A 112,131-nucleotide genomic window follows, 5' to 3' on the forward strand; every position below is an offset into this window, starting at 1 on the left:
GGCCCGAACTCCGGCAGGCAGGAGCAACCGTGCAGCCTGGCGAGTCCGCTGGTCGGTGCCGTCGGGGCTGGCGGCCCGGACGCCGGGGGCGCTGACCAGCCGAATCGGCGGCAGAGGGCGTGACCCACACTGCTGCACTGATGAGCAAGTTAACGTTCACATACGAGCATGTCAATGGATGTGGCGACCGGGGTCCACCCTGCTCTCGACCGCCTACTAGGGGAGCGAAAGACCCATCCACCAGGGAAAACGAATGACGATGGCGCTGCGTCCTAGAGCTGATCGGGAAGAACGACAGCTTTCGCGAGTGGTGGGGGTGTCGCATCGGCGGCGGGCCGGACGTGCGACATCGTGCCGATCGGAGTGTCCCGTGTGGGTGGGAAGCCGGGCCGAGGTGCCCCCGGCGGGCGGTTTGCCGTCGTCGGGCAGCTCCAGAGTGCACTGACGGCTAGGTTGCTCCGATTTCATCCTGTGCCGATGCGGTCCTGCTCGTTAGACCTACTGCACTTTTCGACCAAGCCAACCGACAAGCACGCCGACAGAAGGGGCCCGCACCGTGGCGATCAGCCGACGAGCACTCGTCAAGGCCGTGGCCGCGTCCGGTGCGCTCACCGCGGCATCGGTGGCTGGGCTGCCCGGTGTTGCGTGGGCGGCGAACACCGCGTACGCGATGGCCTACTTCACCGAGACGCCGAGCTTCCAGGGCGCGGACTACGGTCCCGTCCTGGCAGTGATCCAGGACGAGCCACGGTGGGTGGCCCGCTGCCCGGCGCAGTTCTTCGGTCACGTCGGAGGAGCCGACGATCGGGAGCCGGGCGGGGCGGTGCTGCCACGGGCGACGAGAGTCGTGCCGACCTCGTATCGTTCCTGGCTGAGCGACCGGCCATCGACCATGGTCAGCGCGAGTCGGGCGGCGGTGGCACCGATCTCGGCGAACGGCTGCCGCACGGTGGTCAGCGGCGGAGCCAGCCACGCCGCCGATTCGACGTCGTCGAAGCCGACAACGCTGAGATCGTCAGGGATCCGCAGCCCCGCCTCCCGCGCCGCCACGTAGACGCCCATCGCCTGCAGGTCGTTGCCGCAGACGACGGCAGTCGGCGGATCCGGGCGGGCGAGCAGCTCGGCGCCGAGGTCGCGGCCGTCCTCGACGGTGAATATCCCGTGCCGTTCGAGGGTTGCGTCGAACGGGACACCGGCGTAGTCCAACGCGGCCCGGAAGCCGTCCAGACGAGCCCGTGCGTGCAGGTCCCTGACCGGCCCGGTGAGCACTCCGATCCGCCGATGACCGAGGTCGAGAAGGTGCTGGGTGGCGGCGACGGCACCGCTCCAGTTGTTCGACCCGACGGCGGGGGTGGGAAACAGGCTCCCGATCGGGTCGACCGCGACGAGTGGTGTCCCGGCCGCCGCGAACTGCTCGCCGTCCTCGGCGGTGAACAGGGAGAACATCGTGATGACGGCGGCTGGCCGCCGCAGCAGCAGCGGCGCCGCCCAGGGTTGCCCCGCTCTCAGGTGCTCACCCACATCGGTGAAGCCGACCGTGTAGCCGCTGGCAGAGGTGACCCCCTGGACACCGAGCAGGATCTCCATGGCGATCGATGACAGCATCTGGTGGAAGACCACCTCGATGCAGAGGGCCGTGCCGGTGGTCTCCCGCCGTCGGTAGCCGTGGTCGCGGAGCAGTGCCTCCACCCGCTGCCGGGTCTGTTCGCCCACGCCGCGACGGCCGTTGAGGACCTTGGAGACCGTGGGTGGGGAGACGCCGGCGAGTTCGGCGATCGCGGCGATGGGCAGGTCACCGCGCCGGAGTCTGCGGAGTGGCTGCTCGGGGCCTTTCTCAATCACGAAGGAAGTCTATGGGTCGAGGTGCGGGGGTTGACCAGTGCCGCTCAGGCCGCCGGACCGCCGCCTTATCGTCTGTCGACGACTGCGGCAGGCGCGAAACCGTTATCGATAACATTCGAAAGTCCCGATGGTGGATCGCGTCGTCCTCGAATCGGTTCGTAGCAGGTGAAAGAGGGTGGGACACCGTGCGGGCGGCGGTTTCGGGGGTTTCGACCGACCGTCAACGGCTGGGAACTTTCGCGAAATCTGATCGTCACATCTTGACGGCTGAGACAGCCATCCACGAGAGTCCATGTCAGGGAATGTGACGCGCGGTCGGGAGCCCGGGCGTCGGTGGACCCTTAGGTGAGGATGCCTGGGCAGCATCCTGTGAACGCTAACAGAACGGCGGTTCCACCTGGCGCGAACCGGCGTTCGTCGGCATCCGGGCTGATGGCTGCCGGTATCGATGGCAGCCGGCGTCCGCATCTCCTCCAGCGAGACCAGGGTCGCGATGGTGGCGGCCGGCCGCACCCTGCCCCGCTGCCGCTCCGCCGCTCAGACGTACTGCATTTTCGCAAATGGACGACCAAAACGATGGCAGAAGGGTTCCGTATCGTGGCGATCAGTCGACGAGCACTCATCAAGGCCGTGGCCGCGTCCGGTGCGCTCACCGCGGCATCGGTGGCTGGGCTGCCCGGTGTTGCGTGGGCGGCGAACACCGCGTACGCGATGGCCTACTTCACCGAGACGCCGAGCTTCCAGGGCGCGGACTACGGTCTGCACCTGGCGGTGAGCCGGGACGGTCTGAACTGGACACCGTTGAACCAGAACAATCCGGTGGTGACCCCCACCCAGGGGCAACTGGGCCTGCGTGACCCGTTCGTGTTGCGGAAGCAGGACGGCACCTTCGTGGTGTTGGCCACCGACCTCAAGGGCACCAACTTCGGCCTGAACAGCCAGTACCTGCACGTGTGGGACTCGACCAACCTGACGAACCTCACCGGCTACCGCCGGATCAGGATGCACACCCTGCCCAACTCGCACACCTGGGCACCGACGGCGTTCTGGGACGCCGCCCGGGGGCAGTACGCCATCGTCTACTCCTGCAACAGCGGCGGCGACGTGCTGATGGTCAACTACACCAGCGACTTCGTCAACATCGGCCCCCAGCAGGTGTTCTTCAGCCCCGGGTTCGGGGTGCTCGACGGCGACGTCGTCGTCGACGGCGGCACCACCTACCTGTACTACAAGAACCTCTCCACCGGTCTGCTGCACGGCGCGCGCTCCTCGACCGGGGCGCCGAACAGCTTCACCACCTACACCAGCGGGCTGCGGATGGGCAACGCGATCGAGGCACCGCTGCTGGTGAAGAACAACGACGGCAGTGGCTGGCGGCTCTGGGGTGACTCGTTCAGCCCGGTCAACGCCGACTACTACATCTGGTCCACCTCCAACATCGCCGGCAACTCGTGGACGGCGCTGAACCAGCGGGACTACACCCCGCCGCTGAACGCCAAGCACGGCTCGGTCGTCGGGATCAGCGACGCCGAGTACAACGCGATGGTGTCCCGGTGGGGCACCCCGAACTGGGTGCGGCTCAAGTCGTCGAACCTGCCGGACTACTTCGTGCGCCACAGCAACGGCGTCGGCCGGATCGACCCGTTCCCGTTCGACCCGTACCAGGACCAGCTGTGGCGGATGGTGGCAGGTCTGTCCGACTCCGCGGGGGTCTCGTTCGAGTCGGTGAACCGACCGGGGAACTTCCTGCGGCACAGCAACTACGCCATCCGACTCGACCCGAACGACGGGTCGGCGACGTTCCGGGCGGACGCCACCTTCCACCGTACCGCCGGCCTGGCCGACGCGGCGTGGACGTCGCTCCGGTCCGCCAACTTCCCCGACCGGTATCTGCGGCACGCCGGAAACGTCCTGCGGATCGACCCGCTCAGCGCCGGTTCGAGCGTGACCGACCGGCAGGACGCCACCTTCCGCATCACGTCCTGAGCGAGGAGAGCACCGTGACGAGAAACCTGCTGCGACGTGGCACCGCGCTACTCGCCGGCCTGCTCTGCCTGGTGGTGCTGACGCCGGCGGTCAGCCGCGCGGACAACCCCGTCGTGCAGACCATCTACACCGCCGACCCGGCCGCGCTCGTGCACAACGGCCGGGTCTACCTCTACACCGGCCACGACGAGGACGGCTCGACGTACTTCACGATGAAGGACTGGCGCGTCTACTCGTCGGCCGACATGGTCAACTGGACCGACCACGGCTCCCCGATGAGCCTGGCCACCTTCAGCTGGGCCAGCGCCGACGCGTGGGCCGGCCAGACCGTCTACCGCAACGGCCGCTTCTACTGGTACGTCCCGGTCAAGAACCGGGCGACCGGACGGATGGCGATCGGCGTCGCGGTCGCCGACAGCCCCACCGGCCCGTTCCGCGACGCCATCGGCCGGCCACTGGTGGAGAACGGCGAGATCGACCCGCACGCCTTCGTCGACGACACCGGACAGGCGTACCTGTACTGGGGCAACCCCAACCTGTGGTACGTGCGGCTCAACACCGACATGACCTCGTTCTCCGGCGGCCCGACCCAGATCCCGCTGACCACCGCCGGCTTCGGCACCCGCAGCGGAAACACCAGCCGCCCCACGCTGTACGAGGAGGCGCCCTGGGTCTACAAGCGCAACGGCGTCTACTACAACGTGTTCGCGGCCGAGTGCTGCTCGGAGTTCATCGCCTACTCCACCGCTCCCGGCCCGACCGGGCCGTGGACCTACCGGGGGACGATCATGCCCCGGCAGGGGACCAGCTTCACCAACCACCCCGCCGTCATCGACTTCAACGGCGGCTCGTACTTCTTCTACCACAACGGCGCGCTGCCGGGCGGCGGCGGCTTCACCCGCTCGGTGGCGGTGGAGAAGTTCAGCTACCGGGCCGACGGCACCATCCCGACCATCAACATGACCACCTCCGGCGCCCCGCAGGTCGGCACCCTCAACCCGTACCTACGCCAGGAGGCCGAGACGATCGCCTGGTCGGTCGGGGTGGAGACCGAGCCGTCAAGCGAGGGCGGGATGAACGTCGGCTGGCTCAACAACGGCGACTACATCAAGGTCAAGGGGGTCGCCTTCGGCACTGGTGCCACCTCGTTCACCGCCCGGGTCGCGTCGGCGACCACCGGTGGCCGCATCGAGGTACGGCTGGGCAGCGCCACCGGTACCACCGTGGGCACCTGCACCGTCCCGGTGACCGGCGGCTGGCAGACCTGGACCACGGTCACCTGCCCGGTCAGCGGCGCCATCGGGACCCAGGACGTGTACCTCAGGTTCGCCGGCGGCAGCGGCAACCTGTTCAACGTCAACTGGTGGCAGTTCCGCTGACGCCCCGCTCCGCCCCGGCCGTCCGTCCCACCGTGGCCGGGGTGGGACCACCTCCACCCCCACGTACGAGGAGACACCTGATGACAGGACGCAGATCGAGACTCGGGTCGGTAGCCGCGGCGATGCTGCTGGCCCTGGGCCTGGGCACCGCGATGGTCAGCGGCGGCCTGGGCGCCTCCGCCCGCGCCGCGGACGTCGGGACGACGGCCGCGACGGCCGGCTGCGGCAAGGCCCCGACCCTGGCCAGCGGCACCCACACCATCACCAGCAACGGCAAGAACCGCAGCTTCATCCTGCGGGTGCCCGACGGCTACGACGCCAACCGGCAGTACCGGCTGGTGCTCGGCTTCCACTGGGTCGGCGGCACCGCCACCGACGTCGCCACCGGCCAGACCGTGCAGCGCGACGTGTGGTCCTACTACGGCCTGCAACGGCTGGCGAACAACAGCACCATCTTCGTCGCGCCGCAGGGCCTGAACAACGGCTGGGGTAACGCCGGCGGGGAGGACATCACCTTCGTCGACAACATCCTCAGCCGGGTCGAGGCCGGCCTGTGTGTGGACACCACCCAGCGGTTCGCCCTCGGCTTCAGCTACGGCGGCGCGATGAGCTACGCCGTCGCCTGCGCCCGGCCCACCGTCTTCCGGGCCGTGGCGGTCTACTCCGGCGGGCAGCTCAGCGGGTGCAGCGGCGGCACCCAGCCGATCGCCTACTTCGGCGCGCACGGCATCCGCGACGGCGTCCTGAACATCGCCGGCGGACGCACGCTGCGCGACCGGTTCGTCCGCAACAACGGCTGCACCGCGCAGAACCCGCCCGAGCCGAGCCAAGGCAGCCTGACCCACCGCAGCACCACCTACTCGGGCTGCCGGGCCGGATACCCGGTGGTGTGGGCGGCCTTCGACGAGGGGCACATCGCCGCCCCGCAGGACGGCGCACCCGGTGACAGCGGCACCCGCACCTGGCTGCCGGCCGAGACCTGGCGGTTCTTCACCCAGTTCACGTCCACCACGCCCGCACCCACCACCCCCGGCCCGACGACCCCCGCACCGACCACGCCCGGCCCGACCACGCCCGCGCCGACCACCCCGCCGCCGGCCGGCGGGGGCTGCGCGGTCACCACGACGGTCAACGCGTGGAGCACCGGCCTGACCGAGGACCTCACCGTCACCAACACCGGCAGCACCCCGGTCAACGGCTGGTCGCTGGTCTTCACCCTGCCCGGCGGGCAGAGCATCACCTCCGGATGGAACGCCACCTACACGCCCGCCTCCGGCCAGGTCACCGCCCGCAACGTCAGCTACAACCCGACCATCGCCCCCGGCGCCTCGGTCAGCATCGGCTTCCAGGCCAACCACACCGGCAACGCCGCCGCACCGACGGCGTTCACCCTCAACGGCGTCACCTGCACCAGGTAGCCGACCGGTCGCGGGCGGGTTGTCCCGGCCCGCCCGCGACCTCACCGGTGTCCGGGACGCAGCCGTCTGAGCAGGGACCCCGCACAGGACCGATAGAGGAGTCATGACATGGCAAGACGTTCGTCCATCGTCGGCGCGCTGGCCACCGCGGCGGTACTCGTCGCCGCGCTGGCCGGCGCCGCACTGACCGGTGGCCCCGGTGCCGCGTCCGCCGCCGGGGTCAGCCCACTGGCCGCGACAGCGGGCTGCGGCAAGGCCCCCACCCTGGGTAACGGCACCTACACCATCTCCAGCGGCGGCAAGAACCGCAGCTTCATCCTGAAGCTCCCCGACGGGTACGACCGCAACCGCCAGTACCGGCTGGTGTTCGGATTCCACTGGTGGGGTGGAACCGCCGTCGACGTCGCGACCGGTCAGACGGTGCAGCGCGACGTCTGGGCGTACTACGGCCTGCTGCGGTTGTCGAACAACAGCACGATCTTCGTGGCACCGCAGGGCATCGGCAACGGCTGGGCCAACACCGGCGGTGAGGACGTCACCTTCGTCGACGACATGCTCCGCCGGATCGAGAGCGACCTGTGCATCGACACGACACAACGCTTCTCCGTCGGCTTCAGCTACGGCGGCGGCATGAGCTACGCCCTGGCCTGTGCCCGGCCGAACGTCTTCCGCGCCGTCGCGGTCCAGTCGTCCCCCGGCACGCTCAGCGGATGCAGCGGCGGCACCCAGCCGATCGCCTACCTCGGCGTACACGGTATCGGTGACAACATCGCCAGCGGACGGGCGCTGCGGGACCGCTTCGTCCGCAACAACGGATGCACGGCGGCGAGCCCGCCGGAGCCGAGGGCCGGGAGCCTGACCCACACGGTCTACAGCTACTCCGGCTGCCGATCCGGCTACCCGGTGGTGTGGGCGGCGTTCGACGGTGGGCACATCGCCGCGCCGCAGGACGGTGCCGGCGGTGACAGCGGCAGCCGGACCTGGGTCCCGGGCGAGGTGTGGCGGTTCTTCACCCAGTTCGCCGGCACCACCCCGACCACGCCCCCCACCACTCCGCCGACGACGCCACCCACGACGCCGCCGACGAGCCCCGGGCCGGGCGGGTGCACGGCCAGCTACCAGACCGTCGGCCAGTGGCAGGGTGGCTTCCAGGGTGAGGTCACGGTGACCGCCGGCGCCCGCGCTATCACCGGCTGGCGGGTCAGCTGGACGCTCGCCAACGGGCAGAGCATCACCCAACTCTGGGGCGGGCGCAACACCCCCGCCGGCAGCACCCAGAACGTCACCAACGAGGCATGGAACGGCAACCTCGCCGCCAGCGCATCCACCACGTTCGGCTTCACCGCCGGCGGCTCAGCGACGACACCCATCCTCACCTGCACCACGACCTGACAGACCGCAGGCGCAGCCCGACCTCGCCCCGGTCACCCCGGCGAGGTCGGATGTCGTCCCACCCGTCCCGGTCAACGAAGGAGGTAGCAATGAAGATCAGGAGTCTCGTCCTCGCCGCCGTGCTGGCGGGCACGGGTGGGCTGGTGGCGACCGCCGCCCAGGCCGCCGCGGGCTGTCGGGTCGACTACACGGTCACCAGTTCCTGGCCGGGTGGCTTCGGCGCGGCGGTCACCGTCACCAACCTCGGTGATCCGATCGACGGGTGGCGGTTGTCCTGGTCGTACGCCGCCGGGCAGACGGTCACCCAACTGTGGAACGGCACAGTCAGCCAGTCCGGAGCCCAGGTCACCGTCACCAACGTGAGCTACAACGCGACTATCCCCACCGGCGGGAACGCGGCGTTCGGCTTCAACGGCTCGACGCCCGGCAGCAATCCCGTGCCCACGGCGTTCACCCTGAACGGCACCGTGTGCACCGGTGGGGTGGCCACGCCCACCCCACCGGAGACACCGGCCACGCCCACCCCGACCCCCACCACCCCGTCCCCGACCGCCCCACCGGACGGGTCGGTCGCACGGGAGAAGATCAACCTCAACCGGAGTTGGAGGTTCATCCGTGCGGACGTGTCCGGAGCCCAGAACCCTGACTTCAACGACAGCACCTGGGTGCCGGTGGCGTTGCCGCACGACTTCGACGCCCCCTACGACGTGGGCGGCACGACCAACGGACAGTCCTTCCACGTCGGTGTCGGCTGGTACCGCAGGCACCTGACCGTGCCCACGTCGTGGAGCGGCCGGCGGGTCGAGATCGAATTCGAGGGTTCGTTCTCGGTCACCGACGTGTGGGTCAACGGAACCAGGGCCGGCACCCACCGTGGTGGCTTCACCGGGTTCACCTTCGACCTCACCAACGCGCTGCGCACCGGCGACAACGTGCTGGCCGTACGGGTGGACAACGGTTGGCGGGCGGACCTGGCCCCGCGCACCGGTGACCACCAGTTCAGCGGCGGCATCTACCGGGACGTCTTCCTGAACGTCACGAACAACGTCCACGTCGCCTGGTACGGCACCTTCGTTACCACGCCCGCGCTGACCAACCCGACCTGGGACACGAGCAACGCCGCCTACTACCGCAACATCGACCCGTCGCAGTATCCGAGCGAGACGGACCTGCGCGCGAACCTCGCCGCCCGTCGGTCGAACGTCAGGGTGCAGACTGAGGTACGCAACGACAACGCCTCGCCCATCGACGTCTACGCCCGCCAGGAGGTACGCCGGCAGGGGTCGAACACCGTGCTGGCGACCTTCAGCTCGCCGGTGCGGACCCTCGGCGGGGCGGCCTCGACGACCCTCGACGCGCTCAGCGGCAGCCTGTCGAACACTGCGGGCATGATCCAGGCTCTCGATCTGTGGGCACCGAACAATCCGGCGCTCTACACCGTGACCACCTCGCTCGTCACCGACACCACGGCGGACGGGGTGATCGGCAGCGGCACGATCACCGACACCTACCGCACCACGTTCGGTTTCCGCAGCGCCCAGTGGAAGGTCGACGGCTTCTACCTCAACGGTACGAAGACGCTGCTGTTCGGGGCGAACGACCACCAGGACCACGGTGGATGGAGCAACGCCGTCACCGACTCGGGATTCGACCGCGACGTGCGCTACCTCCGCGAGGCCGGCATGAACTTCGTCCGGGGCTCGCACTACCCGCACGACCCGTCCTTCGCCGACGCCACCGACCGACTCGGTCTCATGCTCTGGTCCGAGAGCACCTTCTGGGCCACCGCGACCGCTGGCCGGGAACCCACCCCCACCGGCCGGTACAGCGACTACCTGGCGGACGGCTACCCGCAGAAGACGACCGACCAGGCCACCTTCGAACAGAGCGCCCTGGACGGCCTACGCGACATGATCAGGGTCAACCGCAACCACCCCTCGATCATCAACTGGTCCATGGGCAACGAGGTGTTCTTCACCGCCTCGGGCACCCTGAGCAAGGCCAAGGCCCTGGTAAGCCGGATGCGGGACTACTCCCACCAACTCGACCCGACCCGCAAGGCCGGGATGGGCGGCGTCCAACGCAGCGCGCTCGACCAACTCTCCGTCTGCGACATCGCCGGCTACAACGGGGACGGTGGAAAGATCACCAACACCTGGATGCCGAACGTCGTCTCCGAGTACGGGTCCTACACCTCCGACCGGCCCGGCACCTACGACCCGACGTACGGCGACGTCAAGGACCCGACCGACGGCACCCGGTTCAAGCTCACCACCGGCAGCGCGGGACTGGCCATCTGGGCGGGCTTCGACCACGGCACGATCATGGACGCCAGCTTCGCCCGGATGGGCATGATCGACTTCTACCGGCTACCGAAGAACCAGTGGTACTGGTACCGAGCCAACAAGGCACGCTGGTCGAGCAGCGCCAACCTCGCCGACCCCACACCGGCCGCCCGCGAACAATCCACGAGCGGGACCGCGACCCGGATGACCCTGGAGCCCGGACGGTACGCCCCGACCACGATCACCAACGACGGCACCACGGACACCCAACTCGTGGTGACGATGCGTAACGCCGCAGGCGCATGGGTCAACAACACGCGCGCCGTCACGTTGACCGTCACCAGCGGTCCCGGCATCCTGCCCGGCGGCAAGTCGTACACCTTCACCCCGGGCACCCAGACCTTCGACGGCAAGGCGGCCATCGAGTTCCGCTCCTACTACGCCGGCACGACGACCATCACTGCCCGATCCGCCGGACTGCCCGACGCCACCATCACCATCACCACCACCGACACGGTCGGCGCCGGTGGCGAAACCGAACCCGCCAACTTCGACAACGCGGCGCTCTGGCGCTGAGCCGGCGGCTGCCCCCGCCGTCGGCCGGGCCGAGCGGCATGCCCAAGAGCGCCCGCGGTGACGGCCGGGGTTCTGTGAGCGACCGACCGACCTGTCGGCGGGTCCGGGCAGCGCACCCATTCCCACTCATGATCGATCCACCTGGTAGGAGGATTTCCATGCAGCGCACCCGCTACCGGCTCGGCCTGGCGGTCGCGACAGCCGTCGTGGTCACCGGGGCCGGCGGGCTCGTGTCCGCCTCGGCCTCGGCTGCCGCTGGTTGTCAGGTCACCTACACGGTGACCAGCCAGTGGTCCGGAGGATTCGGTGCCGATGTGACGGTCAAGAACCTCGGTGATCCGGTCGACGGCTGGCAGTTGGCCTGGTCCTTCGCCGCCGGGCAGACCGTAGCGCAGCTCTGGAACGGCACGGTCAGCCAATCCGGCATCCAGGTGACGGTTGCCGACGTCGGGTGGAACGCCAGCATTCCGACCAGCGGAAACGTCAGCTTCGGTTTCAATGGCACCTGGACGACGTCCAACCCGGTTCCCACGAGTTTCGCCCTGAACGGCACTATCTGCACCGGCACTGTCACGCCGACCACGGGTGGTCCCGTCCCCACCACCACCGCGCCCCCGCCGACGACGTCGCCGCCGACGACGCCACCGTCTCCCACGACTGGCCCGTGGCCGCCGTCGTCGACGTTCACCAATCCGGTGCTGTGGCAGGACTTCGCGGACATCGACATCATCCGGGTGGGCGACGCCTACTACTACTCGGCATCCACCATGCACTACTCGCCGGGTGCGCCGATCCTGCGCTCGTACGACCTGGTGAACTGGGAGTTCGTCGGTCACTCCGTGCCGAACCTGGACTTCGAGTCGAGCAACTACAACCTGACCGGTGGTCGGGCGTACGTGAAGGGGATCTGGGCGTCGGCGTTCAACTACCGGCCCAGTAACAAGACGTTCTACTGGATCGGGTGCACCGAGTTCAACCGTACCTACGTCTACACCGCCACCAATGTCGAGGGCCCATGGCAGAAGCGGTCCCGGATCAACAACTGCTACTACGACGCCGGTCTGCTGATCGACGACAACGACACCATGTACGTGGCATACGGGAGCACCAACATCAGCGTCGCCCAGTTGTCGGCCGACGGCCTGTCCCAGGTCCGCGCCCAGCAGGTGTGGACCTCGCCGTCGAACATCGGCTACATCGAGGGTGCCCGGTTCTACAAGCGCAACGGGTATTACTACATCTGGCTCACGAAACCCGCCAACGGTCAGTACGTGCTGCGTTCACGCAGTCCGTTCGGCCCGTACGAAACGAAGGAGGTGCTGCTGAACCTGCCCGGTCCGATCCAGGGCGAGCCGGGTTCGGTGCCGCACCAGGGCGGGATGGTGCAGACCCAGAACGGTGACTGGTACTACATGGCGTTCATCGACGCCTACCCCGGCGGGCGGATTCCGACCCTTGCCCCGATCACCTGGAACGCGGACTGGCCGGTGCTGCAGACCGTCAACGGGCGGTGGGGTGCGAACTACCCGTACCCGAACGTGCCGCGCCCGCCCCGGCCGGTGAAGCCGATGATCGGCGCGGACACGTTCGCCGGCACCACCCTGGGACCACAGTGGGAGTGGAACCACAACCCCGACAACACCCGCTGGTCGGTCAACAACGGACTGCGGTTGCAGACCGCCACCGTGACCAACGACCTCTACCAGGCACGCAACACGCTGACCCACCGGATCCAGGGACCATCCTCGACCGCGACGATTGAACTGGACCACTCCGCCATGGTCAATGGCGACCGCGCCGGCCTGGCCCTGCTACGGGACTCATCGGCCTGGATCGGGCTGCGCAGGGACAACGGCACCACCAGGGTGGTGATGACCGACGGATTGACGATGAACAGCAGTTGGCAGACCACCGGCACCGGCACCGAACGGGCCAGCGCGCCGATCAGCGGCACACGGATCTGGCTACGCGTCAACGCCGACGTCAGACCCGGCGCCGGACGACAGGCCCGGTTCTCCTACAGCACCGACGGCAACACGTTCACCAGCCTCGGTCCGGCGTTCACCCTCAACCACGCCTGGCAATTCTTCATGGCGTACCGGTTCGCCATGTTCAACTACGCCACCCAGTCGCTGGGTGGCGCGGTCACCATACGGAAGTTCGACCTGACCACACCTTGACCCGGGCGGACCTCCGGCGACGGGAACGGCGGGCCGGCGCAGGCCACCACCCTGCACCGGCCCACCGCATCACGGCGACGAATCAGCGTTGGCCCGCAGGTCACGTGCCCGGGTATCTGACGGTCCTTGATCACGGATAGGGACCAGACGATCTCCGAGTCAAGGGCAGATGGCCGGGCAGCTTTCCACGCTCGGTGCCCAGCTGCCCGGCCCCGGCCGCATGGTCGGCCACTGGTTACGGCAGTGCCTCAGCCTGAGGCGGTGTCGACTCACCGGCCGTGTCGACGGCGTATTCCTCCGCCCACTTGGCGCCCTCGGGCGTGGACGCCACAGCCATATCACTGATGTACCACTGACAGGAGCGATCAATGGCATTCATCAATCAAGTAAGGCGACAACGCAACTGGCCTACGACGATGTGGGTGCTGTTGGCGGCGGTGCTCGCCTCAATGGGTGCAGTAGTGGTCCCGAGCGCGCACCCGGCAGTGGCGTCCACGAGTCAGTTCAGGGGCCTGAACTGGGCTGACAGCCGGGACAATTTCGTCAACGGAGTGGTGTACGTTTCCGGTCTCGGCTCAGCTGACACCTACACCTCGGCATCGACGGTGGCGGACCGGGTCATCGGCCAGATGTACGCCATCACTGGCGCCAATACGGTGCGGATGCCGATCAATGAGCCGACAGTGGCCAGCTACTGGGGAACATACACCGGTGCGATCGACAATGCGCTCAGCAAGGGCAAAGTGATTCTGCCGTACTGGGCGCACAGCGGCGGCCGCCCTTCGAACATGACCGCGTTCCACCAGATGTGGGACACCGTGGTGGCGAGGTACGGCAGCAACACGAACGCTTACTTCGAGGTCATCAACGAGCCGTGGGGCTACAGCGCGACCGACCTGAACAACATGTACTACACCTGGTTGAACCGGTACTTCAACATACCGCGCGGCCGCATTATCCTGGACGGCACCGGATTCGCCACCAACGTTGTCGTAGTCGGCAACGACGCTCGCCTGAACGGCACACTGCTCGGGGTGCACGACTACACGATGAACGTGACTCCTCCCTTCGAAGACGAGACGTCGTGGGCGAACCACATCGCCGGCTACGTCGGGCAGCACGCCAGCCGGACGGTCGCGACCGAGTGGGGCGGGCCGATGCGACGCGGCGTCAAGGACGGCATCGAGTACGACCCGATCGACTACAGCGTCCCGAGCGGGTCCTTCTTCGCCGACTACCTGCGTGGCGTGAGCAGCTACCTACGCAGCGCAGAAATGGGCAGTGTGTTCTGGCCAGGCCTGCGTGACAATGACTGGTACAGCATGACCAGCAAGAGCGGCAGCGGTTCGAACATCAACTTGTCGCTGGTCAACCCGTCCGGCCTGACCCGACTCCGATATGCGTGGGGAGTCGGTGACGGGGGCGGCACGTACGTTCGCGTCCGCAACGCGAGCACGAGCCTGTACATCGATGGCATGGGCAACACCAACAACGGCGCCAACGCGACCGGGTGGGGCGACAGCAGCAGCACGAACCAGCAGTGGGTAATCGAGAACAGCGGTACCTATGTGCGCATCAGGAATCGGACAACCAGTCTCTACCTGGACGGCATGGGACGCACCGCCAACGGTGCCGCGGTCGGCCAGTACGCCAGCAGCACCAGCGCCAACCAGCAGTGGACCGTGCTCACTGCCGCCAACAACGTCCGGATCAAAAACCGGGCCACCGGCATGTACATCGACGGCGTGGGCAACAGCACCAACGGTGCCGTCCTCGCTCAGTACGGCGACACCGGCAGCCTTAACCAACAATGGAAGATTACCGCTGTCGGATGAACGCCGACGCTGTCTACCAACGACTGTTAGGACATCGTGGGTGCGAGATCGCAGCCACCGGCGGCGCAGCGGGGACTGCGTAGATCCACGCAGTCCCTTGGAGGGAGCCGATGTCCCTGGCCTGGAGGTTCTCGTCCTACGTGGAACCGGAGCGCTGCTGCTTGCATGCGACGGGACCTCGACCCTGCCGGGGACATACCCGGCCTGGTCCGCCAGATCAGCGCTGGACGTGGCTGCCTGAACCAGCGACATGCCGCATGGGTGTCGAGTCCCTCGCTCGTACGGGCGGAATCGGGTGTCAGGTCGGTACACCGCTGGCGCGGGCGATGAGTGTGTCGAAGGCACGGTCGGGAAGGAGGCTCCTCGCGGCGATGAGGGGGCGAGCACCGAAGCCGACGGCGTAGCGGGTGCGGGGCCGCTTGGCGGTAACGGCCCTGCCGATCGCGTCGGCGATGACCTGAGGAGGTGAGTTGCGTCGGGCGTTAGCTTCCGAGCTGAGGCTGCTGGCCACCGCCGTGGCCTGCGCGGTGTATGCGCCGCTGCCGGAGGTCTTCTTGAGATGGTCGGCGGCGATTGCGCCCCACTCGGTCTGGATACCGCCGGGCTCGATGACCACGACGTCGATCCCGAACTGTTTGACCTCAAGCCGGAGACAGTCGGAGAGGGCCTCGAGGGCGAACTTAGTTCCGTGGTACCAGCCGCCGAGCGGGGTGTGGATCTTTCCCCCCATCGAGGTGATGTTGACGATGGTGCCACTGCGTCGCGCCCTCATGGAGGGCAGGGCGAGTTGCGTCAGACGCATGGCACCGAAGACATTGACCTCGAACTGACGGCGGGCCTCGTCGAGCGACACGTCCTCGATCGCGCCGTACGAGCCGTACCCTGCGTTGTTGACCAGAACGTCAAGCTGCCCCGTCTCTTCGATGATCCTCGCAATCCCGCTGGTCATGGACGCGTCATCGGTCACGTCCATCGTCAGCGGACGTACTCCGCGGACAGCTAGCGGTCGCAGGCGATCGGCGCGACGGGCGGCACCATACACGGTGTAGCCGAGTTCCTGCAGTAGCAGTGTGGTGGCCTCGCCGATGCCGGACGATGCTCCGGTGACGAGCGCGGTCTTGTTGGTCATCCCAGCCCTCCATCCGATAAAGTGAACCTCGGTTCACGGCTATCATGAACCATGGTTCAGCTTAACGCAAGCGCACGCTCGCCCCGTCCCCGCTCGGAGACCGACCGTGACCAACACCAGACCCCCACGCGCCGACGCCATCCGTAACCGCACGAAGATCCTCGACGCCGCCCGCAACCAGATCACCCTGCACGGGCCGAACGTCGGCATGACCGAGATCGCCGCCGCAGCCGGCGTGGCCGTCGGGACCCTCTACCGACACTTCCCAAACAAGGCGGACCTAGTCGCGGCAGTCATCGCCGAGTACACCGCCCACGTCGCCGACGACGCCGAAGCCGCCCACCGACGGGCCGCCGCCGGCTCACCCGCCCTATGCGAAATCACCACATTCCTCGGCAACGTAGTCGAGGCATCCGCAACCAACCACGGCGTCAAGGCCGCCGCCCACGCCCTCGGGGCATACCCCACCGACACCACCGCCGAACAGCGCGCCAGCACCGCCCTGGCCAAGCTCATCGAACACGGAAAGGCCGAAGGTCAGATTCATCCCGACATCACCGTCGACGACATCTACCTCCTGGTCGCCACCGCCCCCACCGACCAGCCGCCAGCCGTCCGCACCCGCTGGCTCGCCCTCGTCCTCACCGGCCTCACCACGCAACCCCGCGCCGCCGTCGCCTGAGGGGCAGGCCGTCACCACGGTGAAAGCGTTTTTCCACACATGGGCACTGGCGGTCGCGTACTGCCGCATGAACCGCACCATGCGGCAATCGGCCCGCTGTTCGGGCATCGCGCCCTGCCACCCATGGGGTAACCGACACCATAGGCCCCTGCTCACCCCGAGGCGCATCGCCGACTCGCCCGCCCCGCCGAGCCGTAGCCGCCTACCGAGGGGCCCGTCGCCGGGCGGTCTGGCGGCGGCCGGAGTCAGGTGACGGCGATGACGAGGGCGGTGTTGTGTCCGCCGAAGCCCAAGGAGTTGGAGACCGCGGCAGTGCCCTGGTTCTTCCGGGGCAAGTCAACGACGACGTCCAGGTCGACGGCGGGCTCCACCGCCTGCACGTTGGCGGTGGGTGGTATGAGGCCGTGCCGCAGGGCGAGAACGGTGTACACGGCCTCGATGGCACCAGCGGCACCGAGGGGATGGCCGGTCACCCCCTTGGTCGAGGTGATGACCGTGTCCCCACCGAATACCCGCCGCACGGCGGCTGCCTCGGTCACGTCGTTAAGCGGAGTGGACGTGCCGTGCGCGTTCACGTGGCCGATGTCGTCGCTACCCAGTCCGGCCTCGGCCTGGGCGGTGCGCACGGCACGCTCGACGCCGGCACCGTCGGGCGCAGGGGTGGTCGCTTGGTAGGCGTCGGTGGACGCACCGTAGCCGAGCAGGTGGGTTCGTGGCCGGACACCCCGGCCGCGGGCGTGTTGTTCGGTCTCGAGCACCACGACGCCCGCGCCTTCCGCCATCACGAAGCCGTCGCGCTCGACGTCGAACGGGCGGGAGGCACCGGCCGGGTCGTGCCTGCGGGTGGACATTGCCTTCATCCGGGCGAACGCGGCGGCGAAGTACGGGGTGACGGCGGCATCGGTGCCGCCGGAGCACCGACCGCGCGGAAACCACCGCGCCGCGACCCCTCAACGGGGCGTCACGCTGCCGACGATAGGCGGCCCGAAACCAATGCCCGCGACACCATGTGGGCCGCAAAAAGCGGCAGCTACTTGCAGCCAAAAAGCTGGCACCGCACCTGGAGGAAACGCTCGGATATGCGCGACCCGGACGTGCGGCACCGTGCCGCGACCGACGAGGCACGATCAACGGGTAGGGCGGTGCCGCCGGTCCACGCGGGGTCAGAGCCGGTGAGCAGCGAGGATTCTCGCGAGAAGGACGTCGTGTTCCTGGAAGACCGGGGTCGCTGCGCCAGCGCACGTGGGGGACTGCTCACCTTCGCGCGGCCTGGGCCGGGGTGCAGCCGGCGGGTGATGCCGAGCTTCGGAGGCGACGTCGTCATCCATCGCGACGATCTCGGCACCGTAGGTCGACGCGACGACTGCGGCGATCTGCTTTCCCGCGGGGTCGATGTCACCGGCGTACCGCAGACGCACGCCGTGCGCGACAGCGAGTTGAAAAAACACATGATCGATCGCGCGCAACTGGCCGCTGGTACAAGCGATCGGTTGCCGCACCCCGGCAATGAAAGCGACCTCCATGACCGACGGGTTCTCCACGACCGTCAGGGTTTGCGGCGCGAGAATGGGCGGATGATGTACAAGGTCGAGCAGGGTGAGCGCCACGGGCGCTGGTGAATCACGCAGCCGTCGGTCGATCGGCCCGTCGCCGACAGCCTCGACGTTGAAGAGCAGGACGGTCGCGTACAACCGGTCCGCAATGACACCGACGGTGGCCAGCAGCGCGCGTACCAGATCCGGCCGACTCGGCTCGCTTTGGCCGGTGCGTTCGGCGACGGCGGCCACGAGGCGGATCCCGTTGAGGGTGGTCAGGTCGAAATAGTGCGGGTCGCCGGTGATGTCGTGGGCGAGCTTCGCCAAAGGCACCGGTGGCCGGGCCGGAAGGCGTCGCAGCGCTGCGGCGAGCGCCGCGATGCTGTGCCGGACCTCGGTATCGTCCTCGCCGACGCCGCTCACCCGCATCCGGGCGACGAGCTGCGGTACGTCGGGAAGCTCCTCGGTCGCGTACTGCCACAGCCGCGCACGACGGTCCGCCGCGGCCAACGCAGCGGCACTACGGTCGATGACCGGTTCCCCCACCGCCTTCTCGACCAGTGCGACGAGCGCTTCTCGATCGATGCCGAGCACGGCGAGGAGCTCTCGCAGCGGGACCGTGGCGGTATCGCCGGACACGGTGACGGCGGATGTGCCGCGGCGCCGACGAACGGAGGTGTCGAGCCAGGTCCGCAGTTGCGCGATGCCGGCCGTGCTCAGCGTCGGGACCCGAACCGTGTTGATCGCCTCGGGACGGGCACCGGCGCACAGACGTCCATGGACGGCGCGCCACAGAGGACGCAGGTCGACGTCCTCCGCCAGGTAGGTGAGGTCAGCCGGCATCGTTCAGTGCCCCACCGGCGTCGTGCTCGCGGTAGGAACGGCGAGGGGGAGGGGCGTCGGTTCCCCGCTACCCTTCCACAACCACGGGACGGTCACACGGTGCCGGCCGTCGGTGATGACTTCGTGAACAACGACGCTCTGAGCTTCGCGTTTGATCAGCGGGGCGATGGTGGGCGTGGTCGCAAGGACGTCGAAATCCCAGGTTCGCAGCAGGGTGAGGATCTGGCGCAGGTTACGGTCGTCGAAGGCGGCGTCGATCTCGTCGATGGACAGCAGGCGAGGCCCCTGGTAGGTGTCGCCGGAATACATCGACCAGGCCGCGGCCAACAGCGGGAGCATCGTCGCGAGACGGGATTCACCGGTGGACAGGCTCTTGAGCGGGTTGGATCGGGTGTTGACCGGCTTGAACTGGTCGGCACCGAAGCTGCTGTGCGTGACGCTGATCTCCCAATGGTGCCAGGAGCGGTAGTCGAAGGTGTGGGCGACACGTTCGGCCCAGGTTTCCTCGCCGGCATCCTCCATCCGTTCCCGCAGGATCTCATACATCTGATCGAAGACCTCGTCGGAGGGCGGCGCTGTGAGCAGGGCGACCATCTGCTGGGAGTTGCCGTCGTCGCGAACCTTCCAGTCGACCTGCACGCCGACGCGGGCCACACCGGTCCGAACGTTCTCAAGGGTGGCCCGAATCTGCCGAACCAGTTCCCTCGCCGCCTCACGGCGGGTCTGGATGTCACGCCGCAGCTGGGTGAACATCGACGTCTTGAGCGTCGCTTTGACGTCCTGACGCAGATCTCGTTCGAGGCCTTCGGCCGTAGCGCGGAGCGTCTCAGCGGCTTGCCGCAGATCCTCGCCGACCGCGGCGTTAGGTGCAGCGAGCGTGACACGCCGCCACTCCGTGCCCTCAAGGGTGGTGCTGTCGAGCTGCTGGTCGAACTCTGCGAGGGCCTGGTTGACGGACCGCATCGTGCTCTCAAGCTGCTTCTGCACCCGTTCCCGAGCGATCCTCAGGGTGTCCATCCGGGCGCTGGTGGTGGGTTTGCCGGCAAGCAGCTGACGCGACCAGGTGAGCGCGGCGGTCAGGTTGGCCGGCCGGTTGTCGCCATCACGCGGCAGCGTCTGCGGCACTTCGGCGAAGCCATGGGTGATCAGCAGACACATTCGATCGAAGCAGTCGGTGCGGTGCTGATCCGCCTCTCGACGACGCGGCGCAATCTTCTCAAGCGTCGTGGCGGCGGCAACCGCAGCATTGTCATGCGTACGGAACTCGGCCTCGCGTCGCTCGACCTCGGCCAGCTTGTCGGTCAGTTCGTCAGCGAGCTGGTCTTTCGTCTGCCGTAGCTCGGCATATTCCGCCCCGTACAGCGTCCGAGTCTGCTCCACCCGGGCGTCCAGCTCTTCGGCGGCGAGCCGGATCTGGCCTGCGGCGGCAACCGCCTTCTGGAACCGGATGGCGACCCGGTCCGCGGCCCGCTGCTCGCGCTGGGCTGTCGCCAGCAAGTCGAGGGCCCGCTGCCCGGCGCTCTGCCAGTCCCCGATCTGCTGCAGCAGGGCAGCGATCAGACCCCGGTGCCGCCGCAACACTTCTCGGTCGGTTGGCAGGACAGCGCCGTCGGGCAGCGTCGCAGCAGTATGCAGTGCGCGCAGCGCCACGCGGACGCGGTCACTGGAACGCTGGTGCCGGCGGCGATGCTCATCGACAGAGGCGCGGGCGGCGACCTCGTCCCGTTCGGCGACGTCCTCATCACGGATGGTGCGACGCAGATGCTCCACGTCGGGGAATCGCTGTTCCTCAGCGATGCACAATTGCTGAGCCGTCCGGGCCTCATCGCGTCGCTCAGTGGCCTCCGCCAACTCTCCCCGCGCGGTGGCCAGGGCAGCGCTGGCATCGGACTCATCCCGCCTCGATCGTTCTAGTGCGCCAGACGCCTCTTCACGTCGTCGGAGGGCAGTCTCCACCGCCCTGTCCACGCCATTGCGGACAGCATCGAACTCGGCGAGCAGCCCGGTGAGCTGCGCTGCGGCGGTGGCCAGTGCCTGCGTGGTTTGCTGCTGAGCTTTCGCGACGCCGAGCTGCAGTTGGCTGACCTGCGCGCGCGCCATGGCAACCGCGTCGGCGGAAGGGAAGTCATCCCGCTCCCGCAGAGACGCGCGGACAGCGGCATCAAGGTGTGCAACGTGTTGCTTCTCAGCCTCAAGGTCGTGACGCGCGGTGCCCAGCCGCTGTTCGAGGTCGGCGACGAGCGCGAGCCGCGCCCGTTCGCGGGCGACCCGGCCGATGAATGTGGCCCGGTAGTTCGGCGGAGCCGACGCGATCACATTGCCGGTGCGCAGGTGCCCGATGCTGAGGTCGCTGCCGGCCAGGTCGACCGCAACGGCCCGCAGCAGCCATTCCACGTGCCGCGGGTCGGCACCCGAGCCGTCCTCCGCAACGAGAATGTCGGCCAGACTCTGCCCGCCCACGGGACCGTCACCGGCGAGCACCAGGTCACCGTCACCGACCAGGCGGTCCGCAGTGATCAGCGCGTCCAGCAGCCCCGCGGTCAGCAACGCACCTTCGACACGGTCGGCCTGTTCTGCACTGATGTGCTCGGCGAAAGCAACGGCGGCCCACAACGGCACGCCACGACCCGGATCGCGGGGCGCCCGCCACGGCGGCGCCTGCGGCACCGGCAGCTGCCGTCGGGCCTTTTCGAGCTCGTCCTCGATCCCGGTGACCCGTTGCCTCGCAACCTCGACGGCACGCTCTGCCTCGGCGATCGCGCCTTGCAGACCGTTGACGGCCGCCGAATGGGCCCGTTCCAGATCGAGGAACGGCTGCCGCAGATCGATGGCATCCGGATCGTCGGGCAGGCTCACCGTACGGCCGTTGAGGTGGACGAGCCCGGTGCGCCACCCGGCCACCTGGCGGCTCCACTCGGATGCCGCCTTGGTGGCGTCCACCCGGCCGGCCGCCAGAGCGTGCTCAGCGGCGGCGGTGACGGCGTGGGCAGCGTCCACGGCCGCGTCATGATCGGCTCGGGCCTGGCGTGCCTGTTCGTCTACGGCCGCACGGTCGAGGTCAGCCTGCGCCTGCGCGTTCTCCAGGGCACGTTGAGCCTGATCGGCGACGTGTTCGGCCCCATCCCGAGCCTGCGCGGCCCGGTGTGCCGCACCCTCGGCAGCGTGCACGAGGCGGGTACCGTGCACGACGTCCTGATCCCTGGCCGCCAGGGCGATCCGTTCCCGCGTTGCGGTACCCGCCTCATGCAGCCAGGCAACCAACCGGTCGGGGGCGATGCGGTCCTCGGCGTCAATCGTCAGGTCCGCCGCAACGGACGGAAGCTGGACCCGGCCACCCTCCCACCGGTCCAATGCGTCGAGTAGGTCCTGCTCGGCGGCACGACGTTCGGCACGGGCATCGCCAACGCGGTCGGCGGCACGGTCCTGGGCCTCCTCGGCGGCCCGGAGATGCCCGGCCTCGGTCCGTTGTTCGACCTGCGCTATGTCATGTTCGTGCAGCATCGCGTCGATGCCGTCAAGAGCCGTCTCGCGCGCCTCGATCCAGCCGCGCGGAGTTTCAGCGATCTGTGCGAGGTCAATCGTGGGTGGGTCCCGATCGAGGCTGGTGGCTGCCGTCACCTGTTCGGTGACCTCGGCGAGACGATCGACGAATGCATGCGCCCCGACATCGCCGGCTGTCGCGCGTAGACGCGAGCCGATCCCAGTCAGATGGCGCTGACTGTTGCGGAACTGATCGGCGCACTCCGCTGCCTGCTGGGTGGCCTGTTGTGACTCTTCCTGCAAGTCCAGACCGGCCGCTTCCAGCTCGAACTGCTGCTTGCGTAGATCGGTGAGGCGTTCTTCGAGATGCGGAAGCTCGGCGCCGGCATGCTCACGCAGCGCCCCCTCGGCAGCCTGGAGCCGGCCGCGAACACCGGCGATCTCGCGGCGCAGTTCCTCGCGCCGGGCCTGCACGCGCGCCACCTGTGCCTGCGCGTCCGCCAACTGCTGCTCGGCGGCGCGCGCCTCGCGGGCGTGATCGTCGAAGACCGTCTGGGCATTCGCCAAGCGGGCGGCTTCCTCGGCGATAATCGCGTCAATGTAGCGCTGGTACTGCTGCTCCGATTGTTCCAGCTGCCGAATCTCGGCACGGGCCTGCTTCAGCTGTGCCTCAAGGTCAGCGATGCGTTCCATCGTGTCGGCGATGAACTGCAACGCGCGAGGATCCAGCGCCGGAAGCGCCTCGGTCAGCACCGCGCGCATCTGATTCGGGGAGATCGCCTCTGCGGTGCGGACGCTGCGCAGGCTGCGTAACACTCCGACGAGCGCGTCGAACTGCACCGAGTCCAACGGCGCGAACAACGTCGTACGGATCGCGTCGCGGTACTGGTTCTCCTCGGCAAGGTTCACATAGTCCCGGACCTTCAAGATAAGACGGTCATGGGAGGTGAACAATCGGCCGTCCGCGGCGCCAACCTGCTCGGCGAGCCCTTCGACCGGTACCGGGTCCCGCTGTCGAGCGAGGAAGAGGTCGGTTCCGACGCGACCCGGCATGATGAAGAACGCCTTCTGCAAGCCGCTGCTCTGCGAGCGCAGCCACAACCCGGTCGTCAGGTAGCGAACCTCGCCGGTGCCAGTATCGCGGTAGCCGTACTCCAGCCACCACGCTCCGGTACGGTCCTCCTTGGCGTTGCGGTCGGTATGCCGGTCTATCAGCGTGCCGACGGCCTCACCAGACACCGACAGCGCCTTCTGCGACACCTCGCCGTCGAGCAGGACGGTGACCAGCATCGAGGCGGTCAAGGACTTACCAGATCCGTTCGGCCCGGCCAGCGCCAGCCAGCCATCGGCGAACATCAGCGTCTCATCGGTCCACGCCCACGAGTTCACCGCACCGGCCCGGGTCGGCTGCCACCTGTCGGCAGCGACCGGTCCGTCGTTCCAATCCGCCACCGGGCCGGCATCGTCGCTTCTCCCGATCGGCTGTCGACCCGGGTGCGCGATGAGGCTCACGCCGGCTCCTCCCTCGGGTCCGAATCGGCTTCCGTGCGGTGGCGGCCCGGACGAGCAGGCTGGCCATGTCGTGCCCGCACGCGCCACAGGTGCACGCCCGGTGTGACCTGCCACCGGTCCTCATCGCCCGTGACCCGCAGCAGGCCGGCGGTGACCAGTTCCCCAGCAGCGGCCCGGGCCAGAACGGGCAGTCGTTCGGCATAGCCGGCCGCCCACCGCGGCATGTCTCGACGGATCTCCTCGAACATCGTCGTAATCTCCCCGGCGGTTACCTCGGACGCGCCGTGATGCGGCAGGTGCGACAGCAGGGCCAGCGCACCCTGGCGCTCTGTCTTGCGGCCCTGCGGGAAGTCGAAGTCAGAGGCGGTTCCCGTCGGGTCGGTGATCTCCCACCAGTCACGGCGAACGCTGGCGACCAGCCCCAGCGCGGCGGCGATGTTCAACGCGCGTTCCCGGCCGGTCGAGGTGGCGAGGTATCCGACCGGATTCGGGTCGTTGTCCGGATCAGCGACAGGGTCGTCCGCCACCCGCCGCAGCGCGGTCAGCCGGCGCCCCTCCACGCTGGCCTGCCGTTGCGCGACGGCGTCGGGCTCGGCATCCGGAAGTGAGATCGCTGTCAGCGTGGCGACGTGCTGATCGGGGGCCCGGGCGCTCAACGACAACAGCGTCGGTGACAGCGAGGCGAACTTGTTAGCGAGGCTGTCGCGGTCAGCGGTGATGAACACCTCAGCGTTCTCGTCTGTCACTGCCCGGTCCAAGTCCGCGTCGACGCCGATCTCCCCGTCGACCTGCAGCAGCTTTATCGCATCCACAATGTTCGCCCGTGCGGCCTGTGCTTCACGCTTGCTGACCCCGTCCGTCGCCACGATCCGGAAAGCCGGTAGCCGACCCGTGGCCGCCTCGGCAGCGCACACCTGAGCCACCGACTGCAACAGCTCGCGCAGGCTGATCCGCGGACGCCGCCACAGCTGTTCACAGACCAGCGCGGCCAGCACCAGCACCTCAGCGGGAGCCAACTCGCCTCGTCCACTTCGCCGCTGCAGCCGCGGCCCGCGATCCCCGGGAACATCGTCACGGCGCTTATGCAGCCGCACCATCCCACCAACGTCGTGAATGTGCAGGGTCCACCCCAATTCCGTCCGGAAGAAATCGGTGAGCTCCCGCCGGCCGCGCAACACCACACGGTAGCGAACCGGGTCATCGGCCGAAGAGATCCGGCAGGCGAGAATCAGGTGACGTGCCGCATCCGCGAGATCCGGGTCGAGAAGCCGCTGAGTCATGCGGCACCCTCCCTCGTCACAACCTGCAGACCCAGGGCGACTTCAGTCGGTGTCACGGTGATCAGAAGTTCCGGCGCCACCAGAGTCCCTTCGGCAAACCGGACCGGCAGGTGCGTCTCGGGACGGCCCAACCTGACCCGGACCACCACGCTGGCACCCTCGGCATGAGCCTTGCCGTATCCGGTAGCGGCATCAATCGTGTTGCGCGCTACTTCGATCGCACCGAGCAGGATCATCAACGCCGGTGTCTCCAGACCGGTGAAATGGCTCAGCGGCACTTCGCCGTCGGTGACCAGCAACGCGCTGAATCGTCGCCGGTTCGCCGCAGTGGCTCCGGCCTTCTCCAAAGCGGCAGCACGGGCAGCACCGGCATCCGGGACCTTGCGGGGACGGCCGCTGGCGCGACCGACGCGTTCGTGCTCGCGCAGGATCACATCCACCTGGTGCCGGCTGGTCCCACCGGCTGCCGGGGTGGCGTGGGCAACGTCCTCCTCGGTCGTCCCGACGACCGCATGCACGGCAGGCCACTGGCCGAACGCAGCGGCATACACGCGGCGCGCGGCCTCGTCGTCCGGCTGGGCGTACAAGCTGTAGGCGAGTTCCCGGAAGTCGGCGGCCAGATCCGAGCCACGCCGCAGCGCTGTGTAGCGTCGATCGATGGCCACCAGGAGGGTGTGCACGGCACCAGCCGCCGAGGAGATCAACCGCTGCACCGAACCCGAAGGGGCGAACCAGGCGGCAAGGTCAGACAGCCGACGCACCCGCTCGTCGATCCAGTCCTGCTGATCACGGGTGTCGAGCAGGCCCGCGTGCATGGCGGCGGTCTCGACCAGCGGCCGGTGCCCGACCGACTCCAAGTCGGTCAGGGCCGCCTCGACCCGGCGCAGCGCTCGCCCATACTCACGCGGGAACTGTCGCAGGGCCTCGATCACACGATCACGGTTCTCCCCGAACAGCAGATCGTCGGTGACATCAGACTGCACCATCTGCGCCAGCGCAGCGTAGAAGTCGGCGGTGACACGCTGCATCTCGTCCAGCCTCGTCCGGACGTCATCCAGATCGGTCGGCAGCAACCCAGCATCGGAAGTGAGATGCTCGATCAGATCACGGACCGTGCGTTCGACGCTGTCGAGAAGACGGCTCGGCAGTTGTAGCGCCCGCCGCGAGTCGACGACAGCCGTGCGCACCGCAGCCACCACGGCCCGGCCGATCCTGGTCAGCGCCCACGCCTCCTGCCGGCGGACCACCGCATCCAAACCCGCGTTGAGCGCCGCATAGTCCCGGAATGGCTCGACGAGATGCGCGCTCGTCAGGTAGTCGAGCACCGTGCGCAGCTCGAATTCGGTCATCTGGTCACGAAAACCGACGTCGCGCATCTGCGCGGCGATGTCGGCCGGCGTCGACATCGGGGCGCGGGTCGCCAACTCCTCCAGAGCTGCCAACACTGCCGTGTTGCGCTCGCGCGCCAGGTCCTCGGGTTGGCCGAAACACCGCCACACGACCGGATCGATGTCCTGCCACCACAGCCGTGGCGGGTTCGGCACGCAGTTCCTCCCACAAGACCATTACCTACCTACCGCGCCCTCGGCGCGGCACTCACCAACACTCCTCGCTACTCTCCGAGACGCACCAGTGACCGACGCCGCAAGATTACGGTCTTCAGGGGACGAAGCGCAGCCCCTGCGCCCAGGAATCGACAGCCGTCGGCCAGGACAAGCTTGCCGTCAGGACGTGCGAACAGACGTTGCCGCGCCGCGTCGTCCGCCGTTGGCTGCTGGGGTGCATACGCCGCACCGGTCAGCTTCAACCCGGCACCACGGCCTCTGCTCGTGCCGCCGCGCGACGTGGTGACCGGTCGGGTCTGCGCGCTCGCCGACCCGGCGGGAGCCGTCTTCACCGTCATTCGACCGGCCCACACCGGTAGCTGACTGCCAGGCGTTCTCCCGCAGGTCGTCGTCACCCTGGCATCCCGAGACCGACACCGAGGCACGGCGGGACCCGGCCTGCCACGCGTTCAGGCATCCCCTCGGAGGATGTGCCGCGATCGCGGGAGCGGGGGTCTGGTCAACGACGGGCCACCCGCCGCAGCGCACCCACCAGCACGACGAGGACGGTCAGGGTTGAGCCGGCAACGAGGATGAGGTTCCCCCGGTTTGCCGGAGGCTCCTCGGGACCTGAACCGGCGCCTGCCTCACCTGCCACCAACCCGTGAAACCATTACACCGCAACAAGCGCCACAGAACCTAACAAAGCACTACCAGGCCTGGTCATACTGCTCCCAAAACCGAGCCCGAAGCTGGTGTCGCACGGCTTCACTCAGATCGACTTCCCCGAGGTGATCAGACAGGTCGGTCAGTAGGGCTTTGTCGATGTCGCGGGGGATCGATGGTTTCCCGGCGGTGAGTTCCGCCAGGGCCTCCGGCGTGGCCGAACTGCGGAAAGTCGTCAGGACGTTGGTGACGATCGAGCCGATCTGTTCGGCAAGGTCAGGAGGGTCCTCGTGATTCGTCGTGCCCGTCCTGATGTCCAGGGCCCCACTGGCGGCGGGCGCGGACGACAGGCGGGCTGCTGGTGAGCCTTCCTGCGCGGTGGAGCCCGTCAACGGGGCTTTGGCACGCGGGTGCCCGCCCAGCGACACCGCCATCGGTGACGGCACCGCCGAGGGTGTCTCCATCTTCGTCACGGCAGTGTCGATGGCGTCCGGAAATATGATCTTGAGCCCGTCGGCCGCCCGGATCAGATGCCGACTGATGCCGTGAGGCCGGTCCTGCCCGTTGGGGACGGCGAGCAGAATGACCTGCACCCCGTGCACCTGAGCCTCCTCCACGGCCTCGGTCAGATCATCGTCCCCCGAGACGAGGACGAAGACGTCCGCAACCGCGTTGCGCGCGTGCATCACCAGGTCGAGCCCAATACGCAGGTCGACACCCTTCTGCTGGCCATCCACGCCGAACCGGCCGAGCCGCAGCTTGACGTTGGGCAGTTCACCGATGAACTGCTGCGAGCCGTCGGGCACGCCGTCTCTCGCGGAGTCGTACCAGTGCACGCGCAACATCGGCAGCTCCGACAGCGCCTCGGACTGCTGGACCAGCGCGTCGATCAGTGACTCGTAGTCGACCTGAATCCCGTTCCGCAGCGACGTCCCCGTCACCCGGACCGCCGCGGCGCTGAGCAGGTAACCGACGTCCACGTAGAGGGAGCATTTAGGCCTCACGATCCACAGGATGCCACCCCCGTGCCGCAACTATCGAGGCCGCATCCCGGCGGCGCAGCTGCGGCCGCCCGCAGGCAACGGCATCCGCGATCTTGACATCGCGTCGTCCTGGGGGTCGGGGTGTAGCACCACGCCTTGATCAAGGACAGAACCAAGCCGACGATGAGGGATCGTTCCAGGAACGACGCCGCGCAGCAGGCCACCGATGCTGGCGCAGGTGACCGATCCGGCCGCGACAACGGCGAGCATGGCGGTGGAGCATGGTGAAGCCGTGCGATCACGACCAGCATGGTGGGGGAGTGGCACCGCCAGAGACAGGATCCGTTGATCTTGATACGTGCTGGTCGGGTGGTGCTGGACGCTGCCCGCTCCGGTCTACTCGGGTGCTGTGAGGACGCCGGTGGTGAGCAGCAGGGCTTCGAGTTGGTGCCTAATGAGGGCGGGTGCTTCGGGGTCGCGCAGCATGGGTCGGGCCCCTGGGTGTCACCCGGTGCGACACCCAGGGGTTCCCGGGCCCCGTCGGCCCGTCATCGGCGTACCGGGACCGTCCTCGCCGGTCCGGTGCGCTGCCGGTGTGCGCGGATCAGGTCGGCGTACCGCAGCCCGCTCGCCTTGACCGTGCGCCGCTGGGTGGGGTAGTCGACGTGCACCAGACCGAACCGCTTGTCGTAGCCGTACGCCCACTCGAAGTTGTCGAGCAGCGACCAGACGAAGTATCCGGCGAGGGGAACGCCCCGGTCGACGGCGGCCGCGCAGGCGGCCAGGTGCCGCTCCAGATGGTCGGTGCGCTCCCGGTCCTGCACGGTGCCGTCGGCGGTGACGTGGTCCGGCCAGGCCGACCCGCTCTCGGTGACGACGATCCGGGCCGGCGCGTACTCCTCGTGCACCGCGACCAGCAGCCGTTCCAGCCCGGCCGGATGGTTCTCCCAGCCCATCGCGGTCTGCACCGCCCCCGGCACCGGCACCTGCCGGGCGTACGGCGGGGGGCCGTCCGGGTCGTCGACGACGACCTGCCGGAAGTAGTAGTTGATCCCGAGGAAGTCGGTCGGCGTGGCGATCACGGCGAGGTCGTCGCCGCGTACCGGCGGTTCCACCTGGTAGGTGGCGAGCATGTCGGCGGGGTAGCCGCGGCCGTGCAGCGGGTCCAGCCACCAGCGGTTGACGTGGCCGTCCATCCGGTGGGCGGCGGCGACGTCCGCCGGACGGTCGGTGGCGGGCTCGCAGGGGCTGAGGTTGAGCACCACCCCGACGGAGGCCTGGCGGGCGGCGTTGGCGCGGACCGCCAGGGTGGCCAGGCCGTGGCCGAGCAGCGTGTGGTGGGAGGTACGCACCGCGCGCGCGAGATCCCGCTCGCCCGGTGCCATCCGGCCCTCCAGGTGCCCGATCCAGGACACACAGAGCGGCTCGTTGACGGTGGTCCAGTCGGCGACCCGATCGCCGAGGCGGGCCGCGACGACCGCGGCGTAGTCGGCGAACGCCTCGGCAGTGGCGCGTTGCGGCCAGCCGCCCCGGTCCTGGAGGGCCTGCGGCAGGTCCCAGTGGTAGAGCGTGACGAACGGCCGGATCCCGGCCGCGAGCAACGCGTCGACCAGCCGGTCGTAGAAGTCCAGCCCTCTCGGGTTGACCGGGCCGACGCCGGCGGGAAGCACCCGGGGCCAGGCCACCGAGAACCGGTACGCGTCGACGCCGAGGCCGCGTGCCAGGGATATGTCCTGCGGCCACCGGTGGTAGTGGTCGCAGGCGACGGTGCCGCTGTCGCCGTTGTCGACGGCCCCGGGCACCTGGCAGAAGGTGTCCCAGATCGACGGTGCCCTGCCGTCGGCGGCGACGGCACCCTCGATCTGGTAGGCGGCGGTCGCGACGCCCCAGATGAAGTCGGCTGGCAGCGTGGACAGGTCGGGCACGTCGGGGTTCTCCTCGCGGGACACGGTGGCGGACTCACTTGACCGCGCCGGCGGTGAGGCCGGCGACGAAGTAACGCTGCAACGCCAGGAAGCCGGCGACGACGGGCATGCTGACCACCAGCGAGGCGGCCATCACCTGGTTCCAGTAGACGTTGAACTGGGTGGAGTAGCCCTGGAGGCCCACGGCCAGGGTGCGACTGCCCTCGTTGGTCATCACCGAGGCGAACAGCACCTCACCCCAGGCGGTCATGAACGCGTACACGGTCACGGCGACCACTCCGGGCACTGCCGCCGGCAGCACCACCTGGAACAGCGTGCGGAGCGGGCCGGCACCGTCGACCTGGGCGGCCTCGTCGAGTCCGCGCGGGATGGAGTCGAAGTAGCCGACCAGCATCCAGATCGAGAACGGCAGCGAGAAGGTGAGGTAGGTGACGATCAGGCCGGTCCGGCTGGCGTACAACTGGATGCCGGTGGCGTTGCCCAGGTTGACGTAGATCAGGAACAGCGGCAGCAGGAACAGGATGCCGGGGAACATCTGGGTGGACAAGACGGTCACCGAGAACAGGCCCCGGCCGCGGAAACGGTAGCGGCTGACCGCGAACGCCGCGAAGATCGCCACGGCCACCGACAGGACCGCCGCCACCGAGGAGACGACCAGGCTGTTGACCAGGTAACGGCCCAGCGGCACGGTCGACCACATGTCCACGAACGCGTCGACGGTGGGACGGCGGGGCCACCAGGTGAACGCGTTCTGCACGTCCTGCAGCGGTTTGACCGACGAACTGACCATCACGTAGAGCGGGACGAGGACGAACAGCGTGAGCAGGGTCAACACGCTGCGGCGGGCCCAACGCTCGGCGGTGGTCTCACGCATCGTTCCTCCGGCGGTTGGTGAGCAGCAGGTACCCGGCGGTGACCAGGAGCAGGAACAGCAGCAGCGCCACCGACATCGCCGAGCCGGAGCCGAAGTCCCAGGTCTTGAAGGAGCTGCGGTAGATGTGGATGGAGACCAGGTCGGCCTGCTCCGGCGCGGAGCCGCCGAACAGCACGTACGGGGTGTTGAAGTCGTTGAAGGTCCACAGGAACAGCACCAGCAGCAGCACCAGGTTGACCGGACGCAGCATGGGCAGGGTCACCGAGCGAAACCGCCGCCAGAAGCCCGCGCCGTCCATCGCGGCGGCCTCGTACAGGTCGGCCGGGATGTTCTGGAGGCCGGCCATGACGCACAGGAAGGCGAACGGCCAGGACCGCCAGACCGACACGATCAGCAACGCGACGAAGCTGTTGTCGCCGATCAGCCAGAACGGCCGATCGCCGAGCAGCTGCAACTGGTCGACCAACACGTGGTTGACCAGGCCGTTGTCGCGCTGGAACAGGAAACTCCAGGTGATCACGGCGGTGTAGACCGGCAGGGCGTACGGGGTGAGAAAGAGCGCACGCAGCAGGCCCCGGCCGCGGAACGGGCGTTGCAGCAGCACGGCCGCGGTGGTGCCGAGCACCCAGGACAGGCCGACCGAGCAGACCGTGTAGAGCACTGTCACCTGGAACGAGTGCAGCAGTTCGGCTCCGGCGGCGGAGTCGAGATCGAGCACCATCCGGTAGTTCTCGGTGCCGACGAACGGGGCGGTGGACCAGTCGCGGATGTGGAACTGGGTCAGCTCCAGCAGGCTCATCCAGGCGCCGACGAGCATCGGCACGACGTGGATCGCCAGTTCCAGCACGACGGCCGGGGCGAGCAGCAGGTACGGCAGGAGTGAGCGGCGGGGTCGGCGGGGGCGGTTCTGCGGTGCCCCGCCCCGGGGCGGCCCGTCGCGCCCGGTGGCGTCGTGGACGGTGGTGATGGCCATCGTGGTCCTCTCGCGGGGTGGCCGTGGCAGGGTCGGCGTCCCTGCCACGGCCACCGGTCCGGCGGGTCAGCGCATCTGCTGCTGGGCCTTGCTCAGCTTCTGCCGGACGCTGTCCTCGGTGACCGGCTTGCCGCTGGCGGCGTCGGCGAAGAGTTCCTTGATGGCGGTGCCGACGAGGGTCTCGAAGGTGCTCTCGTCGGGAACCTGCGGCAGCGGAGCCGCGGTGGTGGCGAGGGTCGCCTGGAGCACCTTCTGCTCGGGGGCGGTGAACGCCGGATCGCTGGCGGCGGTCGTGACCGGCGGCAGCGATCCGTACGTCTTGTTGAGCGTCACCTGCTCGGCGTCGCTGGTCATGAACTTCACGAACTCCAGGGCGGCGTCGGGGTTCCTGGTGTGCTTGAACACCGCGATGTTGATCCCGGCGACCATGCTGTTGACCTTCCTGCCGCCGGCCGGCGGGGCGGCCAGGAACGGCACGGGGGCCACGCCGTACGCGTCGGCGGCCATGTTCTGGGACTTGAGGTTCGCCCCGGCGGCCTGCCAGAGCAGCATCGCCGCCTTGCCGTTGGCGAAGTCGGACACCGACTGGTTCTGCGCGTACTCGGCGTTGCTCGGGTTGATGATCTTGTCGGTGGCCATCAGGTCGACGTACCGCTTGACCGCGGCGACGTTCTGCGGGGTGTCGAAGGTCGGCTTGCCGGCGGAGTCGAACCACTCGCCGCCGTACTGCTGGCTGAAGGTGAAGGCGTGGTGCGCGTTCTCCGAGGCGTTGGCACCCTCGACGGCGAGGCCCCACCGGCCGTCGCCGGTCAGCTTGCGGCCGAGCTCGGCCACCTGTTCCCAGGTGGTCGGCGGGGTGGTGATGCCGGCGTCGGCGAACGCCTTCTTGTTGTAGTAGAGGGCGTAGGCGAGGCTGTAGAGGGGCACCGCGGCGGGCGGTTTACCCGGGGCCCCGGCGGCGGCGAGCGCGGCCGGGACGAACCGGTCCCTGCCGCCGACCTTGGCCAGGGTGGCGTCGTCGAACTCGACCATGGCCCCGGTCGCCTGCAACGACGCCGACCAGGTGTTGCCGATGTTCACCACGTCCGGGCCCTGTCCGGAGGTGGCGGCGGCGAGCAGCCGGTTGAGCAGGTCCGACCAGGGCACCACCTCCACGTTGACCTTGATACCGGTCTGCTGTTCGAACCGGTCCAGTTCGGGTTGGAGGATCTGCTTGTCGGCTTCCAGGCTCGCCCCCTGGTTGCTGGCCCAGTAGGTGAGGGTCTTGGCGGACCCGCCGGACGGGTCGTCCGAGCCACCACAGGCGGTCAGCGGGGCGGCAGCCAGGACTGCGGCAGTGAGTATCGCGAGGCGTCGTCTCGACACGATCGGACCTTCCGGTTCTGGTGGTGGGGTGTGTCGGTGCGGTGGCGTGCGCGAGGGGCCGGCAGTCGGAGATCCGGGACCGTCGGATCCGGGGGGTGCGCACCGTGTCGCGGGAGTTACATCACGGCTTAATTAATGTCGTCATTAAAGTGGTTGTCCGCAGGACCGTCAACCCCGGGGTCGTACAGTCGCTCCGGACGGCCCGGGGGAAGGTGGCGGGGTGGAGTTGGCGCGAGCGACGAATCGGAGCGTGCGGCTGCGGAACCGCTCCGCGCTGCTGTCCAGGCTCTTCCTCGACGGTCCACTGACCCGGCAGGACCTGATGCGCAGCACCGGCCTCAGCCAGCCCGCGATCAGCAACGTGGTCAGTGACCTCATCGGCGAGGGGCTGGTCGTCGAGGCCGGGGTGGCCGAGTCCGACGGCGGACGTCCCAGCATGATGCTGCGCGTCGCGCCCCGGTTCGCCTTCGTCATCGGGGTGGACGTCGGGGAGACCCTGGTCCGGGTCGAACTGTTCGACCTCGCCATGACCGTGCTGGCCCGCGCCGGCTACCCGCTGGACCCGGCGCGCACCGAACCGGCGACGGTCGCCGGACACGTGCTGGCCGGCATCGACGCGGTCACCACCCAGGCCCGGGTGTCCTGCGCCGACGTGCTCGGCGTCGGGATCGGTGTGTCGGGCGTGGTGGAGCAGGGCACCGAGGCGGTGGTGCACGCCCAGGCCCTCGGCTGGGACCGGGTGCCGCTGGAGCGGTTGATCCGGTCGGGCACCGACCTGCCGCTGCACATCGACAACGGCGCGAACACCCTCGGCCAGGCGGAGATGTGGTTCGGAGCCGGACGCGGTGCCCGCCACGCCGTGTTCGCCCTGGTCGGCTCCGGGGTCGGCGCGGCCCTGATGACCAACGGGGTCGCCTACCGGGGAGCGTCCAGCAGCGCCGGCGAGTGGGGACACACCACGCTGGTATACGGCGGCCGGACCTGCCGCTGCGGGGCCCGGGGCTGCCTGGAGGCGTACGTGGGCGCCGAGGCGATCATCGATCGCTACCAGGAGGCCCACGGCGGCCGGGCGGTGCCCGGCGGGGACGAGGAGTCCCGGATCGCCGCCCTGGTCGAGGCCGCTGCCAGTTCGCCCACCGCCCGTCGGGTGCTGGAGGAGACCGCCGGCTACCTCGGCGCCGGGGTCGCCAATCTGATCAACCTGTTCAATCCCGAGCGGGTGGTGCTGGGCGGCTGGACGGCGATGGCGCTCGGCGGTCTGCTGCCCGCAATCCGCGAGGCGGCCGGACGGCAGGCGCTGCGCCAGCCGTACGAGCAGGCGTCGATCGAACTGTGCCGGCTCGGCGTGGACGCGGTCGCGCTCGGCGCCGCCACCCTGCCGGTGGCCCGGCTGCTCGCCACCGGAGGACTGCGGCCGACAGTCGATAACCACCATAGGTAGCAACCGGGATAAATAACACTGTTATAGATCGATGTCTTGACGCCCGTGCAACATGACCGCAACACTCGGGAAGAGAGCGCTCTCCGGTCGCGGGCCGGTCCCGGCGGCACCACCCCGGCACCCGCGACCGCTCTCCTCAGCCCCGTCGTGCCCGGCGTCCGCACCCCCTACCGACAGGCGAAGTTCATGACATCTCGTGTCACCCCCGCACGCCCGAGAACGGGCCCACGGCGCTGGCGGCGTACCACCGTCGGCGTGGTCGTCGCCCTCGTCGCGGCCCTGACGCCGACCACCCTGGCCGCGCCGGCACACGCCGCGCCGGCACTGCTGTCCCAGGGCCGCCCGGCCACCGCGTCGTCAACCGAGGGCACCGGCTTCCCGGCATCGGCAGCGGTCGACGGCAACACCGGCACCCGCTGGTCGAGTGCCTTCAGCGACCCCCAGTGGCTACAGGTCGACCTCGGGGCCCGGGCCACCCTCAGCCAGGTCACGCTGGTCTGGGAGGCCGCGCACGCGCGGGCGTTCCAGATCCAGACCTCCGACAACGGCACCACCTGGACCACCGTCTGGAGCACCACCACCGGCACCGGCGGCACCCAGACGGTGCCCGTCACCGGCAGCGGCCGGTACGTGCGGATGTACGGCACCACCCGGGCCACCGGCTACGGCTACTCGCTGTGGGAGTTCCAGGTCTACGGCGAGAGCGGTGGAACCGACCCGGTCGAGCCCACCGACCCACGCAACCCGAACTTCGGCCCGAACACCTTCGTCTTCGACCCGTCCACGCCCACGGCCACCATCCAGAGCCGGCTGAACACCCTGTTCACCCAGCAGGAGACCAACCAGTTCGGCCCACAGCGGTACGCCGTGCTGTTCAAGCCCGGCACCTACACCGCCGACGTCAACCTCGGCTTCTTCACCCAGGTCGCCGGGCTGGGCATGAGCCCCGACGACGTGAACCTCAACGGCCACGTCCGGGTCGAGGCCGACTGGTTCGGCGGCAACGCGACGCAGAACTTCTGGCGCGCCGCAGAGAACCTGTCGGTCACCCTGCCCGCCGGAGTGACCGTCGAACGCTGGGCGGTGTCGCAAGCCGCACCGTACCGCCGGATGCACCTGCGTGGCGCGCAGAACCAGATCCAGCTCTGGAACGGCGGCGACGGCTGGTCCAGCGGCGGCCTGCTGGCCGACACCCGCATCGACGGACTCGTCGTCTCCGGCTCCCAGCAGCAGTGGTACTCGCGCAACAGCGAGTTCGGCAACGGCTGGACCGGCTCGGTGTGGAACATGGTCTTCCAGGGCGTGACCGGCGCACCCCCGCCGCACTTCCCGAACCCGTCGCACACCGTCATCGCGCAGACTCCGCAGCTCCGCGAGAAGCCATTCCTCTACATCGACGGCACCGGCGAGTACCGGGTGTTCGTCCCGGCCTTGCGTACCAACTCCACCGGCACGAGCTGGTACGGCAAAACCCCGGCCGGCTCGTCCATCTCGCTGAGCCAGTTCTTCGTCGTCCGGCCGGGCACCAGCGCGGCCACCATCAACGCCGCGCTCGCCCAGGGCCGGCACCTGCTGTTCACCCCCGGCGTGCACCACGTCACCGAACCGATCCAGGTCAACCGCGCCAACACGGTGATCCTCGGGCTCGGCCTGGCCACCATCCAGACCGACAACGGCACCGTCGGCATGCGGGTCGCCGACGTCGACGGGGTCAAGGTCGCCGGCCTCATGTTCGAGGCCGGGCAGACCACCTCGCCCGTGCTCATGGAGGTCGGCCCGCCCGGATCGTCAGCCGACCACTCGGCCAACCCGACCTCGCTGCACGACGTCTTCTTCCGCATCGGCGGGCCGGGCGTCGGCCGGGCCACCAACACCCTGACCATCAACAGCGACGACGTCATCGGCGACCACATGTGGCTGTGGCGTGCCGACCACGGCGACGGCGTCGGCTGGACGGTGAACACCGCCGACACCGGACTGACCGTCAACGGCGACGACGTCACCATGTACGGCCTGTTCGTCGAGCACTACCAGAAATACCAGACCGTCTGGAACGGCAACGGCGGCCGGACGTACTTCTACCAGAACGAAATGCCCTACGACCCACCCAACCAGGCCGCCTGGACGAACGGGGCGACCCGGGGCTACGCCGCGTACAAGGTGGCCGACTCGGTCACCAGCCACCAGGCATGGGGGCTGGGCAGCTACTGCTACTTCAACGTCAACCCCGCGGTGGTCGCCGACCGGGCCATCGAAGCGCCGACGAACCCGAACGTCCGGTTCACCAACATGGTCACCGTCTCGCTCGGCGGGGTCGGCACCATCAACCGGGTCGTCAACAGCGCCGGCGGCACCGCCAACACCACCAACCAGGTCGTCTACCTGACCAACTACCCCTGACCAGAGCTGTACCGCTCAAGGACGGTGGTTGAGGTCGTGTGACGACACGACGTAGAGGGACGTGATGACGAAGGCCTCCGGTTGTGGAGTGGAACCGTCCAGGAATCGCTGCGGCAACCAGGAGGCCTTCGTATCCCACGCTGACGCCGCTTGACCCGCCAACCCGCATACCGACAAGCCCGCCGCACCTTCAACCGGACCTGACCGACCCCATCTCAAACACGCCCACCGCCATCAGACCAACCCTGCGGCGACTACTGTCAGACGCCCCGACGCCCCCCGCTCGCGCTGAGCGTTGAACGATCTCGCTACGTCGCGGCGAGTTGTGTGAACGTGCAGGTGGTCGGCGAGTTTGCGGATGCTCCACCGGCTGGACGGCCGCCCCAACTTCTCGGAGCGGATGACGGCCGTCTCGACGATTGCTGCCTTGTCATCGGGACTGATCCGGCTGGGAGGCAACCCATCGCCCGCCTCGGTCGGATCGGTGAACCGGCTCCCCGACGGTCGACTCTGAGTAGCTGCTGACCTTCTTGATCACTGAGCCGCCGCACGCGCACAAGATCCGCCTGGGTGAAGAAGGGTCGCGAGGTGCGCGGCGAGGCCACCGGCACGGGTGGCTGTCGGGCGTCGGCGGCGTGCGGCAGGGCGGCCATCGCTCGTTTGTGCCGGGTAGCCGAGGGTAGCCAGGGCCTGTCCGGGACGGGAAGGGCGGGAGCATGGTCGAGCTGAAGTTCTTCGACAAAGTGGCGGCACGGGCGGGCGTTACGCCGGACACGGCGCAATCCCTGACCGTGGCCACCCTGCGTACCCTCACTGAGCGGATCAGCGGCGGCGAGGCGGCGGACCTGGCCGACCGTGTGGCGTACGAGCTACGCCAGTTCATGGTCAAGGGCACGGATGAGCCGGAAGCTTTCGGTTACGACGAGTTTCTGCGGCGGGTGTCCGACCGCGCGGGGGTGGAGCGCGGCGTCGCAGAGCGTGGCGTGCGGGCCGTACTGCAGACCTTGCACCGCGTGGTCGGGCACGGCGAGTTCGAGGATGCGATGGCGCAACTGCCGGAGGACCTCCGGGCCCTGGCCCGGCCGGTGCCCCGCGGGCCATGACCGGTACCGGCCCTGGTTGGCGGCCGTTTCGCAAGACGTTCCTCCGGTAAGTGGCTCGTAGCCTCGTCACCTTACGAAATGAGGGACAGCAGTCCTTTTCTTCTCCCTCACGAGAGGGATTCCTGCGGTCGCCGTGGAGGTTCCTGCTTCATCGCCGATTGCCCGCATAGGCTTCCGGTCGGAGTTCACCCAGCGCGTCAGCGCACGCGCCGGCGTGGCGTACTCCTGGCCCAGAAGGGACGTTGCCCACGCCCGCAGGTGCCTGGGAAGGCAGAGTCGAAAAGGATGCCGGTCGCGGACACCTACGAGACTCTCCAACTGGTCGGGAGGGAGAAGCCGTGAACTTCACCGAGTTTCTCGAAGCGGTGAGGAGGCAGGCGGGACTGCCACCGACGGAGGCGGCGAACGTCATCCGAGCCACGCTAACGACGCTGGCGGAACGGATAAGTGGTAGCGAGGCCCGCAATCTGGCCACGCAACTTCCCGAGGAGTATCGAGGGTACCTGCACAAGGAAGTGGATTTCGCCGAAATTCTCGATCGTGTGGAATTCCTGAACGAAGTGCGGACGCGGTCAGGATTGGATGACCAGCGGGCGGCTGAAGGTGCTCGCGCGGTATTGATGACCCTGCGCGAGGCAATGAGCGCCGACGAATTCGAGAACCTGGACTCCGAGCTGTCGGAGGACATTCGGCAGCTGTTTCATCCGGAAGGCCGAGTCTGGGCTTGACACGAGCCAGACCCTGGGCCGAGCGACGGGACAGCCCATGTCGAGCCGGCGGGCGGTCAGGCCAGACAGACCACGCAGCAACTGACTCAGAACCGTGTGGCAGCGGCAAGATCCGGGCGGTTCAGGGCGCGTTGGGTCACCGCAGGGGGCAACAGCAGCAGAGCTGATCGAGGTCCGCCGTGGTGTGTTGCTGCCGCACGTGGGGCAGGGGGCCCGCCCGGGTGCGGGTACGGCTGGAGGAGCTCGCGGCTGGGGTGTTCGCGGGGTTGCCGCGGTCGGGCCCCATCGACTACTCCGGTGCCAGCGTCCGCAGGCCGACAGTGCGGTGGAGAAGATTTCGGCCAACCGAACCGCTCGACATCCTTCGCTGGAGCCGTCCCGCTCGAAAGCATGGGTGCCCCGGCGCCGGGTACCCGCCGGGCATGGGTAGCCACAAGCGCAACAAGCATGACAGCGGCGGCGAGTCGGCGCGGGGCCGCCGGCATCCGGGCAGCGGAGCGCGGGGCCGGCAGGGGGCCACCGTGGAGAATTCGCCGGACCAGCGACACGAGCGCACCGCGACCGGATCGGCCGGGACCGAGCGCGACCATGGCCGGTCGAAGACGTCCCGAGAGGGAAGGGTCAACCGGCAGGGTACGGCCTGACCTGCGGTCACCCCCTCCGTGCACTCGTCGGTCCGCTCCGCGCCTGCGGGGAGTAGATGCCGCATCGCCGACGGGTGCCCGGCTATGCTCCCGGCTCGATCCCCGACCTCCCGATCGGCGCGGTTGAGTCGGCCGCCGTGCTCGCGTGGAGGCTTGTCCCAGGACGGGAAGAGGTAGACCTCGACGAGCCGGTCCCGGACTTCCGCTCACGAAACGGTCCCCAGCGCGCAGTCCCGGTGGCTCATTGCGCACTGCGCGGGCCGGTCGCGAGGCGCGGCCGAGCATGGCGGGCCGTCGATTCGCCGCTCTCGGAGCAGCCCGATCCGGTGACCGCTCGGGGTTTCCCCTGCCCGAACCGGTCAAGCCGGAACGCTGAACGGGTGGGCAGCGATCGGGAGGACCGGTGCGCGCCCGGGCGAGAACGAACCGACCAGCAACCGTATGCGCCGGATCGCGCTCGGGCACGCGCTGCTCTCGTACAGCTTCGGAACCGGCATCCTGGCCGTCACCATGAAGCTGGTCAGCAACCTGGGCCAGTCGTGACCCGCGCCGCATGACATGCGCCCGTCGCCGGAGCGGCTCCGCGATGGCGAGATCGCCGCGCCAGGTGACCACGAGCGGAACAGACGGGAGTGCCGGATGCCGGTCGCCGGTGGCAGGAAAGTCGGTTGATAACCACGAGGATGGTTCTGGTGGTCGTGATGGCCCTGGTTGTCGCAGCGGGCCTGCTGGCCGGCGTGCTGGTCCAGCATCGGGCCGGTGGTCGTAGCTACCGTTGGCTGCTCGCGCCGCTGTACCGCGCATCCCGACGCCCCACCGTCGCCGTGCTGCTCCTCGCGGCGCTGTATGTCGGAATCCACGCGCACCCCGGCGCCGGACCCCCCATCGTCCGGCGCGTCGTCGTGGTGCTGTTGATCGCGAGCGTTGCATGGCTGGTGCTTCGCGCCCTGCACGTCGCCGAGAGGGCCGCGTTCAGCCGACTGCCGGGCGAGACGCCGGCCGACCGCCGGGTCCGGCGCGCCCGCACTCAGATTCGACCGGTACGGCGCCTCACCTCGGTCGTGGTGACGGTCGTGGCGATCGGCCTGATCCTCACCACCTTCCCTCCGCTGCGCACCATCGGACTGTCCGTGCTCACCTCGGCGGGTGTCGTCGGCGCGCTGCTCGGCCTGGCCGCACGCACCGCGCTCGGCAACGCCTTCGCCGGCATCCAGGTCGCCTTCGCCGACGGACTCCACGTCGGAGACGTCATCGTGGTCGACGGGCAGTGGGGGCGCGTCGAGGAGGTGAAGCTGACAAACGTGGTTATCCGGCTCTGGGACGACCGGATGCTCATCCTGCCCACCAGCTGGTTCACCGAGCACCCCTTCCAGAACTGGACCCGGCATGAGACGCGGGTGGTCGGCGAAACCCGGCTCCACGTCGATCACACCGCCGACCTGGACGACCTCCGCGCCGAGACGAGGCGGATCGTGGAATCTTCACCACTGTGGGACCGGCACCAGTGGGTGCTGCAGATGGTGGATGCGACGCCCCAGACCGTCGTCGTCCAGGTCCAGGCATCGGCGGCCGACGGGCCGAGTGCGTGGGACCTCCGCTGCGACGTCCGCGAGGCCCTTGTCCGGTACCTGCGCGACCACCACCCCCAGTGGCTGCCCCGCACCCGCGGCGAGTACCACCCCTGAGTCCGCACACCCGCCGGCCGCCGAGTCCGGGAAACTCGGATGTATCCGCGACCCCGCCGTGCAGGACGTCGTCGCCGTCTTGATCCCGGACACTGCGGGCGGTCCAGCGCAGCAGGACCGGTCCGGCGTCGATGCGGGTGCGGAACAGGGCGTACGGCTTGCGCCGCGGTCCTGTCCCCGCTGGTACTTCGGCTGTCGGTGTAGCTGGTTGACGGTGACGTAGAGGTGCCCGTCCGTGGCGACGGACATGGTGTCCGGCCAGAGCAGACGGGGATCGTGCACGACGGTCTCGTACTCTCCGTCCGGCCGCCGGCGCAGCACGACGTTGTTCTCGTACGAGGGGCGCACTTGCTGTTCGAACTGGTCGTACAGGTATTGCGGTCCCGTGCTGTGGGACTCCGTCCCCACCGCCGAAACGCTCGGCGACGCTACAGCATCTCCAGCGGTTGCGGACCGGCCGGCGGCGGGAACGCCGTGTCGAGTGCCGCCATGTCCTCCTCGCTCAGTTGCAGGTCACACGCTTCCGCGTTCTCCCGGGTGTGTTCGGGGTTGGACGACCGGGGGATGGCCGCGACGCTCTCCTGCCGCAACAGCCAGGCCAGCGCCACCTGAGCGGGCGTCACCCCGTGCCGGGCGGCGGTCTCAGCGACTTGGGGGTGGCCGAGCAGCCGGCCCTGCTCGATCGGCGAGTACGCCATCACCGGGATGCGGTGCGCGAGTTGCCACGGCAGCAGGTCGTGCTCGGGACCGCGGCGGGTGAGGTTGTACAGGATCTGGTTGGCCGCGCAGTCACCGCCGCCCGCCTCGACTAGATCCGTCATGTCGGAAACATCGAAGTTGCTCACGCCCCACTGCCCGATGTCGCCGGCGTCGACGAGTTCGGCGAACGCCTCGATCGTCTCCGCTAGTGGATGTGAGCCGCGCCAGTGCAGCAGGTAGAGGTCGATGTGGTCGACGCCGAGTCGTTGCAGGCTGCGGCGGCAGGCTTGCACCGTCCCCCGTCGGCTGGCGTTGGACGGGAGCACCTTGTCGACCAGAAAGACGTCGGAGCGTCGTCCGGTGATCGCCTCGCCGACGAGTTCCTCGGCGGCACCGTCACCGTACATCTCCGCAGTGTCGATCATCGTCATGCCCAGGTCGATCCCGGTCCGTAGGGCGGCTATCTCGTTCTGCCGCCTCTCGGGGCTCTCGCCCAGGTACCAGGTTCCCTGGCCGAGCACGGGCATCGTCTGGCCGGACGGTAGCTCGATCGCGTCAAGAGCGAGGGTCATTTCGTCACCTTTCCGGAGCAGCCTGGGCACCAGTAGGTTGCCTGCTTTGCCCGCTACGACAGGCAGCACACCTCGTAGCGGACCTTCTCCGCGGGGGTCGTCGCTGTGCAGAGGGCAGGTGGCCGCATTTTCGCCCCAAGTGACGTTCGTCGGTCTGTTTGCCCGTGCCCGCACCGGGAAGGCGAGCGCGTTCGAGCGATGCGTTGCCGACGGGGCGGCGCCGCGAGGGAGGGCCGAGAAATGGCGCGGAGCCAGCAGCCACTGACCGGCAAGCGAATCGCTTGCCTCGCCGCCGACGGGGTGGAAGATGTGGAGTACACCCAGTCCCGGGCCGCCGCGGAGCAGGCGGGGGCCGAGGTTCACCTGATCTCGTTGAAGTCCGGCGAGATCCAGTCGATGAACCAGGACATCAGTCCGGCCAACCGCTATCGGGTGGACCGGACCCTGGACGAGGCCGATCCGGCCGACTACGACGCCCTGTTGCTGCCGGGAGGGACGGTCAACCCCGACCGGCTCCGGATGAACCCACAGGCGATGGACTTCGTCCGGGCGTTCTTCCAGCAACAGAAGCCGGTGGCGGCGATCTGCCACGGCCCCTGGTCGTTGGTCGAGACCGGAATGGTCAACGGCCGGACCGTCACCTCGTTCCCCAGCCTGCGCACCGACATCCGCAACGCCGGCGGAACCTGGGTCGACCAGCAGGTACAGGTGGACAACGGACTGATCACCAGCCGCAACCCCAGCGACCTCCCGGCCTTCTGCGCCAAGATGGTCGAGGAGTTCGCCCAGGGTGAAGACGTCCGCCAGATGACCACAGCCTAGTAGTGCTTTGCTAACTGCTCCTAGCTCAATGAGGTTGGCGCAACCGGGCGGACGGGAGGATCGTTCTGTCTGAACGTGAGGAGGGGTGAGCGGCCGCCGTGGGTCGTCTCGCCGGTCATCGCCCGACGCGGCACAGGACACGGCTCCGGACTCGGCACCCGACGCCGGGTCATCGAGCAGACCATCGCTCTACTGCACTGGTTCCGCCGCCTCCGCATCCGCCGGGATTTCCGCGACGACATCCACGAAGCCTTGCTCATCCTCGGCTGAGGGTCGAGAAAGCCGGGCCGGGGCTGAGCCCTGCGGCGGCGGTCCCGCCGCCAAAGTGCCACCGCTGCGCCTGACAGCGACGGATTGAGGTGGTTTTCGAGGGGTATCCCCGGCTCCTACGGGTCGCGCCGACCGTCGTGAATCGGAATGCCCGGCCGGGTGCGACCGGATACGGAGGCAATCTGTGACTGGACTGGCAGTCCGAGATGCAGCTGAGGCCAGGCAGGACGAGGTACGGCGGCGGGGACGCGGGCTCGGTTGGATGAGTCTGGGGCTGGGCGTGGCACAGCTGGCAGCGCCGGACACTGTGCGCCGGATCAGCGGCGTGGACGACTCTCGGACGTCCCGGACGGTGGTGCAGCTGGTCGGGGCGCGGGAGCTGGTACACGCGACCGGGCTCCTGACGAGCCGACGGAAAGGCATCTGGGCGTGGACCCGGGTCGTGGGCGATGCGATGGACCTGGCCGCGCTCGGAATTGCCATCGCCCACCGCGACGGGCGACGCCGACGACGCCTCGTCGGTGCCACGGGCGTCATCGTCGGCATCACGGTGGTCGACCTGCTGACGGCCGCGCAGGCGACCCGCTCCAAGAAAACCGGCGCAGCGCGGGCGGCACGGGGCTCGCGCCAAGGAGGATCCATGGAGCTGACAGCCACGACGACCATCCGCAAACCCCCACGGGAGGTCTACGCGTTCTGGCGCGACCTCGACAACCTCCCGACGTTCATGGCACACCTGGAGGAGATCCGCGCCACCGGTGACCGTACGAGCCATTGGTCCGCCAGCGCTCCGTTCGGCAAGAACGTCGGGTGGGACGCGGAAATCGTCGACGAGGTGGCCGGCGAGAGGATCGCGTGGCGGTCGACCGGCGAGGCCGACGTGCCGAACTCCGGCACGGTCCGGTTCGTGCCCGCCCCGGACGGCGTCAGCACCGAGGTGCACGTCGTTATGTCGTACGACATTCCTGGTGGTGCGGTCGGCAAGGTGATCGCCAGGTACTTCGGCGAGGAGCCGCACCAGCAGCTCGACGATGACCTGCGCCGACTCAAGCAGGTGCTGGAGACCGGCCAGGTGGTCCGGTCCGAGGGCGCCCCGTGGGGCAAGCGGGCCCGCAAGGAGTTCCCGCAGCGTCCGGCGCAGCCGCCGTCGGATTCCGAGCTGGCGAAGGGGGCGGACGCGTGAGGGCGAACACCTGGGCGGGCCGCAACAAGGTCAAGGTCCGCGACGTACCGGACCCCAGGCTCCTGAACGAGCGCGATGCCGTCGTACGGATCACTTCCACCGCGATCTGTGGCTCGGACCTGCATCTGGTCGATGGGTATGTGCCCACGATGCAGGACGGCGACGTCATGGGTCACGAGTTCATGGGTGAAGTGGTCGAGGTCGGCCGAGGCGTCGACCCGGCTCGGCTGCGCGTCGGGGACCGCGTCGTCGTTCCGTTCCCGATTGCCTGCGGCGCGTGCGGCGCCTGCGCCGCCGAGCTGTACTCCTGCTGCGAGAACTCCAACCCCAATGCCGGGATCGCGGAGAAGATGTTCGGCCACCCGGTCGCCGGGATCTTCGGCTATTCGCATCTGACCGGTGGCTTTGCCGGCGGCCAGGCACAGTACGCGAGGGTGCCGTTCGCCGACGTCGGTCCACTGAAGATCGAGTCCGATCTGGCCGATGAGCAGGTGCTGTTCCTCTCGGACATCCTGCCCACCGGCTACATGGGCGCCGAGATGTGTGACATCCAGCCCACCGACGTGGTGGCGGTGTGGGGCGCCGGCCCGGTCGGCCAGTTCGCCATGGACAGCGCCCGGGTGCTCGGCGCCGCGAAGGTCATCGCCATCGACAAGGAGCCGTACCGGCTGCAGATGGCCGAACGGGCGGGCCACACGCCGGTGAACTTCGAGGACGTGGACGTGCGGTCCCGGCTGCTGGAACTGACCGGTGGGCGGGGACCGGACAAGTGCATCGACGCGGTGGGCATGGAGGCCAGCCACGGCAGCGCGCCCCTCTACGCCTACGACCGGGTCAAGCAGGCAGTCCGCTCGGAGACCGAGCGCCCGCATGCGCTGCGGCAGGCGATCATGTCGTGCCGCAGCGGTGGCATCGTGTCCGTGATCGGCGTGTACGGCGGTCTGCTGGACAAGTTCCCGGCCGGCGCCTGGATGAATCGGGCGCTGACCCTGCGTACCGGTCAATGCCACGTGCAGCGCTACATGAAGCCGCTGCTGCAGCTCATCGAACGTGGCGAGATCGATCCGACCCGGGTCATCACCCACACCCTGCCGCTCGACGAGGCGGAACGCGGCTTCGAGATGTTCAAGAACAAGCAGGACAACTGCGAGAAGGTCGTCCTCAAACCCTGACCATAAACCGCATCCCCGGTGACCGAGTGGCTGGGGCGGGCCTCAGTGCTCCTGCCTCACCGGACCAGCCGGGCCGTCAGCCGCAGTCTGGTTCAGTCACTGACTGTCAAGGCGAGCAATCGCAGGTTCTCCTCTGACGGGCTGCCTGGGTCAGCGGTGTAGAGGAAGAGCGTCTGGTCCTCGTCGCCGGGCAGAGTCAGGGCTTCGTACCGCAGGGTGATCGGCCCGACGGCAGGGTGGATCATGTGCTTGGTGCCGTGGGTGCGCTCGTGGACCTTGTGGCTGTTCCACCACGTACGGAACTCAGGGCTCTTGATCGTGAGTTCACCGACCAGCTCGCTGAGCCGGGCGTCGTCCGGGTTGCGGCCGGCGTAGAGGCGCAGCGTGCCGACGACATCAGCGGCCACCGACGGCCAGTCGAGGAAGGCGACGCGGGCACCGGGATCGAGAAAGGTCCACCGCGCGTAGTTGCGGTCCCGGGCCGGTAGCCGCGTCCAGTCGGTGAGCAGGGCCCGGGCGAGCAGGTTCGCGGCCAGCACGTCGGTGCGCCGGCCCAGGATCACCGCCGGATGCTCGGTCATCGAGGCGATCATCTGCTGCATGGCCGGGCGGACGCGTTGCGGCGGTGTCTGCCTGACGCGTTGCCGGGCCGGTCGCGCGAGGTCGGCCAGGTGCGCGCGGGCGGCCGGCTCCAGTCGGAACACCCGTGCCAGGGCGTGAACGACCGCGTCCGACGGGGTGCTGTGGCGGCCCTGTTCCAGGCGGGTGTAGTAGTCGACGCTCACTCCGGCGAGATGCGCCACCTCTTCCCGACGCAACCCGCGTACCCGCCGCCCGACCGCTGCGCCCGGTGCGACGATCCCGGCCGTCTCGGGGGTCGTGTTGGCCCGGCACGTCCGCAGAAACTCGCTCAGGTCCGTGTGCGCCGCCATGCCAGAAATTATGGCGCGGCCCGTTTTCCGGCGAGAAGACCGTGCGGGGGCATGGTGTTCCCAGGTAGCGCTGGGCCAGCTGGAACCTGTCGGCGCCCGCGATACAGCGGCCAGGATCGACACCGTCGAAATCCGAACGCCACGAGGAGAACCTCATGTCGCACCCCACCACCTGGTTTGTCACCGGCACGTCGCGGGGGCTGGGACTGGAACTGGTCACCCAACTGCTACGTCGCGGCGACACCGTGGCCGCGACCACCCGCACGGCGCGGCGCCTCGACGAGGCACTCGGCGAAGCCGATCGGTCCCGGCTGCTGATCCTCGAACTCGACCTCACCGACGAGGCGGCCGTCGCGGCGGCCGTGGAGAAGTCCACCCAACGGTTCGGTCAGATCGACGTGGTGGTCAACAACGCGGGGTACGGCTTTCTCGGCGCGGTCGAGGAGGTCTCCGACAGCGAGGCCCGGCAGATGTTCGACGTACAGATCTTCGGAGTCTGGAACGTGCTACGGGCGGTGCTGCCGGCCATGCGGGCGCGACGCGGCGGCCGGATCATCAACATCTCGTCGATCCTCGGCTTGACCGCGTTCCCAGGCTGGGGTCTCTACTGCGCCGGAAAGTACGCCCTGGAAGGCCTCACCGAGGCGCTGGCCGCCGAGGTCTCCGGCTTCGGCATCGACGTGAACCTCATCGAGCCCGGTTACACGCGCACCGACTTCCTGCGTACCACCTCTCTCGGCCTGCCGTCGGCCACGATCGCCGGATACCAGTCGATCCGGGAGATGACCGAGGCGCATCTGGCGATGCCCGGCACCCAGCTCGGCGACCCGGTCAAGGCCGCCGCCGCGATCATCGAAGTGGCCGCCGACGGCAAGGCCCCCTTGCACCAGCTACTCGGCTCCGACTCGTACGGGTTGGCGAAGGCCCGCATCGACGCGCTGACCGCCGATGTCGAGAACGGCCGCGAGGTGGCCCTTTCCACCGACATCACGCCGGACGCGTGATCCGGCACCGGGTCGTCGGGAGATTGTCGCCGTTGACCGCCGTCGCGGTAGGCGAAGACGAGCCGGCCGGCGACCGGCCCGGCCGGCGCGGTGGCGTACGTCGGCATGCCCACCACCTGCATGATCCGGTCCAGAGTCCTTTGTTCGTTCCGGAGGCCCTTCCTCCTGCCACGCCACCGTGCCGCGCGCAAGCCACCGACATCAATGGCCGCTGACCTCACGCGCCGGTCTGCGGGATGCCCTGGACGCCCACCAGGACGCTGCCGCAACCGCGGCCGCCGACAGATACGGTGGTGTTCAACACGACGAGCACGGTCGACCAGCATCGCGACCGGCCCCGCCGCTCTCGCCGCCGACGCCCTGAGCGGACCGTCCGGACGGCCGCTAGACTGCCCGTCGCGACAGGATGACCGTCTGTCAGCCGTGGCCGTGCTGTGCCCTGCTCGGCGAAGGGAAGTGGTGGCCCCAGGTGAGCACGCTGCCGGGACTCGCGGCGGACACCGCCTCCACCGCCTTGGCGATAATGGCCCCGGACGGCCGCTTTCTCTGGTGCAACCCAGCCGGTCACCGGTTGGGTGTCGGACTGGCAGAGTTGCCGCTGGAGCAGATCGGGCCCGACGAGCCCGCAGTGGACCACCCGGTGCGAGGTGCCGACGGGGCCACCAGGTGGTTACGGGTGCGATGTCACGGCATGGAACACGAGGGGCAACCGCTGCGCCTGTACGAGCTGCGTGACGTCAGCGCCGAGCGGCAGGAACGCGACCGTGGGCGCAACTACCGGTGGCGGCTGGCCCACCTCGAGCAACTCGCCAAGGTGGGCACCTGGGAGTGGAACGTACTCACCGGTGAGGTCGTCTGGAGCGACGTGCTGCTGCAGATGTTCGGTCTGCCCGCTGATGCGCACCTCGACTACGACTCCTACCGGCAGATGTTGTACCCGGACGACGTCGCGATGATCGAACGGACGTTGGAGAAGGCCCTGCGCGACGGCGGCTCGTTCTCCTACACGCATCGGATGTACCTCGCCGACGGCGCGACACTGCGCGTCTTCGAGTGCTACGGCGAGGTCTTCCCCGACGCCGCTGGGGCGCCGGCGCGCGTCCTGGGCACCGCCCACGACATCACCGCGATGCGGCGAGTGCAGGACGAGCTGACCAAGCTGGCCGAACGCGACCCGCTGACCGATCTGCCGAACCGCCGTGCCCTGCTGGCCCGCCTCGACGACCTGATCGCCGAGCTGCGGGAACGGTCCGCGGCGTTGCTGCTGATCGACATCGACAACTTCAAGGACATCAACGACGTGCACGGGCACGCGGTCGGCGACGACGTGCTGCGCGTCCTGGCCCGGCGGCTGCTGCATGAGCTGCCCGACGGCACGGTGCTGGGCCGCCTGGGCGGCGACGAGTTCGCGGTCGTCCTGCCGGGGGCGTACGCCGAGGACGCCCTCGCCGTCGCCGAGCGGCTCTGCGACGCCAGTGTCCGCACGCCCGTGCCGTTGGCCGGCACCGGGCTGCGGGTGACCCTGAGCATCGGTGCCGCCTCGCTGGAACCGGGCGACACCCGCGACACCGTGCTCGCCCAGGCCGACCTCGCCCTGTACGAGGCGAAGAACGCCGGCCGCAACCGGGCCAGGCTCTACCTGCCGGAGCAGTACCGGCACGCCGTGCAGCGCGTCAACGTGGTGACCCGGGTCCGCAAGGCCCTCGACGAGAACCGGATGCGGTTGGACGCCCAGCCGATCATCGACCTGTCGACCGGGGAAGTGGTCAGCCGCGAGCTGCTCATCCGGCTGCGGGACGGCGGCGAGCCCAGCCTGTCACCGGCGGAGTTCCTGCCGACGGTGGAACGTGACGACCTCATCGGTGAGCTCGACCGGTGGGTGGTGTCCACCGCCACGCAGGCGCTGGCCCATCCCAAGGCCATGACGGCGGGAATGTGCTTCGACATCAACATCTCGGCCCGATCCCTGGAATCGCCGGGCTTCGGTGACTGGGTGGTGCGCACCCTGCGCGCTGCCGGCATCGACGCGAGCCGGCTCGGCCTGGAGATCACCGAGACTGCGGCGATCACCAATGTCGCCGCGGTGCGGCACCTCGCCAGCACCCTGCGCGACGCCGGATGCCGGCTGAGCCTGGACGACTTCGGCGCCGGGTTCGGCTCGTTCGCCTACCTCAAGCACCTGCCCTTCAGCACGGTCAAGATCGCGGGCGACTTCGTCCGCCAGGCGGATCACGGCGGCGCCGATCCCGTGCTCATCGACGCGGTCGTCCGCGCCGCGCACGGCCTGGGCATGCGAACCGTCGCCGAGTCGGTGGAGCGCGCCGAGCTGGTGCCGGCGCTGCGGACGCTGGGCGTGGACGCCGGCCAGGGCTACCACCTGGGCCGACCGACCCCATTGGACGAACTACTCGGTCGAACGTTCAACTCGCGGCAGGGCGGCGGGGCGACCGGGTCAGTCGTGGGGCATCCTGAACCCTGATCAACCGCCCCGGTTTGGAGACTCAGGTGAACGCACCCCGGACAAGGCCGTTCCCCACCGGCGCCGAACTCGTCACGAGCGACCTCGACGCTGCCCGTAGCTTCTATCAGGACCTGTTGGGCTGGACGTACCAGGCCACCGCCGACGGCTACACCGCGTTCGCCGACGGGGTTCCCGCCGCCGAGCTGCGGTTCGGTCCTGCCCCGGCCCGCTGGTGGACTGTCTTCGGCGCCGCTGACGAGGCCACCGTCCGGGCCGCCGCCGGCGCAGCCGGCGCCCGGCTGACCGGCGACGAGGTGCACGACCCGCTGGGCGGGAGCTTCCGGCTACGCACCGCACCGGCCCCGGTGGCCCCGGGCCTCGGTCGGCCCTGCTGGTACGAGTACATGACGACCGACCCGGCCGGAGCGGACCGGTTCCACACCGCCGCCCTGGGCCTGCGGTCCAGCGTGCCACCCGGCGCCCCCGACGACTCGTACGCCCTGCTCGTCAGCGACGTCGCGCCGGTCGCCGGCCGGCTCGCCACGCCTGCGCCGCTGGATACCCTGCTACCCGCCGGCTGGATGGTCTATCTGGCCGTGGCGGACCCGGACGACGTCGCCGAGCGGGCCCAGCGGGGCGGTGGCGGACTGCTGGTGCCGCCGCGCGACGTGGTGACCGGTCGGGTCTGCGCGCTCGCCGACCCGGCGGGAGCCGTCTTCACCGTCATTCGACCGGCCCACGCCGGTAGCTGACTGCCAGGCGTTCTCCCGCAGGTCGGCGTCACCCCGGCGTCCCAAGACCGGCACCGAGACACGACGGGACCCGGCCTGCCACGCGTTCAGGCATCCCCTCGGAGGATGTCCCGCGATCGCGGGAGCGGGGATCTGGTCAACGACGGGCCGCGCGCCGCCGCAGCCCACCCACCAGCACGACGAGGACGGTCGCTGCAGCTCTCCGGACCCGCATTCCATGCGCACCGCCCGACGCGGCCGGCAGGCCGTCGTGGGTCACGAGCTCTCGGGACGCGTCACGCGGATCCTCCATCACGCAGCGAAGCGAGACGCGCCCGCTCGGTGTCCACATCGAACTCGACGTCACGGGCGGCGACCCGTGTCACGAGTTTCTCAAGCGCGTCGAGCAGCCCGCTGCGCAACAGGGCTGCGGGCTGCCCGGCCCGCAACACGTCCTCACTGTTGTACCGGAGTTCACCGCTCACGGTCCGTGTGGCGAGGCGCAGGCGGGGACGTTGCAGTCCCGTGGGCTCGGACACGACGGTGAGGTCGCCGCCCACCGTCACGAATAGGTCGTAGTCGTAACCCCACTCCAGACCGTGAAGCTCCGTCTGGAGGCGTTTGAGCTCGGTGATCACCTCACCGGGAATCCCCGGTCCGCCGAAGACCGTGCGGAATGAGAGTCGCCCCGTGGTCGGGATGCTCACGCGGTCACGCCGTCCGGGGTGCTGATCCGCCAGAATTTATCGGGCGGCCCCTGCGGGATGACCGGCGAGATCCACTCCGTGACCACCTCAAGCACGGCCCGTTCGAGGTCGTCGCGCGTCCAACCGCGCGGACGCCCGGGCACATCGGGCTCCCAGCCCTCCTCGCCCCAATCGACCCCGAAAAGGTGGCGCTCCTCGTCGAACCGCTGATGCAAAGCGAACGCGGCGTCACCGCAGAAACGCACCCACACGTCGAAAGGCCCCTCGCCATCCTGGTCGACGAACACATCGATAAAGATGCCTTCGACGTCGCCTCCGGCTTCCTCCGCCGCCAAGCGGAACCGAGCCAGCCGGCTCGCCACCTCCGCCGTGCGCGTGGCGAGGATCGACCCGAGCTCGTCTGCGTAGTCCCGCGCATCCATCTTCGCAGGCTATCTGCGCTGCCACCCGAGAACGAATCACCGCTGCGCGCCTTCCCCATCCAAGCCGCCGGCACGCTCACGACATGACGAGGACCGCGCAATCGCCGCTCACCGTGGCAGCAGTTGAGTCCTCCCTGAAGCAGTCTCATTCCCTCTGAGTAATGGCTCCGGTCGGTCACGAACGTGCCGTACCCCACCCGTAATGGAGTGCCGCACGTGTCACCTACACCGTGCTGTGGGAAGACCGGGCAGGTACGTCGGAGCGCAGGCTTGCGGCGAAGGCGACTGAACCGAGAGCCGCGGAAGCGGCCGCCGCCAGGCGGCAGCTTCCGAACAGCGGCGCGTCGTCGACGGGGAGTGCCTGCGGATCTCCCGGAAAGATCGACGATGGTGATCTGGTCGATGCGCGGTCGGCGTCCGGGGGTGAGGGCGAGCAGGGGGCCGAGGGTGTCGATGACCCGGTGCGCGGCGGAGTGCGACACCCCGAAGAGCGGTCCGATCTGCCGCATCGTCAGGTTCGTGCGCCAGTACGCGGCCACCAGCAACACCCGGTCGGCGAGGTCGAGCGACCACTGCCGGCCCGGCCGACCGTCAGCGATCGCGTCACCACCACGCTCGGCGACCAACCTGACCAGCCTGCGGAACTGGGCGGGCTGCAGCCCGGTGAACGGGATGATCCACTCCGGGCGGGCCGCCGAGATCACCTGCACCCGAACATGATCCACCATGGACCAAGCATCGAGTTACGAGACGTCCTTCAGGCATGTTGCTTTCGGATGCCCAGCGGTCGTTGTTCGAGGGGATGCTCCTGAGAGGGCGGTCCGCAGTAACTTGATCTGATCTATGCGTTGCGTCCGGTTGGCGGCCTTCCGGCGGGTTCACAATGCATAGCGCCAGGTCGATCTGCGGGATGTGAGTCTTGGTCGTGACTGTCGGGCGGCTGCGGCGTTAGCCGGAACGGTGTGCGCAGTGGTGGCGGGCATGCCGTCAACCACACGGTCTGATCGTGGGGACAGCATGCGTGACGGCGGCGTCGCGGGTGAGGTGGCCGTAGGTATCGATGGTGGTGGCCACGTTGCTGTGGCGCAGCGTCTTGGACACCACGGCGATCGGCACCCCTCGGTTGATCGTGATCGTGGCGGCGATGTGTCGCAGGTCGTGCACCCGAATCGCCGGAAGCCCGGCGTCGGCGGTGAGGCGCCGCAGGTGGTCGAGCACGTACTGCGGCCGTAGGGGTTGCCCGTGGGTCTGGCGAACACGAGGTCGAGATTGTCGTGATGGCGGGTGGGCACCTGTTGCCGGCATTGGCGGCGGCGTTGCCGCTGCAACGCGTCGACGGCGCGGGTGGACAGGGCGATCCAGGCCCGGCTGCCGTGGGTATTAGGCGCATTGAACATGCTGCGGCTGTTGTCGACGCTGACCAACGTTGAGCGCACGAACAGTGCCCGTGCATCGAGGTCCGCGATCTCGCAGGAACGCCTCCTGCTCGCGGGATTGAGGCAGCGGTCCGCGCGACCACACGTCGCTGTCGGCACCTCATGACCTGCGTCGCCTTGTGTCATGCTGCTCAGCATCGGGCGATCCGGCCCGATGCTGAGCAGGTGCCGCCGGTTCGTCCATCCGCTCCAGGTGCGAGGAGGTCGCGGGCGGCTGGCCGCCGCACGGTCATCGCGCGCCGCGTGGTCAGGACTGCAGCGGGCGCACCTCGACAATCATCTCCGTCTCGCAGCAGATGTCCAGCGTCAGCGCGGCGACGGTGACCGCCGAGCGGGCGTGCCGTCCGCGCTCGCCGTACAGGTCGATGAGCAGGTCCGAGCAGCCCTCGGCGACCACCGACGGCTTGTTGAAGCCGGGCTCGCCGTAGACGTATGCGTTGATCTTGACGATCCGGACCACGTCGTCCAGGTCACCGATCTCCTGACGCAGCGAGGAGAGCAGGGCGAGCGCGTTGTAGCGGGTCGCCGCACGGGCCTCGGCGACGCCGATGGTCACGCCGACGGGCCCCTTGAAGGGGTAGCCCCCCTCGTGGAACGGACCGTGGCCGGCGAGGTGGACGAGGTTGCCGGTGCGGACCGCGCGGACCCGGCGAGTGCCCGGCTTCTCCGGCAGCACGGGCAGTTCCAGGCCCAGTTCCGCGATCTTCTTCTCGATCTCCATCGTGCTGCTCCCTCAGTTCCGGTCCCAGAAGACGATCCGTTTGCGGGCCAGCTCGATCAGCTTCGTCATGCCGATGCCCATCAGCCCGAGCAGGATGAGGATCGCGAAGACGGTGGCGATGTCGAGCCGGAAGTTGGCCTGGAGGATCAGCACGCCCAGCCCCATCTGGCCGCTGACGAACTCGCTGACGATCGCGGCGATGACCGCGTAGACCGCGGCGATCTCCAGGCCGGCGAAGATGAACGGCAGGGCGCTGGGCACGATCACCAGACGGATGGTGAGCGCCCGGCCGGCGCGGAGCGAGCGCATGAGTTCGAGCCGCTCGGCCGGCACCGAACGCATTCCCGACACGGTGTTGACGAAGATCGGAAAGAACGTGACGAGGACTGCCAGCGCGACCTTCGACTCGATGCCGAATCCCAGCCAGACCACCATCAGCGGAGCGATCGCGATCTTCGGTACGGCTTCGATCATGACGATGTACGGGCGGATGATCGCCTGCGCGGTGGGGGAGATGGCAACCAGGCCGCCCAGCAGGAGACCGATGACCACGCCGCCGCCGAACCCGAGCAGCACCTCTTGGAGCGTGCGCCAGAAGTGCGGGTAGAAGCTGGCCGGACCGGTTTGCGCGAGTCCTCGCCAGAGCGCCTGCACGACACTGACCGGGGTGGGGACCAGCACCGAGTTGACCTGGGTGACCCGGACCGCGACCTCCCAGCCGACGATGATGAGCAGGAGGGAGGCCGGAAACCAGAGTCGCGCGGTGATGCGGCGCTCGGCCGGCTCCCCGCCGCCGAGGGTTTTCCGGGCCGACAGGACTTTCTCCGACACTGCCATGCGTCACTCCGGTCGGTCGAGGAGCTTACGGATCTGGTTGGTGTACGCGCCGAAGTCCGCCGAGCCGGTGACCTCGAGTTCGCGCGGCCTGGCCAGGGTGACGTCGACGATCTCGCGGATCGTGCCGGGGCGTCCGGTCATCACGATGATCCGGTCGGAGAGGAACACCGCCTCGGCGATGCTGTGCGTGACCAGCAGGATGGTCTTGCCGGTCTGCTGCCGGACCCGCTCCACCTCGAGGTTCATCTGGTCGCGGGTCATCGCGTCCAGCGCTCCGAACGGTTCGTCGAGCAGCAGCAGCCGGGGATCCTGCAACAGCGAGCGGGCCAGTGCGGCACGTTGCTGCATGCCGCCGGAGAGTTCGCCGGGGTACTTCTCGGCGAATCCGTCCAGCCCGACCATCTCGATCAGGGATCGGGCCCGGGGCCGTACGTCCCGGAACCGGCGTCCGGCCACGATCCCGGGCAGGGCGACGTTCTGTTCGACCGTCCGCCACGGCAGCAGGACCGCCTGCTGGAACATCAGGCCGACGTCGGTCCCCGGTCCGGCTCCGGCGGCGTTGACGTCCACCGTGCCCTCGGTCTCGCCGGTCAGGCCGGCGACGATGCGCAGCAGGGTCGACTTGCCGCAGCCGGACGGGCCGAGGATGGAAACGAACTCGCCCTCGGCGACGTCGAACGACACGTCCGCGAGGGCGACGACAGGGGTGCCGGTCCGGGTGCTGTACACCTTGGACAGGCCCCGGGCCGACACCACCGGTGTCCGGGTCACGAGGTCGGCCACGACGTCGCCTTGTCCCGTACCGCCGCCGCGTCGATCGAGCCGATCTTGGCGGCCACGTCGTTGGTGTAGAAGGCCGAGACGTCCTTGACCTTCTCCTGGACACCGAGGAACTGGACGTATGCCTGCCACGATTCCGTGGTGAACTGGCCGTACGGCTTCTCCGCCGAGCCGTCGTCCTCGATCACGTCGATCCGGCGTTTGAGCACCGGCAGTGCGGCCTGCATGGCCTTGGCCCGGTCGCCGGTCGGGGCGAACTGCGGGTACTGCTCCCAGTGGATGCGGATGGCCGCCTCCGGGTTCGCCTTGGCGAACAGCACGGATTTGGTGTACGCGCGGGCGTATCCCGCCGCCGCCTCGGGGTTCTCGGTCAGCCAGGCATTGCGGGCGAGCAGCCCGGCTCCGAAGAGGTTCGCGGTCACGCCGGGCTTGTCGAGGTAGCGGAACTGGTATCCGGCGGCCTCCAGCGCGGCGTATCGCACGTCGTTGATGACCAACGCGTCGATGTCGCCCTTCTTGAGCGACTCGGCCGCCGCCGCCTCGGTGCCGACGGCGACGAAGTCGACCGAGGCCGGGTCGACACCGGCGGCGCGCAGGCCGGCCTTGGCGAAGAGTTCGAAACTGCCGCCCAGGGAGGCCAGGCCGATGGTGGCGTCCTTCAGGTCGGCGAAGGACCGGACCGGGCTGTCCGGCAGGACCGTCGCGTCGAAGAGGAACTTCGGTGCGACCTCGTAGAAGTACCGCAGGTCGAGGTTGCGACCGTCGGCGGCGGCCTGCACCAACACGTCCGGGCTGGGCGCGGAGATGTCGGCCTGACCGGCGGCGAGCAGTTGCAGGCAGGCGCCGGTGCCGCCGGAGACGGGCAGCATCTCGAGGGAGATCTTCTCCTCGGCGAAGTAGCCGAGCTTCTCGCCGATCCAGAACGGCGCGCCGCTGGCGGCGAGCGTCTCGGCGCAGTAGACGTAGCGGACCTTGCTGACTCCGTCCGCGTCGGCGCCGCCGCCCGCGCCGTCGTCGCCACACCCGGTGGCGGAGAGCGACACGGCGAGCACACCGGCGAGGAACAACCGCTTTCTGATCATCCGACTACCTCCACGACCGTTCCGGATGGGCCCCCGACTGTCATGTTCCGTTTAGTGGAACACTGTTTCTATGCTTGATGAAGCTAGGGAGTGGTCGGGATCGCTGTCAAGACATCGCCCGGACGGCGGTGGCAAAGTCGGCCATCTGTACCAGCGCGTCGTCGCCGCTGATCCGACCGGCGAACTTGACCACCAGATCGGTCACCCCGACCTCGGTCTTCAGTCGCCGTACCCAGTCGACGCAGGTGGCGAGGTCACCGACCACGTACCGATCCGCCAGCCGGCTGGCGAAGTCACCGACGCTGGCCTGGGCCACCATGGGATTGCCCCGCAGCAGGTGCAGCTCGTGCGAGACGCGCAGGTACTCCTCGGCGTCCCGCCGGGCCTGCGCGTCCGTCTCGCCCAGCACCACGTGCCGGACCAGGGGTCGCAGGGCGGCCGGTGGCCGGCCCGAAGCGGCCCGGTGCTGGTCCACGGTCGCGAAGCCCTTGACGACCTCGTCCACGGTGAGCGCCGCGTCCGGGAACCAGGCATCTGCGTGTCGGGCCGCCCTGCGCATCGCGGCGACCGACCGACCGCCGACCCAGACCGGGACCGGCCAGGCGGGACGGGGGGAGAGGGTGAAGTCGACCAGGGTCCGGGCGTCGTCCCGGTACGAGATCGACTCCTGCTGCCAGAGCCGGTCCATCAGGGCCAGGTGACGGTCGGTGACGGCACCCCGCCGGCGGACGTCGGCGCCCAGCGCGGCGAACTCCGGCTCGTCCCAGCCGATCCCCGCGCCGAGCACGGCCCGGCCCTCGCTGAGGTTGCTGAGCAGTGCGAATTCCCCGGCCAGCCGCACCGGGTCGACCAGCGGCAGGATCAAGATGTTCGTGCCCAGCCGGACCCGGTCGGTCCGGGCCGCGACCGCTGCCAGCACCAGGTGCGGAGAGGGCCAGTAGGTGGGGTAGCCGTGGTGCTCGCCAAGCCAGACCGAGTCGTACCCCATCGCCTCGGCGGCGACGGCGTGGGCGACGGTACGGCGCACGTCCGGCCCGCCCTCGGGCAGCCGGACCCCGAGTCGGAGCCTAGCCACGGTCGGCCGCCGGGTAGCTGGCCTGGTCGAACACCCTCATGTCATGGCCGGGGAGCACCACGTCGGCGTGTTCGGCCAACCGGTCGAAGGACCGGTAGTAGTCCGCCAGGTTCACGTGGGTCCGGGACGGGACCACCCGGTAGGGCCCGGCACCCCGCCAGTTCTCGAACTGGGCGCAGTGGTCCCCGGCGAGGGCGTACCGGCCGGCGGCGGTGTCCACCACCATGGCGGTCATGCCGGGGGTGTGCCCCGGGATGTGCAGCAACCGTAGACCGGGACGGAGCGTGACGTCGCCCTCGATCAGCCGCGTCCGGTCCATGGTGGCCAGCCAGCGGGGGGTGAAGCCGAGCGCCGGGGCCTCGTAGGCGGCCTGATGCACCGGGTACGGCGCGACGGCGTACGCGACCTCGCTGCGCTGTACCACGAACTCGGCGTTCGGGAACAGGTGGTTGTTGCCGCAGTGGTCGTAGTGCAGGTGGCTGAGCACGACCGTCCGGACCGCGGCCGGGTCCACGCCGGCGGCGGCGAGCGCGGCGGCCGGTTCCTCCTCGGCCGTGCGCTCGAACGGCCGGTGGTGCCGGGTCACCCACTCCGCGTCCGGCGAGCCGGTGTCCAGGACCGTCACGTCGCCCCGCTCGTCCCGGACCACCCAGATGATGTGCGGACTGTCCACCGTGTCCCCGGGGTGCTGCCCCCAGAGCAGGTCGGCGCGTCGGATGCCGGGGGCTCGACCCACTCGTACCGGCACGATCTGCGATCTCATCGTCCTCCCGCCCCGACGGGCCAGCCGTCGATCGGTCCATGTCGGCCCGCTTGGTGGAACACCATTCCGTTGAGCGGCACGGTAACAGTGCGTGAGAGTGAATCCCAGGGTCGGCGGACCGCCATTTCCTCTCCTTGACCAGCGGGTCCGGCACTCGGTACGGTTTGAGGAACGACGTTCCTGCCAACGGAACGACCGAACGACGGGAGTGGGCCGGGTGGGTGGTCAGGAGTCGCGGAGCCGGCGGGCGCTGGACGGTGTCCGGGTGCTCGACGTGTCGACGATCCTGGCGGGTCCGTTGACCTGCCAGATCCTCGGCGACTTCGGCGCCGACGTGATCAAGGTCGAACACCCGCGGCACGGAGACGGCATGCGGGGCCACGGCCTCAGCAAGGACGGCATCGGCCTCTGGTGGAAGATGATCGGCCGGAACAAGCGGACCGTCGGGCTCTACCTGGGCGACCCGGAGGGTCAGGAGATCTTCCGGGAACTGGTCCGCACCGCCGACGTGGTGGTGGAGAACTTCCGCCCCGGCACACTGGAGCGCTGGGGCCTGGGCTGGGCGGACCTGCGGGCGCTCAATCCGGCGCTGGTGCTGCTGCGGGTCACCGGTTTCGGGCAGACCGGCCCGTACGCCGCCCGGCCCGGCTTCGGCACCCTCGCCGAGTCGATGAGCGGCTTCGCCCACCTGACCGGGGCGCCGGACGGACCGCCGATGCTGCCCGCCTTCGGACTGGCCGACTCCATCGCCGGGATCGCCGGCGCGGCGGCGGTGCTGACCGCCCTCTACGCGCGGGCCACCGGCGACGGCACCGGCCAGGAGATCGACCTCGACATCCTGGAACCGATCATGACGGCGGTCGGTCCGAGCGTCATCTACGTCGACCAGCTCGGCGTGGTCCAGCAACGGACCGGCAACCGGTCGCTGAACAACGCCCCGCGCAACACGTACCGAACCTCCGACGGGCACTGGGTGGCCATCTCGACCTCGGCGACCTCCATCGCCGAACGGGTGCTGACCCTGGTCGGGCACGCCGAGGTGATCGGCGAGGAGTGGTTCGCCACCGGCGCTGGCCGGGCGCGGCACGCCGACCTGCTCGACGGGTACGTGGCCGACTGGATCGGCGTGCGGACCCGGGTCGAGGTGATCGACTCGTTCACCGCCGCCGGGGCCGCCGTCGCGCCGGTGTACGCGCCGGACGAACTCCTCGCTGACCCGCAGGTCAGGGCGCTGGACATGATTACCCAGGTGCCCGATCCGGACCTGGGCCACATCCGGATGCAGAACGTGCTGTTCCGGATGAGCGACACCCCCGGAGAGATCCGCTTCACCGGGCGGGGCTTGGGAGCCGACACCGACGAGGTGCTCGGCGACGAACTGGGTATCGGCGCGGAACGACTCGCCGAGCTGCGAGACCGGGGAGTGCTGCGATGACCGTGGAGACCATCCCGAGCGAGCGGAGGGGCGACGTTTTGCTCGCCGCCGTCGAGGCGGGGGTCCGGGTCTTCGACCTGGGCCGGCCGCTGCGCATCGGCATGCCCCAGTCGCCGAACCACCCGCCGTTCTGGCACACCCTGCCCCGCCGCCACGGCGACAGTTACCGGGCCGACGGGATGTCCGCCGCCAACGACCTGATCTCGTTGGGCACCCACGTCGGCACGCACATCGACGCCCTCGCGCACGTCTCCGTCGACGGCCGGCTGCACGGCGGCTCCGACGCGATGCGGGCGCAGACCGGCGGCGGCTTCAGCACCGGGGCGATCGACGAACTGCCCCCACTGGTGGGACGAGGGGTGCTGCTCGACGTGCCGGCCGCGCTCGGGGTGCCCGCCCTCGACCCGGCATACGAGATCACGCCCGCCGACCTGGACGTCACCGTCGCCCGGCAGGGCACCCCGGTCGGACCGGGCGACGTGGTCCTGATCCGCAGCGGCTGGGGGCGCCGCTATGACGACCGCGAGGCCTACCTCGGACACGCGACCGGGGTGCCCGGCGTCGGCGAGGCCGGGGCCCGGTGGATCGCCGCCCGGGACGTCCGGGTGGCCGGTGCGGACACCATCGCCTTCGAACGCCTGGCCGCCGGGTCCGGGCACGCCCTGCTGCCCGCGCACCGGGTGCTGCTCGCCGAGCACGGGATCAACCTCATCGAGGCGATGGCCCTGGAGGAACTGGCCGAGTCCGGGGTGCGGGAGTTCACCCTCGTCCTCGCGCACCTGAACATCGTCGGCGCGACCGGCAGCCCGGTCCGCCCGCTTGCCCTGGTCGTGTCCGGATGACCGGCACGCCGCCGGCGGCCACCCTCGGCGGTCAGCTCGCCGCGTTCGCCGCTGAATACGGGCCGGCAGGCGTTGCCCTGCCCCCGCCGGTGGTGCGCAGCGTCGCCCAACGAGTGCTGGACGTGCTGGGTATCGCGGTCGCCGCCACCACCCTGCCCACCAGCGTGGCCGTGCTCGAGCTGGTCGCCGAGCGGGGCGGCCGGCCGGACGCCCGGGTGGTCGGGCTGCGCCAGCGGGTGCCGGCCAGCGAGGCGGCGTTCGCCCACGGTGTGCTCGCCCACTCGCTCGACTACGACGACACCCACCTGCCGTCGGTGCTGCACCCCAGCGCCAGCGTGGTCCCGGCGGCCCTGGCCGTCGCCGAGCGGACCCGGGCCACCGGCGCGGAGGTGGTCGCCGCGATCGCGGTCGGGTTGGAGATCTGCGTACGGGTGGGGATGGCCGGGTACGACGCCGAGACCGGGGCGAACCGGTACTTCGACCGGGGACAGCACGCCACCTCGATGTGCGGGGCGGTGGGCTCCGCCGCCGCCGCCGCGAAACTGCTCGGTCTCTCCGCCGACGGCGTGCTGCACGCCATGGGCATCGCGGCCAGCATGGCGTCCGGGATCATCGAGAGCAACCGCACCGGCGGCACCGTCAAGCGGATGCACTGCGGCTGGGCCGCGCACGCCGGGGTGTACGCCGCGCAGCTGGCCCAACGGGGGATCACCGGACCGCCGACTCTGTTGGAGGGGCGCTTCGGCTTCTTCCAGGCGTTCCTCGGCGGCGAGTTCGACGCCGGAGCGGTCACCGACGGGCTCGGCCAGCGCTGGGAGGTGCCGGGGATCTTCTTCAAGCCGTACCCGGCGAACCACTTCACGCACGCCGGCATCGACGCGGCGCTGGCGCTGCGCGGCGCCGGCCTGCGCCCGGCCGACGTCGCCAGCGTCGAGTTGGCGGTGCCGACCGCCACCGTCCGTACCATCGGCGAGCCCCTCGACGTCAAGCAGTCCCCGGAAACCGGTTACCAGGCGCAGTTCTCCGGCCCGTACACCGTCGCGGCCGCGCTGCTCGGTGGCGGCGGTCTCGGTCTGGGTCTGGACGACTTCACCGACGACCTGGCCCGCGACCCGGTCCGGCGGCATCTGATGAGCCGGATCACCGTGGTCGCCGACCCGCGCTGCGACGAGATCTTCCCGCACCAGTTCCCGGCCGTGCTGCGCGTGCGCACCACCGACGGCCGGCTCCTCGAGGAGGCGGTGCTCGCCAACCGGGGCGGCTCGCACCGCCCGCTCACCGACGACGAGGTCGCCGGCAAGTTCCGCGACAACGCCGGCCGGGTGTTGCCACCGGAGCGGGTGACCGCGATCGCCCGGGCCGCTCGGGCACTGCCCGACGCGGCCTCGGTGGATGACCTGCTCAGCCCTCTGGTCTTTGAGAACGGTATTCCGCTGTGAGGAACTACGTCGCCCTCGGCGTACAATCTCGTTCGCCGCGTCACGGACCGGAGTGGTCTGACGCCGCAGCGGAAGGACTGTCAGTGAGCGAGACCAGCAAGACGATTCTCACCGTGGGACGGGCGATGGAGGTGCTCACCCTCTTCACCGAACGGAGGGAGTCCACCCTCGGGGTCACCGAGATATCCAAGGCGCTCGGACTGTCGAAGGCCGTCGTGCACCGGATCCTGTCGACCCTGCTGGAAAAGGACTACATCCAGATCGAGCCGCAGACCCGCCGGTACGCGCTCGGCCACGCGGCACTCAAGCTGGGCCTGACCTACTTCGAAGGCATCGACGTGCGTCGCATGGCTCAGCCGATCCTGCACGAGCTGGTCACCGCCACCCAGGAGACCTCCACGCTCTCCATCCGCAGCGGCTGGACCCGGATCTACATCGACCAGGAGACCCCGCCCACCGACATCCGCATGTCGGTGCGGCTCGGTCATCCGTACCCGCTGCACGCCGGTTCGTCGTCGAAGGCGCTGCTGGCCTTCCTCGACCCCGAGGAGCAGGACGCCTACCTGGCGACCGGCCCGTTCGAGCGGCTGACCGACGCCACCATCACCACGCCTGAGCAACTGCGCGCCGACCTGGACCGCATCCGCAAGCGCGGGTACGCCCGGTCGTTGGGGGAGCGCCAGGCCGACGCGGCCTCGGTGGCCGCCCCGGTCTTCGACCACCGGGGCAAGCCGACCGCGGCGATCAGCGTGTGCGGCCCCCTGCGCCGCTTCGAACCGAAGATCGACGAGGCGGCGGACGCGCTGCTGGACGCCGTACGGCGACTCTCGGCCCTGATGGGCCACCGGGAGTCGGCGATCATCGGGCAACGCTCCACGGAGTGATGCCCGCCAGTGGTGGGGCCGCGCCGCCCCACGGGAGGGAACAGCGGTGTCGGTGCCATCCGTGCTCGACCCATCGGGCGACTCGGTGCTCTACGCGGAGCCCGGCGAGGTGGACCGGCTACGTGCCCCGCTGATCGCGGCGCAGGTCCAGCTACTGGCCCGGCACCACCCCCACTACCGTCGACTCTTCGCGCACGCCGGCGTCGACCCGGACCGGGTACGCGGGATCGCGGACCTGCACCGGCTTCCGGTCACCGGCAAGCAGGACTTTCTCGGTGACCCCGAGTCCTTCCGGCTGACCGCCCCGGCCGACCTGCCGGTCGCCGACCGCACCCTCGCGTACGTCATCTACACCACCGGCACCACCAGCGGAGCGCCCGCCCCGCTCTACGTCACCACCAGCGACGACTGGGCCTACCTGCTGCACGCCCGGCGCTGCGCCCGACTGCTCGGTCTCGGCGCCGACGAGGTGATCGCGAACCTCTTCCCGCTCACCCCGTTTCCGATGGGCGCCCGGATCCGCGCCGACCGGACGGCGGCGGCTCTCGGGGCGACCATCTTCCAGGGGCACACCGGTCGCCCCTCGCCGGACTGGCCGGTGCACCGCCGGCTCGACGAGGCGATCGACCTGGTGGTGGCACACGGTGCGACAGTGCTGTGGGGGGTGGCCGGGTTCGTCCGCCGGGTGCTGATCCGGGCCGCCGAACGCGGGCTGCGGCTTCCCGCGGTCCGCTGGTGCTTCGTCACCGGCGAGGCGACGAGCGCCGCCGGCATCGAGGACTTGCGTGCCCGGCTGCGCGCGGTGGGCGCGGAGTCAGCCCGGGTCGCCAACAGATACGGCTCGACCGAGGGCTGGTCGATGATCGAGTGCGGGGAGGGGCCGGGTTGGCACAATCCCACCCCGGACCTGATCCACCTCGAGACCGTCGACGCGGCCAGCGGGGAGCCGGTACCCGACGGGGAACCCGGCCTGCTGCTCATCACCCACCTGCGGGCCCGGGGCACCGCCTTCCTCCGGTACGCCGTCGGCGACATCGTCCGGCTGACCCGCGAGCGGTGTGCCTGCGGGCGGAGCGCCGAGCGGATCGTCTCCCAGCCGGTCCGCACCAGGGACCTGGTCAAGGTCAACGGCACCCTGGTCAACCTGACCGTGCTCGGCGACGCCCTGGTCGACCTGGCCGGCGTCGCCGAGTACCGGGTGGTCCTCGACCACCGGCTCCCCGGTGACGCGCTCTCCGGCGACGGCGTGGTGGTCGAGGTCGCGCCGGTCGCGGGCCGGGACGCCGACGCGCTGGTCCTGGCCGTGCGGTCGCGGATCCGCGACCTGACCCACCTCACTCCCGAGGTGCGGGTGGTCGGTGTGGACGACATCTACGACCCCCTGGCCGATGCCAAACCCCGTCGTCTCGTCGACCGCCGTCACGTCGGCTGACGTCGTCGACACGAAGCTGTTCAGAGAGGTCGTGACCGTGTATACCGGTGCCATCGACGTGGTCGTCAATCCGTACACGCCCGAGATCGTGGCCGGGCGACCGGCGTGGTCGAAGGACTTCCTCGGTCGCAAGATCGGGGTCGGGGACCGGCTGCCCGGGACGACGATCGAGGAGTATCTGGCCAAGATGGACCGGGCCGGGATCGCCCGGTCGTTCCTGATCGCCGCGAAGCTCGGCCCGGCCGGTGATGTCAACAGCTACGCCCTGCAGGTCGAAACGGTCGCGGAACTGGTCGCCGCGCATCCGGACCGATTCAGTGGCCTGGTCGGGTTGGACCCGACCGCCGGCATGGCCGAGTTGCGGCACCTGGAACGGGCGGTCACCGAGTACGGCTTCGTCGGCGCGCACTCGTACCCGCACTGGTTTGGGCTGCCCCCGGACCACCGGCGCTACTACCCGATCTACGCCAAGTGCGCCGAGTTGGGCGTACCGATCCAGCTCCAGGTGGGCCACTGCCTGCGATACGACGACGCCCGGCCGCTGCGCAGCGTCGGCCGGCCGATCACCCTCGACACGGTCGCCTGCGAGTTCCCCGAACTGAAGCTGGTCGGCATCCACACCGGGTGGCCGTGGACCGAGGAGATGATCGCGGTCGCGTACAAGCACCCCAACGTGTACATCGGGGTGGACGCGTACGCCCCGAAGCACTGGCCGGCCGCACTGGTGCACTACATGAACACCTTCGGCCGGGAGAAGGTGCTATTCGGCACCGACTACCCGGTGATCGACCCGGAGCGCGCCATGACGGAGTTCGCCGAGTTGGGCCTGCGGGCGGAGTCGGCCACGGCGGTGCTGCGCGACAACGCCCTGCGCCTCTACGGCCTCACCGGCTGACGGCCCGCCGCCGGGCCCGCGTCACCGGCGTCGACCGACCACGGTGAGGGCGACAAGCGCGACGACGGCGGCGGCGCCACCGACTGAGAACGCGGCCATCGGGCCGACCGTGCCGACCAGCACCGCGCCCACGGCCGGGCCGGTGGACTGGCCGAGCCGCGACGACGCCGACCACGCGCCGATGAGCATGCCCCGGCCGTCGACCGGCTGCCGGGAGACCGCGTGCACGGAGGCGTTGTACGCGCAGCCCACCCCGACGCCGAGGAGGACCACGGCGACCGCCACCACCCACACCGCCGGGGCGGCGGCGGTGAGCAGCAGGGAGGCCGCGCACAACCCGAGCCCGATTCGGGCGACGTGCCGGTCGGCGGTTCGGCCGGCGAGCAGGGCCAGGGCCGCCGAGGCGGCGAGGCTGCCCACGTTGCCGAGTCCGACGAGCAGACCTCGAGCCGCCAGGGGCACCTCGAAGACCCGGTCCAGGGCCAGCGGCAGCATCGCCGCGGTGGCCGCGGTCATCAGGCCGATGACGACGGTGGTCAGGGTCAGCGCGCCGATCACGGTGCGCAGCTCTCCGGTCTGCCGCAGGTCGGCCAGGAGCTTGGCGGAGCGGTGGTCGCCCGTCGCCCGTCGCCCGGGGCCGAGTCCCAGCACCCGGACGGTGCCGGGCACCAGCAGCGCGCCCAGCGCGTAGAGCCAGAACGCGGCCCGCGGGTCGCCCAGGCTTGCCACCGCGCCGCCGGCCATCGGTCCGACCGTGGAGGCGGTGGTCAGCACGAAGGTGTTGACCGCCAGGCCGCGCTGCCGGGCTGCGCCGGTCAGGGTTTCGCCGATCACGGTCGGGGGGATGGTGAGCAGGCCGGCGAAGCCGATTCCCTGGACCGTCCGGAGCGCGACGGCCGTGCCGAACGAGTCGACCAGCGCGCAGGCGGTGCCGGCGACGGAGAACAGCAGCAGGCAGGCGAGCGCCACCCGGCCGCGGCCGAGGCGGTCGGAGAGGCCGCCCAGTGCCACGGTCAGCACGATGCCCGGCACCGCGATCACGCCCTGGAGGAGCCCGACGGCGGTTTCCGAGACCTGGTACGCGGCGGCGAGTTCCGCCATCGCCGGGGCGAGCGTTCCGTAGCCGGTGGCGCCGACCGCGGACAGGGCGGTGACGGTCAGGATCGCGCCGGTACCGAGCGGTGGAGAAGGCGCCACAGGCGGTCCATTCAGCGGAACGATGTTTCGCTGAACGTACCGTAAACCCTGGCGTGGGTCCATAACGGCACGTCAGGCCGTTGACACTCCGGAGAAGCCGGTCCTAGTGTGTAGAAACGCTGTTCCGCCAAGCGGATCGAAGTGCGAATCGTACGGGAGAGGGGTGCCGGGATGAGTCCGAATACGGAAGTTCTCGGCCGGTTCAGAGCCCTGAAGGTTTCTGCTCTGGTCGGGGTGGTGGCCCTCCTGGCCACAGCCTGTGGTTCGTCCAACGGGGACAAGAAGGCGGAGGCGGACTCCTCCCCGGGAGCAGCCGGGGCGAACATCGTGGTCGGGGTCGGGGCGATCAACCCCGACCTTGACGCATTCTCCGCCACGTCCCCGCCGCGTTCCTTCTACGCCTACCCGGTCTGGTCCCTGCTGACCCGGGTCGACACCCTCGGTGAGGGTGCCAAGGTGGTCCCCGGCGTCGCCGAGTCGTGGACCCGCGTCAACGATCTGACCTGGCAGTTCGTCCTCCGCAAGGACCTGAAGTTCGCCAACGGCGAGCCGGTCGACGCCGCGGCCGTCGTCTACTCCACCAAGTTCATGCTCGACCCGAAGAACGAGGCGAGCATCCGCGGCAAGCTCGGCATCATCAAGCAGGTCGAAGCGGTCGACGACAACACCATCCGATTCACCATGAGCGCGCCTGAGGCGATCCTGCCCCGGCTGCTCGGCGCGATGCCGATCGTCCCGCCCAAGGAACACGCGCGGGTGGGCGCGAAGGCGTTCAACGTCAAGCCCATCGGCACCGGCGCGTTCATGGTGGAGAAGTTCGTCCCCGGCAAGGAACTCGTGCTGGTGCCGAACCCCAACTCCGGACAGGGCAAGGCCCTGCCGGCCTCGATCACCTTCAAGGCGATCCCGGAGGACGCGGCCCGGGTGGCCGCCCTGCGCGCCGGTGACGTCGACATCATCACCAAGGTCCCGATCGACGGAATCAAGCCCCTGGAGTCCGGAGCCTTCACGCTCTACGACGCGGTCGAACCCCGCACCTACGTGGTGGACCTGTTCACCGACTCCGGGCCGCTGACCGACGTGCGGGTCCGGCGCGCGATCGCCCAGTCCCTCGACCTGGACGCGTTGGTCCAGGGCGTCATGGGCGGCAAGGGCCAGGTCGGCCAGGGCCAGTTGGCGCCGAGCTTCATGTCCGGCTACTGCAAGGACGTCACCCGGTACCCGTACGACCTGGCCGCGGCCAACAAGCTGATGGCCGAGGCCGGAGTCTCCGGGCTCAAACTGAAGTTCCAGACCTCGCAGGGCTTCATCCTCAACGACACCCTGCTGGCCCAGGCGATCGGCGAGATGGTCAACAAGCTGGACGCGGTCGAGTCGGTGGAGATCGCCCCCATGGAGTTCTCCAACTACCTCGACGTGTACTACAACCGCACCGAACGGGCCGACTTCTTCGCCTGGGGCATGAGCAGTTCACCATTCGTGGATGCCTCCGTGCAGCTCGAGCGCCTGGTCAGCGGCTACCCCCAGCACAACATCGGCTACTCCAACCCGAAGTACGACGAGTGGTTCGGCAAGTTGCGCTCGGCCGAGGAGGGCACCCCGGAGCGGCAGCAGGCGTTCTGCGAGTTGTCGAAGATCTACAAGGAGGATGTCCCGTCGGTGGCGGTGATGACCATGCCGGACGTCTGGGCCAGCTCCGACAAGATCCGGGGATTCAAGGTGGACCAGGCGGGCAACCCGGCCTGGGAGCTGATCACCAAGGTGACGGGCTAAACGGGGTCCGACCGTGGCGAAGCTTCTGCGACAGCGGCTCCTGCAGCTGGTCCTGGTCATCCTCGGACTGTCCAGCCTGGTGTTCTTCCTGGTCCGCATCTCCGGCGACCCGGCTTCGGCCATCGCCGGTGCGGACGCGGACCCGGAGACCCTGGCGGCCATCCGCAGCAACCTCGGGCTGAATGAACCGGTGCTCGTCCAGTACGTGAGGTTCCTCGGCGACCTGCTGGTGCTCGACTTCGGCGACTCGTACCAGTACCGCAGCGACGCGATGGCGTTGGTGCTGGACCGGTTCCCGGCATCGGCGCTGCTGACCATCATCGCGATGCTCATCGCGGTCGGACTCGGCGTACCGGCCGGGGTGCTCGGTGCGGTGCACCGCGACGGGCTCCTCGGCCGGGCCGTCAACGGCCTTGCCATCCTCGGGCAGAGCGTGCCGAACTTCGTGCTCGGCCTCGTGCTCATCATGATCTTCGCGGTCAGCCTGGGCTGGCTGCCGAGCTTCGGCGGGGACGGGGCGATGAGCCTGATCCTGCCGGCCGTCACCCTCGCCGCCTTCATCTGCGCCCGGCAGATGCGGCTGGTGCAGGCGTACACCCTGGAGGAACTCAGCAAGGGGTACGTGCGGACGGCGAACTCGCTCGGCTACAGCACCCGGCGGATCCGTTACCGGCACATCCTGCGCAACGTCACCGTGCCCATGCTCTCGCTCGTCGGGCTGGAACTCGGCCAGTTCATCGCGGGTTCGGTAGTGATCGAGTCAGTGTTCTCCTGGCCCGGCCTGGGCCGGTTGATGGTCGAGTCCGTCACCGCCCGCGACTACCCGGTGCTCCAGGCGGGCGTGTTCGTCATCGGCGTGCTCGTCGTGCTGATCAACTTCATCGTCGACCTGCTCTACCAGGTGGTCGACCCCCGACTCAAGGCGCAGTTGGTGACCCGATGAGCACAGTGCTGACCGTCCCTGGGCCCGGCGGGACCGAACCCGACGCCGAGGTCGTCCCCGCGCCCCGACGCCGACGCCTCCTGCCGAGACACTTCGGTGCCCGGATAGCGCTCGGCTTCCTGATCGTCGGCGTCCTGGCCGCGATCTTCGCCCCGGCCGTCGCGCCGTTCGACCCCAACGAGCAGGTACTGCTCAACCGGCTCGCCGCACCGTCGCTGTTCGGCGGTGAGGGCGCGCACCTGCTCGGCACCGACGAACTCGGCCGGGACCTGCTCAGCCGCGCCATCTACGGCGGCCGGGTCAGCTTCACCGTCGGGTTCGTCGCGGCCACCTTCGCCGGGCTGCTCGGCACCGTCCTCGGCGTCGTCGCCGGCTACTACCGGGGCATCGTGGAGTCGGTGATCATGCGGACGGTCGACATCCTCACCGCATTCCCGTTCCTCATCGTCGCCCTCGCCGTGGTCGCCGTCTTCGGCGCCAAACTGTCGGTGCTGATCATCGTGCTGGTGCTCTGGGAATGGGTGCCGTTCACCCGGCTCGCCCACGCCAAGACGCTGAACGTGGTCTCCACCGACTACTTCCGGGCGGCGGTGGCCATCGGCCGTCGGGGCGTCGGCATCCTCGCCCGGCACGTACTGCCCAACATCGCCGGTCCGCTCATCGTCGTCTGGACGTTCGTGGTGGCCCGGTCCATCGTCATCGAGAGTTCGCTCAGCTTCCTCGGGCTCGGGGTGCCGCCGCCCACCGCCACCTGGGGCGGGATGCTGAGCGCCAGCCGTGGCTACCTCGACACCGCATGGTGGATCCCGCTGGTCCCCGGCGTGGCCATCACTCTGGTCGTGTTGAGCGTCAACGTCGTCGGTGACTGGTTGAGTGAGAGGTGGGATCCGCATGGCCGGCGCTGACGCCGTACCGCTGCTCGAGGTCGAAGGGCTGGACGTCACCTTCGACACCCTCGGCGGGCCGGTGCACGCCGTCCGGGGAGCCGACTGGTCGGTGCGGCAGGGCGAGACCCTGGTGGTGCTCGGCGAGTCCGGCTCCGGCAAGAGCGTCTCGCTGCATGCCGTCGCGGGGCTGCTGCCGGCCAACGGCCACACCGCCGGCCGGGTCCGCTTCCAGGGCCGTGACGTGCTCGGGCTGCGCGGCGCGCAGCTGCGCCGGTTCTGCGCCGAGAACTACGGCATGGTCTTCCAGGACCCGATGAGTTCGCTGGACCCCAGCTTCACCGTCGGCGACCAGATCGCCGAGATCCTACGGGTGCACCGGGGCGCGTCGGCGAAGGACGCGTGGCAGCGGGCCATGGACCTGCTCAGCGTGGTCCGAATCGACGACCCGGCCCGCCGGGCGAAGCAGTACCCGCACGAGCTCTCCGGCGGCATGCGTCAGCGTGTCATGATCGCCATGGCGATCGCCCTGGACCCGCCGCTCTTCCTCGCCGACGAGCCGACCACCGCGCTGGACACCAGCGTCCGGGGCGCGGTGCTGGAGACCATGATCGAGTTGCGGGACCGCCTGTCGATGGGGGTCGTCCTGATCACCCACGACATCGGCGTGGCGGCGGCCGTCGCCGACCGGGTCGCCGTCATGTACGCCGGCCGGGTCGTCGAGTACGGCACCGCGGAGCAGGTGCTGCACCAGCCCGGCCATCCGTACACCGCCGCGCTGCTCGGGTCGCTGCCCCGGTTGCGGCGGCTCCGGTCCACGCTGACCGCCATTCCCGGCGCGCCTCCGAACGCGGTCCGGCTGCCGGCCGGCTGCTCCTTCCACCCCAGGTGCCGGTTCGCCACCGACCGCTGCGCCGAGGAACTGCCGGTCCTGCAACTGAGCGGCGCCGGCCAGGTCGCGGCCTGCCACTGGACCGACCGGCTGAGCGCCGACGGCGACCTCGGCTACTGGCGTGCGGGCGGCGATCCGCTCGTCGACGCCCGGCCCGGCGATGCGGAACAACCGTTCGTGGCGGTCGAGAACCTGGTCAAGGAATATCCACTCGGCTCCGGCCGCAAGGGCCGGGTGTTGCGGGCGGTGGACGACGTCTCCTTCACCATTCCGAAGGGCACCACTCTCGGCCTGGTGGGGGAGTCCGGGTCCGGCAAGTCGACCACCGCCATGATCATGTCCGGGCTGCTCGCCCCCACCTCCGGACGGGTGGTCATCGGCGGCGTCGACATCGCCCGGCTCTCCGGCAAGGCCATGCGTGACGTCCGCCGTGACCTTCAGGTGGTCTTCCAGGACCCGTACTCCTCCATGGACCCCCGGATGACCATCGGGCAGATCGTCGACGAGCCACTGCTGGTGCACAAACGGGGCTCGAAGGCCCAGCGGCGGGGCCGGGTCACCGAACTGCTCGACCTGGTCGGGCTGGACGGCGACTACGCCGGACGTTTCCCGCACCAGCTCTCGGGCGGGCAGGCCCAACGGGTCGCCATCGCACGCGCGCTCGCGCTGGAACCCGCGCTGATGGTGCTGGACGAGCCGGTCGCCGCGCTGGACCTCTCCATTCAGGCGCAGATCCTCAACCTGCTGCGCGATCTGCAGGCCCGGCTCGGCCTGACGTACCTGTTCATCGGGCACGACCTGGCGGCGGTGGCGTACATCTCCGACCGGGTGGCGGTGATGTCCAGCGGGAAGATCGTCGAACTGGACCGGGTCGACGCGATCTACCAGCGGCCGGCGGCGGCGTACACCCGGCAACTCCTCGACGCGGTGCTCGACCCCGAGACAGACCTCGGCCGGTACCGGGATCGCCCGACGACCCGGAAGGAGGCGCCGTGCATCCCCTCGGCCCCGGTGACGCCCTGATCGTCATCGACGTCCAACGCAAGTACGTCACGGGTCCGCTGGCCGTCCCGGACGCCGCCGGGCTGGTGGATCGGATCGCCCGGTTCACCGATGCGGCCCGCGCCCGCGACGTACCGCTGGTGTGGGTGACCCGCGAGCTGCGCCCCGGCGTGTCGATGGGCGCCGCCACCACCGCCGGGTACGGCGCCGCGGTCGCCGAGATGTTCCGGAGCCCGGCCGCCGACCTGCATCCCGGCCTCGGCGCACGCGACGACGAGATCCGGGTGGTCAAGCCCCGCCAGTCGGCGTTCTACGGCACCGACCTCGAGGTGGTGCTGCGCACGCTCGGCGCGGGCCGGGTGGTCCTCGCCGGTGTCACCACCAACATCTGTGTCCAGGCCACCGCCCAGGACGCCCGCGCCCGCGACCTCGACGTGCTGGTGGTCGCCGACCTGACCGCCGCGCTGCCGGTCACCGCAGCCGGTTTCGACCTGCCGGCGGAACAGGTGCAGCGGGCCACACTGGCCACCCTCGCGCACGCCGTCGCCACCGTCCGGCCCGCTGCCGCCGTCCTGTCCGCCTGAACCCGCCCGGGGCGGCACGCCGTGCCGCCCCGGACCGCCGGCGCGACGTCTGGTCGGGCGGGGGTCCCGGATCTCAGTAGCCGCGGTCGCGGTCGAACTCGCCGAGCAGGGGTTCGCCGGCGTGCCAGCGGCGCAGGTTCTCGCAGAACTGCTCGACCACCCGTTCGGCGCGGCGCGGCGATCCGCCGGCGATGTGCGGGGTGACCACCACGTTGGGCAGTCGCCACAGCGGGTCGTCGGGGGCGAGGGGCTCCCTGGTCACCACGTCCAGCCCGGCCCCGCCGAGGCGTCCGCCGGTGAGCGCGGCGCGCAGGGCCGATTCGTCGACCAGTTCGCCCCGGCTGACGTTGACCAGGATCGCGCCGGGTTTCAGCGTGGCGATCCGGCTGGCGTCCAGCAGGTGGCGGGTGGCCGGGGTGAGCGGCACGGTGAGCACCACCACGTCGGCGGTAGGCAGCACCTCGTCCAGTCGGTCCGGGGTGACCAGCAGGTCCACGTCGGGGCCGGGCTCGACGGACTCCGGCTCGACCGCGACGATCCGCGCGAACTCGAAGCCCCGGGCCCGGCGGGCCACCGCCCGGCCGGCCCCGCCGAGGCCGACCACCAGCATGGTCCGGTCGGTGAACTCCCACTGGGTGGCCCGCACCGCGATGCGGTACGCGTCGGTCCAGTCGGGCGCGCGCAGCACCGTCGCCACGCCCCGGGTGAGGGCGAGCAGCAGCGCGAACGCGTGCTCGGCCAGGTGCGCGCCGACGATCCCGCCCTTGGCCGAGACGAGGCGGACGTCCCGGCCGGCGAGGTGGGCGGCGATCCGGTCCACGCCGGCGCCGACCGACTGCACCCAGCGCAGGTTCGGCGCGGCGTCGAGGGCGGCCGGCTGGATGTCACCGAAGAGGACGGCCGCGTCGGGGGCGTGCCGCAGCACGGTGGCGGGGTCCCGGGCGACCACCACCTGCTCGGGTGCGGCGGCGGCGCGGATCGCCTCGACCTGCGCCTCGGTCAGCGGGGCGATCAGCGCGTGCGCGGCGGCCAGGACGGTGCCGCTCGACCCGCTCACGTGTCGCCCGGCCCGGCCCCGGGGCCGCCCGGCCGGGGCGGGACACCGCCGGCGTCCAGGTAGCGGTCGCGGAGCCGGGTGACCTCGTCGTAGCCGATGAGCCGGGTGAACTCGCGCAGCGGTACGCCCCGGGCGGCGACCACGCCGGGCTCCGGGCCGAGCAGGTCGGTGTACGCCGCGGTGAGCGCGCGGGCGGTGGCGAGCAGGCCCTGGAGCCCGTAGATGACCACGGCGATGCCGAGTTCCCGGGCGATGCCGGGGGTGAGTTCGCGTTCCAGCCAACTGCCGGGGGCGACCGCGGCGGCCAGTGGCCGGCCGCAGGCGTCCCGGGTGGCCTGCCACGCCTCGAACGGGAACGTCTCGTCGTGGCGCATCGGGAAGACCACGTCCGCCCCGGCCGCCGCGTACGCCTCGGCGCGCCGCAGCACCTCGTCGACGGTGTCGGCGTTGGTCCGAGCGACCACGGCGGCCCGGTCCCGGGCGTCGACGCACGCGCGGACCTTCGCCGCCGCCTCGGCCCGGGGCACCAGGCTCACTCCGGCCTGTTCGCTCAGCGGCCCCGGCTTGGGGGAGATCTGGTCCTCCAGCATCAGCGCCGCCGCGCCGGCCTGCTCGAAGTCCCGGGCGGCGTGGTACGCGTTGACCGCGTTGCCCCAGCCGGTGTCCAGGTCCGCGATGACCGGCAGGCCGCCGGCCCGGGCGGCGACGCCGACCGCGCGGGTCATGTCGGCGCGGGTGTAGAGGTCGGCGTCGGGCAGGCCGAGCGAGGCGGCCACGGCGAAACCGGAGACGAAGAGGCAGCGGAAACCGGCTGTGGCGGCCAGGGTGGCGCTGAGCCCGTCCCAGACGCCGGCAGCGTAGACGGGCGGTTCGGCGGCGAGGACGTCGGCGAAGCCGACCGGGGCGTGCACCGGCATCGGATCACACCTCCGGCAGGTCGACGACCACGTCGACCAGGACGGGACGACCCTCGCGGACGCCCTTGACCGCCTCGGTGAGGGTGGATGCCAGGGCGTCGCGGTCGGTCACGGTGAACGCCTCGACGCCCTGGGCGCGGGCCATCCCGGCGTGGTCGACGTCCGGTCCGGTCAGGTCCATGCCGTGCCGGGCCCGGTCCAGGTCGCCGCCGCGCGTCTGCACCACCCGACGTTGGTGCAGCCAGTCCGCGCCGTAGCTGCGGTTGTTGACCACCACGGCCAGCAGCGGGAGCCGGTGGTGGGCGGCGGTCCAGAGCGCCTGCGGGGTGTAGAGCAGGTCGCCGTCGGGTTGCAGGTCGACCACCACGGTGTCGTCGTCGCGGTGGTGCAGGGCCGCGCCGATCGAACCGCCGATGCCGAAGCCGAGGCCACCGGCGCCGGAGCCGCCCAGGTGGCAGTTGTAGTCGACCAGGTCCCAGGTGCGCCGGGGCCAGCCCCGGAACATGGTGAAGCCGATCTGCCAGGGGCCGTCGCGTACCGCGTCGTAGGTGGCGGCCGCGAGGACGCCCTCGGTGATCCCGCCGTGCGGCGACTCGGGCGGCGGACCCTGCGCGGCGCGCAGCGCGGCGGTGTGGCCGGTCAGCCACTCGCGTCGGGCGGCGACGGCGTCGGCGCGGCGGGCGACCCGCTCGGCGACCAGGTCGGCGAGGACGGGCAGGGCGACGGCGGTGTCGGCGACCAGGTACTCGTCGGCCCGGATCGGCGGTTCCAGGTCGAGGAAGCCGTTGTGTTTCAGGTCGTTGAGGGTGATCACGGCGAGCTTCGTGCCGGGCCGGGTGAGCATCCGGTAACCGCGCCGGTCGTTGTCCACCTGGGACGTGGCCCAGCGGACGTCCCGGCAGTCCAGCGCCAGGACGAGGTCGGCGTCGGCGAGCCGGCCGGCCCGGTCGGCGGTGCAGTCGGCCCAGTGCCCGGTGGGGAAGTTGTGCCGGCTACCGAGGTCCACCACGGGCACGGCGAGGGTCTCGGCGAGCCGGCGCAGCGCGTCGAAGCCGGCCCGGCTCCGGCCGACGAAGTCGGCGAGGACGACCGGGGAGTCGGCGGCGACGAGCAGGTCGGCGACGGCCTCGAGGCGATCCAGCGGGGCGGTCGGCGGGGCGAGCGGGGCCGGCCCCCAGTCGCCGAGGTCGACCGCGGGCGCGGGCGACTCCTGCATCAGCGCGTCGAGGGCCACGTAGGTGGGGCCGGGCGGTTGGGCCACGGCGAGCTGGTGGGCGCGGAGCATCAGGTCGGGCAGGGCGGCGACGGACGTGGGTTCGGTGTCCCACTTGACCACGTCCCGGACGGCCTGGCCCTGCTGGTTCGCGGTGTGCACCCAGTCGATCCACGGTCGGCGGCGGGCCTGGTCGGACGGGCCGGAGCCGCCGAGCAGGAGCACCGGCGCGTGGTCGGCGTACGCGTTGAAGGTCGCCATCACGGCCTGCTGGAGGCCGACCAGGTTGTGCACGGCGGCGGCCATCACCTCGCCGGAGGCCTTGGCGTAGCCGTGGGCGACGGCCACGGCTACGCCCTCGTGCAGCGCCGAGATCACCTCGGGGCTTCCGCTGGTGGTGAGGGAGTCGTGCAGGCCCCGGAACGAGGCACCGGGGTTGGCTGCCACGTACCGGATGCCGAGGCGCTGGAGCAGCGCCACCATCACGTCGCTTCCGTATGTCAGATCCATGTGTCACGTCCTGTGTCGGTCGGCCTGTCCCGCCCCCGTCGGCTGCGCTACTTTATGAAACACCGTTTCATCAACCGGAACAAGAGGGGTGCGTGTCATGCATCGACCTGGTCAGGCCGTGGATCTGCACAGTCACTGGTGGCCCCGGGAGTTCGCGTCGGCCGTCCGGGCCGGCCGGCGCTGGCACGCCTGGGACGCCGACCTCACCGCCGCCACCCCTCGGATCGTGGCCGGGGACCGGGACGCCCCGGCCCCGGTCGACCTGTACTCGACCGACCTGGCCGCCCGTCGGGAACGCCGGGCCGCCGAGGGCATCGTCCGCGAGGCGGCGATGGTCCCGGTCTTCCTCTGGGGGTACGACCTTCCGGCTGCCGAGGCCGAGGCGTACTGCCGAGACGTCAACGCGGACCTGGCCGACGCACAGGCCGCCTCCGACGGCACCTTCACCGGCCTCGGACTGCTGCCGCTCCAGGACCACGACGCGTCGCTGCGGGTGCTCGACCACGCAGTGAAGGACCTCGGCCTGTATGCGTTCAGCATCGGCACCAACGTCGAGGACGCCAATCTGGACGACCCGAAGGTGGTCGCCATCCTCGACCATGTGCTCGCCGCCGGGGCGGCGATCGTCATCCACGCCAACTGGTACACCCGTGCCGGGCGTGAGCGCACCTGCCGGCACATGTTCGACAACTCGGTGGGTGTGCCTCTCGAGTCCGGGCTGGCGTTGGCGTCACTGATCTACTCGGGCCTGCTGGATCGGCACCCGGGCGCCCGGATCTGCTGCTCGCACGGGGGTGGCTGGCTGCCGTACGGCATCGGCCGGCTCAACCTGCGCTACCTGCAGGGGCGCGACAGTGGCCTGCTGGCCGAGGCTCCGGACCGGTACCTGCGCCGGTTCCACTACGACTGCCTGGTGCACGACGAGCGTGCCCTGCAACTGCTTGTCGAGCGGGTCGGCTCGGACCGGGTGGTGATCGGCACCGACCACCCGTACGGCGGGGACATTCCCGAGGTCGGCGCGGTGCGCTGGGTCGCCGATCAGCCGTTCCTGACCAGCCGGGAGAAGGACATGGTGGTCCGGGAGAACGCGGCTCTCTTCCTCGACGGCGCCCGGCGGGCGGTCGGCGGCGCCGGCTGACGTCCCGTCGCGCCCGACGGCGGATTCGCTGGTCACGGCGTCCGTCCGGCCCTTGACACGGTTCGACGGGCCCCCCTACGTTTCGTGGAACGCCGTTTCGCTGAGTGGAAGGAATGTGATGGCCACGCTTCGAGGGTTCGGCAATCCCCTGTCCCCGTCGGGTCGGGCGGCGCTCGTCGACGACCCCCCGCACCACATCAGCGCCGACGCCATCCAGGTGATCTACCGGGTCGACCCGGACAAGGCCCGCGCCTACCTGCCCGACGGCCTCGACCTGCACCCGGAGGCCCTGGCCTACGCCTACGTCGCCGATATGGTCAAGGTCAGCGACAGCCACCCCGACCAGGCCTGGACCGAACCGCAGTGGTCGCAGTACCAGGAGGGCATCCTCGGCCTCTACTGCACCTACCAGGGCCAGCCCGGCCGGTTCAGCGCCTACATCTACGTCAGCGAGGACTGGTCGGTGGTCTTCGGCCACTTCATGGGCTTCGCCAAGAAGCAGGGCGTCATCCACAAGACCAAGATCCAACCGGCCAACCCGGCGATCGGGCCGATCGGCCCCGGCAGCCGGATGCGGGGGACCGTGGACCGGTTCGGCCGGCGGATCTTCAACGTGGACATCCAGCTCACCGAGAAGATCGACGACGACGCGGTGCCCTCGCACGGGCACCGCGTCTACACCTACCGGCACATCCCCTCGCCCAGCCCGCAGGTGCCCGACCAGCGGCAGCTCTTCGCCCTCGACCTGGACCGGGCCACCACCATCGACGCCTGGAAGGGCACCGGCGGCGTGGAGATCTTCACCGACGTGATCAACGAGGACCTCGACGGCTTCCAGCCACTGGAGATCGTCGAGGCGTACAGCTTCCAGCGCGGCTGGACCACCAAGGCCGGCGCCACCCTGCTGCGAGAGGACCACTGATGACCGACTGGGCCGCGATCCAGGTCGCCAAGGCCGCCGACAACATCGTGAACACCTCCCTGGCCGTGCGGCCCGGGGAACTCGTCGCCGTCGCCGCCGACCACAACTCCGACCACGCGGTCGTCGACGCGCTCCTCGCGGCGGTCGCCGCCGCCGGCGCCGAGGGCACCCTGCTGGTCCAGCCCGCCCGCGCCCGGGCCGGCGAACCGGCGAACCGGATCGTCGCCGCCGCACTGGCCGGCGCGGACGTGATCATCTCGCCGACCTCGACCGCGCTGAGCTTCACCCCCGAACTCAAGCAGGCACTCAACCGGGGCGCCCGGGCGATCGTGATGACCGGGGTGACCCGGGCCGAGCTGACCGGCGGCGCGGGCATCGCCGACTACGAGGAGGTCCACCGGATCACCAAACCGCTGGCCGACGCGATCACCGCCGGCTCCCGGATCCGGGTCACCTCGCAGCAGGGCTCCGACCTCACGGCCAGCCTGGAGGGCGTCACCTGCGGAGTGGGCGCGTCCTTCGCCCGTGAGCCCGGCCAGATCTCCAGCTACCCCAGCGGCGAGGCGTGGAGCGCTCCGGCCACCGGCACCGGGCAGGGGGTCCTGGTCGCCGACGGTTCCGCGCACCAGCTCGGCAAGCTGCGCGAACCGATCCGGGTCCACTTCGACCAGGGGCGCGCGGTCCGGATCGAGGGCGGCGACCAGGCCGGCGAGCTGCGCCGCATGATCGACGGGGTGGAGAACGGCGACAACCTCGGTGAGATCTCCATCGGCACCAACCCGGCGGCCCGCTTCCTCGGCAACATCACCGAGGACAAGAAGCAGGTCGGCACCGTCCACTTCGCCCTCGGCAACAGTGTGGTCGGCGGGACGGTCAAGGCCCCGATCCACGTCGACCTGCTGCTGCTCACCCCCACCGTGGAGGTGGACGGGGAGATCCTGGTCCAGGACGGGAAGATCGTGAAGGTGGCATGACCGCCGCATCCGCCCCGGCCCCCGGAGACGCCGTCTCCGGGGTGCCGGCCATCGACACCCACACCCACTTCTGGCCCCGAGGGCTGCTCACCGCCGGGCGGGAAGGACGGGACTGGTACGGCTGGCGACCGGTCACCGAGGCCGACGGCCGGCGGGCGTTCGCGCTGGGACGTACCGTGCTGGCCTTCGCCCCGCCCGAGGTGGACCTGGCCGACCCGACGGCCCGGCTCGCCGCCCGCGCCGAGCAGCAGGGGATCGGCTTCGAGGCCGTCCAGGTGGCCGGGTTCCTGTTCAACTACCACCTGGACGCGGCCCGCGGCGCGGCCTTCTGCCGGGAACTCAACACCGAGCTGGCCGAACTGGAGGCCGCCGCCCCGGGCACCTACCGGGGGCTGGCGCAACTACCGCTCCAGGACCGCGAAGCCGCGCTGGCCGTGCTCGACCACGCCGTGACGGAGTTGGGGCTGCGGCACTTCGTGCTCACCCCGGCGGTCAACGGGCGCAACCTCGACGATCCGCAGATCCTGCCGGTGCTGGAGGCGATGGCCGAGGCCGGCGTGACCGCCAACGTCCACCCGGCGTTCTTCGACAAGCTCGGCGCCGGCGACCGGCTCGGCCGGTACTACTTCGAGAGCTCGTTCGCCGCGCCGGTCGAGGCGAGCATCGGGCTGATGACGGTGATTCATTCCGGCCTGCTGGACCGTTACCCCGACTTCCGGATGTGCTTCACCCACGGCGGCGGCATCGCGATCCACTCGCTGGGCCGGTTCGACCACCGCTGGCACATGATCTCCCCGGCGCAGCGCACGATGGCCCGACCGCCCAGTGAGTACCTCTCCGCCGGCAACCTCTTCTACGACGTGCTGGTGCACGACGAGCGCGCGCTGGAGCTGGTGATCGAGCGTGTCGGGGTGGACCAGCTCACCATCGGCACCGACCATCCGTTCGCCTGGGACCACCCCGGTGGCGCCGCGAACTGGATCCGTAGCGCCGACTTCCTGGACACCACGGCCCGGGAGAAGATCCTCTGGCGCAACGCGGCCCGCTTCTACGGCCTCGACCCCGACAGCCCGCCCGGGACGGCCGGCTCATGAGCGACTGCGACACCCTGGTCGCCGGCGCCGGAGCGGCAGGCATGGCTGCCGCGCTGGCCGCCGCCCGACCCGGCCGCACCGTCGTCCTCGCCGAGGCTCGGGAGACGTTCCGGCAGGGCAGCAACACCGCGATGAGCACCTCGATGATCCCGGCCGCCGGCAGTCGCTGGCAGCGGGCGGCCGGCGTCGAGGACTCACCCGGTCGGTTCCTCGCCGACATCCGGGCCAAGACCCACGACCGGGTCGACCCGGTCGTGGCCGCCGCGCTCACCTCGGTCGCCCCCGAGCTGGTCGACTGGCTGGCCGACGACTGCGGGGTCCCTCTCGAACTGGTCACCGACTTCCGCTACCCGGGGCACTCGGCGCTGCGCTGCCACAGTGTGCCGGACCGCTCCGGTGCGGCCCTGCACCGCGCCCTGCTCGACGCCGCCGCGGACCGGGACGACCTGCACCTGATCGTGCCGGCCACGCTGGTCGACGTGCGCACCGACGAGGGCGGCGCGGTCCGGGGCGCGGTGCTGGAACGACCCGACGGCAGCCGGGAGGAGCTGAGCTGCCCGGCGGTGGTGCTGGCCACCAACGGCTTCGCCGCCGACCCCGACCTGGTCCGTCGTCACCTGCCCGAGATCGCCCACGGCGTCTACCACGGCGGGGAGGCGTCGCGCGGGGACGCGTTGCGGCTGGCCGAACGGCTCGGCCTGGACACCGGCTACCTCGACGCCTACCAGGGGCACGGCTCGCTGGCCGTACCGGACGCCATCCTGCTCACCTGGGCGACGGTCATGCACGGCGGCTTCCTCGTCGACTCCACCGGGCGACGCTTCGGAGACGAGACGGTCGGCTATTCCGAGTACGCCGTACCGGTGCTGTCCCGTCCGGACGGCCGGGCCTGGGTGGTCTACGACGAACGCGTCCACGACGCCTGCCGGGCGTTCAAGGACTACCGGGACGTGCTGGCCGCCGGTGCGGTCCGCTGGGCCGACGACGTCGACGCGCTCGCCGCCGTGCTGGGCGCTCCGACCGACGCACTGGCGGCCACCCTGGCCGACGCCGACGCGGCCGCCTCCGGAACCGCGTCCGACGCGTTCGGTCGGAGCGCCTGGGGCGCGCCGCTGCGTCCGCCGTACGCGGCCGTCCGGGTCACCGGGGCGCTCTTCCACACCCAGGGCGGGCTGCGGGTGGACCGGCACGCCCGGGTGTTGCGCGCCGGGCAGCCGGTGCCGGGACTGTACGCGGCCGGTGGCGCGGCCGTCGGCATCTCCGGGCACGGGGCGGACGGGTATCTGGCCGGAAACGGCCTGCTCGCGGCCCTCGGCCTCGGATACCTCGCCGGCCGGCACGCCACCGCCTGATCCGGTACCGGTCCGGTCTGACCCGGGCCGGTACCGGCGGTGCCGCTAGGCCGTGTTTCGTAGCGGCCTATGGCATGGCGGTGGTCGCTAATCGAAGAGGTCTCCGGTAGTTGGTGCAGCGACCAAGCAGAACTTCACACCGGAGACCTCGTGCCGAGCGTAGCGGCAGTGAGGCGACATGACCTGGCAGACCCTGTATCGATGATTTCGGCGCTGGCAGCGTGACGGTATCTTGGCCCGGCTCCTCACCTCGTGGTGTGCAGACCGAACCGGCCGATCACGGGCTCGGCCGATCGCGGGGCGGCTGGACCACCAAGACCCATCTGGCCTGCGAACAGGGCCGCAAACTGATGGCCGTGGTGGTGACCGCCGGACGACGCGGCGACAGCCCGCGGTTCATCCCCGCGCTGGCCAAGGTGCGCGTCCCCCGCCCCGGTGGCAGCCGGCCACGGACCCGCCCCGACACCGTGCTGGCCGACAAGGCGAACACGTCCACGGCCAACCGAGCCCACCTGCGATCCCGGAGCATCCGCGTGTGCATTCCGAGCCAGACCGACCAGGACGCCCACCGCAAGGCCACAGGCTCCAAAGGCGGACGTCCGCCCGCCTTCGACCCCGAGACCTACCGCCTGCGTCACGCCGTGGAGTGCGGCATCAACCAGCTCAAACAACACCGCGCCATGGCCATCCGCTACGACTCGCCGTGCGCTACGAAGCCACCCTCACCATCGCCGCCATCAACCAATGGCTCCGCGCCCTACGAAACACGGCCTAGCGGCTGACCGGGCGGCGCAGGTATTCACCGCGCGGGGTGCCGACGACCGCGCCATCGCGGAGGATGCGATGTCCGCGCAGCCATACGTCGTCCACCCGGGCGGTCAGCTCGAACCCCTCGAACGGGGTGTACTCCTGAGTGGACTCACTGGCCTCCGCCGTCACCGTCCAGGTGCGGTCCGGGTCGACCAGGACGACATCCGCGTCGAAGCCCACCGCCAGGTCCCCCTTGCGCGGCCACAACCCGTAGCGCTTCGCCGGATTGGCGCAGACCAACTCGGCGACCCGGCCCAGCGGCAGCCCTTGCCGCCGTCCCTCGGTGATCAGGGCGGGGAGCAGGTACTCCGCCCCGCCGAACCCGGACTTCGCCACGAAGACGTCGTCCCGGTCGGCGCCGAACTTCGCCTCGTCCCGGCAGCAGGCGTGGTCGGAGACCACCCAGTCGACCTGTCCGGCGAGCACGGCCCGCCAGAGCGCCTGCCGGTCGGACTCGGCGCGTAACGGAGGGTTCACCTTGCCGCCGAGCCCGGCGGCGGTGTCGTAGGTGGCGATCAGGTGGCCGATGGTGACCTCGCGGCGGAAGTCCACGTGCGGGAAGGCGGCGGCCATCCGCAGCGCGGACTCCATCGCCTTCTCGCCGGACAGGTGCAGCAGGTTGATCGCCGGCAGGCCGGTCTCGTGGGCCAGGTAGGAGGCGATGGTGATCGCGAGCCCCTCCGAGTGCGCCGGGCGGGACGCGCTGTAGGCGGCCAATCCCTTCAGATCCCCGGCCTCCTCCACCAGTTTCGAGTAGGCCGCCATGATTTCGGCGGTCTCGCAGTGCAGCGACAGGCTGATGCCGTCCGCCAGCTCGGGCCGCTGTTCCCGGACCCGTTGAAGGCCGCGCATGACGAACTCGAAGTGCGCCAGATCGTAGCGCTCACCGGGCGGGGTCATCAGGAACGACGACTGGTCGGTGGAGCGCCCGTGCAGGCCGTGTGAACCGTAGAACATGAAGATCTTGAAAGAGCTGACCCCGAACTCGTCGACCAGCATGCCGATCTCGTCGATGTGGCCGGCCTGCATGGGGGCGAGGTGGAAGGCGTAGTCGACGTAGGCCCGCCCCTCGGCCAGGCGCAGCACCTCGGGAAAGAACTCGGCGTAGCTGCCGCCCCGGTTCAGGTAGTACTGCCCGGTGCGCATGTAGGTCAGCCCGGTGGTGACACCGCCCTGCGCCGAGGCCCGCGACTCGCTGGCGGTGTCGACGTCGAGCGGGTTGTAGATCCCCCAGTGCTGGTGTCCGTCGACCGCGCCGGGGAAGGCCAGTCGGCCGCCGGCGTCGACCACCTCCTCGGCACCGGCGGGGGAGAGGTCCGGCCCGATGGCCGCGATCCGGCCCGACCGGACCGCGATGGATGTTGGGACGGGCTCGTCCTCGCCCGGGCGCACCGCCCGCGTGTTGGCGATGAGCAGGTCATAAGCCATGGGGCCACCTCCTTGCGGTGGGCACAGGCTAAGCCCGTCGGACCGCTGAGCGCAACACCGATCCGTTGAGCGGAACAGATGGATCGGCTACCGACGCGCGCGAGCCAGCACCGCCCGGGCCGAACGGGCGACCGCCTCGTCCACCATCGTTCCGGTGCCGTCCACCGCCGCCGCCCCGCCGCCCCCGCCGGCGTACGCGGCGATGACCCGCTCGGCCTCGGCCACCTCCTCGGCGGTCGGGGTGAAGACTTCGTTGATCACCGGCACCTGAGCGGGGTGGATCGCCGTCCGTCCGGAAAAGCCGAGCCGGCGCAGGGCCTCGGTGCCGGCCCGCAGTTTGTCGGTGTCCCGGTAGTTCACGGTGGCCGGGCCGACCGGCGCGGCCAGCCCGGCGGCCGCCGAGGCGACGACCGCCTCGAACCGGGCCGGAAGCAACTCCAGCTCGTCCGGACCGGCACGCAGGCCCAGGTCGGCGGTCAGGTCCGCCTCGCCGAGTCCGAGCAGCAACACCCGGGGTGCGGCGGCGACGGCGTCGATCTGCCGGAGCCCGCGCGCCGACTCCAGTCGGGGCGAGACCGCGATGTGCCCTACCGGTAGGCCGCGCTCGCTCTCCAGGTCGGTGAGCAGGGCGTCGAGGCGACTCAGCAGGGACGGGCCGTCCACCTTCGCCACCACCAGGCCGGCGAGGCCGGGGCGGACCGCCGCCCGTAGATCCTCCTCCAGGGCGTCCGGCGAGACCCGGACCCAGGCGTCGGCGTCGCCGGTGGCGCCGGAGTCCAGCCAGTCGGCGACCACCGAACGGGCGGTCGGCCGCTGCGCTACCGGCACCGCGTCCTCCAGGTCCGCGATGATGGCGTCGGCTCCGACGCCGGCGGCCTTCTTGAGCATCCGGGGCGAGTGGCCGGGGACGTAGAGCCAGGACCGGGACACCATAACGCCTCCTCAGTTGGAACGGTGTTCCAATCTAGCGCGGTGTGCTGAGGCGCAGCGCGCGGCCTGCCGTTCGGCCCGGCCCGGCCCGTGCCAGGCAGTCACGTCGGGCTTCGGCGACCCCGGTCGGAGAAGCGCCGGGTCAACGGGGATCGCACCGATCCCGTTGTCCAGGTCCTGGTTATTTGGCATGTTCCACGCGATAGGTGGCGCGTGCCCGAGACCGGGTAGCGGTCCGCTGAGACGGAGAGATGACCGGTGACGATCTGACGGTGTTGGCGGATCGCTGCGATGGGATCGCCGGCGGCATCCCTACCGGGGGCGACGGGAATACTCACAGACCGCCCGCCGGGTGGCCGAGGAGTGTGATCGACTGGTCGCCGAGGGGTGAGCGGATCTCGCGGTGCCGGTGTTGCGCAAGGCCGTCGACCGCATCACCCGAGCCCTGACGTACCTGACTCATGGACCTGTATGCCAAGGCGTGTGCGGCGGCGTTGCCGAACCCGATCAGCCTGGCCGGTTGGCTGGTGGAGGGTGTATACGGCCTGAGGTTCCCCCGGTTTGCCGGAGGGCCACGGCCCCTACACCGAGCACGTCCCGGTCAACGGCGGCGGCTGGTACGACGCGAACACCCCGGTCCGCTCGATCCAGAAGGGCTACCTCCTCGCGGCCGAACGGGAGCTGTACGACGCCTGCTCCGTCTCCGCCGACGGCGCCGACTGGGGCGGAGCCTGGCACGGCCAAGTCCTCGCGCCCGGCCTGGCCACCCTCGGCGTACCGCCGCACGACTGGCCCGTCTCCGTGTTCACACCGCTCGTGGTCGACCGCACCGGCGGCAAGCTGTCCAAAAGCCTTTACGTCGCCAACGGCGCGTACGCCGACCTGCCCGAGCTGTTCCTCAACCTCGACGTCCTGCTGGCCGAGCACGGCGACCAAGTCCTCGACACCCTGTGGGCCGAGGTTTCCCGGTGGGCCAGCGACCCGCAGCGGCTGCACCGCTCCTACACCGTCGACTACCTCGCCGCCCTGCTCAACGAGCACCTGGCCGCCCGCCCCGCGCCCCGCGCCGCCTGATCGGAGCACCCGTGATCCACGCTGTCTACGACGTGACCAACTGCGCCAGGGCCGATGTCGACCCGGGGCAGATCATGACCGCGATGCGGGAGACGTGCCGCCTGTTGGGCAACACGGCCCGCTCCGAACTGATCGAGCCGTTCCAACCGCACGGCGCGACGTGCGTCCTGATCCTCGCCGAGTCCCACATCACCGTATCGACGTGGCCCGAGCTCGGGCTCGCCCACATCGACGTATTCACCTGCCGGGCCGACAGCGACCCAGACATGGCCGTCGCGCCGATCCTCGCGCTGCTCGGCGGCGACGTCGCCCTCAACGGTCGAGTTCCGCGTCTGCCGCTACCGGCGCGGATCGCCGCCTAGGCCGCGATCGATACGACGATGGACCCGGAGGGAGTGACGACGCCGTTGGTCTATTCGGCCATGCATGCCGTGCACACACCCGTCGCAGCCGGGTCATCTGCTACGTACTGCTGGGCCAGGGCCGGGCATGTCGAGGTGCGCAACTCTGCATCGAGCGTCGGCTCGAAACGGCCCGGTCCTCCCGGCCTTGCCAGGGCTCCACTCCGTCGGTCTTGGCCTGCTTGGACAGCTACTGAGAGAACTCCACCTCCGCCGCTGACGGCTACGGGAATCAGGTGAACCCCGAGAGGCGGTCCGTCTCGGTTGCGCTCGTCCGCCGCTGCGCGGATATCAGCAGGAGGCGGTCGAGGCGACCGTATACATCGATGGTCACGATGGTGATGCTGGCACCAATACTGCGCCAAACGGGACCACTACCAGCGAAGACACCGAATCCACCAGCTGTGGCTGGAGTGCTAGCCCTGCGTATACCTTCTCAGCAACCCCGCCGTCGTCGCCAAGATCGCCTCGGCGTCGGCCCGGCTCCAGGAGAAGCTTCCCGTGGTGCTGTCGTCGTGGTGAGCGGCATGGGTCATTCCCTTGACGTCCCAGTAGACGGCCGCCCAACGCTGGTCCTGGGTGCGGCTGTCAGCCGGCACAGAGAAGACCTGTTTGGCGGACGGGATACTAACGAGCAAGGAGATGTTCTCTAGTACCCGCCGGCAGGTGGCCACGCAGTGCTCCCACTGCTGGTCACGTAGCTCGGCCCGCGCCTGCCGCAGCCGGGCAGCAGCTTGACTAAGCGAGGCCGCGTCCTTGTCGGAGGCTGCCGGCGGCGGCGTGAGGGCCGAGTCGGTCAGTGGGCTGGGCACCCGGAGCAGTACGCCCACCTCCGTGCCGGCCTGGTCAAGCAGCTCCAGCCAGCGGCCACGCGGAATGCGGACCGGCAGCTCATCATGGGCCACCGGATGCACGTCGCCCGGCGGCGACAACAGGGTTACCTGAAGCTTGAGTCGCAGGACGATGTCGTCCTGTCCGCAGGCGCTCTCCAGGGAGATGAGCTGGTCATCGGTGAGGGAAACGACCAACTCCTCCGCCGCCGGATAGCCGCGGAGGGTCACGACTTGGGGCTCCAGGCCCCCTACCCAGCGGAAGAACGGCCGCTCTAGCCAGACGGTGCCAACACACAGCACCTGGGCGTTGCTCTCCGGGGCCTTGGCATCCAGCCAGGTACCGGTGACCTGGGCCGGGATGATCAGACGGTGGTTGGCGACGCCGGGCGTCAGTTGGACCTCCCCGAAGGAGAGGTGGATCTGCCCGAGCGGGAGGTAGCGGAAGGAGGCCGTGGTCACGGGGACAGGAGTAGCACAGGGCGGCGACAAGATCAGCCCGCCGTGTGGCTTCTGCTGAACCCGTTACAGGACAGTAGGCAGAGAGAGGCGGCGCAAGCCCTCGGCGCCGGTGCCCGGCGGTGCTGGAACGCGCTGGTCATCCGGCAGCGAGCAGGCCTCTTCGTACTGGCCAGGAGGCGTTCAGCAGTTTCCGTACGCCGGCAAGCGCCGTCTGCGGGCGTGTGTCCACCGCACGAGAAGCGGTCGGCGGGCGGTGGAGCACTAGGGTCCTGAGCCGGGATCCGTCAACGGCGCTGCGTTTCCTCGTGTTGGTGCACGGCCTTGCGTGCCAGGATGTCGATATCTGCGAGAATCCTTCTGGGTGGTGCGATCAGGTCGAGTGGGTGGTGCACGACGTCAATCTCGGTATTGCGGATCCGACGCGGGCCGGGCTTAGATGTGCCCTGCGCGTAGATGAGCCACCCGAGGGGGAGGTTCAGCGCCGTGCAGTACGCAAGCATCTGGTACGCGTCGGCGTTCGGGTAACCCGAGTTGGCGCTTTCAAGCTTGTACTTCGTGTCGAAGACCGCGACGGGCCGGCCATTGATGACATGAACAACATCGGGTCGGATGGAGATCGTCCGGTCAACATCGAGGTACGCCGGGTACTGGCCGTCAGTGCGCCCGGGATACGGGGCCAACGCCTCGCGCAGGGCGGTTGTGACGAAGTCCTCGAAGGTCTTGGCCATGTTCACGACGAACGCGGCCATGGAGACGTCACCAGGGCCAGGCTCTGCGGATTGGTAGTGGAGCACCAGCTGTGCCAACCTGAGGGCGGGGGCGTACCGAGCGTTCAGCCGACTCGTACGCCAAGTCGGTAGGAACGCTCCGTGCGGTAGCACCCGTACGCCGTCGAGGCGACCGTCCAAGTGGGCGAGGCGAGCCTGCGCCCCGGCCGGCAGCCGGGGAACCGCCATCATGCGCCGCAAGGCCGTGCGTAGGATCTGGTTCTCGACGATGTCCGTGGCGTACTCGTCGAAGCGCACCTCGATCGGCAGCGGTATGCCGGGACGGCGGGCGAACTGGTCAGCCAAACGGACCCGGCCGCGGACCAGCGGCAGCGACTCGTCGACCGACACATAGCCCTGTAGGACGCCTGGGGCGAGTGCGCGCTCGGCCTGCCGGATCAATGACTCGGCCAGTGCCGGCCACAGGTCCGGTTCGGGGGTAGCGGTGACGTCTTCCGGCCGGAACCCCGGGTCCATGGCGTAGCCGAGCAGGAAGAGCAGTCGGGCGATCCCCACCTTCGGTTGCACCTGGACGTCGAGTCCGTCGATGCGGACCGCGCCGACCTTGCCGGTGGGCAGCAGGCGCCACCAACCACCGCCTTCAGGACGCACCTCAACGAGCCCAGTGCTGCTCAGCGTGCTTGCGGCATCGTCATCGAGCTGCCGCAGCGCGCCGGCCTTGTCGAGCTCGGCGACGTTGACTGGCAGCCCGCTCATTCCGATGGTGACGCTTCGTCGGTGTTCGTAGGTGAGTTGCCACCGTCCGCCGGAGTGGCGCGGGCGCGGATGGCCGCGAGTCCGAATCGGTTGCGAATCTGGGTCCGGGTGAGCCGTCCGTAGTAATGCTCCTCCAGTAGCGGCATCAGGTCGTAGCGCCATACGCGGTCGAGCGCAGCCTCGCTGTCGAGGTTCGGCTTCATCAGGTACGACGGGCCGATCTTGAAGTCGTGGTCTTCCTCGCCGATCGACTCGTTGAGCGCCGCCAGCAACGCGGCCCGCTCGTCACCATCCTTGCCGTTGGTAGGCCGCGGCCCGCCGCAGGACCTCGTTCTCCTGTTCGAGGAGCTTGATCCGCTTGCGGGCCTCGCGCAGCTCGGCTGACTCGCCGCTGGTCGTGCCGGGCTTCGCGCCAGCGTCGATGTCGGCCTGGCGCAGCCACTTGAACAACGTCATGGGGTGGACCCCGAAGTCCTTCGCGATCTGCTCGACGGTCACGCCCGGATAACGGTCACGGGCCACCCGCATGACGTCATCGCGGAACTCTCGGGGTAGGGCTTGGGCACAGCGACATCCTTCCAGCCCGCCCACAGGGCAAGCCTGTCACCTATCGGTGCAGCAGACCCAAAGACCGGCCGTCGCTGGCCGGCCGTCTCGGGGAGAGAAGGGACATCCGGCACCCGCCCTGCTGGGCATCGAGTCGGCCGCTTCGGTGCAGACCTGTTCCGTGAGTTCGCCGCACCGACGAGATTCGTCAGCCAGCTCCACCGACTGCGGCGCATGTTAGCGTCTCGGCCAGTTCGTCCCTGAACGCCACCCGCCCATAAGTATCTGGGGGGGCGTCAGGCCAGTTCGTAGAAGCCCTCGCCGTCCAGATAGCGCGTGGTCAGGGCATCACGGGCGACGGTGGCCGCGATCTCGTGCAGCAGGTAGACCCGGAGTGGGAAGGTCCAATCGTCGATGGACGGGTGCACCGGTTCGCCCGGGTGCACGCGGAACAGCACGTCGTGGAAGCTGTCCAGAGCGCGCAGGTCGTCCAGCCGGGGATAGGAGCGCAGCACCCCGCCCCGGGGCGCCACCATGTTGACCACGCGGGCGTGGCGGTCGACGCAATAGTCCTCGTCGGCTGCGGAGAGGAACCCTACGGGGTTGGTGCAGGCCTCGACGGTGAGGTCGAGCTGGCTCGTGCCGAGGGCTGCCGTGACGGGCACGTGGACGTCGGCCCCGCATACCCGGGCCCCCGTCTCGACCAACCGCGGGCCGTCCGGGGTGAGCTTCAGCTCGGTGTGCGCGGGGCCGTAAGCGATGCCGAGGGCGTCCAGGATCTGAAAGGTGTGGGCGACTAGGGCGTCCTGTTCCGGTCCGCGCCGGGGCAGCAGTTCGGCACCGGCGGCCAGTTCGGCGACCCCGTTGGCGCTGAGGGTGTGCATCTTCCAGATGTCGGAGACGCGGTGCGTGCCACCGTGGCTGACGGTGTTGACGATGTACTCATGGCCAACCAGGTATTCCTGCGCAAGCACCGCCTCGTTCTGCTGGCCGAGCACGCTCGTGGTGCCGTGCAGCGACTGAAAGGCCGCCGTAATCTCCTCGGGCCCGGAGCAGAAGTAGACGCCGTCGCTGCCCGCGCTGCTGACCGGCTTCAGCACCGTCCGACCGCCTGTCTTGTCGTACCAAAGCAGGAGCTCGTCCAAGTCGGCGGTGTGGAGCTGCTCGACAGCCGGCACGCCCGCCGCCCTGACAGTCTCGATCATCAGGTACTTGTCGCGGCGGGCGGGACTCAGCGCGGTGCCGTTTGACGGCAGGCCCAACCGCTCGCTGAGCGCGTCGGCGAGCAGCACCGCGCGTTCCACCCCGGGGATTAGCGCGATCGTCCGGTACGCGCTCAGGGCTTGCAGCGTCTCGGCGAGGTCGCCGTGGTGGACGACGTGTCCGCTGAAGTCCTCGGGGCGGTAACCACGCAGGTAGTTCTGGGGGATGTCAGGCGTGCTCTGTACGTGCACGCAGTCGTAACCGCGGGCACGGAAGAGCGGTGCCAGACAGCGCGAACTGGCGTAGGCGTCGACGATGACGACCGCCGGGGCACTGGCAACATTCATTGGTTTCCTCACCGTGCAGGGATTCGGACGCGGTCTCAAGCGACGGGGCTAGTCCGGATCCGGATCCGGGCGACGGCGGCCTCGGCGCGAGCCACGGCCTCCACCGCGTCCCGGCCGACGGCAATGACGTCCCCGCACACCCGGTCGGCGGACCAGGTCACTGGCGGGATCACCATGCCCGGCCTCGCCTTGACACCGAGGGTGACGCCCTCTAGCCCCTCGGTCGGCAGGGCGATGTCGGTCACCACGCCGGGCTCGGCGGACAGGAAGCGGATCGCCGCGCCGCCTAGTGGTGCGGGGAGTTCCTTCTCCCAGGGTTCGAGACCGAGTGGAACGGCGACCGCGGCGCGCACGAGGTCCACGCCGCAGGCGAGCCGCACCAGTTCGGGGATGTTGTCGCCACCGGCCCGGTTGTGGGACTCGATGATCCGCAACCCGTCGGCAGTGATCATGATCTCGGTGTGGGAAGGGCCCTCGACGAGGCCCACCGCGTCGAGCAGCCGCGCTGTCAGCTCGGCGATCGCCGCGCGGACGTGCTCATCCACGGATGCCGGGACGGAGTGTCCGACCTCCACGAACCCGGTGCCCAGGAGCTTGTCAGTGATGGCCACGACGGTGTGCAAGCCGTCCGTCGAGAAGCCCTCCACGCTCACCTCGTAGCCGGTGAGGAACTCCTCCACCAGCATCCGTTCGCGCCCGGCGGCCTCGACCCGCGACCAGATCTCGGCGGCCCGGTGTGGGCCGTCGACCCTGTGGACGTCCGCGCTGCCGCCGAAGTCGAGCGGTTTGACGATGCCGGGACCACCGAGTTCGGTCAGGAACGCGGTGAGTTCGCGTGCGCTGTGCACGACGCGGAAACGGACCGGCGATAGGCCGAGGTCGGCAAGGTGGTTCCGCATCGCGGACTTGTCCTTGAGAAGGGTGACGGTGCGCAGCGAGTTGCCGCCGAGTCCGAAGTCCTCGTTGAGCCGGGCCGCAGCGACTAGCCCCAACTCGGTCGGCGAGAAGAAACGGACCACGGGTGACCGCGCCTGTAGCCCCCGCCCGGCCGCCAGGACCGCCGGTTGATCGCCTAGGTCGACGTCAATCACCTCGATGCACCAGCGCCGTGCGGCCTCAGGATCGTAGCCACCGGGCCTGGCCAGCAGGACGACCCCGCAGCCCAGTTCCGCCGCAGACCTCAGGACGCTCGGTCGACCGCCCAGTAGAGCAATACGCGGAGCCATCTGTCTCTCTCCGATCTGTTCCTCGGGGAAACCCCGTCGTGCCCGGCCCCGGTCAACTCGCGGCGAGCAACGTGACATTGTCCCCGAAGCGCATAAGCGGCCGGTACTCCTCGGCGCGGGTGTGGCGCATGGAGCGGAGCATGGCGATGGCGCTGCCGGCCGCGCTGGCTGCCTGAATGATCGAACTGTCGTCGCCGACGAGGGCGGCCGTGATAGTGATGTGCTGCTCGATGTCCTGCAGGTCAGCCTCCAGCAGCGAGTCCCGGGCCAGCGCCACCTCGGGGTCGTTGGCGGCCAATTTGTCAAAGGAGTCGGTCCAGGTCCGCACGAGGGTGCGCATGGCCTTGCGGAACGCCTTGTGCTCCGGCTGTGTCCGTCCGGTGAGCGCCGCGGGGACGGCCGGCGGGCTCATGGTGGGCCGGACCTCGGCGTCGTAGCAGGGTGCCGACATGTCGCCGGAGTGCATCATCGCGGCGGTGAAGGCACGGACATACGTAACGGCCTCCCGCAGCGCGGCTCTGGTGGCCTCCGACTCGCCGTCGCGGTGCAGGGCGAGCGCGCGTGTCACGGAGTCGGCCGCGGCGAGGTTGAGCACGAAGTAGAAGTGGTGCGTGATGACCCAACGGGTCAGTTCGTCCTGGCCTGGGGTGACAGGGGCCGGTCCGGCAGGCGAGGAGGGGGAAGTTGGGTCACGTTCCGCGTCCGGCGGGGCGAGTCCGCGTAGCACCTGGACCATCGCGGCGACCTCGGCGGCCTGCTGGTTCAGCGACAGCCGCGCGATCCTCAGGTCGGCGAGCGTACGGGCGATGATGACAGTGGTCTCGGACACCAGACGGGCATCGTCGATGTCTGCCGTGCGGACGCCGAAGTACGCGTGGTTCGGGACGATCGGGGTGAGCGCGGTGGCGTCCATCGGCTTCACCTGGGCGAGCGTCGCGAGCCCGGTGGTGGCCGCCACTGCGGCCTCCCTGGCGTCCCGGAGCTGCGCCGGGCGTACCCCGCTGGGGTTCAGAAGCTCAGTGTGCAGGCCCTCTAGGGTGGCCACGGCGGTGTGTAGGGCGGACTCCACGGGCTCGGCGGGCCGGGACGTGGCGCGGACCAGGTTGTTCGCCGGGAGGACGACGAGGGGGAGGTCGGGGCAGGCAGCAGGCATGTCGGGTACCTCGGTGCATCGTGGCGGAGGGCGGAGAGGTGGGGCACGGGATGGACGAGGACGGTGCGGCCCGGCCGGGGCATGGTCGTTCGTAGCGCGCCGATCGTTTACGTGCGGGCGTAGCCGCGTGCCTCGTTGAGGAACTGGCCCAGGTAACCGTCGTGCGGCAGGTTCGGGTCCTGCCACCAGCGGGCGACGGGACCGTGAACGACGGTGCGTACCCCGGGCATGGCGAGGACCTTCTCAACCAGGGAGTCGTCTTCGGTGAGCAGGCCGAGGGCCAGCGAGTCGTCCAGCGGAGCCATGCCGTCGGCCTCGCGCCAGGGCGCCACCCAGACACAGGGGAAGGGCAGTTCCGTCGTCAGCGCCGGATGGTCGCAGCGGTCGAGCACGTACACGGCGGGGCGCAAGGCGACGGCCGGCTTCCCGACGTCGGCCAGCGGTCCGTCGGGGCAGTGGACGGCGACGAGGTCGGGGACCGGACCGGCGGCAGCGGCGGCGGCGGCGCGCAGCGCCTCGGCTTCGGGTCGGGGTCGGACCGGGAGCACCGCGCGGGGGTCCGTGACCGGGTGTGTGGGAAGTGCGGCCAGGCGTTCGGCGAGCTGTCCGGCCAGCCGCCTGTGGTCACCGGTGGTCAGTACAGCGGTCGTGTTGGTGCAACGCACCCCGCCGTCCCCGGCGATCTCGGCGACGAGGTGGTCGAGCACGGCCTCGTCCGGCTCAGTGTCCACGAGGATCTTGCTGCGTCCCGGTCCGCGTACGAGGACCCGGTTGTTGCCGCGAAGTCGGGCTACGGTGTCCTCGCCGCCGTAGACGATGGCCAGGTCGCCCGCCTCGGTGAGGGCGTCTGCGGTGGCGTGGCCGCCGGGAAGCAGACTGATCCAGTCGGGGCGCAGTCCGGCGGTGAGCAGGGCGCGGACGAGACGCAACGGCGTGAAGGGGTCGCGACCGCCGGGCCGTACGGCGACGCGGTAGCCCATGGCGATCGCCTGGAGCCAGGCACCATGGGTGCCGGGGTGGTTGCTGGGCGCGACGACGGACAGGACGCTCCCGCGCCGCACCCAGCGGGCGGTGTCGCCGGCTCCGGCTGGTGTCTGGCGGCGGACCACCTCGCCGAGCGTCTCGCCGTCCCGGGCGACCCGTTGCAGGACGCCGCGCGCCACGGTGACGGGCACGCCGGAGGCGAGCGCCTGGAGGCGGCAGTACTCCTCCGGGGTCTGTCCACCGAGGTTTGCCTTGGCGAAGAGCCGGCCGGCCTCGGCGAGGACGGAGAGGCGTTCGTTGAGGCTGAGTTCGGGCGACTGCCGCATGGCCTTGACCGTCAACCGGGCAACCAGGGGCGGGACCTCGTGCATGGTCGCCAGCGGTTCGCCTGTGACACCATGCAGGACGCGGGTGTCGCGGGAGGTGCGTTCCTCTCCGGCGCGCACCACGGGTACGGATGACAGCACGCCAGATCACCTTTCCTTTGGGCCGAGCCGGGCCGGTGCGGTGGACAACTCGGACAGGCCGGTTCCGGGTGGAACGGGAACCGGGGCGCGTCGCGGCAGCGGTCGGGTCAGAACGGCCAGCCGTCGAAGACCACCGCGCGGGCGGGCGCGGCCTCCACGTCGGCGATCTTGATGGGCAGCGCCATGAGCTGGACGACGGGATTGGAGATCTGCCCGAGATTCTGGATGTTCTCCAGGATCGGGATGCCGGCGGACAGGAGCCGCCGGTGCACCTGGCCGCTGCGGTCGTCGGGCCGCTCGGTGATGCAGTCCATACCGACGAGCGTGGCACCGTTGTCGGCCATCCAGTCGGCCGCTGAGACAGTGAGGTACGGGGGCTTGTCCCAGTAGTCGTCGCGTCCGAGGTACCGGTCGGGGTGATCGGTACGGATGAGCAGCCGGTCCCCCTCCTGCCACACGTCGCGTACGGCCTTCTCCAGGTCCTCGCCCGTCACCGGGTCCAGGTCCCGCTTGTGGGATAGGTCGGCGACGACGGCCCGGCCGACGAATGTGCTGAGCGGAAGCTCGTCGATCTTCTCGCGGTCCTCGAAGAAGTGGAAACCGGACTCGATATGGGTGCCGTTGTGGGGAAATATCTCCAGGTTGGAGAACGTCCGACCAGTTCCGGAAGGGTCGGTGGCCGGCGTCATAGCCCGATGAACGTGGAATTGCGGATACCACGGCGCGTCGTAGGAGGGCATGCCCTCAAACCAGCCCTGACTAATATCGATCAGCTTCACGCGGCACTCCACCACTAGCGCGGAGACTCCGCCGGGAGCAGCGGAGTCAGAGGAAAGGTAACACGTCTCCGAGGAGGAGCCAACAATTAATGGAGATCATTGTTCGACTGGGCGGCGAGGGATGAATGCGGTTGATGAGTTTGAGAATTTTCCTGACGGAAGCAGTATTCGCCACCTCTTAACATTGAGGTGACCATTAATTAATAGCGGCCGGACAAGATGTCTCAATCATTTCGCTGGGATTCGTGCTCAACGCGGCCCTTGCCCCCGCTTGCCGTCGTTGGTCGATGCAGGCGAATAGGTCACCTCCAGGATGCCTTGATAGAAAGATTCGTTATGTCCATTGTGGCGTGACCTCCTTCGAGGAATTTATTTCCGCCACTCGGTGGTACGCTCGGCCGCACCATTCCCTGTTCGGGGAGAAGTTCACATCAAGCCCATGGAAGGCCTATTACGTGATCGTGATCCTTGATCATTTGGCACCCCAAGAAAGTGTCAGGGACCTCATCGAAACCCTTTCGGAAAACGGACTCGACGCAGAGTTGACAAGGCTTGGGAACATCTCGTTGCTCGTATCCGAGAGTTCCGGAACGGCGGGCTTGGCCACCATGCTCGAAGGTCTCCCGACCGTCTCCCGGGTCCTACGGGTGCCGGGGCCGCAGCGGCTGACCAGCCGGGCCTTCCGCGAGCAGGACACCCGCGTCCGGGTGGGCATGAACCTGCAGGCCGTGTTCGGCGGTACCGAATTCATCGTGATCGCTGGCCCCTGTGCGGTAGAGAGCGCCGAACAGATGACAGGCATCGCGGACATGGTGCGCGGGGAGGGCGCGGTCATGCTGCGCGGCGGTGCCTTCAAGCCCCGTACTTCCCCGTACAGCTTCCAGGGGCTCGGGCTCGCCGGTCTCACGCTGCTCGCGGAACAGCGTCGGCGCACCGGACTTCCCGTTGTCACCGAGGTCGTCACCCCGAAGGACGTCGAGTGCGTCGCTGAAGAGTGCGACATGCTCCAGATCGGTGCACGCAACATGCAGAACTTCGAGCTGCTCCGTGAAGCCGGCGCCGCGGGCAAGCCCGTCCTGCTCAAACGGGGGATGTCCGCCACTGTCGAGGAGTGGCTGCTCGCCGCCGAGTACCTGCTGCATGTGGGCAACGACGATGTCGTTTTGTGTGAGCGGGGGATCCGCAGCTACGAACGCAGTACCCGGTTCACGCTGGACCTTAGCGCGGTGGCCGAGGCCAAGCGGCTCACCCACCTGCCGGTGATCGTCGACCCCAGTCACAGCACCGGAAAACCACACCTGGTCGGGCCGATGTCGCTGGCGGCTGCCGCCGTCGGGGCCGACGGGCTGATTGTCGACGTGCACACCGACGCCCGCGCCGCACGGTGCGACGGTGCCCAGGCACTCAACGGCACGCAGTTCGCCGACCTGATGAAGAAGCTCGACCCCGTCCTGGAAGCCGTGGGCCGCCGGCTCGCACCGACCGCCCGCGCCGCCGGCTCCCTCGCCTCGGCCTGACCACCCACTGGAGACGCAGCATGTTGTCGTACCCCAAGGATCCGTTCTCCGCGGACCTCGGTCCGGACGAACTCGTGCCCGCCGCTATGAGCTGGCACTTCTCCGCCGAGACCGGCTCCCCATACTGGCTCAAGCGCGCCGCCGACCTCGGCTTCGACCCCCTGACAGACGTCCGTACCTGGGACGACCTCGACCTCTTCCCCGATGTGAGCGAGGAGTGGCGCACCGTCACGGTTGACGACCTAGTGCCGGCCGGTACCCTCGCCGACCCCTGGGACTTCCAGGTCTTCGACAGCGGCGGCACCACCGGCTCGCCCAAGCGCATCGTCGAGTCCCGTTCCCGCCGCAACGGCGTCGCTTGGGTCAGCGAGGTTCTCGCCGCGCATGGCATACCCGGCCGGAGCGAGGGACACTGGCTGCACATCGGCCCCACCGGGCCGCACATCGTAGGCCGATCCGTGGGTTTGCTCGCCCAACTCCGCGCGGCGTTCTGCCACTACATCGACTTCGATCCCCGCTGGGTCAAGAAGTGCATCCAGCAGGGCAGGGGGGAAGAGGCCGGCCGCTACGTCCAGCACATCCTCGCGCAGGCCCGGGACGTGCTCAGCACCCAACCCGTCGCCGTCCTCTTCGCCACCCCACCCGTGCTGGAGGCGATCTGCGCCAACGAGGCGCTTCTCGACCTAGTGCAGCGCAAGGTACGCGGCGTCGTGTGGGCGGGCACCAGCGTGAGCCCGGAAACTCTGCGCGCCTTCGAGGAAGAGGTGTTCCCCGACGCGGCCGTCGTCGGGCTCTACGGCAACACCATGATGGGCATCGCCCCGCAGCGTCCCCGGAAGACGGACGACAGCCACCCCTGCATCTTCATCCCCTTCCACCCCTACAGCAGGGTCAGGGTCGTCGACCCCGAGCAGCCGACCCACCAGGTCCGGTACGGCGAGCGGGGCCAGGCGCGCATCAGCCTACTCTCCCGCGACCTGCTGGTGCCCTGGACACTGGAACGCGACTCGCTGGTCCGTGTCGCCCCGACCGCCCGCTATCCGCAGGACGGGCTCGCCGACGTCCAGGTACACGCTGGCGACAGCGGACAGGCCATCATTGAGGGGGTGTACTAGCCATGGCCGTGGACGTCGCGCCGAACCCTGGCGGCCTGACACTCAGCCCGGCCGAGCGCAGCATGCTCGTGGACGCCTGCCGCGCCAGCGTCGAACGAGCCCGGGTCACCGGCCGGCACGCCCTGGTCAGTTGGGCCCACCCGTACCCCCTCACTGACCCCTTCGCGACGTGGGCCGCAGCCCGTACCCGCACCGGCCGCTCCCTGTACTGGCAGTCGGCATGGGACGGCAGCACGGTCCTCGCCTTCGGCAGCGCCCACGACCTGCGCGGCACCGGTGCCGGCCGGATCGCCGCAGTCCGCTCCGCTTGGTCGGAGCTGGTACACGAGACGATCAGGGCGGGTCCGACCGGGCCGGGGAGGGGGCCGCTCGCCCTCGGCGGTTTCGCCTTTGGAGGCGAAACGGACGGCACATACGGTATTCTGCCCGATGCCCTGCTCTGGGTGCCGTTGATGCAGGTGCGTCACACCGCCCGGGACACGGCGGGCACACCGGCGGAACTACGGCTCAACGCGCTCGTCGACGGCAGCGACGACCCCGAACTGCTCGCCACGGTACTCACGCTTCGGGTCGAACAGTGTTTCGGCGCTCATCACACGAACGGACGTCCCCCCACCCCCCGGACTCGCACGACCATCGAGACCCCCGCCGCCGAGGAGTGGAAGGATCTGGTCCGCCGCGCCACTGCCCGGATCCGCGCGGGCGACTTCGAGAAGGTGGTACTCGCCCGGCGGGTGGACGTCACCGCCGACCGAGAGCTCGACATCCCGGCAGCGGTGCATCGGATGCGGGAGACCCATGCCGGTACGACGGTCTTCGCCCTCGGCCACGGCGACACGACCTTCCTCGGCGCGACACCCGAGTACCTGGTTCGGGTCGAGGATCGGGAGGTACACGCGCTCGGCCTGGCCGGCACCACCCCGCGTGGCGCCACCCCTGCCGAGGACCGGGAACTTGAGGCCGAGTTGTCCGGCAGCGCCAAACTTCGACACGAGCACGACGTCGTGGTGCGGATGCTCAGCGAAGCGCTCACCGAATCGTGCACCCGGGTCACGGTCGAGGCCGAGCCGCAGGTACTCAAACTCGCCCATGTCCAGCATCTGTCGACGCCGGTGCGGGGACGGCTGGTCGAGGGTTCAGCGGAAGGCGTCCTCGACCTCGCGGCACGTCTGCACCCGACACCCGCGCTCGGCGGCCACCCCCGCGCCGAGGCGTTGGCGTGGCTCACCCGCAACGAGGGCTTCGACCGCGGATGGTATGCCGGCGGGGTCGGCTGGGCCGACGGAGACGGCAACGGGGAGTTCGCCGTAGCCATCCGTTCCGCGCTGGTGCGGGGCGACACAGCCCTGTTGTACGCGGGCTGTGGCCTCGTGGCCGACTCCGACCCCGAGGTGGAGTACGCCGAGACGTGCGCCAAGCTGCGCCCCATGCGCACCGCCCTCGGCATCGACTGACCGACCCGACGCCCGGGCCCGGCCACCTGCCCGCACCGACAGCCCTGCGGAATAGTGGCACCTTGAGCCTGGAGAACATCGCCGGTGGCGGGCTGGCCGGCTCGCATGTTCGCCGCACTGTGGACCGTCCAGGGACCTGATGCATGCTCGCCGTGCTCTCGTCGCCGGTCGCGTCGTCGACCTGCCGGCGGCTACGGATCCCGGTACCGCGCTGCGTGACGCCTTGCACCCGGCCCAATCGTTACGGAAGGAGATTCTCCCGTGACCGCGACGCCCGAACGACCCCCGACTCTGCACGGCACCGACGAGCTGCCCGCCCCCATTTGATCGAACCCACGGCGTCGGCGGTGAGTCGGCCCGTGCTTGGGAGACGCATGTCCTTCTTCCGCCCCCGGTTCCCGGGCGAACGCGCCCTGGTCTCCGGCATCGCCGTGGACGCGATCGGCTCCGGTATGTACGTCCCCTTCAGCCTAGTGTTCTTCCTTCACGTGACGGGCCTGCCGCTGCCGTTGATCGGGCTGGTGCTCACCGCCACGGGCCTGATCGCCATCGCCGTCGTTCCCGTGGTGGGCATCGTGGTGGACCGCGTCGGTGCCCGCCCCACGCAGATCGCCCTGTATGTGATACGGGGGCTCAGCTTCGCCTGCTTCCCGCTCGCCCGGTCCCTGCCAGTGTTCGTCCTCGTCGCGCTGTTCACCTCGGTGGGGACCCGCGCCTTCCGGCCAGCCCAGAACGCCCGGCTCGCCGAGCTCGCCGACGGCACTGACCGAGACCGCCTGCTCGCGCTCAGCCGTAGCCTGAGCAACGCTGGTCTCGGTGCGGGCACCCTGATCGCCTCGATCGTCATCGCCACGGCGGGCGATGCCGGCTACATGGTGACGGCGTGGCTCAACGGGGCGAGCTTCCTCGCCGCGGGCTTCCTCGCCTCCCGCACACCGCCGGCACCACCCCGGAACCCGGCGACCGTCCGTGCCCGTGGCGGCGGTTACCGGACCGTCGGCGAGGACCGGCCCTTTCTCGGCCTCGTCTGTGCCAACCTGCTCGTCGCCCTCGGCTTCTCGGCCCTCACCTCGCTCCTCCCGCTGTATGCGACAGGCTGGCTCGACCTGCCCGAAGGGCTCGTTGGCAGCGCCTTCCTCCTCAACACGGTGCTGTGCGCGACTCTCGGTGTCCCCGTCGCCACCCTCGCCCGGCGCTGCTTCTCCAGCCGTCCGCGGGCCGCCGCTGCTGGTGCCGTGCTCTTCGCGCTGGCCTTCCTCGCCCAGGCAGGACTCGGCATCGTTCGACCGCACGGCGTACCCCTCCTGCTCGCTGGGCTACTGGGCACCGTACTCGTGATGACGATCGGTGAGATGGTGTACAGCCCCTCCTCAGAAGCGCTGTCACAGTTCGCAGCGCCGCAGCGGTTGCGGGGCCGGTACCTCGCCACATACCAGATGTCCTGGTCACTGGCGTACGCCCTGGGTCCGATGGTGTTCACCTCCCTGCTCACCATCGACGGCCGCCTGCCGTGGCTGCTGGTGGCGGGCACCGCGGCAGGCGGTGCGCTGCTCCTGGTAAGCGTCGAGCGGCGGCTGCCCGTCGAGGCAGTCGCCTTCGTCCCCCCGCCCGTGCCCGGGAAAGCCACCCTCACCGCCGCCACCTGACCGAGCATCACCAATACCGGACACGGAGTCATGATGCGGGCCACCAGCCCGCCACCTCACCGTCAGGAGACCCGACATGGACCGCGTCACGCTGACCGAGACCTACCTGGCGGAGCTGGAGGCCGCCGGGACACCGGCCGAGGAACTCCTCGCCGGCCTGCCCCACAACAAGATCGTCAACAGTGGCAAGCCGAGTGGCCTGGGCAGGTGGCTCGCCCGCCCCGTCTTCCTGGGCGATGCGGAACTAACCCGGCTGACCGCCGACCTGGACAACCTACTCACGGCGCTGGAGAGCCTCCCCAGGAAGCTCTTCGGCGGGGACTTCGCCGCCTTCGCGCGGGCGGTCGGACTCACCGAACCACAGGTCGCGGCGGTCATGCAGAACCGCGGGGAGCGGCTGACCCGGCAGAGCCGGGCCGACCTGGTCTGCGATGGCACCGGCTTCAAGCTTCTCGAATTCAACATCGGCAGCGCGATAGGCGGGATGGACAACGTCGACGTCTGTCGGGAACTCCTGACGGTTCCCGTCCTCGCCCGGTTCGCCGAGCGATACGGGCTGACCTTCGTCGACTCCCTGCGCGGGCAGGTCCACAACATCCTGACCGAGACCGGTTTCTCGGCCGGGGACCACCCGGTCGTCGCGCTCACCGAATGGCCCTCGGCCTTTCCGGACGAGCTGCCATACCTGACGCAGCTTTGCGGGCGTTGGCGCGAGCTGGGACTCGACGCCGTCCCCTGCCACCTTGGTCAGCTAGAGGTGCGCGACGGCCGCGTACGGCTCGCGGGGCGGCCCGTTGACATCATCGTGCGGACCTTCCTCATCCGCGACGTCGTCGGCCCGGACGCCTCCCGGCTGACCACTGCCGTCTTCGAGGCCGCCCGCCGGGGCGAGGTGAAGATCTTCACGCCGCTCGACACCGCCGCCTACGCGAGCAAGGGGGCGCTGTCGCTGCTCTCGGAGGAAAGCAACCGGCACCTGTTCACTCCCGAGGTCGTCGCGAGCCTCGACCGCATCCTGCCGTGGACCCGGCGAGTGCGTCGCGAGGAGGTGACACTGGAGAACGGCGATCGAGTGGACCTCGTCGAGTACGCCCTGTCGCACGCCGAGGACCTGGTTCTCAAGCCGACGTCGCTGTTCGGCGGCAAGGGCGTCGTGCTCGGCTGGGCCGACGACCTTACCCCCGAGGCATGGCGCGCTCTGCTGCTCGCCGCGCTGGACAGCCCCCACGTACTGCAACGACGGGTGCGGCACGTGCTGGAGACTGTCCCCATCCCGGGCGGCGGCGTGGACCGATTCCGTCCCGTCTGGGGGATCGCCACGGGTGTCGACGGCTTCATGGGAGGCAGCGTGCGGGCACTTCCCTCGGCGGCCGGCGACGCCGTGGTGAGCCTCGCCAACGGCGCCCACATCGGAGCGCTACTGCACGAGACACCGGCGCCCCTCGCCGGTGCCGCTCCGGAAGTGAGCCGTCGGCGGCTTTGGGGATCGGCCACCGTCATGAAGGCCGCGGTGTTCCACGGCAGGGGCGACGTCCGAGTCCAGGAATGGCCGGCGCCTCCTGCCCCTGGGCCCGGCGAGATCCAACTCGCCGTGGTGCGGGCCGGCATCTGCGGCACGGACGTCGAGGAGTTCACCTCCGGTCCCCACCTCATTCCGCTCACCCGGCCGCACTTCGCGAGTGGACACCATGGCCCCTTGGTCATCGGCCACGAGATGGTCGGCGAGGTCGTCGCGACCGGACCCGGGGTGGACACCTTCGCCCCTGGCGACATGGTCGTCCCCGGCTCCGGCGTCTCCTGCGGAGACTGCCGCTGGTGCGTACGCGGGCGGACGAACATTTGTGGGCGCTACTACACTCTCGGACTGCACGTCGACGGCGGTCTCGCCGAGCGGGTCAACGTTCCCGCCCGGATCAGCCGTTCGGTGGGCGACCTCGACCCCGACGTCGCGATCATGGCACAGCCGCTGGCGGTGGCGCTGCGGGCGGTCCGCGACATCACTCCCGATCCAGACCAGACCGTGGTGGTAATCGGCCTGGGCAGCATCGGGTCGCTCGCGGTCGCCGCCTGCGCGGCCCGTGGCGTACGGACGGTCGGTGTCGACGTCTCGGCCGCCCGACTGGAAACCGGCCGCCGTGCCGGTGCGGGACTGCTGATCGACGCCTCGCACGAGGATGCGAGCGCCGTGATCCGGGCGGTGACGGGCGGACACGGCGCAGACGTGGTGATCGAGGCCTCGGGCGCCCCGGCCGGCCTGGCGACCGCGGTGAACGCGGTGTGCCGGGGCGGGCACCTACGGCTGGTCGGTCTGCACCGCGATCCCTCGCCGCTCGACCTGACCCGACTGGTGCTGGAGGAGGTCATGCTTGACACCTCGAAGGTGCACATCTGCGATCAAGACCTCCCCGAGGCGTTGGCGCTGCTCACCGACCACCCGGAGATCGCCACGACGGCGCTCGATGAGGTCGTCACCCTGGACCGGCTGATCCCGGACGGGCTGGAGCGCATCGCCCGCGGAGACGCCACCGGCAAGGTCGTCGTCCGCCTCTAGCCGATGCTGTAGACGATCGGTGGCCATACTCGACGATCGACAAGACCGGCTTCGGCGACTGGCGGTCGCCATCGCGCGGCCAGCCCTGAGAGCAGGCTCGGGACCCGTACCGGGTGACCTCCTTCGGGCCGCTCAGCCGGGCGGTGTCCCGAGCAGCGCGTCGGCAATCGAGGTGCGCGCGTACAGCACGGAGCGGCCAGCGCGGTGCGCGCTCACCAGTCCGGCGTCCCGCATGGCGGTGAGGAACTGGGATACCCCGGCGGGCGAGAGGCCGGTGCGCCGAGCCAACTCGGCGGTGGAGGCAGGTGACTGGAGTTCGGTGAGCAGCAGGGTACGCGAGCGACCGAGCACCGCGGCGACCGCGACGGATCGGGAAGGAGTGGGTCGCTCCCACAGAACGCCCACGCCGCGCGAGGGGTAGGCCAGTTGCAGCGGCTCGGCGTCACGCACCACAGTGAGCACGCCCGGCCCGGCAAAGACGGAGGGGATGAGCAGCAGCCCGGCACCCTTGGTCGCGCCGCGCAGGGTCTGCGCGCGGCGGACCAGCCGCAGGGTGTTGTCCTGCCAGCTAATCTTGGCATGCAGCCCATTGAACAGGGCCTCCGCGCCGAACTCGGCGACCTGGCGGGCCCGGTGGAAGACATCGGCCTCCAGCACGGTGCGTATCCGCTGCCAGTAGGGTGCGAGCGCCAACTCCCAGTACCTCTCGATCTCGGCTGCGAGTTCGGGGAGCAGTCCCTCCGGATCGGCCCGCAGAGACCGCACTCGCCTCGAGGCGCCGCCCAGGTGTCGTGCCAGGTGGTCCAGGTCCCGCTGCACAGCGACGGTCGCACTGCCCCGCACCGCGTCCAACTCATCTCCCAGCGAGGGCGCGTGCCCGGCCGGAACGGGATTGAGGAAGTCGGGAAAATAGCCGCTCGGGGGAACGAGCGCGGTGAGCCAGCCGCGATCCAACCCGGCCGTCGTGAGGCGAGGTCGCACCTGCCCGATCCAGGGCAGATGCCCGACGGTCGGACGGGCGGATCGCAGCAACCGGAAACTGGTCACGACCTCCCACATGGGCGAGAGGGAGAAACGCATCCGTGCCAGGTCACTCGCCGAGAGCTCCACCTCAGCCAGTGTGGACCCCCCGCATTCAGTCATCGCTGAATCAGTTGTCGGGCTTTCCCGGGCCGCGCATCATGCGGCCATGTTCTCCTCGTACCGGGGCCTGCCGCGCACTGCCTGGATCATCTTCAGCGGAACGATAGTGAACCGTCTGGGCTTCATGGTAGTGCCCTTCCTGGTCTACTACCTCGGCGCACGGGACGTCAGCACGTCCGAGGTCACCTACGTGCTGGGTGCCCTGGGCATCGGCAACCTGGTCGGCCCGCTGCTCAGCGGGATGCTCGCCGACCACTGGGGCCGCCGCTCCACGATGATCACTGGGTTGTTGGGCACGGCCGCCTCGCACGGCCTACTCTTCGTGGCACCCAATCTCGTGACCTTGGCCTTCGGAGCCGCCGCGCTGAGCGTCTGCGGCACGATGGTCAGCCCCGCCGCCAATGCGCTCCTCGCGGAGTCCGTCGTTCCCGAACGCCGCCGCAACGCCTTCTCGCTGGTCTACTGGGCGGTCAACATCGGCAGCGCCGGTGCCGGCGTCCTCGGTGGCTTCCTCGCCGAGCAGGGCTACTGGCTGCTATTCGTGGTCGACGGCGTCTCCTCCGTCCTGTTCGCCGTCATCGCCGCGACCCTGCTCCCCGCCGGAAAGGGGTACACGGCACCCAGTACCGTCGTGCGCAGCGGTTACAGCGTGGTACTGCGCGACCCGCTCATGCGTGCGCTGCTGCCATTGTTCGGCATCACCCTGGCGATCTACTCCCTAACCGAGGCCGGCCTGCCATTGGCGATCCGCGACGACGGCCTCTCACCCAAGGTACTGGGACTGATGTTTACGCTCAACGCGGTCCTGGTCGTCATCGTGCAGCCCATCGCCGCCACGGTGCTGGACGAGTTTCGTCCGCTCGTCGTCTACGTCTTCGCAGCCGGGCTAATCGCTGTCGGCGTCGCGCTCACCGGCGTGGCCAACAGCCTGTGGAGCTACGGTGCGAGCGTCGCGGTGTGGTCGCTGGGCGAGGCGGCCATCGGCGGCATCCACTCGGCGACGATCCAGAGCATCGCCCCCGACCATGCCCGAGGCCGCTACCAGGGCGCCTTTCAGTGGTTGTGGGGCACTTCCCGGTTCGTCGCCCTGACCGTGGGCACCGCTGTCTACGCGCACGCGGGATCCGCTGTCCTCTGGTGGTTCTGCGCGGCGGCGGGTGTCGTCGCCCCGTTGGGGGTTCTCGCCATGGGCCCGGCCATCGAACGGCGCACGGCCGATGCGGCAAAGGCGGAAGCCGTCGTCGCGGCGGCTGACTGATTGGATATCTCACCGGCCGGTCCGACGTTTGACGCCGAGGCCGTGGCCAGGTCTTCGGCGTTGAGGCAGGCGGTGTCCAAGGCGCGCAGTAGGGCCAGGGCTTGTCGTCCCATGGCCTGTTCGACCAGGGGTGGCTGGTGCAGGGTTGCGGTGGCCAGGGCCTGGTGCAGTCGGTCAGCTTCGGCGGTGACGCCTCGTTGGCGGCCGGCTCGTCGTATGGCGTCGGCGAGGTTGTCTGGGGTCAGTGTCGCTGCCTGGGTGGGGGTGGGCGCTGTGGCGATCACGGCGCGGGCTTCGGGGCGGGTGATCCCGCCGCGGGCGTCGCGGAAGGCCAGTATGAACGTCGGGTAGTACTCGCGCAGCAGTGAGCGCAGTTTGTTGTGGGCTTGGGTTCGATCCCATACGGCGTCTTGTTGGGCACGGGCGAGAACTGCGATCGCCTGGCCGAGTTCGGAGTCGTTGGGCAGCGGTCGGTGCACGGCCATGTCGGTGCGCAGAATGTTGGCCAGGACCATCGCGTCGACGTGGTCGGACTTGGTGCGTGAGGCGGTGTATCGGTCTCGGTAACGAGCGACCGCGACCGGGTTGATCGCGTAGATCTGGCGGCCGGTCGCCCGCAGGCAAGCCACCAGCAAACCCCGGGAGGTCTCTACCAGCAGATCAGCGAGGTGCTGGCCACTGCCAACCCCTCCCACTACCAGCCGACCCTCCCGGGAAACACGCACTGGCGCAACTGGCCGATGTCAGGGGCACTGTGACACCTGACGTTGTACCACGACACCGGGAGTACGCCTCGCAGTTGATGTCATCAACTCAGACGGCAGATCGGGGGATCCGTTGACCGGGCTCGAACCGGCGTCCTCCCGGTCCCTAGCCGGGTGCTCTACCGCTGAGCTACAACGGATCTCCACGGGCCCCGTCGGCTGGGCTCGAACCAGCGTCCACCCGGACCAGAGCCGGGCGCTCTACCACTGAGCTACGACGAGCGTGATCATGCTGCCCTATCACGGCTTGACGTGTCCATCCCGTTCCGGCAGCTCGCTGACCACGACGTCACCCGGGATCAGCGTGTGCTCCAGGCCGCTCTTGATCATCTTTCCGGAGAACGCTCCACCGGCACGGAGCATCGACGCCCACAGCGGGTCCACGATCGATACCCCGTGCACCAACTCGGGCGTGGGGCGGAAGCGCCCGGTTGCTGCGGGTGTCCTGGGACCTGTCCAACCGGACGTGACCGGGTCGACGCCGCCATCGGCGCATGCTGCCTCGACATCCGCACGGGTGCAGGCGGTGGTGCCGTCGAGCACGTCCCACGGCAGCGGTAGCCGAGCCCATACGCCCACGTCGGGGTGCAGGCCGCCGCCGGTCGACCGGTGCCATGCCGCCAGGTCCGCCGCGATCAGCATCATCGCCTTGCCCGGGCAGGACGCCTGCAGCAGTCCGAGGCTGTCGGCGGCGTCGAGCGCCGCGATCCAGGCCGCCCGCGCGGTGTTGTACGCGCCGCACAGGAGGTTCCACGTCGACGAGTCGTTACCCCGCCTCACGATCATGGTGGCCTGGTCGAACTCACTGGCCGTCCATACCCGCTTGAGCAACGCCGCGACCTGGCGCATCGTTGTCCACCACCGGCCCAGCAGCTCACCGCGCTGTGCCTCGGTCAGCCGGGCGAGCACAGCCGGCGTCGGATGGGCCTGGGCGATCATCCACCAGTCCGTCGCCGGGTTGGCGGTGCAGTGCTTGAACAACAGGTCGGCGATGTCGTCGTACGGGTTGTCCCGCCCCGACAGGGTGAACTCCCGCCGCAGCTTCCGCTTGGCAGTCAGATACGCCACGAAGCAACCCGCCCACGGATCAGCCAGAAACGCATCCCGCTCGATGCTCGCGGCGAATCCTGCCCGCGCGACCATGGTCAACTGCCGCTTGGTCTGCTCGACCGCCAACCTGTCGGCTTTCGCCGACAGTCGCTGGGTCACCCGGAATCGCCGGTTGTACTGCCGCTTCGACAGCTCGATCCCCGCCGTCACCCGGCCCTCCCGGTTCAACCGGTCACGCAGGAAGTCCAGCCGGGCCGGATCGACGGCACCCAGGGATTCGCTCAGGCGGGACGAGAATTCAAGCAGCGAAACGGGATCGTCCGGGTCGACGCCGCCGGGCGTCAGATCGAACAGCCGCGTTGCGGCGTCGATCTGACGGGCACCACCGACCGGCCGGGCGAAGTCCGCCGACATCGAACTCCACCCGTTCCAGCGTGATGCCCCGCGAGCCGCCCGCCCCACCGTCATCCGGTCGCGAAGCCCCAACTGGCCGCCCACCACCCGCAGCACGAGATGCGCGACCTCCTCCGGCCGGCGCCGCTCATCGAGCGACGTGTGCAGCGCGACCAGGGCATCCTCAGCAGAGGTCTCGGCGATTGACATGGCGGCATCCTGGCAGGCACGACGCGACCGAGCAATCCGATTCACCACTGCCCCTGGCACCGCACGGCGGAATGCTCATCATCAGATCCCAACCGGTCTCTACCGTGGAGGTGGTGCGCGACCCCTACCGGACATCGTGCGACGAGGTGCTGTGTGCCACGTCGTTGAACCCGATCTCCTCGTTGTCCCTCAACACCTCCGCTACCACGCGATCATCGGCACAAACGGACACTCACCGGGCGCGCGGATTGCGGCATGAGAGTGAGATGCACCGCTATCAGATGTGGCGGAGCACCAGTGTCGCGAAGCCGAGAACGTTGCGGTACCCGCGCAACCACTGATCGCGGTGCCTTCGGGCGACGGTAAGTACCTCGGCAGCGTCCGGATGGCCGGGGTTGTTCAGCGCCCATTCAGTGAGCGAGCCGCTCCACGACCATTCGTAGTCGTCCCACTCGGCGGCGTCGCTGACATGGGCGTACACCGGCGTCCAGCCGGCCTGTTCAGCTGCGTCGATCAGGCCGGGGAGGTCGGTGAACTCCTCCGGCCGCGCGTCGAGCGCGGCGAGTGCCTCCGGAGTCGGTGGGACCTGCCAGAATCCCTCACCGACCATCAGGATGCCGTCGGCGTTCACCTGCCGGCCGGCCGACTCCAGCGTCTCGGCGAAGCCGCCGAACACGTGTGTCGATCCGACGCACAGCACCAGGTCGTAGTCGCCGTCGGGCATGTACGTGCGGGCGTCGCGCTCGTGCAGCGTGAGCCGGTCGGCGAGGCCTCGTTCGACGGCAGCGCTCGCGGCGCGTTCGAGGGCGTACCGGCTGACGTCCACGCCGTCCGCGTGCCCCTCGGGGTAGTGCGTCAGGGCCTGCAGCGTCCAGGCCCCCTCTCCGCAGCCGAGGTCGAGGATGCGAGCCGCGGGTTGCCGGTCCGCTCGGCGCAGGAGGCGGTTGAGGGTGACACCGGAGACCGGAGCCGCGATCGGGTGGTGCGAGTGCGCGATGCTGCTGAGCCGCTGACGATCCACCGTCAAAGTCAACACGAGTCCGACCGACACCCGCACCCGGATTCACCACGGCACGCACGGCCAGCGGCATGGCATGGGAGCACTCCCCGTCCAGATGCGGGCTGTTTCTACCGTGAGGACATGCAGTGGTATCTCTTGCTGGCATAGGGCTTGTGGCGGGCGTCGTGGTCCTGATCTTCCAGCGCAGCGGTCGCCGGCCGCGGAGCGCAGCGGAGAAGGCGGCGGCCGCGCAGGCCGCCATGCGGGCGATACGCCGCGACTCGCCGCGTCCTGATCGCGACATTTCTCACCGGGGTCGTGGTGTTCCCGATCGGCACTCTGCCGCCATCGTGGACAACGCCGGGTATGGAGACGCTGCGAACTTCGATACCGGTGGCGGAGGGCGAACGGACTGAGCCCTCACCCGAGAGGCGCAGCTGTGCATACCGAATTGCGAAACATGCCCCTCTCAACCGGTTGGCCGCCTGGGGCAGGCATCGCTGCGCTTAGGTGGCCGCCCAGCGCACCAACGGTCTGGTCTTCCAGTGCACTCCACGCGGTGGTTCCTCGTCGTCGTCGGGCCAGTCGATGACGGGGAGGGCGAGAAGACCGATCCGGCGTGCCACGACCTCGTTGGCTTCGGCCATCCAGGTGCTGGCCCAGGCCAGCTCACCCGGCAGGGCGAGGAGCCGTTGACCGTCGGCGGGATCGAGCCGGTCCAACAGAGGATTGCCGTGGCGGTCGGGACCGTCCGCCGCTCTGCCGCTCCAGCGAGTACCGACCTGGTGCGATCGGGCCCGTAGCGGGATCAGCACGCCGTCGATGTCGACAAAGATCGAGGTCGTCGGACGCTGGCAGGCACTGCGGAACCGTACCGCGACGGGCGGTCCGGGCCGCTGACGGCAGCGGCCGATGACCTTCAGTAGCGCGAGAGCGGCAGATCCGGGCGCTTGATCTTGGCGAGCCGTGTGGCCGGTAGGAAGGCACCCCGATGGCGCGGCGCGGCGACGTTGCGTTCTGGGTCATCGGCCGATCGGATGGCCGGTGGCGATGATCGGCTATTTCCATGGGCGGCGGACACCCTGCGACGTCTAGGAAGGAGGCATGGCCAACGAGCGGACCGTTCCCCTGCTGCCGTGCGCGTCCATTGATGACATTGAAGCCTTCTATGGA

The 112,131-nt window shown here is 69.6% G+C and carries 88 protein-coding genes, 2 tRNA genes and 4 pseudogenes; 47 read left to right on the forward strand and 47 right to left on the reverse strand.

The window, feature by feature from the left end:
* Nucleotides 1-783 precede the first annotated feature (783 nt).
* Nucleotides 784-1,842 (reverse strand): LacI family DNA-binding transcriptional regulator, encoded by a 1,059-nt coding sequence (locus tag H1A17_RS01765; RefSeq protein ID WP_194820848.1) that lies wholly within the window; start codon nt 1,840-1,842, stop codon nt 784-786.
* 597 nt (nt 1,843-2,439) lie between these two features.
* Between H1A17_RS01765 and H1A17_RS35430 the strand changes: the two genes are divergently transcribed.
* The 7 genes from H1A17_RS35430 to H1A17_RS01800 all read left to right on the forward strand — a co-directional run bounded on the left by H1A17_RS35430 (nt 2,440) and on the right by H1A17_RS01800 (nt 14,893).
* Entirely contained in the window at nt 2,440-3,828 is a 1,389-nt protein-coding gene (locus tag H1A17_RS35430; RefSeq protein WP_145922713.1) for a glycoside hydrolase family 43 protein, read from the forward strand.
* Nucleotides 3,829-3,842: 14 nt separating this feature from the next.
* On the forward strand, nt 3,843-5,207 hold the full coding sequence (locus tag H1A17_RS01775; RefSeq protein ID WP_194820849.1) for a glycoside hydrolase family 43 protein: 1,365 nt from the start codon (nt 3,843-3,845) through the stop codon (nt 5,205-5,207).
* Between the two features lie 80 nt (nt 5,208-5,287).
* On the forward strand, nt 5,288-6,625 hold the full coding sequence (locus H1A17_RS01780; RefSeq protein ID WP_145919168.1) for a cellulose binding domain-containing protein: 1,338 nt from the start codon (nt 5,288-5,290) through the stop codon (nt 6,623-6,625).
* 108 nt (nt 6,626-6,733) lie between these two features.
* Nucleotides 6,734-8,017, forward strand: a complete 1,284-nt coding sequence (locus H1A17_RS01785) for a cellulose binding domain-containing protein (RefSeq protein ID WP_145919169.1) — start codon at nt 6,734-6,736, stop codon at nt 8,015-8,017.
* An 89-nt stretch (nt 8,018-8,106) separates the two neighbouring features.
* Nucleotides 8,107-10,878 (forward strand): cellulose binding domain-containing protein, encoded by a 2,772-nt coding sequence (locus H1A17_RS35270; protein ID WP_194820850.1) that lies wholly within the window; start codon nt 8,107-8,109, stop codon nt 10,876-10,878.
* A 158-nt stretch (nt 10,879-11,036) separates the two neighbouring features.
* Nucleotides 11,037-13,058, forward strand: a complete 2,022-nt coding sequence (locus H1A17_RS01795; protein WP_194820851.1) for a family 43 glycosylhydrolase — start codon at nt 11,037-11,039, stop codon at nt 13,056-13,058.
* A gap of 368 nt (nt 13,059-13,426) precedes the next feature.
* Nucleotides 13,427-14,893, forward strand: a complete 1,467-nt coding sequence (locus tag H1A17_RS01800; RefSeq protein WP_228542746.1) for an RICIN domain-containing protein — start codon at nt 13,427-13,429, stop codon at nt 14,891-14,893.
* Between the two features lie 298 nt (nt 14,894-15,191).
* Here the strand turns inward: H1A17_RS01800 and H1A17_RS01805 are convergent, their stop codons facing one another.
* Nucleotides 15,192-16,022 (reverse strand): oxidoreductase, encoded by an 831-nt coding sequence (locus H1A17_RS01805; RefSeq protein ID WP_145919172.1) that lies wholly within the window; start codon nt 16,020-16,022, stop codon nt 15,192-15,194.
* Between the two features lie 106 nt (nt 16,023-16,128).
* Between H1A17_RS01805 and H1A17_RS01810 the strand changes: the two genes are divergently transcribed.
* A complete protein-coding gene (locus H1A17_RS01810) occupies nt 16,129-16,704 on the forward strand; it encodes a TetR/AcrR family transcriptional regulator (RefSeq protein WP_145919173.1) in 576 nt (191 codons plus the stop codon).
* 245 nt (nt 16,705-16,949) lie between these two features.
* Here the strand turns inward: H1A17_RS01810 and H1A17_RS01815 are convergent, their stop codons facing one another.
* The 11 genes and pseudogenes from H1A17_RS01815 to H1A17_RS01860 form a co-directional block, all read right to left on the reverse strand.
* On the reverse strand, nt 16,950-17,465 hold the full coding sequence (locus tag H1A17_RS01815) for a hypothetical protein (RefSeq protein ID WP_309236670.1): 516 nt from the start codon (nt 17,463-17,465) through the stop codon (nt 16,950-16,952).
* Nucleotides 17,451-17,606: pseudogene (locus H1A17_RS35030) on the reverse strand (beta-ketoacyl synthase N-terminal-like domain-containing protein); the annotation flags it as partial. The gene H1A17_RS01815 and the pseudogene H1A17_RS35030, both read right to left, overlap by 15 nt.
* Before the next feature lie 261 nt (nt 17,607-17,867).
* On the reverse strand, nt 17,868-19,082 hold the full coding sequence (locus H1A17_RS01820) for a TIGR02679 domain-containing protein (RefSeq protein WP_145919174.1): 1,215 nt from the start codon (nt 19,080-19,082) through the stop codon (nt 17,868-17,870).
* A gap of 3 nt (nt 19,083-19,085) precedes the next feature.
* The gene (locus H1A17_RS35435) at nt 19,086-24,074 is read right to left on the reverse strand and encodes an SbcC/MukB-like Walker B domain-containing protein (RefSeq protein WP_194820852.1); all 4,989 of its coding nucleotides are present in this window, start codon (nt 24,072-24,074) and stop codon (nt 19,086-19,088) included.
* On the reverse strand, nt 24,071-25,354 hold the full coding sequence (locus H1A17_RS01830) for a DUF2398 family protein (protein WP_194820853.1): 1,284 nt from the start codon (nt 25,352-25,354) through the stop codon (nt 24,071-24,073). Before H1A17_RS01830 ends, H1A17_RS35435 begins: the two co-directional genes overlap by 4 nt.
* Entirely contained in the window at nt 25,351-26,898 is a 1,548-nt protein-coding gene (locus tag H1A17_RS01835) for a DUF2397 family protein (protein ID WP_194820854.1), read from the reverse strand. The genes H1A17_RS01830 and H1A17_RS01835 overlap by 4 nt, the downstream gene beginning before the upstream one ends.
* Nucleotides 26,899-27,608: 710 nt before the next feature.
* Complete coding sequence (locus tag H1A17_RS01840) at nt 27,609-28,544, reverse strand: NYN domain-containing protein (protein WP_309236665.1); 936 nt, start codon at nt 28,542-28,544, stop codon at nt 27,609-27,611.
* Between the two features lie 551 nt (nt 28,545-29,095).
* Complete coding sequence (locus H1A17_RS01845; RefSeq protein ID WP_309236666.1) at nt 29,096-30,496, reverse strand: GH1 family beta-glucosidase; 1,401 nt, start codon at nt 30,494-30,496, stop codon at nt 29,096-29,098.
* Between the two features lie 10 nt (nt 30,497-30,506).
* Nucleotides 30,507-31,346 (reverse strand): carbohydrate ABC transporter permease, encoded by an 840-nt coding sequence (locus tag H1A17_RS01850; protein ID WP_088642435.1) that lies wholly within the window; start codon nt 31,344-31,346, stop codon nt 30,507-30,509.
* The gene (locus H1A17_RS01855; protein WP_088642436.1) at nt 31,339-32,319 is read right to left on the reverse strand and encodes a carbohydrate ABC transporter permease; all 981 of its coding nucleotides are present in this window, start codon (nt 32,317-32,319) and stop codon (nt 31,339-31,341) included. The genes H1A17_RS01850 and H1A17_RS01855 overlap by 8 nt, the downstream gene beginning before the upstream one ends.
* 66 nt (nt 32,320-32,385) lie before the next feature.
* A complete protein-coding gene (locus H1A17_RS01860; protein WP_194820856.1) occupies nt 32,386-33,684 on the reverse strand; it encodes an ABC transporter substrate-binding protein in 1,299 nt (432 codons plus the stop codon).
* Nucleotides 33,685-33,904: 220 nt separating this feature from the next.
* Between H1A17_RS01860 and H1A17_RS01865 the strand changes: the two genes are divergently transcribed.
* The 6 genes from H1A17_RS01865 to H1A17_RS01885 all read left to right on the forward strand — a co-directional run bounded on the left by H1A17_RS01865 (nt 33,905) and on the right by H1A17_RS01885 (nt 41,685).
* Nucleotides 33,905-35,125 carry an ROK family transcriptional regulator gene (locus H1A17_RS01865; protein ID WP_088642438.1) on the forward strand — a complete coding sequence of 407 codons (1,221 nt, stop codon included), beginning with the start codon at nt 33,905-33,907 and terminating at the stop codon, nt 35,123-35,125.
* Nucleotides 35,126-35,311: 186 nt separating this feature from the next.
* Nucleotides 35,312-37,525, forward strand: a complete 2,214-nt coding sequence (locus H1A17_RS01870; RefSeq protein ID WP_194820857.1) for a discoidin domain-containing protein — start codon at nt 35,312-35,314, stop codon at nt 37,523-37,525.
* Between the two features lie 716 nt (nt 37,526-38,241).
* On the forward strand, nt 38,242-38,628 hold the full coding sequence (locus tag H1A17_RS01875; protein ID WP_145919182.1) for a DUF2267 domain-containing protein: 387 nt from the start codon (nt 38,242-38,244) through the stop codon (nt 38,626-38,628).
* A 338-nt stretch (nt 38,629-38,966) separates the two neighbouring features.
* Nucleotides 38,967-39,356, forward strand: a complete 390-nt coding sequence (locus tag H1A17_RS01880; protein ID WP_194820858.1) for a DUF2267 domain-containing protein — start codon at nt 38,967-38,969, stop codon at nt 39,354-39,356.
* A 1,085-nt stretch (nt 39,357-40,441) separates the two neighbouring features.
* Complete coding sequence (locus H1A17_RS34120) at nt 40,442-40,543, forward strand: DUF1345 domain-containing protein (protein WP_228542750.1); 102 nt, start codon at nt 40,442-40,444, stop codon at nt 40,541-40,543.
* Between the two features lie 140 nt (nt 40,544-40,683).
* The gene (locus H1A17_RS01885) at nt 40,684-41,685 is read left to right on the forward strand and encodes a mechanosensitive ion channel family protein (protein ID WP_228542751.1); all 1,002 of its coding nucleotides are present in this window, start codon (nt 40,684-40,686) and stop codon (nt 41,683-41,685) included.
* Nucleotides 41,686-42,113: 428 nt separating this feature from the next.
* Here the strand turns inward: H1A17_RS01885 and H1A17_RS01890 are convergent, their stop codons facing one another.
* Nucleotides 42,114-42,956 carry an aldo/keto reductase gene (locus H1A17_RS01890; protein ID WP_194820859.1) on the reverse strand — a complete coding sequence of 281 codons (843 nt, stop codon included), beginning with the start codon at nt 42,954-42,956 and terminating at the stop codon, nt 42,114-42,116.
* A 240-nt stretch (nt 42,957-43,196) separates the two neighbouring features.
* Between H1A17_RS01890 and H1A17_RS01895 the strand changes: the two genes are divergently transcribed.
* The 4 genes from H1A17_RS01895 to H1A17_RS01910 all read left to right on the forward strand — a co-directional run bounded on the left by H1A17_RS01895 (nt 43,197) and on the right by H1A17_RS01910 (nt 46,403).
* The gene (locus H1A17_RS01895; protein WP_194820860.1) at nt 43,197-43,778 is read left to right on the forward strand and encodes a type 1 glutamine amidotransferase domain-containing protein; all 582 of its coding nucleotides are present in this window, start codon (nt 43,197-43,199) and stop codon (nt 43,776-43,778) included.
* Nucleotides 43,779-43,853: 75 nt separating this feature from the next.
* On the forward strand, nt 43,854-44,048 hold the full coding sequence (locus H1A17_RS01900) for a hypothetical protein (RefSeq protein ID WP_194820861.1): 195 nt from the start codon (nt 43,854-43,856) through the stop codon (nt 44,046-44,048).
* Nucleotides 44,049-44,688: 640 nt separating this feature from the next.
* A complete protein-coding gene (locus H1A17_RS01905) occupies nt 44,689-45,231 on the forward strand; it encodes an SRPBCC family protein (RefSeq protein WP_194820862.1) in 543 nt (180 codons plus the stop codon).
* A complete protein-coding gene (locus H1A17_RS01910) occupies nt 45,228-46,403 on the forward strand; it encodes a zinc-dependent alcohol dehydrogenase (RefSeq protein WP_145919185.1) in 1,176 nt (391 codons plus the stop codon). The genes H1A17_RS01905 and H1A17_RS01910 overlap by 4 nt, the downstream gene beginning before the upstream one ends.
* 92 nt (nt 46,404-46,495) lie before the next feature.
* On the opposite strand, the gene H1A17_RS01915 is transcribed toward H1A17_RS01910, so the two are convergent.
* Nucleotides 46,496-47,335, reverse strand: a complete 840-nt coding sequence (locus H1A17_RS01915) for a helix-turn-helix transcriptional regulator (protein WP_194820863.1) — start codon at nt 47,333-47,335, stop codon at nt 46,496-46,498.
* A 155-nt stretch (nt 47,336-47,490) separates the two neighbouring features.
* Here H1A17_RS01915 and H1A17_RS01920 point away from each other — a divergent pair, with 155 nt between their 5' ends.
* From H1A17_RS01920 to H1A17_RS35445, 3 genes are all read left to right on the forward strand, one after another.
* A complete protein-coding gene (locus H1A17_RS01920) occupies nt 47,491-48,339 on the forward strand; it encodes an SDR family NAD(P)-dependent oxidoreductase (protein WP_194820864.1) in 849 nt (282 codons plus the stop codon).
* Nucleotides 48,340-49,030: 691 nt separating this feature from the next.
* The gene (locus H1A17_RS01925; protein ID WP_194820865.1) at nt 49,031-50,818 is read left to right on the forward strand and encodes a bifunctional diguanylate cyclase/phosphodiesterase; all 1,788 of its coding nucleotides are present in this window, start codon (nt 49,031-49,033) and stop codon (nt 50,816-50,818) included.
* Between the two features lie 26 nt (nt 50,819-50,844).
* Complete coding sequence (locus tag H1A17_RS35445) at nt 50,845-51,552, forward strand: VOC family protein (RefSeq protein ID WP_194820866.1); 708 nt, start codon at nt 50,845-50,847, stop codon at nt 51,550-51,552.
* Between the two features lie 275 nt (nt 51,553-51,827).
* Here the strand turns inward: H1A17_RS35445 and H1A17_RS01935 are convergent, their stop codons facing one another.
* The 10 genes and pseudogenes from H1A17_RS01935 to H1A17_RS01980 form a co-directional block, all read right to left on the reverse strand.
* A complete protein-coding gene (locus H1A17_RS01935) occupies nt 51,828-52,238 on the reverse strand; it encodes a hypothetical protein (protein WP_194820867.1) in 411 nt (136 codons plus the stop codon).
* Nucleotides 52,235-52,660: a DUF6389 family protein gene (locus H1A17_RS01940; protein WP_145919191.1), complete on the reverse strand. Its 426-nt coding sequence runs from the start codon at nt 52,658-52,660 to the stop codon at nt 52,235-52,237. The genes H1A17_RS01935 and H1A17_RS01940 overlap by 4 nt, the downstream gene beginning before the upstream one ends.
* Before the next feature lie 325 nt (nt 52,661-52,985).
* Nucleotides 52,986-53,370: pseudogene (locus tag H1A17_RS01945) on the reverse strand (transposase family protein); the annotation flags it as partial.
* Between the two features lie 277 nt (nt 53,371-53,647).
* Nucleotides 53,648-53,965, reverse strand: a complete 318-nt coding sequence (locus H1A17_RS01950; RefSeq protein WP_194820868.1) for a tyrosine-type recombinase/integrase — start codon at nt 53,963-53,965, stop codon at nt 53,648-53,650.
* Between the two features lie 378 nt (nt 53,966-54,343).
* A complete protein-coding gene (locus tag H1A17_RS01955; RefSeq protein WP_088643340.1) occupies nt 54,344-54,817 on the reverse strand; it encodes a RidA family protein in 474 nt (157 codons plus the stop codon).
* 12 nt (nt 54,818-54,829) lie between these two features.
* Nucleotides 54,830-55,654: an ABC transporter permease gene (locus tag H1A17_RS01960; RefSeq protein ID WP_088643341.1), complete on the reverse strand. Its 825-nt coding sequence runs from the start codon at nt 55,652-55,654 to the stop codon at nt 54,830-54,832.
* A 3-nt stretch (nt 55,655-55,657) separates the two neighbouring features.
* Nucleotides 55,658-56,437: an ABC transporter ATP-binding protein gene (locus H1A17_RS01965; RefSeq protein WP_205789429.1), complete on the reverse strand. Its 780-nt coding sequence runs from the start codon at nt 56,435-56,437 to the stop codon at nt 55,658-55,660.
* Nucleotides 56,422-57,516 (reverse strand): ABC transporter substrate-binding protein, encoded by a 1,095-nt coding sequence (locus tag H1A17_RS01970; RefSeq protein WP_145919193.1) that lies wholly within the window; start codon nt 57,514-57,516, stop codon nt 56,422-56,424. The genes H1A17_RS01965 and H1A17_RS01970 overlap by 16 nt, the downstream gene beginning before the upstream one ends.
* Nucleotides 57,517-57,622: 106 nt before the next feature.
* On the reverse strand, nt 57,623-58,591 hold the full coding sequence (locus H1A17_RS01975; protein ID WP_145919194.1) for an LLM class flavin-dependent oxidoreductase: 969 nt from the start codon (nt 58,589-58,591) through the stop codon (nt 57,623-57,625).
* On the reverse strand, nt 58,584-59,354 hold the full coding sequence (locus H1A17_RS01980) for an N-acyl homoserine lactonase family protein (RefSeq protein ID WP_088643344.1): 771 nt from the start codon (nt 59,352-59,354) through the stop codon (nt 58,584-58,586). The genes H1A17_RS01975 and H1A17_RS01980 overlap by 8 nt, the downstream gene beginning before the upstream one ends.
* A gap of 217 nt (nt 59,355-59,571) precedes the next feature.
* Here H1A17_RS01980 and H1A17_RS01985 point away from each other — a divergent pair, with 217 nt between their 5' ends.
* The 6 genes from H1A17_RS01985 to H1A17_RS02010 all read left to right on the forward strand — a co-directional run bounded on the left by H1A17_RS01985 (nt 59,572) and on the right by H1A17_RS02010 (nt 66,281).
* On the forward strand, nt 59,572-60,789 hold the full coding sequence (locus tag H1A17_RS01985) for a CaiB/BaiF CoA-transferase family protein (RefSeq protein WP_145919195.1): 1,218 nt from the start codon (nt 59,572-59,574) through the stop codon (nt 60,787-60,789).
* Entirely contained in the window at nt 60,786-61,631 is an 846-nt protein-coding gene (locus H1A17_RS01990; protein ID WP_145919196.1) for a cyclase family protein, read from the forward strand. Before H1A17_RS01985 ends, H1A17_RS01990 begins: the two co-directional genes overlap by 4 nt.
* Nucleotides 61,628-63,070, forward strand: a complete 1,443-nt coding sequence (locus H1A17_RS01995; RefSeq protein WP_194820869.1) for an MmgE/PrpD family protein — start codon at nt 61,628-61,630, stop codon at nt 63,068-63,070. Before H1A17_RS01990 ends, H1A17_RS01995 begins: the two co-directional genes overlap by 4 nt.
* Nucleotides 63,071-63,153: 83 nt before the next feature.
* Entirely contained in the window at nt 63,154-63,954 is an 801-nt protein-coding gene (locus H1A17_RS02000; protein WP_240762795.1) for an IclR family transcriptional regulator, read from the forward strand.
* A gap of 46 nt (nt 63,955-64,000) precedes the next feature.
* Nucleotides 64,001-65,386 (forward strand): phenylacetate--CoA ligase family protein, encoded by a 1,386-nt coding sequence (locus H1A17_RS02005; protein ID WP_194820870.1) that lies wholly within the window; start codon nt 64,001-64,003, stop codon nt 65,384-65,386.
* Nucleotides 65,387-65,417: 31 nt separating this feature from the next.
* Nucleotides 65,418-66,281: an amidohydrolase family protein gene (locus tag H1A17_RS02010; protein ID WP_158224152.1), complete on the forward strand. Its 864-nt coding sequence runs from the start codon at nt 65,418-65,420 to the stop codon at nt 66,279-66,281.
* A gap of 21 nt (nt 66,282-66,302) precedes the next feature.
* On the opposite strand, the gene H1A17_RS02015 is transcribed toward H1A17_RS02010, so the two are convergent.
* Nucleotides 66,303-67,478 (reverse strand): MFS transporter, encoded by a 1,176-nt coding sequence (locus H1A17_RS02015; protein WP_194820871.1) that lies wholly within the window; start codon nt 67,476-67,478, stop codon nt 66,303-66,305.
* 171 nt (nt 67,479-67,649) lie between these two features.
* Between H1A17_RS02015 and H1A17_RS02020 the strand changes: the two genes are divergently transcribed.
* From H1A17_RS02020 to H1A17_RS02040, 5 genes are read left to right on the forward strand one after another with little or no spacing between them, the layout of a single operon-like run.
* Entirely contained in the window at nt 67,650-69,251 is a 1,602-nt protein-coding gene (locus H1A17_RS02020) for an ABC transporter substrate-binding protein (protein ID WP_194820872.1), read from the forward strand.
* A 13-nt stretch (nt 69,252-69,264) separates the two neighbouring features.
* On the forward strand, nt 69,265-70,194 hold the full coding sequence (locus tag H1A17_RS02025) for an ABC transporter permease (RefSeq protein WP_088643351.1): 930 nt from the start codon (nt 69,265-69,267) through the stop codon (nt 70,192-70,194).
* Nucleotides 70,191-71,099: an ABC transporter permease gene (locus H1A17_RS02030; RefSeq protein ID WP_145919201.1), complete on the forward strand. Its 909-nt coding sequence runs from the start codon at nt 70,191-70,193 to the stop codon at nt 71,097-71,099. The genes H1A17_RS02025 and H1A17_RS02030 overlap by 4 nt, the downstream gene beginning before the upstream one ends.
* On the forward strand, nt 71,086-72,993 hold the full coding sequence (locus H1A17_RS02035) for an ABC transporter ATP-binding protein (protein WP_194820873.1): 1,908 nt from the start codon (nt 71,086-71,088) through the stop codon (nt 72,991-72,993). The genes H1A17_RS02030 and H1A17_RS02035 overlap by 14 nt, the downstream gene beginning before the upstream one ends.
* Entirely contained in the window at nt 72,963-73,556 is a 594-nt protein-coding gene (locus H1A17_RS02040) for a cysteine hydrolase family protein (RefSeq protein ID WP_194820874.1), read from the forward strand. The genes H1A17_RS02035 and H1A17_RS02040 overlap by 31 nt, the downstream gene beginning before the upstream one ends.
* Before the next feature lie 73 nt (nt 73,557-73,629).
* Here the strand turns inward: H1A17_RS02040 and H1A17_RS02045 are convergent, their stop codons facing one another.
* From H1A17_RS02045 to H1A17_RS02055, 3 genes are read right to left on the reverse strand one after another with little or no spacing between them, the layout of a single operon-like run.
* A complete protein-coding gene (locus tag H1A17_RS02045) occupies nt 73,630-74,613 on the reverse strand; it encodes a D-2-hydroxyacid dehydrogenase (RefSeq protein WP_088643355.1) in 984 nt (327 codons plus the stop codon).
* On the reverse strand, nt 74,610-75,530 hold the full coding sequence (locus H1A17_RS02050) for an isocitrate lyase/PEP mutase family protein (RefSeq protein WP_194820875.1): 921 nt from the start codon (nt 75,528-75,530) through the stop codon (nt 74,610-74,612). Before H1A17_RS02050 ends, H1A17_RS02045 begins: the two co-directional genes overlap by 4 nt.
* 4 nt (nt 75,531-75,534) lie before the next feature.
* Entirely contained in the window at nt 75,535-77,253 is a 1,719-nt protein-coding gene (locus H1A17_RS02055) for a thiamine pyrophosphate-binding protein (protein WP_194820876.1), read from the reverse strand.
* Between the two features lie 97 nt (nt 77,254-77,350).
* Here H1A17_RS02055 and H1A17_RS02060 point away from each other — a divergent pair, with 97 nt between their 5' ends.
* The 6 genes and pseudogenes from H1A17_RS02060 to H1A17_RS02085 form a co-directional block, all read left to right on the forward strand.
* Complete coding sequence (locus tag H1A17_RS02060) at nt 77,351-78,391, forward strand: amidohydrolase family protein (RefSeq protein ID WP_194820877.1); 1,041 nt, start codon at nt 77,351-77,353, stop codon at nt 78,389-78,391.
* A gap of 118 nt (nt 78,392-78,509) precedes the next feature.
* On the forward strand, nt 78,510-79,313 hold the full coding sequence (locus H1A17_RS02065) for an acetoacetate decarboxylase family protein (protein ID WP_194820878.1): 804 nt from the start codon (nt 78,510-78,512) through the stop codon (nt 79,311-79,313).
* Nucleotides 79,313-80,287 carry an aminopeptidase gene (locus tag H1A17_RS02070; RefSeq protein WP_088643360.1) on the forward strand — a complete coding sequence of 325 codons (975 nt, stop codon included), beginning with the start codon at nt 79,313-79,315 and terminating at the stop codon, nt 80,285-80,287. Before H1A17_RS02065 ends, H1A17_RS02070 begins: the two co-directional genes overlap by 1 nt.
* A complete protein-coding gene (locus H1A17_RS02075; RefSeq protein WP_145919207.1) occupies nt 80,284-81,381 on the forward strand; it encodes an amidohydrolase family protein in 1,098 nt (365 codons plus the stop codon). The genes H1A17_RS02070 and H1A17_RS02075 overlap by 4 nt, the downstream gene beginning before the upstream one ends.
* Nucleotides 81,378-82,733, forward strand: a complete 1,356-nt coding sequence (locus tag H1A17_RS02080) for an FAD-binding protein (RefSeq protein ID WP_145919208.1) — start codon at nt 81,378-81,380, stop codon at nt 82,731-82,733. The genes H1A17_RS02075 and H1A17_RS02080 overlap by 4 nt, the downstream gene beginning before the upstream one ends.
* A gap of 248 nt (nt 82,734-82,981) precedes the next feature.
* Nucleotides 82,982-83,508 (forward strand): annotated as a pseudogene (locus tag H1A17_RS02085) (transposase); the annotation flags it as partial.
* Here H1A17_RS02085 and H1A17_RS02090 read toward each other — a convergent pair.
* Nucleotides 83,505-84,971 (reverse strand): dihydroorotase family protein, encoded by a 1,467-nt coding sequence (locus H1A17_RS02090; protein WP_145919209.1) that lies wholly within the window; start codon nt 84,969-84,971, stop codon nt 83,505-83,507. The pseudogene H1A17_RS02085 and the gene H1A17_RS02090 overlap by 4 nt on opposite strands.
* 87 nt (nt 84,972-85,058) lie before the next feature.
* On the reverse strand, nt 85,059-85,904 hold the full coding sequence (locus H1A17_RS02095; protein ID WP_194820879.1) for a CoA ester lyase: 846 nt from the start codon (nt 85,902-85,904) through the stop codon (nt 85,059-85,061).
* A gap of 558 nt (nt 85,905-86,462) precedes the next feature.
* On the opposite strand from H1A17_RS02095, the gene H1A17_RS02100 reads away from it, so the two are divergent.
* Nucleotides 86,463-86,975: a hypothetical protein gene (locus H1A17_RS02100; RefSeq protein ID WP_228542753.1), complete on the forward strand. Its 513-nt coding sequence runs from the start codon at nt 86,463-86,465 to the stop codon at nt 86,973-86,975.
* A gap of 11 nt (nt 86,976-86,986) precedes the next feature.
* Nucleotides 86,987-87,337, forward strand: a complete 351-nt coding sequence (locus tag H1A17_RS02105; RefSeq protein WP_194820880.1) for an S-adenosylmethionine decarboxylase family protein — start codon at nt 86,987-86,989, stop codon at nt 87,335-87,337.
* A 455-nt stretch (nt 87,338-87,792) separates the two neighbouring features.
* On the opposite strand, the gene H1A17_RS02110 is transcribed toward H1A17_RS02105, so the two are convergent.
* From H1A17_RS02110 to H1A17_RS02150, 9 genes are all read right to left on the reverse strand, one after another.
* Nucleotides 87,793-88,668, reverse strand: a complete 876-nt coding sequence (locus tag H1A17_RS02110) for a hypothetical protein (RefSeq protein ID WP_145919212.1) — start codon at nt 88,666-88,668, stop codon at nt 87,793-87,795.
* 284 nt (nt 88,669-88,952) lie between these two features.
* Entirely contained in the window at nt 88,953-90,152 is a 1,200-nt protein-coding gene (locus H1A17_RS02115) for an McrC family protein (RefSeq protein ID WP_145919213.1), read from the reverse strand.
* Nucleotides 90,149-90,424, reverse strand: coding sequence for a hypothetical protein (locus H1A17_RS02120; protein ID WP_228542754.1), 276 nt, complete (start codon nt 90,422-90,424; stop codon nt 90,149-90,151). The genes H1A17_RS02115 and H1A17_RS02120 overlap by 4 nt, the downstream gene beginning before the upstream one ends.
* A gap of 13 nt (nt 90,425-90,437) precedes the next feature.
* Nucleotides 90,438-90,650, reverse strand: coding sequence for a transposase (locus H1A17_RS02125; RefSeq protein ID WP_145919214.1), 213 nt, complete (start codon nt 90,648-90,650; stop codon nt 90,438-90,440).
* Between the two features lie 344 nt (nt 90,651-90,994).
* Entirely contained in the window at nt 90,995-92,248 is a 1,254-nt protein-coding gene (locus tag H1A17_RS02130) for an ATP-grasp domain-containing protein (RefSeq protein ID WP_145919215.1), read from the reverse strand.
* 35 nt (nt 92,249-92,283) lie between these two features.
* Entirely contained in the window at nt 92,284-93,339 is a 1,056-nt protein-coding gene (locus H1A17_RS02135; RefSeq protein WP_309236668.1) for an ATP-grasp domain-containing protein, read from the reverse strand.
* A gap of 187 nt (nt 93,340-93,526) precedes the next feature.
* On the reverse strand, nt 93,527-94,432 hold the full coding sequence (locus tag H1A17_RS02140) for a hypothetical protein (protein ID WP_205789431.1): 906 nt from the start codon (nt 94,430-94,432) through the stop codon (nt 93,527-93,529).
* Between the two features lie 302 nt (nt 94,433-94,734).
* Nucleotides 94,735-96,078 carry an aldehyde dehydrogenase family protein gene (locus H1A17_RS02145; protein WP_145919218.1) on the reverse strand — a complete coding sequence of 448 codons (1,344 nt, stop codon included), beginning with the start codon at nt 96,076-96,078 and terminating at the stop codon, nt 94,735-94,737.
* A 107-nt stretch (nt 96,079-96,185) separates the two neighbouring features.
* On the reverse strand, nt 96,186-96,857 hold the full coding sequence (locus H1A17_RS02150) for a cyclase family protein (protein WP_145919219.1): 672 nt from the start codon (nt 96,855-96,857) through the stop codon (nt 96,186-96,188).
* 350 nt (nt 96,858-97,207) lie between these two features.
* On the opposite strand from H1A17_RS02150, the gene aroF reads away from it, so the two are divergent.
* From aroF to H1A17_RS34130, 5 genes are all read left to right on the forward strand, one after another.
* Complete coding sequence (gene aroF, locus H1A17_RS02155; protein ID WP_205789432.1) at nt 97,208-98,374, forward strand: 3-deoxy-7-phosphoheptulonate synthase; 1,167 nt, start codon at nt 97,208-97,210, stop codon at nt 98,372-98,374.
* Nucleotides 98,375-98,394: 20 nt separating this feature from the next.
* Nucleotides 98,395-99,489: an AMP-binding protein gene (locus tag H1A17_RS02160; RefSeq protein ID WP_145919220.1), complete on the forward strand. Its 1,095-nt coding sequence runs from the start codon at nt 98,395-98,397 to the stop codon at nt 99,487-99,489.
* A gap of 2 nt (nt 99,490-99,491) precedes the next feature.
* Nucleotides 99,492-100,943, forward strand: coding sequence for an isochorismate synthase MenF (locus H1A17_RS02165; protein WP_145919221.1), 1,452 nt, complete (start codon nt 99,492-99,494; stop codon nt 100,941-100,943).
* 374 nt (nt 100,944-101,317) lie between these two features.
* Complete coding sequence (locus H1A17_RS02170; RefSeq protein ID WP_194820882.1) at nt 101,318-102,589, forward strand: MFS transporter; 1,272 nt, start codon at nt 101,318-101,320, stop codon at nt 102,587-102,589.
* A gap of 76 nt (nt 102,590-102,665) precedes the next feature.
* Nucleotides 102,666-105,140 carry a zinc-binding dehydrogenase gene (locus tag H1A17_RS34130; protein WP_228542755.1) on the forward strand — a complete coding sequence of 825 codons (2,475 nt, stop codon included), beginning with the start codon at nt 102,666-102,668 and terminating at the stop codon, nt 105,138-105,140.
* Between the two features lie 132 nt (nt 105,141-105,272).
* Here the strand turns inward: H1A17_RS34130 and H1A17_RS02185 are convergent, their stop codons facing one another.
* Nucleotides 105,273-106,250: a DUF5937 family protein gene (locus H1A17_RS02185; protein ID WP_145919223.1), complete on the reverse strand. Its 978-nt coding sequence runs from the start codon at nt 106,248-106,250 to the stop codon at nt 105,273-105,275.
* A gap of 79 nt (nt 106,251-106,329) precedes the next feature.
* Here H1A17_RS02185 and H1A17_RS02190 point away from each other — a divergent pair, with 79 nt between their 5' ends.
* Nucleotides 106,330-107,541, forward strand: coding sequence for an MFS transporter (locus tag H1A17_RS02190; protein ID WP_145919224.1), 1,212 nt, complete (start codon nt 106,330-106,332; stop codon nt 107,539-107,541).
* Between the two features lie 356 nt (nt 107,542-107,897).
* On the opposite strand, the pseudogene H1A17_RS34135 reads toward H1A17_RS02190, so the two are convergent.
* Nucleotides 107,898-108,236, reverse strand: a pseudogene (locus tag H1A17_RS34135) (transposase); the annotation flags it as partial.
* Between H1A17_RS34135 and H1A17_RS35765 the strand changes: the two are divergent.
* The gene (locus tag H1A17_RS35765; protein ID WP_375372780.1) at nt 108,210-108,299 is read left to right on the forward strand and encodes a hypothetical protein; all 90 of its coding nucleotides are present in this window, start codon (nt 108,210-108,212) and stop codon (nt 108,297-108,299) included. The pseudogene H1A17_RS34135 and the gene H1A17_RS35765 overlap by 27 nt on opposite strands.
* 74 nt (nt 108,300-108,373) lie before the next feature.
* Here the strand turns inward: H1A17_RS35765 and H1A17_RS02200 are convergent.
* The 5 genes from H1A17_RS02200 to H1A17_RS02220 all read right to left on the reverse strand — a co-directional run bounded on the left by H1A17_RS02200 (nt 108,374) and on the right by H1A17_RS02220 (nt 111,680).
* Nucleotides 108,374-108,445, reverse strand: a tRNA-Pro gene (locus tag H1A17_RS02200).
* Between the two features lie 10 nt (nt 108,446-108,455).
* Nucleotides 108,456-108,527, reverse strand: a tRNA-Gln gene (locus tag H1A17_RS02205).
* Nucleotides 108,528-108,545: 18 nt separating this feature from the next.
* On the reverse strand, nt 108,546-109,958 hold the full coding sequence (locus tag H1A17_RS02210) for a hypothetical protein (protein WP_194820883.1): 1,413 nt from the start codon (nt 109,956-109,958) through the stop codon (nt 108,546-108,548).
* A gap of 277 nt (nt 109,959-110,235) precedes the next feature.
* Nucleotides 110,236-111,015: a methyltransferase domain-containing protein gene (locus H1A17_RS02215; RefSeq protein ID WP_309236669.1), complete on the reverse strand. Its 780-nt coding sequence runs from the start codon at nt 111,013-111,015 to the stop codon at nt 110,236-110,238.
* A 449-nt stretch (nt 111,016-111,464) separates the two neighbouring features.
* A complete protein-coding gene (locus H1A17_RS02220; protein ID WP_194820884.1) occupies nt 111,465-111,680 on the reverse strand; it encodes a hypothetical protein in 216 nt (71 codons plus the stop codon).
* Nucleotides 111,681-112,131: the final 451 nt, after the last annotated feature.

The sequence above is a fragment of the Micromonospora sp. S-DT3-3-22 genome (assembly GCF_015354745.1).
Taxonomy (GTDB): Bacteria; Actinomycetota; Actinomycetes; order Mycobacteriales; family Micromonosporaceae; genus Micromonospora; species Micromonospora wenchangensis.

Excerpts from the sequence above, each read along its gene's own strand:
- H1A17_RS01855 (WP_088642436.1), bottom strand. The coding sequence starts at position 32,319 with ATGGCCATCACCACCGTCCACGACGCCACCGGGCGCGACGGGCCGCCC.
- H1A17_RS01830 (WP_194820853.1), bottom strand. The coding sequence starts at position 25,354 with ATGACTCAGCGGCTTCTCGACCCGGATCTCGCGGATGCGGCACGTCAC.
- H1A17_RS01915 (WP_194820863.1), bottom strand. The coding sequence starts at position 47,335 with ATGGCGGCGCACACGGACCTGAGCGAGTTTCTGCGGACGTGCCGGGCC.
- H1A17_RS01950 (WP_194820868.1), bottom strand. The coding sequence starts at position 53,965 with ATGCCGGCAACAGGTGCCCACCCGCCATCACGACAATCTCGACCTCGT.
- H1A17_RS34120 (WP_228542750.1), top strand. The coding sequence starts at position 40,442 with ATGCGCCGGATCGCGCTCGGGCACGCGCTGCTCTCGTACAGCTTCGGA.
- H1A17_RS02170 (WP_194820882.1), top strand. The coding sequence starts at position 101,318 with ATGTCCTTCTTCCGCCCCCGGTTCCCGGGCGAACGCGCCCTGGTCTCC.
- H1A17_RS01905 (WP_194820862.1), top strand. The coding sequence starts at position 44,689 with ATGGAGCTGACAGCCACGACGACCATCCGCAAACCCCCACGGGAGGTC.
- H1A17_RS01785 (WP_145919169.1), top strand. The coding sequence starts at position 6,734 with ATGGCAAGACGTTCGTCCATCGTCGGCGCGCTGGCCACCGCGGCGGTA.
- H1A17_RS01850 (WP_088642435.1), bottom strand. The coding sequence starts at position 31,346 with ATGCGTGAGACCACCGCCGAGCGTTGGGCCCGCCGCAGCGTGTTGACC.
- H1A17_RS02030 (WP_145919201.1), top strand. The coding sequence starts at position 70,191 with ATGAGCACAGTGCTGACCGTCCCTGGGCCCGGCGGGACCGAACCCGAC.
- H1A17_RS02130 (WP_145919215.1), bottom strand. The coding sequence starts at position 92,248 with ATGAATGTTGCCAGTGCCCCGGCGGTCGTCATCGTCGACGCCTACGCC.
- H1A17_RS02035 (WP_194820873.1), top strand. The coding sequence starts at position 71,086 with ATGGCCGGCGCTGACGCCGTACCGCTGCTCGAGGTCGAAGGGCTGGAC.
- H1A17_RS01970 (WP_145919193.1), bottom strand. The coding sequence starts at position 57,516 with ATGATCAGAAAGCGGTTGTTCCTCGCCGGTGTGCTCGCCGTGTCGCTC.
- H1A17_RS01925 (WP_194820865.1), top strand. The coding sequence starts at position 49,031 with ATGGAACACGAGGGGCAACCGCTGCGCCTGTACGAGCTGCGTGACGTC.
- H1A17_RS01920 (WP_194820864.1), top strand. The coding sequence starts at position 47,491 with ATGTCGCACCCCACCACCTGGTTTGTCACCGGCACGTCGCGGGGGCTG.
- H1A17_RS02115 (WP_145919213.1), bottom strand. The coding sequence starts at position 90,152 with ATGAGCGGGCTGCCAGTCAACGTCGCCGAGCTCGACAAGGCCGGCGCG.
- H1A17_RS01960 (WP_088643341.1), bottom strand. The coding sequence starts at position 55,654 with ATGGCAGTGTCGGAGAAAGTCCTGTCGGCCCGGAAAACCCTCGGCGGC.
- H1A17_RS01955 (WP_088643340.1), bottom strand. The coding sequence starts at position 54,817 with ATGGAGATCGAGAAGAAGATCGCGGAACTGGGCCTGGAACTGCCCGTG.
- H1A17_RS02095 (WP_194820879.1), bottom strand. The coding sequence starts at position 85,904 with ATGGTGTCCCGGTCCTGGCTCTACGTCCCCGGCCACTCGCCCCGGATG.
- H1A17_RS01795 (WP_194820851.1), top strand. The coding sequence starts at position 11,037 with ATGCAGCGCACCCGCTACCGGCTCGGCCTGGCGGTCGCGACAGCCGTC.
- H1A17_RS02210 (WP_194820883.1), bottom strand. The coding sequence starts at position 109,958 with ATGTCAATCGCCGAGACCTCTGCTGAGGATGCCCTGGTCGCGCTGCAC.
- H1A17_RS02020 (WP_194820872.1), top strand. The coding sequence starts at position 67,650 with ATGAGTCCGAATACGGAAGTTCTCGGCCGGTTCAGAGCCCTGAAGGTT.
- H1A17_RS01885 (WP_228542751.1), top strand. The coding sequence starts at position 40,684 with ATGGTTCTGGTGGTCGTGATGGCCCTGGTTGTCGCAGCGGGCCTGCTG.
- H1A17_RS01895 (WP_194820860.1), top strand. The coding sequence starts at position 43,197 with ATGGCGCGGAGCCAGCAGCCACTGACCGGCAAGCGAATCGCTTGCCTC.
- H1A17_RS01940 (WP_145919191.1), bottom strand. The coding sequence starts at position 52,660 with ATGGATGCGCGGGACTACGCAGACGAGCTCGGGTCGATCCTCGCCACG.
- H1A17_RS01780 (WP_145919168.1), top strand. The coding sequence starts at position 5,288 with ATGACAGGACGCAGATCGAGACTCGGGTCGGTAGCCGCGGCGATGCTG.
- H1A17_RS02160 (WP_145919220.1), top strand. The coding sequence starts at position 98,395 with ATGTTGTCGTACCCCAAGGATCCGTTCTCCGCGGACCTCGGTCCGGAC.
- H1A17_RS02070 (WP_088643360.1), top strand. The coding sequence starts at position 79,313 with ATGACCGACTGGGCCGCGATCCAGGTCGCCAAGGCCGCCGACAACATC.
- H1A17_RS02075 (WP_145919207.1), top strand. The coding sequence starts at position 80,284 with ATGACCGCCGCATCCGCCCCGGCCCCCGGAGACGCCGTCTCCGGGGTG.
- H1A17_RS02060 (WP_194820877.1), top strand. The coding sequence starts at position 77,351 with ATGCATCGACCTGGTCAGGCCGTGGATCTGCACAGTCACTGGTGGCCC.
- H1A17_RS01800 (WP_228542746.1), top strand. The coding sequence starts at position 13,427 with ATGGCATTCATCAATCAAGTAAGGCGACAACGCAACTGGCCTACGACG.
- H1A17_RS02055 (WP_194820876.1), bottom strand. The coding sequence starts at position 77,253 with ATGGATCTGACATACGGAAGCGACGTGATGGTGGCGCTGCTCCAGCGC.
- H1A17_RS02065 (WP_194820878.1), top strand. The coding sequence starts at position 78,510 with ATGGCCACGCTTCGAGGGTTCGGCAATCCCCTGTCCCCGTCGGGTCGG.
- H1A17_RS35270 (WP_194820850.1), top strand. The coding sequence starts at position 8,107 with ATGAAGATCAGGAGTCTCGTCCTCGCCGCCGTGCTGGCGGGCACGGGT.
- H1A17_RS01820 (WP_145919174.1), bottom strand. The coding sequence starts at position 19,082 with ATGCCGGCTGACCTCACCTACCTGGCGGAGGACGTCGACCTGCGTCCT.
- H1A17_RS01870 (WP_194820857.1), top strand. The coding sequence starts at position 35,312 with ATGACATCTCGTGTCACCCCCGCACGCCCGAGAACGGGCCCACGGCGC.
- H1A17_RS02190 (WP_145919224.1), top strand. The coding sequence starts at position 106,330 with ATGTTCTCCTCGTACCGGGGCCTGCCGCGCACTGCCTGGATCATCTTC.
- H1A17_RS01805 (WP_145919172.1), bottom strand. The coding sequence starts at position 16,022 with ATGACCAACAAGACCGCGCTCGTCACCGGAGCATCGTCCGGCATCGGC.
- H1A17_RS01890 (WP_194820859.1), bottom strand. The coding sequence starts at position 42,956 with ATGACCCTCGCTCTTGACGCGATCGAGCTACCGTCCGGCCAGACGATG.
- H1A17_RS01990 (WP_145919196.1), top strand. The coding sequence starts at position 60,786 with ATGACCGTGGAGACCATCCCGAGCGAGCGGAGGGGCGACGTTTTGCTC.
- H1A17_RS01995 (WP_194820869.1), top strand. The coding sequence starts at position 61,628 with ATGACCGGCACGCCGCCGGCGGCCACCCTCGGCGGTCAGCTCGCCGCG.
- H1A17_RS01980 (WP_088643344.1), bottom strand. The coding sequence starts at position 59,354 with ATGAGATCGCAGATCGTGCCGGTACGAGTGGGTCGAGCCCCCGGCATC.
- H1A17_RS01875 (WP_145919182.1), top strand. The coding sequence starts at position 38,242 with ATGGTCGAGCTGAAGTTCTTCGACAAAGTGGCGGCACGGGCGGGCGTT.
- H1A17_RS34130 (WP_228542755.1), top strand. The coding sequence starts at position 102,666 with ATGGACCGCGTCACGCTGACCGAGACCTACCTGGCGGAGCTGGAGGCC.
- H1A17_RS02090 (WP_145919209.1), bottom strand. The coding sequence starts at position 84,971 with ATGGCTTATGACCTGCTCATCGCCAACACGCGGGCGGTGCGCCCGGGC.
- H1A17_RS02165 (WP_145919221.1), top strand. The coding sequence starts at position 99,492 with ATGGCCGTGGACGTCGCGCCGAACCCTGGCGGCCTGACACTCAGCCCG.
- H1A17_RS02050 (WP_194820875.1), bottom strand. The coding sequence starts at position 75,530 with ATGCCGGTGCACGCCCCGGTCGGCTTCGCCGACGTCCTCGCCGCCGAA.
- H1A17_RS02080 (WP_145919208.1), top strand. The coding sequence starts at position 81,378 with ATGAGCGACTGCGACACCCTGGTCGCCGGCGCCGGAGCGGCAGGCATG.